The sequence below is a fragment of the Actinomadura macrotermitis genome, assembly GCF_009604375.1.
GTDB classification, from domain to species: Bacteria; Actinomycetota; Actinomycetes; order Streptosporangiales; family Streptosporangiaceae; genus Spirillospora; species Spirillospora macrotermitis.
On sequence record NZ_WEGH01000001.1, the window covers coordinates 2,417,840 to 2,529,882 of the forward strand.

Genomic DNA, 112,043 nt, shown 5'->3' on the forward strand with positions numbered 1-112,043 from the left:
CGTCTCCGCGGGCGAGCAGGGAGCGGACCGAGGCGTCGAAGGTCAGCCACATCGCGCCCTGCTCGGCGAGGGTCGCGCGGCCCTGCGGGGTGAGGCTGTAGTAGCGGCGGCCGGGGCCGCGCTCGGTGGCGCGGAACTCGGCCGTCACCAGGCCCGCCTCCTCCAGGCGGTTGAGGACGGGGTACAGGGTGCCGCCCTTGATCTCGCCGAGGCCGGCCTCGGCGAGGGACTTGGCGATCTCGTAGCCGTAGTTCTCGCCCTCGGTGAGGCCGGCGAGGACCAGCAGGTCCAGGACGCCCTTCAGCCAGCTGGCGCGGCGGTCGGCGGGCATGGCGCTCCTCCTAGGTCGAGGTACGGCCTAGATAGTAATGCAAACTAGCCGTGCCCGCGATGCCGCGCGTAGTGCCGGCCGACCCGGGCGCGGTTGCCGCAGCCGGGCGAGCACCACTCGCGGCGCGGGTGCCGCTTGACGAAGAACAGCACGCAGCCGGGCCCGCCGCAGGCGCGGACGGCGTCGCGCAGGGGCCCGCCGAAGACCTCGACGGCCGAGCCGGCGATCGCGGCGAGGACGGCGTCGACCGGAGGCGCGGCGGTGCGCTCGGCCGCCCCGGAGCGCCAGGACAGGTGCGGCCAGCCGGGCGCGAGCGCGGCGGCGTCGTTCACGACGGCCAAGGGCCCGGCGGCGGGTTCGGTGCCGTCGGCGGCGTGCCGGGCCAGCGCGCGGATCGCGTCGCGCAGCGCGACGAAGCGCGGCAGGTCGTCCGGCGTCAGCGCCGGGACGGCCTGGTCGGCGCGCGGGATCGGGTGGTCCTGCAGCCAGGACGCCAGCAGGGCGGGGCTCGCCAGGCCCTCCCGGACCTCGCCGCGCACGGCGTAGCGGGTGTTGCCGAACTCGATGCCGAGCGGCTCACCGAGCGCCGGCGCGGCGTTCTTCACGTTCACGGGACCATGCTGTCACCCGGGGTCGCACGGACGGTAACCGCTCTAACGCCTGGAGGCGCTTGCAGACGTTAATTCAGAAAGTTCGATGCCGACCGGAATAAGGCGGGAACGTTTGCGGTTGCAACCATTGCGTGCAAGAACCGCAACTCCGGGTACCCCAGGTATCCCCAACACACCATGGAGGCTTCGTGCCCAGCAGCATCCCCCGCCCCCGCAGTACCGAACACAAGGCCCTGAGGACGCATTCCCTGCGCGCCCTCGCGGTCGCCGCCCGCCTGGAACGCCACCACGCCCCGGAGGGCCCGCCAGGCGAGGAGACCGGCCGGGCGGGACTGCGCTCCACGCGGCGGACCCCCGACCCGGCCTGCTGACCAGCACCTGAGAGCCACCCAAAGCCCTCGCTTCGGCGGGGGCTTTTTCTATGGGACGAGCGCGTGCACGGCCACCCGGACGCGGTCCGCGCCCAGTTCCCCGGCCGTCGCGGTGAGGTGCTCGGCGCCGAGGGGCGCCAGCAGAGCGTGCGCGAGGGCGGGCGCGTCAGGGGCGTCGCCGAGCAGGATCGTGACGTGCCGGTGCCAGAACCGGTAGGAGCCGATGCGGTACCGGGCGCCCGGGGACGCCGTCTCCGACATGCGCAGCAGCGGCAGGTGGGTCAGCGCGTAGTCCAGGTAGGCGTCGATGAAGGCGTGCAGCCGCTCGGACGGCGCGGCGCCTCCGGGCCCGAGGGGCGCCGGGCCGCTCAGGATCTCCTCTTGCAGGACGCGTTCGCGCTCGTCCAGGAGAGCGGAGGCGAGCCCGGCCTTGTCGCCGAAGCGACGGAAGAGCGTCCCTTTACCCACTCCTGCGGCGGCGGCGACCGCATCCATCGAAACCGCCTCGACGCCGTGCAGCGCGAACAGCTCCGCCGCCGCCGTCAGCACCTTGACGCGGTTGCGCGCCGCGTCCGCCCGCTCCTTCGGCGGCGGCGTCCGCATCAGCTCCAGGTCCATGCTCACCCCTTGTTAAACGGACCGCAGTCCGATACTGTCCTGCTCGAACCTTCAACCGGACTGTAGTCCACTTTCTTGGGAGGGCCAATGGCCGCCACCATCACCCGCGACGACCTGCAGACCGCCGTCAAGGAGGGCTCCGTCATCGTCGTCGACGCGCTGCCCGAGTCGTACTATGCCCAGCGGCACCTGCCCGGCGCACTGAACCTGGTCGAGGACGAGGTGGACGCCAAGGCGGCCGCGCTGCTCCCCGACCGGGACGCCGCGATCGTCACCTACTGCTCCAACCCCGCCTGCAACAACAGCAAGGCGGTGGCCGCACGGCTGGAGCGCCTCGGCTACGGCGACGTCCGCGTCTACCCCGGCGGCATCCAGGACTGGGCCGAGGCGGGACTGCCCACCGAGGGCACCGGCGCCTGACCCGCGGCGGTACGCCCGTTGCGCGAAGCACCTACCATCGTGTCCCGGACACCCTCGGGGTAGCGGGGACGCGAGCGACGGAAGAGATGCGGCGTGACGGACAGGACGATGCCCGACTCCCATCCGCTGCGGGCGGGCGACCCGCCGCGGCTGGGCGGCTACGAGATCGCCGGGCGGCTCGGCGAGGGCGGCCAGGGAACGGTCTACCTCGGCCGGGCCGCGTCCGGTGCGAGCGTCGCGATCAAGCTGCTGCACCCCGGGCTGGCCGGCGACGGGACCGCCCGCGCCCGCTTCGTGCGGGAGGTCGAGGTGGCCAAGCGGGTCGCCCGCTTCTGCACCGCGCAGGTGCTCGAGGCCGACGTGGACGGCGACCGGCCCTACATCGTCAGCGAGTACGTCCCGGGCCGGTCGCTGCACGTCATCGTCCAGAACGACGGGCCGCGCACCGACGGCGCGCTGGAGCGGCTCGCGGTCGGCACGCTGACCGCGCTCATCGCGATCCACCAGGCCGGCATCGTGCACCGCGACTTCAAGCCGCACAACGTGATGATGGGGCCGGACGGCCCGCGCGTCATCGACTTCGGCGTGGCGCGGGCGCTCGGCGCGGCCGGCGAGACGCAGAACGTCGGGACCCCCGCCTACATGGCGCCCGAGCACTTCACCGGCGACGAGGTCGGCCCGGCCTCGGACATGTTCGCCTGGGGCAGCACGATGGTGTTCGCGGCGAACGGCTGGTCGCCGTTCGGCAACGACGAGATGGCCGCGGTGATGAACCGCATCCTGACCGGCGAGCCCGACCTCGGCGTGCTGTCCGAGCCGCTGCGCGGGCTGGTCGCGTCGTGCCTGGCCAAGGACCCCGCGCTGCGCCCGACGGCGCGGCAGGCGCAGGAGCGGCTGGTCGGCGGCGCCGTCACGCCGTTCGCGGCGCCGCCGCCCGCGCCGGCCCCCGGCGCGGTACCCGCGCCGATGCTCCCGCCGCTGCCCCCGTTCGTGCCGAACCTCGGCCCCGAGCCCGCGCCCGAACCGGCGTCCGGCTCGACGACGCCGGTCCCGGACGGCCCGGTGCGGCGCGGGCGGCTCGTCCCGGTGGCCGCCGCGGTGGCCGTGCTCACCGTGGTGGCGGGCGGGGCGGTCTGGGCCGCGACGCGTCCCGGCAGCAGCGGCGGCGGCGACGGCGGCACCAAGAACGACCGGCAGGCCGCTGCTGCGGAGCAGGCCGGCAACGGCGGCTCGGCAGGCCTCGGCGGTGGGGAGAAGGACGAGAAGGGCCGGCCGAAGCCCAAGCCGCAAGACCAGGGCAAGGACGAGAACGGCAAGGACAAGCCCGGCGGCAAGAAGAAGGAAGAGCAGCCCAAGGGCAAAGACCAGGGCCAGGACCAGAAGCCGGCCCCGGGCACCACTCCCCCGCCCGCCCGGGAGCCGGCGAACAAGTACACGCCCCAGGCCGTGTGCAACAGCGGCGGCCACGGTGGCGGTTACTACGTCCAGCGCTCGGTTTCGGGCTCCGGCGGTACCGCGTACCTGCTCTACAACAGCTCGGGCTACAACTGCGCCGTCACGCTGAAGACGCGCAACGTCGGCAAGAGGTCACCGGTGTCGGTGTGGATCCAGCGCAGCGGCGGCGGCCAGGTGGGCGACAGCGGCTCGTTCGAGTGGTACGCGGGGCCGGTCTTCGTGTCGGCCGCGAAGAAGTGCGTCCGCTTCGGCGGGAACGGCGCGGCGGCCCCCTACGGGAACTGCGGCTGATCCCGAATGCCGAACGTTCCCGGGGATCGGTCCCCGGGAACGCCCCCGTGGCGGCCGGCGAGCGGCCGGTCAGTTGCCGGCGCCGAGGAGATGGTCGAAGTCGCCGTCCTTGGCTCCAAGGATCAGGGCCTCGATCTCCGGGCGGGTGTAGATGAGGGCCGGGCCCTCGGGATGGCGGGAGTTGCGCATCGCGATGCGGCCGCCCGGCAGCTCGGCCATCTCGACGCAGTTTCCTTGCGAGTTGCTACGGCGGGACTTCAGCCAGCGCGCCCCCTGGAGGCTGGTGGCGGGCATCCCGTTGTAGGTGGTCGGGCCGGCCTGGGTGTGGCCGTTGTCGGTCTGGAGCATCATGTCTCTCTGAGAAGATCACCGAGAAGCTCGACGGTGCGTTCCGGGGTCTCGCTGTCGACGCAGAGGCGTTCCATCGCCTGCAGGTAGGTGTCGACGTCGTCGCGCTTGTCGAGGTACATCGCGCCGGTGAGGTTCTCGACGTAAACCACGTCCGGCAGGTCCTGCTCGGGAAAGCGCAGGACGGTGAACGCCCCTCCCTCGGCGGCGTGGCCACCGAAGCGGAACGGCATGATCTGAATGGTGACGTTGGGGAGCTTGGACATCTCGATGAGGTGCTCGAACTGGCCGCGCATCACCTCCGGGCCGCCGATGGGACGCCGCAGCGCCCCCTCGTCCAGCACCGCCCACAGACGCGGGGCCTGCGGCCCGGTGAGCCGCTCCTGGCGCTGCATGCGCAGCTCCACCCGCTGGTCGATCTCGTGCTCGGCCGCGTCGGCGTTGCCCTGCCGGATGACCGCCCGCGCGTACCCCTCGGACTGCAGCAGTCCCGGAACGAACTGCAGTTCGTACGTGCGGATCAGGGCCGCCGACTCCTCCAGGCCGACATAGGTCTGGAACCAGCTCGGCAGGACGTCGTTGTAGCGGTGCCACCACCCTGGGGTGCTGGCGTCCCTGGCCAGTTGCAGCAGCGACTCGCGCTCGGCCTCGTCGTCCACGCCGTACAGCGTGAGCAGGTCGGCGACGTCGCGCTCCTTGAAGCTGACCCGGCCCAGTTCCAGTCGGCTGATCTTGGACTCCGACGCGCGGATGACGTAGCCGGCGTCCTGCCGGGTCACGTTCCGCGCCTCCCGCAGTCGGCGCAGCTGTGATCCGAGCAGGATGCGACGAACCGTCGATCCGCTTCCCGGCGTCTCTGGAGCCACGCCCAACCTCCCGGTCCCTTGGACGGACAGCGAACCTAGTGTGCCACTCGCCCCCCTGTCCTGCGGAGACCTCTGATCACCTTCTGGTGCCGAGGTTCCGCGATGCGCGGAGCCCGACCTGGACTTCTTGTGCGGCTGTGCGCGCTTGTTGTGAAGTACGCACAGCTTCTTGTGGAAAACTTCGTGCACGTGCATTGGGCCTTGCATTCGCACGCTACGATGCGCAGGATAACGCACGAGACTTCCGAGCCACGGCTGCACAACGAGAACACTCTGCGGGGTCCCGGGAATGACGTCACGCCAAGCGCACCAGGCGACGCGCTGGAGCATGGATCCTGCCTCGGGATCGACGGAGACACAGGACCAAGCAGTGCACTCGATGCCCGTACCCGAATCCTGCGACCTGCCGCCGCGCCTGGACCGCGCCCTGGACGCGCTGGTCGACCCGCTCGGCCCGGCCACCTCCTTCACCGTGCTGCCCGACCCCGAGTCGGTCACCGACGCACGGCACTTCGCCCTCACCCGGCTGGACTCCTGGCACCTCGGCGCGCTCGGCGACGACGTCGCCCTGGTCGTGTCCGAGCTCGTCACCAACGCCCTGCGGCACAGCGGCGGCACGCCCTGCGGCGCGCCGCGCTGGAACGCCCGCAACGGCTTCGGCGCGCTGATCGACCCGCTCGGCTCCGCCCCGGCCGCCATCCAGCTGCGGCTGTACCACCAGGCGCCCTGGCTGCTGTGCGGGATCATCGACGCCAGCCCCGCCGCACCGCGCCGTAAAGAGCCCGACTACATCGCCGAGACCGGCCGCGGCCTGCACCTGGTCGAGTCCTTCAGCGTCCGCTGGGGTTGGCGCGGCCTGCCCGAGGGCAAGGTCGTATGGGCCCTGTTCCGCGCTCCCGGCGCGGGCGGCGCCCAGCCGACCGCGTAGCCGCGCGGGGGATAACCGCCCGGCCGACGGGTATACGCCACATTCCCACCATCGGCCAGCCGGACAAGGAGCACCACCCGTGGAATTCGCCGTCGAGAGCCGTACCGAACAGGACCTGACCGTCGTCACGATCCGCGGCGAGATCGACGTCTTCACCAGCCCCCGGCTGCGCGAGATGCTCCTGGAGATCATCGACAACGGCGGCCTGCACCTGGTGGTCGACCTCGGCGAGGTCACCTTCCTGGACTCCACCGGCCTCGGCGTGCTCGTCGGCATCTACCACCGGCTGCGCGCGCGCGACGGCTCCATGTCGTTCATGGGGGTCAACGACCGGGTCCGGCGCGTCTTCCACGTGACCCAGCTGACCAAGATCTTCGTGCTGCACGGCTCGCTGGACGAGGCGCTGGAAGCCCACCGCGCAGCGCATGCGTGACCGCACCCCCTGAAAGGGCCGCCGGGGTCTTTCGTCCGGCTATCCGGGGCGTGGTGAAACGGTACGGTGAGACGGAGATCAAGCCCGCCGTCGGGGTCGGCCAGGCCTACTCCGCGTGCGGCGCGATCCGTTCAACCGACCAACCACCGGACGGGAGCGCTCCGTGGCCGAACAGCCGCTGCACGAGCACATGCTCGCCAACGGCCTGCGGGTGGTGGTCTGCGAAGACCACGTCGTACCCCTGGCCGCCGTGAACATCTGGTACGGCGTGGGCTCGCGGCACGAGGTCGCCGGCCGCACCGGCCTGGCGCACCTCTTCGAGCACCTGATGTTCCAGGGCTCGGGGAACGTCGCCGAAGGCGAGCACGCCGCGCTGCTGGAGAGCGCCGGCGCCACCTTCAACGCCAGCACCTCCTTCGAGCGCACCAACTACTACGAGACCGTCCCGGTCAGCCACCTGGAGCTCGCGCTCTGGCTGGAGGCCGACCGGATGGGCACCCTGCCCGCCGCGCTCACCCAGGCCAACCTGGACAACCAGCGTGACGTGGTGAAGAACGAGCGGCGGCAGCGCTATGACAACCAGCCGTACGGCACCGCGTTCGAGCGGCTCTGCCGGCTGACGTTCCCGGCGGGCCACCCCTACGCGCACACCCCCATCGGCTCGATGGAGGACCTGGACGCGACCACGCTGGAGGACTGCGCCGACTTCTTCGGCACCTGGTACGCGCCGGGCAACGCGGTGCTGTCGATCGTCGGCGACGTCGACCCCGAGGCGGCGCTGGCCGCCGTCGAGCGCTACTTCGGCGGCCTGCCCGCCGGACCGGCCGCGCCGGCCGCGCGGCCGGGCGACCTCGGCCCGCTCGGCGAGGTCCGGGTGGAGAGGGTGGACGAGGACGTGCCGTCCCCCGCCTACTTCGCGATGTTCCCGCTGCCCGGCGACGGCGGCGCCGACATCGAGGCCGCCGAGCTGGCGGTGGAGATCCTCGGCGGCGGCTCCGGCTCGCGGCTGTACGACCGGATGGTGCGCCGCGACGAGATCGCCACCGAGGTGTGGGCCGGGGTGACCCGGCTGGTGGGCGGCCCGTCGCTGGCCATCGTCGACGCCGTCGGCCCCGACCCGGCCAAGATCGCCGAGGTGCTGGACGAGGAGCTCGCCCGGTTCGCCGCCGAGGGCCCGGACGCCGACGAGACCGCGCGGGCGACCGCGCAGGCCGAGCGCGGCTTCCTGGAGCAGACCGAGACCGTGACGGGCCTGGCCAACGCCCTTTCGGCCAACGCCACCCAGTTCGGCGACCCGGCCCGGGTGTTCTCCGCGCCGAGCCGCGCCGCGGCCGTCACCGCCGACCAGATCAAGGACATGGCGGGCCGCTGGCTGGTGCCCGGCTCGCGCACCGCGCTGAACTACGGAGGTGCGTCGTGAGCCTGACGCTGCAGCCACGCCCCGTCCCCGGCCCGATCCCGGCCTGGGCGTTCCCGGCCGGCACGCCCGGTCAGGTGCCCGGCGGCCCCGCCACGCTGCGCTGCGACCTGCCGGGCCGGCGCCTGGCGTCGGTGCGGCTGGTGCTGAACGCCGGCGCCGGCCGTGAGGCGCGCGGGCTGGAGGGCGTGGCCACGCTCACCGCCCGCGCCCTGCTGGAGGGCACCCGGCCGGGCGGCGGCACCGAGCTGACCGCCGCGTTCGAGCGGCTCGGCGCCAGCCTGTACGCCTCGGCCGACCTGACCGCGCTGCGGGTCGCGCTGGACGTGCCCGTCACCCGCCTCTCCCCCGCGCTGGAGCTGTTCTCGGCGGTGCTGCGCGAGGCCGCGCTCGCCGACGAGGACGTGCGCCGGCTCGGCCGCGAGCGGCTGGAGGAGATCGCACAGGAGGACGCCGACCCCGGCACCCGCGCCATGCGCGAGCTGCGCGCGGTGCTGTTCCCGGGCGACGCCCGCGCGCACACCCCGACCGGCGGCACCCGCGAGTCGGTCGGCGCGATCGGCGGCGCCGACGTCCGCGCGTTCTACGGCTCGGCCGCGCCGGGCGAGGCGACCGCCGTCGTGGCGGGCGACCTGGCCGGCACCGGCGTGGACGCCGCGCTCGCCGCCGCGCTGGACGGCTGGACCGCCGCCGGGCCCGCGCTGCCCGCGGCCGACACGGTCCCGCCGGGCGACGCCGCGCGGATCGTCATCGTGGACCGGCCCGGCTCGGTGCAGACCTACCTGGCCCTCGGGCACGGCGTGCCCGACCGCGCGCACCCGGACTGGCCGCTGCTGACGGTCGCCTCGCACGTGCTCGGCGGCGGCCTCACCTCGCGGCTGAACGCGGTGCTGCGCGAGGAGAAGGGCTACACCTACGGGGTGCGGGCCGGGCTGCTGCGGCTGCGGCACTGCGGCCTGTTCATCACCCAGGGGTCGGTGCACACCGAGGTCACCGGCGACGCCGTCGCCGACGCCCTGGCCGGGCTGCGCAGCGTCGTCGCGGACGGGGTCACCGGCGAGGAGTGCACCTCGTCGGTGAGCGCCCTGGCCGACCGGGCGCCCGCCGAGTACGAGACGGCCCGCTCGGTCGCCGCCGAGCTCGCCGACGCCGCCGCCAACGACCTCGGCGCCGACTACCCGCGCCGCTACCTGGACGCCGTCCGCGCGGCGACCCCGGACGGCGTGGCGCGGGCCTACCGCGAGCACGTGGACCCCGAGGCGCTCACCGTCATCGCGGTCGGCGACGCCGCGCAGATCCGCGGGCCGCTGGAGAAGCTCGGGTACGCGCCGGTGACCGTCGCCGAATAGGCGTTTTTTACGCGGATGTCCCCTTGCCGGGTGAACCGATGGCAAGGTGGGGTCCGTCTGACTTGACGCGGGGGCGTCCCCGCGCGGCGCGAAAGGGGACGGCCGGTGTCCTACGGGCAGATGGCGGGCGGGCACGGCGGGTACGGCGCGCCGGGCCCCACCGTGGAGACGATCCTGGCCGAGCCCAACTGCCGCCCCGGCGGGGTGGTGGCGGGCAAGGTGCATCTGCGCGGCGGGCACGGGCCGTCCGACATCCGGCACGTCACGATCGCGCTGATGCCGCGGATGACCGACGGGTACGGCGGCGAGACCGCCGGCCCGGAGGTCTACCGCGGCGCGCTGACCCGCGCGTTCCGGCTGGAGGCCGGGCAGGAGCGCGACCTGTCGTTCTCCATCCCGCTCCCCTACGAGCTGCCGTTCACCACCGTGCTCGGCCGCGAGCTGCCCGGCTTCACCATCGGCCTGTGCACCGAGGTGGACGTCAAGGGGGCGCCCGACCCCGGCGACGTCGACCCGATCTCGGTGGAGCCGCTGCAGTCGCAGCAGTGGGTGCTGGCGGCGATCGCGCAGCTCGGCTTCAAGATCCAGCACGTCACGTTCGAGTCGTCCAGGCTGCGCGGGGTGCCGCAGCAGCTGCCGTTCCACCAGGAGATCCACCTGGCGCCGCCGCCGCAGTTCCACGGGCGGCTGGACCGGGTCGGGCTGAGCTTCGTGGCGAGCCCGGGGGCGATGACGTTCAAGCTGCGCGCCGACCAGCGGTCGGCGTCGGATGATGCGTTCGGCGCGTTCCAGGTCGGGCACCCCGAGGCGGCCGAGACCGACTGGCCCGCCAAGATCAGCGAGTGGCTGGAGGCGGCCACGCGGCTGCCGCGCAGTGCATCCCACCACGGGGCCTCCCACCACGGGTCGTCTTCCCACCACCACGGGGCGCCTCCGCCGCCGCCCGGGCACGCTCCGACGCCGCCGCCCGGCGGGCCGTCCAACTTCCCGCCGCCCCCGCCGCGCGCGAACCAGGGGCACGCCCCGACGCCGCCGCCTGGCGGCCCCTCGGCGTTCCCGCCGCCTCCGCCTGCCCCGGGACAGCAGGCTCCGCTCGCTCCCGCTGCATACGGCGGCCCCGGGCAGGGCGGCGGACACGGGCAGTTCCCGCCGCCGCCTCCGGCCGGGCCGGGCCACGCGCCCGCGCCGGGTCACATGCCGGGGCACGCTCCAGGTCATGCTCCCGGCCACGCGCCGACGCCGCCTCCCGGCCAGTACCCGGGTGCCGTCCCGCCGCCGCCGGGCGGGCAGGCGCCGTACGCACCCGCAGCGCAGTACCCGCAGGCGCCCCCGCAGCCGCAGCCGCAGGCGCCGCACATGCCGTACGCGCCTCCGCAGCACGGCCACCACGCTCCGCCGCCTCCCGCGCCCTACCAGCAGGTGCACCACCATCACCACGGCGCCCCGCACGCGCCGCACCACGGGCTGCACGGCCACGGCTGGGGCGCCGCCGGGATCGTCGGCGGTGTGGCCGCCGCCGGCGTCGTCGGCGCGGCGGCCGTGGGCGCGGCCGGCTACCCGGTCATGCAGGGCGCCGACGCCGTCGCCGGGTACGTGGCCGGCCAGGCGGTCGGCTGGGCCGGCCAGCAGGCCGGCGGCTGGCTCGCCGACCAGGCGGGCAACGCCATCGCCGACGCGGCCAACGGCGCCGTCGGCGACCTCGCGGGCGAGGTGGCCGGGGAGATAGCCGGCGGTATCGGCGAGGTGCTGGGCGACTTGCTCGGCGGCCTGTTCGGCTGACCGGAACCGGGCCCCGGCCAGCGGACTCATGGGGCGTTTCGGACGGGATCCGCCGCCTTATCGGCCAACGCGCCGGGAGATGGCTAGGGTCGGGTGAGGAGCCCCGCCCCCGAGGAGCCTGATGACGACGACCGTGGTCCTGGTCCTGCTCTGCCTGGCGATCGCCGGGCGCGAACTCTACCTGGCGTCCGACAAGCGCCTCCCCCGGGCGCAGGCCGAGCTGCGCGAGCTGCGCGCCCAGGTCGCCGAGCTGACCCGGCGGCACGAGGCGCTGCAGGCGAAGATCGCCGCGCCCGCCGAAGACCCGGCCGAGGCCCCGTCCGGCCCCCCGGCCGCCGTGCCGGTGACCGACGAACCGCCGGCCGTCGCCGGCGACCCGCGGGCGCTGGAGCGCGTCGACGCGCTGACCGACCGCGTCGACCGGCTGGAGAAGGACTTCGCCGAGCTGGCGGCGCAGCTGGACGCGCTGGACCTGGACCGCGACGCCCAGCGCGCCCTCGCCCGCTCGCTCGACGTCGTCGAGCACGACATCGGCGAGCTGCACGCCGAGATGCTCGACCGGCTCGCCCGCAGCGAGGGCCTGGCCACCGGCCTGCTGCTCAGCGAGGAGGGCGAGGCCGACGCGCTGCTCAGCGAGGCCTACGAGGGCTGCGCCGCCGGGTACGGGCTGCGGGTGCGCATCCGCGACCAGCGCGTCGCCAAGGGCGCCGGCGGCGACTTCTGGGGCACCGCCTACCACCTGTCGGGCCGGCGGCCGGACGAGCTCGCCGAGGAGCTGTTCGGCCACGCCCGCGACATGACCGCCCCGCAGGAGCACCCGGCCCTCGGCGCGCTGCTCACCGAGCTGGCGCAGCTGCGCGGCGGCGGCGTCGCGCGGATCGGGCCGTTCACCGCGGTGCGCACCGCGAGCGGGTTCCTGTGCGGCCTGCTGCCCGACGACGCCGCCGACGCGGCCGAGCCGTGGGAGCTCGCCGCTCAGGTCCGCGAACTGCCCGCGGACCTGCGCTGCGACCTGTCCAGGCTGCGCGCTACCGACTGACCGGCCGCAGGCCGCCCGGGGGGTGTGGAGGGCGCCCCCCTCGGGCAGAACCGGCTAGCCGCGGGTCACAGGCGCACGAAGCGCGGGGCCGCCACCTCCGTGCGGTCCACGCCGAACGCCAGCAGGCAGCGCGGCGTGCGGGCCGCGTCGATCTGCAGGCAGAGGCCGACGCCGAGCGCGGGGTCGACGAACACCACCCGGCGCAGCGCGCGCAGCATCCGGCGGGTGCGGGCCCGGCCCGGGTCGGCGGCGGGCTCGCCGGCCGGCGCGTCGGCCATGGCGGCCACCACCCGGCCCGCGTACCGCCACAGCGCGGCCGAGTCGAGCACCCGCGGCCCGGCGGCGGCGAGATCGGCGACGATCACCACGCCGGTGTCGTCGCCCTCGGGCGAGCGCGGCGCGGGCGCGCCGTCCTGCGGCGCGCGCGGGCCGCCGACGGCCCGGTGGTAGCGCAGCGGGTCGAGGGTGTCGACGACGAACGCGCCCGCGTACGGCCGGGACGCGCGCGGCCGGACGGCGCGGCGGCGCGCCGGTCCGGTCGGCGCGGACGCGGGCGGCCGGTGCGCGCTGAGGTCGAACGCCATGCCGGCCTCGTCGGCCCAGACCGGCACGCCGAGCTTGCGCGCACCGGACCGGTCGAGCGCGTCGATGGACCGCCACACCTCCTCGGTGCGGCCCCGCAGCGCGGCCGCCATGCCGAGGCCGGGGAACGCGCCCTCCAGCACCGCCAGCGTCGCCTGCCAGGTCGCGCTGCCCACGAACTCGGCGACGAACGCGTCCACCAGCGCGCGGCGCCGCTGCGGATCGGCCATCGGGTCCGGCTCCTCGGCGGCCGGGGGCCGGTCGTAGGAACGGCCGGCCTGCCCGGCGGCCCAGGGCGCGGGCTGCGCGGGGATGTCCTCCCGGGTGCGGGCGGACGGGGGCGGCTCGGTGGACAGGCCGCGCCGGGACGGGGCCGGCTTGTCAGAGGCGGGCTCGGTTTCTTCCACCGCTGTTTCGTCCACCGCGATTTCTTCCACCACGGGCTCGGCCGGGGCGTTCCCGGACGACGGCAGCCGGGTCCACTCGGCGGGATCGGGGCCCGGCGGCGGCAGCTCGGGCGCCTGCGGCCGCTGCCCGGCCCATTCGGTGCGCGGCGGCGGCACGCTGGGCGGAGGCGGCGGAGTACGCGGCGGCGGGGCCTGGACGGGGACCCAGTCGGCGGGGGCCTGGCCGGGACCGTTCTTCCTGCTCCCGGCCACGTGGATGTCGCCGGGGTGCGGGACGGGACGCTCCCCGTCCGGATGCTCGGGATCGGGGCCTGGGCTCTCGCGGGGTCCGAATCTCACGTCACCGATCCTGCGCAGAAACCGGGGGCATCGGCAAGGCCGCAGGTCATGGCTAGAGGACCTCCGGGTGCGGCATGCCGAACAGGGCCGCGCACAGCGATTCCAGGCGGTCGGGGCCGTCCTCGGCGGCGAGCACGGTGAGGACCGGGACCTCGCCCTCCTCGTCCAGCCGGAGCCGCACCGACACCTCGCGGCGCATCTGCTCGGCCGCGCCCTGGGCGGCGGCGACGTCCTGCAGCCCGACCGAGACGATCTCGGGGAGGTCCACCACCAGCGGCGTCTCGTGCGCGGCGAGCTCGTCCAGCCAGAGGTCCAGGACGCGGCGGGCGAGGCCGTTGAGCAGCCGGCCCCACGGTTCCAGCAGCGGCGGCGGGACGTTCTCGGTCTGCAGCTCGGGCAGCCCGAAGCGGGCGAGGCCCTTGGTGGTGAACCAGAAGCCGTGCGGCCCGGCGGTGTGCGGCAGCAGCATCCAGTCGGTCAGCCGGATCTCGCCGTCCGCGCCGGGCAGCGAGGCGGTCAGCTCGGCCGGGGACAGCACCCGCGGGGTGAACACGTCGACGACCGGCGCCCCCGCGGCGGCGCCGAGCGCGCCCGCGACGGCGCGGGTGGCCCACTCGTGCGCGGGCGGCCAGCCGGGCCGGTAGGCGGCGCGCACCGCGAGCAGGTGGGAGGCCCCCGCGATCGCGGCGAGATCGGCGGGGGCGGCCCGGTAGGCGGCGAGCAGGTCGGCGGGCAGCGGCGGGAACTCGTCCGCGGGGCGCAGGTCCAGGGTGAGCATCGGGCTGTCGAGCATGCCGACGACCAGGTCGCGCAGCGGCGGCCGGACGCGCAGCAGTACCTGCTCGCGCGCCAGTTCACGCGGAGCGGCCGGGGCGCCCGCGAACGCGACGGCGTAGGTGCCGTGCAGCGCCTCCGGAACCGGCAGCGTCAGACTCTGGCCCACTCGATCCCCTAGCCCCGCTGTTCCCGGTCCCCGACACTACCGATCAGACCCGACGGCGACCTTGGTAAGTAGCTGTCCCCGAAGCGACAATTTCCTACCAGCCGGCCGGGGTCACAGATCGTTCTCCAGCGCGTGCTCGAACCAGACGACCTTGCCGCGGTCGGTGCGGTGCGTGCCCCAGCGCTCGGCCAGGTGGCTGACCAGCTGCAGGCCGCGGCCGGACTCGTCGGTGGCGCCGGCCTGGCAGAGCCGCGGCAGCTCGTGGCCGTCGTCGTAGACCTCGCAGCGCAGCGTGTCCAGCCGGATCAGCCGCATCATGATCTCGCCGGCGCCGTGCACCAGCGCGTTGGTGACCAGCTCGCTGACCAGCAGCTGGACGGTGTCGGTCAGCCCGGTCAGGCCCCATTCGGCGAGCTTGGCGGCGGCCTCGGCGCGGGCCCGGGGCACCATCTCGGCCTCGGCGGCCAGGTCCCAGGCGGCCATGTCCTCCTTGGGGATGCCGTCGCAGTCGACCATGACCAGCGCGATGTCGTCGGCCGTGCCGGCGCCGAGCGCGCCGGGCAGCGCCGCGCAGGCGGCGCGCAGCGGCCGCTGCTCCCCCGCCAGCTGCTCGCGCAGGGCGGCCAGGCCCGCGGCGGCGTCGCGGTCGCGGCTCTTCAGCAGGCCGTCGGTGCACAGCACCAGCCGGGAGCCGTCGTCGACGGGGACCTCCACGGTGGTGAACCCGGTGGCGCAGCCGGCCAGGAAATCCTCGCCCGTCGCCGGGATCACGGCGCCCGCGCCGATCGGCGGCCCGGCGGGCACGTCCAGCACCCGGGCCTCGCCGAACGGGGAGACCAGCACCGGCGGGACGTGCCCGGCGGCGGCGGCCTCGCAGCGCCGCCCGACGGGGTCGTACACCGCGTACAGGCAGGTGGCCATGTGCTCGTCGCCGAGATCGCGGGCGATCTCGTCGAGCTGGCGCAGCAGCCGGGCGGGCGGCGGGTCCTGGCGGGCCAGGGTGCGCACCGCGGTGCGCAGCTGCCCCATGATCGCGGCGCCGGCGAGGCCGTGCCCGAGCACCTCGCCGACCACGACGGCGAGGCGGCCGCCGGGCAGCGGGATCGCGTCGTACCAGTCGCCGCCGGCCCGCGCGGGCTGCGCGGCGGGCCGGTAGGTCAGGCACACCTCGGCCCCGGCGACGCGGGGCGGCGCCGCGGGCAGCAGCGCGCGCTGCAGGTCGTGGACGGCCTGCGCCTCGCGGTCGTGGGGGGCGGGTCCGGCCGCCGTCCCGGCGGCGCGGACGCGCAGCGCGCGGGGCATGCCGCCCGAGTGCGCGACGACCGGCAGCCGCACGGTGGCGCTGAGGTCGAGCGCGGGGTGGCCGAGGTCCAGGATGCGCTGGGCGAGCCGCTCGGGGGACGGCAGGCCCGCGAGCGGCAGCAGCTCGCCGAGGCGGGCGCCGAGCCGGGCCGCGTCGCCGTGGTCGACCGGCACCAGCACGGGTTCGGCGCGCAGCCCGCGCAGCGCGTCCGCGGGCGCGCCGAGCCGCAGGTCGCCGAGGCCGAGGACGGGCCCGTCCTCGCGCACGGCGCGCAGGTCGACGGCGAGGGCGAGCAGGCGGACGCCGCCGGTCGCGTCGTCGCCCGGGCCCGGCCTGCCGACCGGGTAGAGCCACCAGCCGACCTCGGCGGGCTCGCCGTCCGCGCGCGGCACCGTGCAGGTGCCGCAGGTGGCACCGGGCGGCGCCGGGTCCGGGACGAGCCGGTGCGCCGGCGCGAACCCCGGCAGCGACCCGACGGCGCGGCCGACGGCCTGGCCGGGCGGCACGCCGAACAGCTCGCCGGCGGCGCGGTTCCAGTGGCTGATGCGGCCGTGCCCGTCGAGCCCGGCCACGGCCATCGGCGCCACCCCGAGCAGGTGCTGTCCGAGCAGGCGCGGCGCCGGGCCCTCCTCCCGTGCGCCGGCGGCGGATCTGTCGCGCCCCGGTGTTCCCCCCGATGACGCCATCGGCTGATTTTGAGCGATGACCACGCGGACCCCTCCCTGGGGGGCGTTGCGGTAACACCCCCGACAACCCGCAGTAAAGACGAAGTTACCTCGCGTGAGGCCGGGACGCTGGCGGTCTGCGGAACTGGCGATGAGAGGTCCGGTGCCCGATAATGGGTGAGCACTCACTCATAAGCTCCGGCGAAAGGGGAACCGGTGGCACCGGCGACCGAGTCCATGCGGGACCGCATCCTGGCGGCCGCGATCGAGGTGATCCGCGGCCGCGGCATCGTCGCCGCCACCACCAAGGAGATCGCGCGCGCCGCCGGCGTCTCCGAGGGCAGCCTCTACAACCACTTCGCGAACAAGACCGCGCTGTTCGCGGCGGCGCTCGGCGAGGTGACCAGCGGCGCGCGCGCGGCGATGGCCGAGCTGCTCGGCGCGGCCGGGCAGGGCACCGTCGAGGCGAACCTGACCCGGCTGGCCGCCCGGATGACCGCCTTCTACGCCGAGCTGCTGCCGATGACCGGCCCGGTGCTGGCCGATCCCGACCTGATCGCCTGGCTGCGCGCGGACGGCCCGGCCGAGGAGCAGGGCGAGCCGGCCCGGCCGGGCGGGGCGGCGGCGGGGCCCGTCCTCGGGCACGCCGCGCTGATCGGCTACCTGGAGGCCGAGCAGCGCGCCGGGCGGCTGCGCCCGGACGCCGCGCCGCCCTACCTGGCGGCGGCGCTGCTCGGCGGCTGCCAGCAGCACGCGTTCCTGACCCGGCTGGCCGGGCCGGCGACCGTGGCGGACGGCGCGCGGCTGCCCGCCGATCCGGCGGAGTTCGCCGCCGGGCTGGTGCGCGCGGTCCTGGCGGGTGCGGTACCGGCAGGCACGGGACCGGCGGGCACGGGACCGGCGCGCACGGGGCCCTGACTCCCCGCCCCCCATATCGGTGCACATCCCCGCCAAAGTGACCGAATCTGGCAATTGGCATTGATGGCACATTGACACCCTCTCCCTCCCGGCGGACGATCACCCAGCCCCCGTTGTGATCGACGCCAGGGAGGCGCGATGACGCGCTCACTTTTCCGGCGCTTTACCTTCCGGCCACGCCATGCGCGCGCCCGGACGGCCACCTCGATCTTCGCCGTGTCGGCGCTCCTCACCGGAGCGCTCGCCGCGGCCCCAGCCCAGGCGGCCCCCAGACCGCCCCGGACCGGCGCCGCCGTCGACGTGTACGCCGGCGACCTGACCGCCGACCAGATCAAGCTCCTGGACCGCGGCGTGGACCGCGAGGACCTCACCTTCAGCAAGGGCGCGGACGGCAAGACCCACGTCCAGGCCGTGCTGAACGCCGCGCAGGTCACCGCGCTCGCCCGGCTCGGCGTCCGGCTCGAACTGCACAAGGTCAAGGGCAAGGACGCCGCCGCGCGCGCCAAGGCCGCGCCCGACAAGGTGTTCCGGCCCTACAGCGGCGCCGGCAACATCCGCGAGGAGATCCGCAAGGTCGCCGCGGACCATCCCGGCATCGCCACCGCGGTGGACATCGGCACGTCCGTCAAGGGCCAGCCGATCACCGCGATCCGGGTCAGCAAGGACGTGGCCCATCTCAAGGACGGCAAGCGGCCCGCCGTGGTCTACCAGGCCGACCAGCACGCCCGCGAGTGGATCACCCCCGAGATGATCCGCCGGCTGCTGCACCACTACACCGAGAACTACGGCAAGAACGCCGACGTCACCAAGATCGTCGACAGCACCGACCTGTGGTTCATCCCGGTGGTCAACGTCGACGGCTACGACCTGACGTTCCAGCCCGACTTCCGGCTGTGGCGCAAGAACACCCGCGACAACAACGGTGACGGCAAGATCACCGGCGGCGACGGCGTCGACCTGAACCGCAACTTCCCCTACAAGTGGGGCTACGACAACGAGGGCTCCAGCGACCAGCAGGCCAGCGAGACCTACCGCGGCCCGGCGGCGGCGTCCGAGCCCGAGACCAAGGCGCAGATGGGGCTGTACCGGCGGCTGCGGCCGAAGTACATCATGAACTACCACTCGGCGGCCGAGCTGCTCCTGCACGGCGTCGGCTGGCAGGCCCTCACCCGCAGCCCCGACGACGTCATCCACGACGCGCTGCTCGGCGACATCGACCACCCCGCCGTCCCCGGCTACACGCCCGAGCTCGGCGCGCAGCTGTACACCACCAACGGCGACACCGACGGCCAGGCCGACAACGTCTACGGCGCCCTGTCGATCACCCCGGAGATGGCGACCTGCGTCACCGCCTCCAACTACGACCCCAACGACGCGTGGAAGCCCGAGGACTGCGGCAGCGGCTTCGAGTTCCCCGACGACGAGACGCTGATCAACAAGGAGTTCCAGAACAACCTGCCGCTGGCGATCTCGGTCGGCAAGTCCGCGCAGCACCCCGACGAGCCGGTCTCGCCGGTCGGCCGCACCGCCGCCGACTTCGAGCCCGACGCGTTCGCCGCGTCCTACGGCCGCACCCAGGAGGCGGCGTCGGTGATCCGCCGGTCGCTGCGGGGCAAGCAGCTGAACTACCGCATCAACGGCGGCCACGCCCGGCGCGCCGACGTCCGCGAGTGGCGCGGCGGCAAGCGGTACGGCGGCGAGAACGACCTGTACTACGCCGAGTACCGGGGCAAGGTGCACGGCCAGAAGCCCGGCGACAAGGTCGAGGTGTGGTTCAGCGGCACCAAGAACGGGCGCCGCGTCGACAGCGGGCACTTCACCTACACCGTCCGCGACCAGGGCCGCGCCGACGTCCTCATCGTCGCCGACGAGGACTACAAGGGCGTCAACCCCAGCTACCCCGCCGGGACGAACGCGCCCAAGTACGCCCAGCAGTACGCCGACCTGGTGAAGGCGAGCGGCCACCGGCCGGCCGTCTGGGACATCGACAAGGACGGCGTGCCGCACGACCTCGGCGTGCTCAAGCACTTCAAGGGCGTGGTGTGGTACCTCGGCGACAACCGGCTGACGCAGGACGCCGCCGACGACCCTGTCCGCACCTACCTCGGCAACGTCCGCGACTCCCAGGTCGCCGACCGCGCCAAGGACCTGGTGCTGTCGGTCCGCTCGTACCTGAACGAGGGCGGCAAGCTGCTGTACACCGGTGAGACCGCCGGCTACAACGGCCCGCTCAACCGGCTGAACGGCGGCGGCATCTACTACGGCCTGAAGGGTCACCCGGAGCGGCCCTGCGTGGTGTCGGGCAACTTCCGCGACGACTGCGAGCTGCTGTCGGACGACTTCTACCAGTACTACCTGGGCGCCTACGACCGGCAGCTCGTCGGCAAGCCGACCGGGTTCACCGGCGCCGGCAGGCCGTTCGGCACCACCAAGGCCGACCTGGCGGGCACCGCGTCCAACCCGGTGAACGAGGCGGGCGGCTTCCAGGTGACCTCGACGGTCCTGCCGCCGGACAAGTTCCCGCAGTTCCGCAGCTGGAAGTCGGGCGACTACACCGGCGCGGCCGGGCCGTACGAGCCGGTCGAGGGCCAGTGGTACGTCGCGGGCACCCACCAGGACGCCCTGTACCGCAGGCTGACCCGCACGATCGACCTCACCTCGGTCACCGCCGCGCAGGCCCCGGCGCTGCAGGCGCAGCTGTCCTACAGCACCGAGACCGGGTTCGACAACGTGATCGTCGAGGCGCACACCGCGGGCGCCGACGACTGGACGACGCTGCCGGACAAGAACGGCCGGACCAAGAACACCGTGCCGATCGAGTGCGAGCAGGGTTACCTGACCGCCATGCACCCCTTCCTGCTGCACTACCTGACGCAGGGCAACCCGTGCAAGAACACCGGCTCGACCGGCCAGTGGAACGCCTTCACCGGCAACTCCGGCGGCTGGGTCCCGGCGGCGTTCGACCTGGCGGCGTACGCGGGCAAGAAGGTCGAGGTGTCGATCTCCTACGTGAGCGACCCGGGCAGCGGCGGCGCCGGGCTGTTCATCGACGACACCAAGGTCACCACGTCGGCCGGGACGGTGGACGCCGAGGGCTTCGAGTCCGGCCTCGGCCCCTGGGCGATCCAGGGCGCGCCGGCGGGCAGCCCCGGCAACGGGTCGGAGTTCGTCCGCGCCCAGGCGCTGATCGACTCCGTCTCGGCGGTGTCGACCCGCGACACCGTGACGCTCGGGTTCGGCATCGAGCAGGGCAAGACGCCGGCCGAGGAGCGTGACCTGATGAGCCGCGCGCTGCGCTACCTCATCGACTGACCGGCGGCGTGCGGGAACCGCCTCCGCACGCCCCGCAGGGCCCCGCGGGCCCCGGCCGACTCCATCGGCCGGGGCCCGCGGCATGCCCGGCTCATACCGGCCCTCTTGACCCGCCCATGACGCTCACCTGGGATTAGTGAGCGACGTCACGCAACCCCGGAGGGGTCTCCGGGCGTCTTACCTACTGAGAAGGCCACCGCACCGAGCGGATGCGCTCGTACGAGCCCGGCCCGCGACGTCCCGGAGAACGGGGTCGCCCTGGCCACGCCGTCCCGCGCACGCTCCCTCGGCCCACCCTCCACGCGAGGCCGAGCCCGCCCGTACGACCGGCGACCCCAGCCGAATGCCGGCGTCCGAACCCCGCGGGAACGGTGGAACGTACTTCCTTCTGACGGGGGGCGGCACACCCGCCCGGTCCGCGCGCGCAAGCGCGCCACACGCCGACCCATTCGGGTCACGACCAACGGGGGAGCGACGATGACCGCTGTCACCACGCCCATGCCGACCGACGCCGCCGAGGCCCGCGTGCCCGCAGGCCGCACCGCCGCCGACGACACCGGCCGCAGCGAGCGCTACGAGCGCGACGTCCTGCCGCTCACCACCCCGCTCTACGCCAGCGCCGTCCGGATGACCCGCAACGCCGCCGACGCCGAGGACCTGCTGCAGGAGACCCTCGCCAAGGCCTACGTGAACTTCCACCAGTTCCAGGAGGGCACCAACCTCAAGGCCTGGCTGCACCGCATCCTCACCAACAACTTCATCAACACCTACCGCAAGAAGCAGCGCGAGCCGCAGCGCGCCGGCTCGGAGGAGCTGGAGGAGTGGCAGATCGCGCAGGCCGAGACCAACGCGTCCGGCTTCCGGTCCGCCGAGCACGAGGTGCTGGACCACATCGCCGACGGACGGGTCGTCGCGGCGCTGCGCGCCCTGCCGGCCGACTTCCGCGACGCGGTCTACCTCGCCGACGTCGAGGGCTACGCCTACAAGGAGATCGCCGAGATGATGGGCACCCCCATCGGCACGGTGATGTCGCGCCTGCACCGGGGCCGCAAGCAGCTGCGCGAGGCCCTGGCCGACCACCGCGAGGCCGTCTACCTCGCCGCCTGAGGACGCGCCCGCCGAAAACCGCCACGAACGGTAGGCGGCTGGATACATTGAGCGATGATCTGAAGCCGATCGTCGGGAGTGTCCATGCCGCACCTGTTCGCCACCGCGCTCGCCGGGGCCGCGCTCGCGCTGCCCCCCGCCGTCCCCGCCCTGGCCGACACGCCCCGGGCCGAACTGCGGCTCACCCTCACCTACCCCTCCGCGGACCGCTCGCCGCACATCTCCGGCACCCGCACCGTCGTGCTGCGCTGCGGCCCCGACGGCGGCACGCACCCGGAGGCGGCCCGCGCGTGCGCGTGGCTGCTGCGGACCGGCGGGCGCTTCGAGGCCGGCGACCACGAGGCGTTCTGCACGCTGGAGTACGCCCCGGTGGTCGCCGAGGCGACCGGGCACTGGCACGGCAAGCCCGTCCGCTTCCACCGCCGGTACGGCAACACCTGCGCGCTGCGCTCCCGCACCGGGCCCGTCTTCGCCTTTTGACCCGCTTCCGGAATAGGCACGCGCCTCGCGGGTACAGCGCGCGTGAAACCGGCGGCGGTTCTCACGCGAACGGGAGTGTGTGCGGGCAATGTCTCGAAGAGTGAGCGACGTCATGACCGCCGGCCCGCAGGCACTCCCACTGACCGCCACCCTCTACGAGGCCGCGCGCGTCATGCGCGACGCGGGCATCGGCGACGTGCTGGTCACCTACGCGGGCAGGCTGTGCGGGATGGTCACCGACCGCGACATCGTGGTCCGCGCCGTCGCCGACAGCCTCGACACCACCCTCACCCCGCTCGGCGACGTGTGCACCGCCGACCTGGTGACCGTCGGGCCCGACGACGACACCGACACCGCCGAGCGGTTGATGCGCGAGCGGGCCGTCCGCCGGCTGCCGGTCGTCGACGGCGCGCACCGGCCGGTGGGCATCGTCACCATCGGCGACCTGGCCCTGGCCGACGAGGGCGCGGGGCCCCTCGCCGACATCAGCAAGGCCCCGCCCAACATGTAGGGGGCGAGGCCGGATGACGATCTCCACGCGCTGCACCAGGGACGGCCGCGACGCCCCGGACCGGCGGCCGGTGCCACGGCAGCGGTGCGCGCCGCCCGTGGCGCAGGACCCCGTGGTGCATGACAGCGTGGTGCAGGACAGCGTGCCGCAGGATAACGTCGGGAGCGTGCCCACGACCGACGCCGTCCTCACCGACCAGCTCGCGCTGGAGATCGCCCGCCTCGGCATGGTCGGCGAGTCCTCCGACGTCGGCACCCTGCACCGGGTCACCGAGCTGGCCGCGCGCGCCGTGCCCGGCACCGCCGGCGCCTCCAGCGTCCGCTGGGCGCTGCCGGCCCCCGGCGAGCGGCCCGACCCGCTCGCCTCGGCCGCCAGCCACCCCGACCTCGCCGAGGCCGTCGACCGCCAGCTCGCCCGCGGCAGCGGCCCCCTCTTCGACGTGGTGGGGCACGGCCGCCCCGTCGGCTCCGACGACATCCTCGCCGAGACCCGCTGGCCCGAGGCGATGGCCGACCTGCTGCGCCGCGGCGTGCGCTGCTTCACCACCAGCCCGCACCTGAACAAGCCGGTCATGGTCACCCTCACCCTGTACGGGGTGGCGCCACACGCGCTCGCCCCCGGCCAGCAGGCGCTCGCCGCGCTGATCGCCGCGCAGGGCACCGCCGCGGTGTCCAACTCGCTGCAGTACGGGCAGGTGCACCGCACCGCGGTGCAGCTGCAGGAGGCGGTCGAGTCCCGCGCCATCGTCGACCAGGCCAAGGGCATCTTGATGCACTCCCTCGGCTGCGACGCCGAGCAGGCGTTCGCCGAGATGCGCCGCATCTCCCAGACCCGGCATGTGAAGCTGACCGCACTGGCCCAGCGCATCGTCGGCGACCAGGGCCTCCTGTGAACCCGTGCCCGTAACGGGGAACACCGCCGGAACGCCAGATCACGAATCGGCGGCCGGGCGGTCCCGAAGTCGCCTGAACTAGGCCGCATGTGCGGATCAGGCATAGGCTGCGCACGGCGGTGCCAACGCACCGCCGCCCCTGCCTCCATATCCGTCCGTACCCAGCCCTTGGTGCCGCCCCGGCGTGCCCCCGTCGACTCAAGGGAGAGCCTCGATGCCAGATCAGCTCGAACCTGAGACGGTGCTGCGCGAGATCTCCGAGCTCGAAGGCCGCATCGCCGAGCTGCGGCAGGCCGCGAACATGCCGGCCACCGACCTGCGCGCCACCCTGGACGCGGCCCTGGAGGAGCTGGAGCTCGCGCTCAGCGCGCTGCGCGTCATGGGCAGCGACCAGGCCGCCACCGGCGGCGGGGCCGCCGCGGCCGAGGCCGAGCGGCGGGTGCTGCGCACGGTGTTCACCGACGCCCCGGTGCCGCTGTTCCTGCTCGACCGCGACACCAGCGTGCGGCGGGTGAACCGGCAGGCCGCCGGGCTGCTCGGCACCTCGTCGGGTTATGTGTCGGGCAAGCAGTTCACCTCGTTCTGCGACCTGGCGACGCGGGCCGCGCTGCGCTCCCAGCTCGCCGCGGTGGTGCGCTCCGGCCGCCGCCGCCGGGTGCCGGTCCGCTTCCTCGGCCGCGAGCGCCCCGTCGACGCCGTGGTGACGCTGGAGCGGGTGTGGATCCGCGGCGAGCCCGACCCGATGGTGATCGTGGCGGCCGGCCCGACGACCACCCCGACCGGCGAGGCGCCCGACCGGCCCGAGGCGCGGGCCACGCCCGCCGACGACGAGGCCGTCGCCGCCCTGGTGCACCGGATGGACGTGCTCGGCACCGCCAGCGAGCTGCTGCTCGACGAGCCGGTGTTCAACGAGACCGTCGCGGTGCGGCGCTGCGCCCGGCTGCTGGCCGCCGAGCTCGCCGACTGGGTGCTGATCGACCTGACCGGCCCCGAGAACGGCGCCCCCGGCACCGGCGCCGGGCTGCGCCGGCAGGTGGTGATCGGCGCCCCCGACGACGAGTACGTGCACGAGGCCGCGCGGACCCTGGAGGAGATCGACCCCGCCCCCGGCACGCTGCCCTACACGGTGTTCCACTCCCGGCAGAGCGCGCTGCGCCCGCACGTGGAGGAGCTGGACCTGCTCGGCACCTGCCCCGACGGGCAGCCCGTGCTGACCCGCATCGGCGCCACCTCCGTCCTGTGCGTCCCGGTCGAGGACGGCGACCGCTGCCTCGGCGCGATCACCCTGGCCGGCAGCGGCGAGCATGGACCGTTCGATCTGCGCGACCTGGCCACGGTGCAGCGCCTCGGCCGCTTCCTGGCGCTGGTCATCCGGGCGGCCCGGCTGTACCGGCGGCGCGCCGAGGTCGCCGACACCCTGCAGGCCAGCCTGCTGCCGCGCAGCCTGCCGGCGATCCCCGGCGTGCAGCTGGCCGCCCGCTACATGACCGCCACGCACGGCGCGGAGGTCGGCGGCGACTTCTACGACGTGTTCCGCACCATGAACGGCTGGGGCATGGTCCTCGGCGACGTGTGCGGCAAGGGCGAGGACGCCGCCGCGGTCACCGCGACCGCCCGGCACGGCGTGCGCCTGGCCTCGCGGTGGAAGGGCGCGCCCGCCGAGGTCCTCGCCCTGGTCAACGAGGCGCTGCTGGAGGAGGACCGGTTCGTCACCGCGGTGATGGCCGGCCTGGAGGTGCGCGAGGAGGGCGTCACCGCGCTGCTCGGCATCGCCGGGCACCCCCCGGCGATCGTGGTCCGCGCCGACGGGGTGATCCGCAGCGCGTCGCGCGGCGGCGTGCCGCTCGGCCTGTTCGAGGACTTCGAGGCGGGCCTGGACACCATCGACCTCGCCCCCGGCGACACCCTGTTCCTGCACTCGGACGGGCTGCTGGAGGCGTGCGACCTGTCCCGGCAGGAGTTCGGCCAGGAACGGCTGCTGGAGGCCCTCGCCGCGAACGCCACGGGCCCGGTGCAGGCGATGCTGGACTCGGTCGAGCGGGTGCTGCTGGACTTCTGCGACGGGGACCTGCGCGACGACGTGTCGATGCTGGCCCTGCGCGTGCTCCCGGCCGTTTTGTGATCGAGGGCGGGGACTGAATCGTTTTCCTGCGGGTAGACGCCGGTTCATGGCGACCGCAGCACCCAAGCACCGCAACGAGACCGAGCACGAGCGTCTGGACCGGCAGCTGATCGAGCTGCTGCAGGGGTTCCGGGTCGCGGTCACCGGGGTGCAGGTGCTGTTCGCGTTCCTGCTGACGGTCCCCTACGCGGCCCGCTTCGACCGGGTCGACGGCGCCGGGCGGGTGCTGTTCTACGTCGCGCTGCTCGGGGCGACGCTGTCGTCGATCTGCTTCATCGCGCCGGTCATCCAGCACCGCATCCTGTTCCAGGCGGGGCAGAAGGCGCTGCTGATCCGGCGCGCCAACCGGTTCGGGATCATCGCCGCGGTGGCGCTGGCGGTGTCGGTCACCGCGTCCACCACACTGATCATCGAGTCGCTGGTGGACGGCACGGCCGCGCTGATCACGGCGGCGGCGGTGAGCGCCCTGGTGTGCTGGACGTGGTTCGTCCAGCCGGTGCTGACGCGGCGCTTCCGCCGGGCGGACGCCTCGGCCGCCGGCGAGGAGGCCACCGGGCGCCCGGCCGAACGGGAAGAGGCCGGCCACAAGTGACCGGCCCCTCCTGCTTCTAGTACGCCTTGCCGAAGATGACGCGCTTGCCGTAGGCGGAGGGCTGCCCGCACTTGACGCAGGCGCCCGACTCCGCGGGCGCCTCCAGCGGGATGCAGCGCGGGGTCGCGGCCGTCTCGGCCTTGATCTCGTCCTCGCACTCGGTGCGGCCGCAATGGAACGCGCGGGCCCAGCCGCCGGAGACCTGCTCGGCGAACGCGTCCCAGCCGTCCACGTCGGCGGTGTGCTCCTCGCGGAACGCCTCGGCGCGGGCCAGCAGGAACGCCTGGAACTCGGCCAGGATGCCCGGCAGCAGCTCGGGCAGCTTGTCCAGCGGGATCTGCTCCTTGCCCTGGCCCTCGACCGTCGGCAGGCGGCGGGCGAGGGTGGCGACGCCGGCCTCGATGTCGCGCTTGCCGAGCTCGATGCGGACCGGGACGCCGCGCATCTCCCACTCGTTGAACTTGAAGCCGGGGGACAGCTGCGGGCGGTTGTCGTCGACGTGCACCCGGATGCCCATCGCCTTGATCGCCGCGCCCAGGCGGCGGGCCTCGGCGGCGGCCTCCTCGCCCTGCTCCTTGCGGCCGATCGGCACGATGACGACCTGGTAGGGCGCGAGGCGCGGCGGCAGCACCAGGCCCTTGTCGTCGCCGTGCGTCATGATCACGCCGCCGATCATGCGGGTGCTCATGCCCCAGGAGGTGGTGTGCGCGAGCGTCAGCGCGCCGGCCTCGTCCTGGTACTGGATCTCGAACGCCTTGGCGAAGTTGGTGCCGAGGTAGTGGCTGGTGCCGGCCTGCAGGGCGCGGCCGTCGCGCATCATGCCCTCGATCGTGTACGTGCGGACGGCGCCGGCGAACCGCTCGCCCGGCGTCTTCTCACCGGGCACGACGGGCATCGCGGCCAGGTCGCGGGCGACGGCGGCGTAGGCGTCCAGGGCCCACATCGTCTCGCGCATCGCGTCGTCCTCGTCGGCGTGCGCGGTGTGGCCCTCCTGCCAGAGGAACTCGGTGGTGCGCAGGAACATGCGCGGGCGCATCTCCCAGCGGACCACGTTCGCCCACTGGTTCAGCAGCAGCGGCAGGTCGCGGTGCGAGTCGATCCACTTGGCCATGTACTCGCCGATGACCGTCTCGGACGTCGGCCGCACGACCAGCGGCTCCTCCAGCTCCTTGCCGCCCGCGATCGTCACCACGGCCAGCTCGGGCGAGAAGCCCTCGACGTGCTCGGCCTCGCGCTTGAGGTAGGACTCGGGGATGAACATCGGGAAGCAGGCGTTGTCGTGGCCCGCCTCCTTGATCCGGCGGTCCAGGTCGGCCTGGAGCAGCTCCCAGACCCGGTACCCGTACGGGCGGATGACCATCGTGCCCCGCACCGGCCCACGGTCGACCAGCTGGGCACGCACGACCAGCTCGTTGTACCAGGCGGAGAAATCCTCGCTCTGCGGCGTCACACCTTCTCGACTCACGCAGACGAGGGTAGCGCCTGGCCATAATGCAATGTTCCCGTTGGGGACGTCTGGCTATCGTCGGTGAATGCGCTGGTCCCAGATGTTCATCCCCACCCTGCGGGACGACCCCGCCGAGGCCGACGCGGCGGGCCACCGGCTGCTGCTGCGCGCCGGGTACGTCCGCCGCCTCGCCGCGGGGCATTACTCGCTGCTGCCGCTGGCCGTCCGCGTCCGGGCCCGCATCATCGGGATCGTCCGGGAGGAGATGGACCGGATCGGGTCGCAGGAGATGCTGCTGCCCGAGCTGCACCCGGCGGAGCCGTGGCGGCGGACGGGCCGCTGGGAGTCGATCGGGGCGGAGATGTTCCGGCTGCGCGACCGGCGCGGCGCGGACCTGGCGCTCGGCGTCACCCACGAGGAGATCTTCACCACGGTCGCGCGGGAGCTGGCGTCCTACAAGCGGCTGCCGCAGCGCTGGTACCAGTTCCAGACCAAGTTCCGCGACGAGCCGCGCCCGCGGGGCGGGCTGATGCGGGTCCGCGAGTTCACCATGAAGGACGCCTACAGCTTCGACCTGGACCAGGCCGGGCTGGACGCGGCGTTCGACGCCTACCGGGCCGCCTACCTGCGGGTCTTCGCGCGGCTCGGGCTGCCGGTGCGGCCGGTCGAGGCGTCGGGCGGGACGATGGGCGGGGCGGAGTCGACCGAGTTCATGTGCCCCTCGCCGGCCGGCGAGGACCTGATCGTGTACTGCGGGTGCGGGTACGCGGCCAACGTCGAGCGCGCCACGTCCCGGCTGCCGGAGGCGGCGGACGGGCCGGGGCTGCCCGCCCCGGAGGCGTTCGCGACGCCGGGCGTGCGGACGATCGAGGACCTGGCGTCGGGGTTCGGCGCGCCGGGCGACCGGCAGGTCAAGACGCTGGTCTACCTGCTGGACGGCGTCCTCACCCTGGTCCTGCTGCGCGGCGACCATGCGCTGAACGAGCAGAAGCTGATCGACGCCACGGGCGCCGCCGCGGTCCGTCCCGCCGATGCCGCCGAGATCCAGGAGGCGCTCGGGGCGCTGCCGGGCAGCCTCGGCGCCGTCGGCGTCACGCACCTGCCGGTCCTGGCGGACGAGGCGCTGCGCGGCCGCCGCGCCATGTTCACCGGCGCCAACACCGACGACGTGCACCTGCGCGGCGTCGACGTGGACCGCGACATTCCGGTCGGGACGTGGGCCGACCTGCGCGAGGTGGCGGCGGGCGAGCCCTGCCCGCGCTGCGGCGCGCCGCTGCAGGTGGAGCAGGCGATCGAGGCCGGGCACATCTTCAAGCTGGGCGACCGCTACTCGCGCGCCCTCGGCGCCGAGGTGCTGGACCCGGGCGGCGCCCGGGTGCCGCTGGTCATGGGCAGCTACGGCATCGGGATCGAGCGGGCGATGGCGGCGCTCGCCGAGGTCCACCACGACGAGCGCGGCCTCGCCTGGCCCCCGGCGGTCGCGCCGTTCCAGGTGGTCGTGACGGTGGCGCAGACCGGCGACGAGGCCGTCACCGAGGCGGCGGAGTCGCTGTACGGCGCCCTGCGCGCGGCCGGCGTCGACGTGATCATCGACGACCGGGACGAGCGGGCGGGCGTGAAGTTCCGCGACGCGGAGCTGACCGGCATCCCGGTCCGCGTCACGGTGGGCCGGCGCGGGGTGGCCGAGGGCGCCGCGGAGGTCACCGTCCGCGGCACCGGCGAGACCGGCAAGGTCGCCTTCGCCGATCTCGCCGGCCAGGTGGGCGCCCTGCTCGCCGATCCGGCATGATCGTGGCGTTATGACGGATTTCACGGTCAGCTACGAGCCTACCCCCGACGAGGTCGCGCGGGCGCTGCACCAGGGCCTGAAGCTGCAGCTGAGGTTCCTCTACCTGGCGCTGCCGGTGCTCCTGGTGCTGGCGGGGGCCGCGTGCCTGCTGACCGGCGCCCTGTACCTCGGCGTCGGCCTGCTCGCCCTGGCCGGGGCGTTCCCGCTGGCGCTGTCGTGGATGATCCAGGTGCTCGCCGGGCGCCAGCTCGGCCACCTCTGCGCGCCGACGACGCTCGTGGTGACCGCCGACGGCTACGAGTACCGGACCGAGCACACCGCCACCACCGCCCGGTGGGCCCGGTTCGACCGGATCGTGACGACGCAGGAGTTCTGGCTGCTGTTCACCGGCGGCCGGTGCACGGCCTTCCTGCCCAAGCGCGCCTTCACCATGAGGCAGGAGGTCGAGCTGGACGGCCTCTTCGGGAGGATCGCCGCCTAGCCGACCGGCTCCAGGGCCCGGGCCAGCTCGGCCAGCTTGCGGGCGGTCTCGGATCCGGCGGGCGCGGTGTACATGACCAGGGTCGTGTCGGGGTCGCCGGGCGGGGTCAGCGTCTCGTAGCCCACGTCCAGATCGCCGACCACGGGATGGCGGAGCAGCTTGCGGCCATAGGTCTTCTCCCGGACGGTGTGCTCGTCCCACAGCCTGCGGAACTCCGGGACGGCCGACAGCTCCCGCACCAGCTCGCCGGTCAGCGGGTCACCGGGGTGGCGGCCGGCGTCCAGGCGCAGGTAGGCGACGGTCTCGGCGGCGACGGTGTCCCAGTCGCGGTAGAAGGTGCGCGCCCGCGGGTCCAGGAAGGTGAGGCGGGCCATGTTGCGGTGGCCGATCGGCACGTCGCCGAGGCCGTTCACCGCGTCCGACAGGGGGTTGGCCGCGAGCACGTCCATGCGGCGGCCGAGGATGAAGGCGGGGACCTGCGCGGCCATCTCCAGCAGCGTCGTCAGGCCGGGGCGGACGCCGGTCCGCTCGGCCTGGGCCGGCGGGAGGCGCAGCAGGTTGCGCAGGTGCAGGCGCCCGGTGGCGTCCAGGCGCAGCGCCCGGCCGACGGCCTCCAGCACCGAGTCCGAGACGTTGCTGACGCGGCCCTGCTCCAGCCGGATGTAGTAGTCGACGCTGACGCCCGCCAGCATCGCGACCTCCTCGCGGCGCAGCCCCGCCACGCGGCGGCGCCCGTGGACGGGCAGGCCCGCGTCGGTCGGATCGATGCGGGCGCGGCGCGCCCGCAGGAACTCTCCCAGCTCTCCACTCACCCGCCCAACCTACACAGCGAGGGTGGTACTGGCTTTACCAGGAAAAAGCGACAGCTGGGTAAGCCTCGGCGCGCTCGGCAGAGTGGTCCTCACCAGCGAGGACCGCAGCGGTCCCCGCCAGCGAGAAGAGGAACCACCATGAGCTACCCCACCCTCTCGGGCCGCGTCGCCGTCGTCACCGGGGCCGCCAGCGGCATGGGCGCCGCCACCGCGCGGCTGCTGGCCGCGAGCGGCGCGAAGGTCGCGCTGCTGGCCCGCCGCGCCGACCGGCTGGAGGCCCTGGCCAAGGAGCTCGGCGACGCCGCGCTGCCGGTCGCCGCCGACGTCACCGACGACGCGTCGGTGGCCGCCGCCGCCGCGCGGATCCGCGCCGAGCTCGGCCCGGTGGACCTGGTCGTCAACTCGGCCGGCGTGATGCTGCCCAACCCGATCGACGACGGCCGGATCGACGAGTGGCAGCGGATGCTGGACACCAACGTCACCGGGACGCTGCGGATCATCCGCGCCTTCACCGGCGACCTGCTCGCCGCCGCCGAGGCCGGCCGCACCGCCGACGTGGTGAACATCTCCTCGATCGGCGCGCACGTCACCTTCCCCACCTACGCGGTGTACGGGGCGACCAAGGCCGCGGTCACGCAGCTGTCGGCGTCGCTGCGCACCGAGTTCGGGCCGCGCGGGGTGCGCGTCACCAACATCGAGCCCGGCCTCACCGACACCGAGCTCGGCGACCACGTCGACAACCCGGAGCTGAGCGAGCAGCTCGGCGGCATGTTCCAGGCGATGCAGGCCCTGTCGTCGGAGGAGATCGCCGACCTGATCGGCTACACCGTCAGCCGCGCCCCGCACGTCAACCTGCGCCAGGTCATCGTCCTGCCGACCGCCCAGGCGTGACCGCCGGCCGGGCGCAGCGGCGGCAGGCCCGGGCGGACGCCGCCACCCGGGTGTGGAAGACCAGGGTGAGCGCGGCGAGCGCCGCGGTCACCGGCCAGTCCGCGGCGAGGACGGACGCGGCGACGAGGGCGAGCGCGCCGGCCCCGAGGGCCGCCCCGGCGGCGGTGCCGGCCCAGGCCACCATGATCGGCAGGTGGCGCGGGGTCGGCAGCCGCCGGGCCAGGACGCCGGTCGCGGCGAGGGCCGCCGCCGCGAGCAGCGCGGCGGCCGCCGCGACGCCGCCGAGATGGGCGGCCGTCACCTGCAGCGCCCGCCCCTCCCCCGCCAGCCGCCAGCAGGCCAGCAGGCAGGGCACGACGAGAACGACGACACGGGCGGTATGCCGCGCCTGCACGATGGTGAGCTCCTGCTGAAAAGCGGGAGCCACCTCGTCGACGGGCCCGAAGTCACCGACCGCCCGCCGCGCGGCCTGATCGGCGGGCAGGCCCTCGCCCTCAAGCGCCTCCGCCGCGTCGGCGAGACCGTCCCGCGCCTCGCGCAGCATGCGGGCCTTGGCCCGCGCCGGCCCGCGCAGCACCGCCTCCAGCGCCGCGACGTGCGCCTCGATCGGGGCCGTCACGTCGCCGGCCGCGGGTCCAGGACCGCGCCGATCACGGCGGTGAACTCGCGCCAGGAGGCCCGCTCCTCGGCGAGGCTCCGCCGCCCGGCGTCGGTGAGCTCGTAGCAGCGGCGCCGCCGCTCGCCGGACGCCTGCCAGCTGCTGCGCAGCAGCCCGACCCGCTCCAGCCGGTTCAGCGCCGGGTACATGGTGCCGGTGCGCAGCTCCAGCGCTCCCCCGCTGCGCTCCTGGACCGCCGCGATGATCGCGTATCCGTGCAGCGGGCCCGGCTCCAGGACGGCGAGCAGCAGCCCGTCCAGATGCCCCCGCACCGCGTCGCCCTTCATGAGTAGGCAGCCTACACAAATCACAGGTAGGCGTGCTATGTATTGGCACCCAACATGTCGGCTGTCTACCAAGGAGTCCGTCGTGGCCGAGCTGCTGCTGTCGGTGCACGTCCTGGCGGCGATCCTGGCGATCGGCCCGGTCGCCGTCGCCGCCTCGCTGTTCCCCCGCCACGCCCGCGAACCGGGGGCGGGGGCCGCGCTCCTGCACCGCGTCTGCCGCGTCTACGCCGTCGTCGGGATCACCGTCCCGGTGTTCGGGTTCGCCACCGCCGCCCAGCTCGGCGTCCTGGGCGACGCGTGGCTGCTCACCTCGATCGCCCTGACCGCGGCCGCCGCGGCGGTGCTGGCCTTCGCGATCCTGCCGACCCAACGGCGCCTGCTCGCCGCCCCGGGCGATACCGGCCGCCTCGCCATGGCCACCGGGATCTTCAACCTGCTGTGGGCGGTCGTCGTGGTCCTGATGATCGTCCGCCCCGGCTCGACCACCGGAGCGTGACCGGAATGCGCGCCCTACGCATCGCGGCCGCCGCCGAGGCCGCCACGCTGGCGATCCTGCTGATCAACCTCGCCACCGTGCACCTGCCCGCGATCAGCGGGCTCTGCGGCCCCCTGCACGGCACCGCCTACCTGGCCACCATCGCCCTCGCCTGGCCGGCCGGCCCCGCCGCCCGATGGCGGGCCGCCATCCCCGGCATCGGCGGCCTCCTGGCCCTCCGCCGCCCGGCTCACTCGGGGCGGTAGCAGCAGTGGAAGCCGGTCCGCACGGCGGCGCGCAGCTCGCCGCCGATGACGGTGTCGACGGCGGCGATGCGGTCGAGCGCGCGCCGGATGGCCTTCCCGACGGCGATCCGGGCCCGCTCGCCGTTGTCGGCGAACCGGCGCGTGCGGCCGCCGAGGCCGGCGGCGGCGGACAGCTCGGCGATCAGCCAGTCGCGCTCGGCCCGGACCCGCGCCGCGTCCCCGGCGCGGCCGTCCGCCTCCAGCTCGTCGAGCTCGGCCTTCAGCTCCGACAGCCGCCGCCGGTACCGGCGGCCGGCCTCCTCGTCCAGCACCGGCTGGGCGGAGACGGCGCCGCCGGCCGCGGCCGGCTCGGGCGTCCCGGCGCCCGCGGCCAGGTCGACGGCGGGGATGTCGCGGCCCGGGTTGGCCAGCAGGACCGCCAGGTGCGCCATGCCGACGCTGTGGCGGACCAGCGCGGTCCGGCCGCCGAGGGCCAGCTGCCATCCGTGGCCGTGGCGCCGGCAGGTGACGCGCTCGGCGGCGCCGTCCGAGCGCGCCCCGGCGGGCAGCGTCATGCCGAGCGCCGCCGCCTCCTGCGCGGCCGCGGCCAGGTGCCGCCGCGCCGCCGCGTCGCGCGGGCCGTCCCGGAGCGCGAGCGCCTGCCCGAGCCGGGCCCGCGACAGGACCGCGGCGGGCCGGTGGCCGAGGGCCAGGTTGCGCTGGAGGGCCTGCCGCAGGTGCCGGACGGCCCCGTCCAGGTCGCCGGTGGTGAGCGCGGCCATGCCGAGGGGGTGGTGGGCCGACCCGAAGCAGGTGATGGCCAGGCCCGCCATCACCGGGAGCCCCGCGTAGGGCGCCAGCAGGGCGTACGCCTCGGCCGCCGCGTCGGCGTCGTCCAGCAGGTGCGCCGCCTCCACGAACGCGTACATCGTCAGCAGCCAGCTGGCCGATTCCGGCAGCGCCGCCAGGCCGGGCGTGCGCAGCCGGGCCAGCATGCCCTCGGCCGCGCACCGGTCGCCCGCGGCGGCCGTGGCCACCGCGAGCCCGGCCAGGTGGGCGTGGTCGGTCACGCTGAACATGGGCAGCCGCACCAGCTCCGTCAGCACCGGGACGAGCTCGGCGACACGGCCCTGGAACCAGCGGATCGTGGCCAGCTGCCCGCCGTACCAGCCGGCGGCGTTGACGTCCCCGACCGCGGCCGCGCGCTCGGCGCACGCGGCCGCCAGCGTCTCGGCCCGCGCCAGGCCGCCGCCCCGGACGGCCAGCATCACCCCCATCGCGTCCAGCACGATCGAGACGGCGAGGTGCCCGTCGCGCCCCGGCACGCCGCGCAGTTCGCCGAGGCGGCGCTCGGCGAGCGGGTCGGCGGCCAGGAACAGGTCGGCGGAGTGCAGGAGCAGCCCCATCAGCAGGTCGGAACGGCGGCCCGTCTGCGTGGCCTCGTCGATCAGCTCGCGGGCCAGCTCCAGCCGGAGCGCGGTATCCCCGGGCCCCATGGCGCACTGGTGGGCGAGGCTCAGCGCCTCGGTCAGGGCGGGCGGGCCGGCGGCGCGGGCCGCGGCGACCAGGGCGAGGACCCGGTCGTGCCGGCCGTCCTGGTAGTCGTCCTCGGCGGCGAGCCGGACCCGCAACCGCAGCGCGGCGGGGCTGCGCGGGTCCAGCCCGCGCAGGGCGTCGCGCTGGCGCACCCGGACCCACGCCGCGCCGGCCACCGTCCGGTGCTCGTGCACCCACAGGCCGCCGAGGCCGAGCGCCGCGCGGGCGGCGGCCTCGGCGTCGCCGCGGCGCCGGGCCTCCCGATGGGCGACGCCGAACCACTTGCGCGCCACCCACGGATTGCCCTGGGCGGCCAGGATCCGCTCCCCCATCAGCAGAGACGTCTCGATCGTCTCGTCCGGGCTCGTCGTCTTCACAGTCATTACCCCCGCAATGGCCGGTGGCGCCGTGCGGGGAGGTGGCACCTTGCTCGACATGGTACGAACAAGCAGGACACGCGCGGCAACGCCATTCGGTTCAAAGCAACCACCATCCGGCGTTATCGGCCGACCGGATCAGGCCACGGCGAGCACCGACCGCCCTGCCTGGGCCGGCTTCCCGACGGCACGCACGACCACGTTGCGACTCACTCCGTAGTGCTTGGCGAGCTGTTCCATCGGAGGAAGCGTGTCGCCCGGCGTCCATTCACCGGCGTCGTCGATCCGCCGGAGCAGGTCCTCTGCGATCTCGGCGTACCGCGCTGACCCCACGTGCTCACCGCCTCACGGGCGCTCAACCCTTGAGCCGGGCCGCCAATGCCCGCCATGCGGCAGCCCTCAAGACCAGCTTGGGGCCATGAGGGTCCTTGGAGTCACGGATGCCGATCGCATTGGTGAGATCGGCGACCTCCACGCAGTTACCGCCTTGGCCGCCGCTGTGGCTGCTCTTGCGCCACCCCAGATGGGCAAGGTTCGTTGAAGACATACCGCCCCCTCATGGAACGCTCACCGTGCACACATCGGCCCTGCGGCCTGTATTCACGTCCAAAGTGTCAGCCGGGTGCCGGGTGAAGTCCAGGCGATCACAACGGAACTCACTGCACCGACTTACCCATGCGATCTTGAGCAGGTCCATGAAGCGGCACCCGACACCCTGCGCGTGCCTTCAAAGCGCTAGAGATTGCGTCAGTCGTTCTTGATGAGCGCCCGCCACATCACGGGGGAGACGGCGAGCATCGGCCCCAGAGAGCCTTGTCCTCCCTGACGGACACTGAGCCGAGGTTCTCAGCGATCTCCATGCCTGCGCCGCTCCGCTGACTGCGCCGGCTGGTGCGCCACACCGCATGGGACAGGATCTCTGCGAACTCGGCGTACCGTGCCGAACCATGTGCCCCCACCGCACAGGGCGCTCACTCGATCGTTGTCAGTTCAACTCTTGAGCTGAGCAGCCAGCGCCTGCCAGGCAGTGGTCTCCATGACGAGCTTGGGCCCATGGGGGTCTTTGGAGTCACGGATACCGACCACGCCGGCAAGGGCGGCGACCTCGACGCAGTCGCCGCCTTGGCCGCCACTGTAACTGCTCTTGCGCCAACGGGCTGCTGTCAGATCATCTTTGGTCACTGTAGCCCTCTCGCGATCGCCTGATCATGCCGAGGGATTCGCCGATCGACAGCGCTTCCCCCAGGACAAGGTCAAAGCGTACTGCCGACTCATTCGCCGCGTCGGGTTCACGAATCAGCTGGCTGCAACCAGGCCCCTCGACATAGGCGATCTGCGGGCCGTCGGCGAACGACATGACCTTGAACGATCCGTCCAGGGCCGCCCAGATCACCCGCTCGAACGGCAGCATCCGAATCTGCACGTTGGGGAACCCGGTCACCAGCTCCTCCAGGTGCAGAAGCTGGTCCTGCATCACCTTGGGGCCGCCGATCGGGCGGTGCAACGCAGACTCGTCGATGACGAACCCGAGCCGCGGCGGCTTCTCCCCGCCCAGGATCAACTGCCGCTTCAGGCGCTTCATGACCATCTCGTCCAGATTGCTGCGCATCTGGCCTGCCCCTATGACTCCGCGGGCGTACTCCTCGGTCTGCAGCAGGCCGGGAATGACCTGCGCGTCGAACGACTGCATCGACAGCGCCCGCTCTTCCAACATCAGAAACTCTGGGAATCCGGGGACCGGCACGCTCTTCTTGCCGATCCGCTCGATCTCACGCGCCATCTCCGCAAAGGGCTTGCCCGACAACTGAAAGAACGTGTCCAGGTCGATGGCCGTGTCGACTGATGGTTTGGTGCCGGTCTCCAGCTTCTCGATCCATTGGTAGGTGCAGCCGAGCGCTTCGGCGAGCTGCGGCCGAGTGAGCCTGGCGTGCTCACGATAGGCCCGCAAGACCGTGCTGAAAACGCGGATAAGGGGGTCGCGGATCAGAACGCCTGATTCCTGTGGCATGGGGGTCCCTGATGGGTCACGGCCGGATCATGCGGGGCGTCGGCACTGGATCGGGGGGCTCTAGGTGTTGACGCTATGTAGCAGAGCGTAACTCTGCAGAGCACGCTGGGTCTCACGTTTCGGCACGCACATCCTCCGGCGAGGCCACCATGACCGACTCTGAGCATCAGCACTCCGACGACGAGCGAACCCTCGCACCGCTCCGCAGCTATGGGCGACTCGGAAACTGGGTCGCCGCCCTGCACGACCCGGTGGCTGGCATCAGCCCAAGAAGACCTCGTGACGCCGCCGGACCAGGACCGACGGCCGTCACTTCCCCGGGACGCCGCAGCAGCGGCGATGTCCCACCCGGCGGCGCGGGCGGGCTGCTCCCCCGTGGCTCAGCCCGCGCCGCCATGCCCCGGAGTGCGAGTGGGGACACTGATCACGTAAGGAGCATCATGGTGCGACGCGCAGGGCCGGGGGCGCGGATGGAGCGCAGCGGCCTCGGACAGGCAGACGCACTGCGGGCACGCTGGCGTGATGATCTTGCGGTGACGGGGCGCCGGCTGAACGCGCTGTTCCTGCTGGTGGCCGACCTGCGGCTGCTCGGGGTCACCTGCTGGATGGTCTCCCCCGGGAACGCCGACCCCACGCTGCGGGTGCGGGTCGCCCCCGAACGAGAACTGAGCGTGCTCGTCATCGAGGCGGGTGGCCGCTGGTCCTACGTCTGGGGCAAGTCGGCGGCGATGCCGATCGATGACCCGATGACAGCGGCGGCCTTGATCGCTCGGGCAGCACGATGAGGACCTGGGACCGCATGCTGAGCGAGCGGATCTCGGCGCGGTCTGCGGACGGGTTCCTCAACGTGCGGCAGGTGCGGGCGTTCGTGCGGCTGCTGGTCGCGGGCACGGGGAGCCTGCCGGGCGTCGCCATGTGGGCCGACCTCGACGAAGTCGATCTGCTGGTGGCCGAGGTCGTCACGAACGCCTGCCGCCACAGCGCCTCCGGCCACGCGGGTGGTGGCGTACGGCTGTCCGCCTTCTGGGCATCGGACCGGCTGCGGATAGAGGTGCAGGACGACGGCGGCGCTTCGTCCGCTCCGGCCCTGTCGGCGGCCTCGGCCATGGACGAGTCGGGGCGCGGGCTGCTGATCCTGGACGCGCTGGCGGATCGCTGGGGCCACGAGAACAGTGCGGATCACCAGTGCACCGTGTGGTTCGAGGTGGCGCGATGAAGCACACGGAACAGCCGGCGTCCCCCAGCGAGCGGCGGCCGTTCCTGAGCGTCCTCGATGCGGCGGTGCGGGAGCACGGCGGGATGTCGTGCGGCGTCATCATCCGCCGGGGACTGCCGGTCCTGCACGTGATCAATGCCGTGTCGGCGACCCGTTCGGTGGAGGTCGGTTGTGACTTCACCGAAGGAGCGTGGCGGTTCGTATGGGCCGGGTCGGGCGAAGTGATCGGAGCCGTGGACGACGTCGCGAGCGTGGTCCGCGTGATCGCCCGCGAGGTCGGAACTCACCTGGAGCCGTCCCCGTGAGCGTCCTTTCCGAAGCCCAAGGTCCCATCCATGAAGCTCTCCACGCGGCGGCCCTGTCCGGGGTGCGCAGCCTGGAGTCCGAATCCCCGGCCCATGTCACTGCTGTGGCGGGCCGGGGCTCCATGAGCGTGGCGGCTGGCCGCGCCTGACAGAAAGGGAGCACGGTGGGCAAGCACGAGGACCCGGCGGAGAAGAACGGCCACAAGCCCGACAAGCCCGTTCCGCCGCCGAGCAAGGACGACAAGGGCGAAGGCAAGCGAGGAAAGTGAGCGGCTGATGGAAGACGTCACGCAGCGCCTCGATGCGCTCGTCGCGCGGCTGGCCGCCGCCGGGTGGCTGACGCAGGAGCCGGTGAGAGCGGCGCTGCGTGGCGTCCCCCGGCACCTGTTCGTCCCGCCGGTGGCCTGGACCGGCGACGGCGGCCGGGTGCACCGGCGCACCGATCCCGAACGGTGGCTGGACCTGGCCTACGGCGACGACGCGATCATCACCCAGCTCGACGACGGGGCCACCGACCTGGACACCGGCCAGGGCCGGTTCACCTCCTCGCTGTCCGCACCCAGCACGGTGGTGTCCCTGCTGGAGCTGCTCGATGTCGAGCCGGGGCATCGCGTCCTGGACGTGGGCACCGGCACCGGCTGGACGGCCGCGCTGCTGTCGCGCCTGGCCGGCGCGGAGAACGTCACCAGCGTGGAGATCGATCCGCAGGTGTCGGAGCGGGCCGCCGCCAACCTCAAGGCCGCGGGCTGTTCGCCCCGGCTGCTGGTGGAGGACGGCGCGCAGGGCTGGGCGCCGGGCGCCCCCTACGACCGCGTGCACGCCACCTGCGCCGTCGCCCGTGTGCCGTACGCGTGGGTGGAGCAGACGCGCCCAGGCGGGGTGATCGTGGCCCCCTACGATCCGGGGTTCGGTTCCAGCCATGAAGTGCGGCTCGTGGTGCTGCCCGACGGGACGGCGATCGGACGCTTCACCGGCTACGCCTCGTACATGATGATGCGCTCGCAGCGTCACCCCGAGTGGGACGACTTTCTTTCGGAGGCGACCCGCTCCACGACCTTCGTCGATCCTCGGACGCTCGGTTATGCCCCCGCAGGCGCGGATCTGGCGATGGGCGCCGCCCTGCCAGGAGTGCGCGCTCGGGGAATTCACGACGGAGACCGCTACACGCTGCGGCTGTGGGGCCCGGACTCCTGGGCCACGGCCCGCTACGAACCCGGCCGCGAGGTCTACGAAGTGGAGCAGGCCGGCAGCCGGGCACTGTGGGATCTGGCGGTGTCCGCCTACTTCGCCTGGGTCGTCCAGCGCAGCCCCGGCCGTGACCGCTTCGGCGTGACGGTCACCCCCGACGGCGACCACATCTGGCTGGATCAGCCGGTGAACTGATGGGGTTTCGGCGGCGTCTGAGGTAACGCATGGCGTTTTCGATGGCGATGGGTAGTGTGCACTGGTGCGGATGGTGGTGACGGGTGCGGCCGGCTTCATTGGGAGCCACCTGGCCGAGGCGCTGGTGCGGGGCGGGCACGAGGTGCTGGCCGTTGACGCGCTCGAGCGCTCGTCCTCGCCCGAGGCCGCGCGGCGGAACTGGGCCGGGCTGGCCGAGCTGCCCGGGGTGACGCTCATCGAGTCCGATCTCGTGGTGGACGACCTGGCCAAGCTCGGGGAGGCCGACGTCGTCGTCCATCTGGCCGGGCGGCCCGGGGTGCGTACGTCTTGGGGGCCCGGCGCGGCGGTGGCGCAGCGGGACAACGTGACGGCCACGCGGCGGCTGCTTGAGGCGTGTGCGGAGCGCAGGCCCAAGGTCGTGATCGCCTCCAGCTCTTCTGTTTACGGGTCGGCGGGGGCCCGGCCTCATCGTGAGGGTGATCCGCTGGCTCCCGAGAGTCCTTATGCCGTCAGCAAGGTCGAGGTGGAGCGGCTCGCTGCTGCAGCCGATGCCCCTGTCACCGTGCTGCGCTACTTCTCGGTCTATGGGCCTCGGCAGCGGCCTGACATGGCCTTTCACCGGTTCATCGACGCGGCGCTGGCGGGGCGGGCGCTGCCGGTCTTCGGAGGCGGGCACCAGGCTCGTTCCTTCACCCATGTCGGCGACGTCGTCACGGCCACCATGGCCGCCATCGGCCTGCCCGGCGGGGAGACCGTCAACGTCGGGCATCCTGAGCCGGTCAGTGTGCGGGACGCCATCGCGTTGCTCGCCGGCATTCTCGGGGTGAAGGTGCAGCTCGAAGAGGCCGACCTCGTCGCCGGGGATGTCCTCAAGACCTGGGCCGACACCGCGAAAGCCGAGCGGCTCCTGGGGTGGACGGCGAGGATCGGCCTCGCCGCGGGCCTGGCCGATCAGATCGCCTGGCAGAAGGGCTCCCGATGACCCACCGGGCCGCCTACTTCGCCTTCGACCGGTTCCCCTCCAGCAAGGGCTCGGCCGTCCACATCGCGCAGATGGCCGACGAGCTGTTCGCGTCGTTCGGCGGCGGCCTGCTCGGGGTCCTCGGCGGCGGGGGCCTGCCGGGGTACCAGCGGGAGGGGAACCGGGAGATCGTGCGGTTCGGCGCGCAGATCCCCAACCTGATCGACCGGGCCGAGGCGTACTCCGGCTGGGTCGCCGAGCGGCTGCGGCCGCATCTGGACACGCTGGAGCTCTGCCACGTCCGCGACCCGTGGAGCGCGCTGCCGGTGGTGGAGGCGGGCGGCCGGTACCGGGTCCTGTACGAGGTGAACGGGCTGCCGTCGATCGAGATGGCGCACACCTGGCCGTGGGCGGCGCCGGGCGCGCTGGCCAAGATCGCCGAGCTGGAGCGGTACTGCCTGGAGCGCAGCGACGCGGTGATCGTCCCGTCGCGGGTGATCGGCGACGCACTGGTGCGGCGGGGCGTGCCCGAGCGGAAGATCACGCTGGTGCCGAACGGCGCGGCGGTGCCGGACCGGCCCGCGCGGCCGGAGGGCGCCCCCGGGAACTACCTGGTCTATGTCGGGGCCATGCAGCCCTGGCAGGGCGTGGACGTGCTGCTGCGCGCGTTCGCCCGGCTCGCCGACCTGGACGTCCGGCTCGTCGTCTGCGCCTCGGTGCCCGAGCGGCGCGCCAAGCCGGTGAAGCGGCTGGCCGAGCGGCTCGGCGTCGACGGGCGGCTGGACTGGCGGTTCGCGCTGCCCCACCACGAGGTCGCCGCCTGGCTCGCGCACGCGCGGGTGTCGGTGGCGCCGCTCACCGGCTGCGCCCGCAACCTGGACCAGGGCTGCGCGCCGCTGAAGGTGATCGAGTCGATGGCGGCCGGGGTGCCGCTGGTCGCCTCGGACCTGCCGGTGGTGCGGGAGCTGGTGGACGACCGGGTGCACGGCCGCCTCGTCCCCGCCGACCGCCCGGCCGAGCTGGCCCGGGCGGTGCGGATCATGCTGGAGTATCCGGACGAGGCGCGCGCCATGGCCGGGCGCGCCCGGGACCGGGTCCGCGACGGCCTCACCTGGGACCATTCCCGAGCGCGGCTCGCGCGGGTCTACCGAACAATGACGGGCGGTGACGCTGATCGTGTTCTGGCGTAAGCAGAAGGCGGCGATCGCGGGGTTCCATCCCCTGCACCAGGCGCTCATCCATCAGCAGGGCTTCAGCGTGTCGCTGCGGCCGGCCGACTGGAACGCGCTGATCGCGAGCCTGGCGCAGCACCACGCGCACGTGCGCCGCCGCCGGTGGGGCCTGCCCGACCGGGTCCCGGCGGTGCTGGTGCCGATGCTGCGGGTGCTGATGGAGGACATGACCGGCAAGGGGGTGCTGTCGGTCGCGGCCGACCTGCGCGGCCCGGGGACGCCCGAGAAGCAGGGGCCGCAGGTCCAGCTGCCGGTGCGGCGGCCGGTCCGGTCGGTCACGCAGTGGTTCGCCGTCGACCCGTGGCTGCGGATGCGCGCCGAGCTGCGCGACGGCAGCGTGCTGGAGCTGGCCGTCACCGACCGGGTGCGGTACCGCAAGGTCCACAAGGTGAACCCGCGCGGCAAGCACAAGACGAAGACCAAGACCAAGACGGTGCGGCGGATCGCGGTGACCCGGCGGACCGCCAAGGGCGCCCCGGTGCAGCGGCCGGGCACCCCGCCGCCGCCGTGGATCCGGGTGCGGCTGAAGAACGGCGAGCGCACGGTGATCACCGCCGTGGCCAAGATCCCGGCCGGGGACGACCGGTCGCTGCCCGAGCACATCCTGCACGTGTCCACCGAGACGTTCCGGTGGACGAGGAGGACCCGTTGACCCCCTGCGACGTCACCACCGGCTTCTTCGTGCTGGCCCGCTGCGGCCGGCCCGCCGTCGTCGGCTGCCCGCGCTGCGGCCGCCCGGTCTGCGACCGGCACGCGGGCCCGCAGGGCCTCTGCCCCGAGTGCGCCGGGCCGCAGAACGACGACCCCTACGACCCGCGCTGGGCCGGCGGCTACCGGCGGCGCTACTACTCCTCCAGCTCGCAGACCTACAACGACACCACCTGGTACTCCTCGTTCGACGACTACGACCGGGGCGGGTTCAACACCGGCGACGACTACTCCTACGGGAGCGGCGACTTCGGCGACGACGACGGCGGGTTCGTGGACTCCTGATGGCGCGCATCCTGTGGCTCACCGAGCACTACCCGCCGAGCAAGGGCGGCATGGCCGAGTCGTGCGACCGGATCGTGCGCGGCCTGCGCGGCGCCGGCGCCGAGGTCGACGTGGCGCACCTGACCCGGCGGAACCGGCCGTGGCAGGTGGAGCGCGAGCTCGGCGGGCGGCTGCTGACCGCGCCGCTGGAGGACGATCCCGAGCATGCGCTGCGCCGGCTGCTGACCGTGGTCGGCACCGGCTACACGCACGTCGTCACGTTCGGCGGAACGTACGCGATGCTCGCCGCGCCCGTCCTGTCCTCCCTGCTGGGCGCGCCGCTGGTCACGCTGCTGCGCGGTAACGACATCGACGTGGGCGCGTTCTCGCTGCGCCGCCGGGGCGTGCTGGTGGACGCGCTGCGCGCCTCGGCGCGGGTGTGCGTGGTCGCCCGCTCGCACGCGCCGCTCGTCCGCGCGCTGGTCCCGGACGCGCCGGTGACGTTCGTCGCCAACAGCGTCGACACCGCGCAGTGGCGGGTCCTGCCGTCGGAGCGGGAGCGCGCGGCGACGTGGCGGGCCGAGCACGCCGGCGGGCGCCGCACGCTCGGCCTGATCGGGCAGCTGAAGAGCAAGAAGGGCGCCGGGTTCCTGCTGGACGCGCTGCGCGGCTTCGACGATTTCCACCTGCTGCTCGTCGGCGAGGTGGAGGAGGCCGTCGCGGCGCGGCTCGCCGAGGGCGCGGTGCCGCACTCGTTCCTGCCGTTCCTGGAGCGCTACGACCTGCCGGCGGTGTACGCCTCGTGCGACCTGGTGGCGCTGCCGTCGTTCTACGACGGGATGCCGAACGTGGCGCTGGAGGCGGCGGCGCTCGGCGTGCCGCTGCTGGCGTCGGACGCCGGCGGCCTCGCCGACGTGGCCGACGACGAGATCGGCTTCACCTTCCCCGCCGGTGACCTGCACGCCTGCCGGGCGGCGGTGGCGCGGGCGGCGAAGGCGGGCGAGGCGGAGCTGGCGAAGCTGGGCGCGGCGGGGGCCGAGCGGATCGCCCGCGACTTCACGCCCGCGGCCGAGACGGCGGGCTATCTGGCGGTCTTCGGCTCGTGATCGTCTGCTACGCGCAGGGCGGCGGCCTCGGCCACCTGACGCGGGTGCGCGCCTATCTGCACACCATCGGCGTCACCGGCGAGGTGACGGTGGTGTCGGCGTCGCCGTTCGCCGCCGACCCGCGCGTGGTGGCCGGCGCGCACGCGGCCCGGCTGGACGGCCTGGCGCCCGCCGAGCTGGTCGTGGACGCCTTCCCCGCCGGGCTGAAGGGCGAGCTGTCCGCGGCGGACGTCCCGGCGGGCACCCGCGTCACGCACCTGGCCCGGCTGCTGCGCTGGGACGTCTACCGCCCCCGCCTGCCCGAGCGGCCCATCAGGTTCGACCGCACCTACGTGCTGGAGGACCTGGCTCCGGCGCACCTGGAGTGGCTGCGGACGGTGTCGGACGAGGTCGTGCCGCTGGAGCTCGTCGAGCCCCCGGCCGAGGCGCCGCAGGCCGTCGACGGCTGGCTGATCGTGCACACCGGTCCCGACGAGGAGATCCGCGAGCTCGTCGCCTACGCGCGGGACATGGCCGAGCTGGAAGGGGCGCGCCCCCGGTTCACGCTGGTGTCGCCGCGCCGTCCCGAGGGACTGCCCGGCGATATCGCCCACCTGGCCGTCTATCCGGCGTGGCCGCTCGGCGAGCACGCCGAGCGGATCGTCACGGCGGCGGGGTTCAACGCCGTCCGCCAGTTCGCGCCGTGGCGGGAACGGCACCGGGTGCTGCCGTTCCCGCGCACGCTGGACGACCAGTTCGCCCGCGTCAGAAATACCTGGAGTACAGGTTCCCTGTCGGCCATGTCCTGACGGCGTTCGCCGCGTTGTACAGGGCCGGGTCGATGTCGGAGTAGCTCAGCTTGGACGGGTCGTCGCGCTGGTCGAACAGCACCGCGTAGGTCGTCCCGTCGTACCGGCGCACCAGCAGGGCGCTGGTGCCGGGCTGGCTGCCGTCGTGCCAGGTGTTCCGGCCGGTCTTCATCGGCCGCACCATCCAGCCGCAGCCGTAGTACCAGCCGTTGGCGTTGACGCCGGTCTGGGGCTTGGCGAACGCCCGGTTGATCGAGGTGGTGTTCAGCACGGAGGTGCCGCCGTCGTAGATGCCGGCGAAGCGGACCAGGTCGACGGCGGTGGACAGCCAGCCGCCCTGCGCGTCGTGGTTCTCCAGGCTGAACGAGCCGTACGGGGACGCCACGGTCTTGCCGGTGTTGTCCATGACCGTCCGGCCGGTGAACTGCGAGTGGTAGCCCACCTCGCCGGGGGCCCGGGAGAGGGTGCGGCCGAGCCGCATCCGCTTGATGCCGCGCGGCGCGAGCACCTTGGCCTGCACGTAGGAGCCGTAGCTCTGCCGGGACGCCTTCTCGATGATGCGGCCGAGCAGCATGTAGCCGTAGTTGGCGTAGGCGTAGTGCGTGCCGGGCGCGTGGTCGAGCTTGCGGGTGGAGGCGTACCGCATGATGTCGGCGTGCTTGATCGGCAGCGGCAGGCCGAGCCGCTTGGCGATCTCGGCGTCCTGCCACATCAGGTCGGGCGAGATGTCGCGGTCCCAGCCGCCGAGGTGCTGCAGCAGGCGCAGCACGGTGACGTCCTTCAGCCGCGGGTCGGCGGCGGTGGACAGCCCGAGCAGCGTCGCGACGCGGTCGGTGGGCTTCAGCCTGCCGTCCTGGATGAGCCGCTGCACGGCCGTCGCGGTGATCGGCTTGGACACGCTGGCGATGCGGAACAGCGACGTCGGCTGGGTGGCCGGCGTCGCGGCGTCGGCCCAGGTGTAGCCGCGGGCGAGGACGAGCCGGCCCTTGCGGACGACGGCCAGCTGCCCCGCCGGGATGCCCCGCTTCTGCATGAACGCCTTGACGGCGGTGTCGAAGCCGCCGAGACCGGCCAGCGCGGTCCCCGTCGTCCGCCAGGTGCGGGCGGCGGCCACCTGGCGGCCCGCCGTCGCCGCGCCGGAGCATCCGCCGAGCACCGTCGCGCCGAGACCGGCGGCTCCGGCGATCAGCCCGAAATCACGCCGGGACAGGCCGTCCTGGGACATCGCACCCCCAAAGATCACATCTCGGTCCGGCACGCTACCGCATGTCGATCATCAGGGTGCGGTGATCGTCACAGCTCGGGAAAGGCCAGATCGAAGGTGACCTCGACGTCGTCGGCGAGCTTGAGCGCACCGAGGAACGCCGAGTACGGCTTGACGCCCCAGCGGGTCTGCCGGACCGTCGCGCCGCCGCGCACCCGGCCGTGCTCGGCGTTGGCGCGCACCGCGAGCGGCTCGCTCCGCCCCATGATCGTCAGCTCGCCGGCGACCTCGCCGGCCGCCCGATCGGCACCGGTGGACCGGAAGACGATCTCGGGGTGCCGGTCGGCTTGCAGGATCCTGCGCAGGTTCTTGGTGATCTCGGCGATGTCGGCGTCCGAGAGCGGCAGCACCCCGCCGGCGCCCTCGCGCACCGCCAGCCCGGCGGTCTCCACCACCACCCGCACGCCCGGCGCTTCGCCGAGGTCGACCTCGGCGCGCCAGCGGGTCGCCTCCAGGGTCAGGTCGTGGCCCGCCCGGCGGCCGAGCCCGCTCCGGCCGGTCTTGATGAGCAGCAGTCCGTCGCGGGGTCCGAGTTCATGCGCCATGCCGCCACCTTAGGGCGTTTTCCACACCCGTTGGCGATCATCTTTCCCGGCCCGGCGTCAGGCGCAGTCGACCTTCTCCTGCGGCTGGTAGACGGTGTGGAAGCGCTCGCGGCGCACCTCGCGGCCGCCGCGCTCCAGGATCCGCCACACGTCGATCTGGAACCCCCGGCCGCCCCGCGACGGCACGCAGCGGCGGCCCCGGCCTGTCGCCGAGCCGAAGGAGGTGAACGCGTACGGCCGGGACGTCCTGGCCCGCACCCCGTACCGGCGCTCGCCCCACAGGCTGACGGTCAGCGTCGTCGCCGTCAGCTCGGCGCGGATCGTCACCGGCTTGGCGGTGTCGTTGCGCCAGACGAAGTCGAGCCCGGGATAGGCCACCGCGGCCTCCCGCCCCCGCGGGTACTCCGGCATCCACAGGGTGTGCGCGCGGGACCGGCGGATCTGCATCCCGGCCTCGAAGACGGCGTTGAACAGCGTCGTGGAGACCTGGCAGATACCGCCGCCGAGGTCGTCCACCAGGCGCGCGCCGAGGATCGAGGGGGCCGGCACGTACCCGCGGCGTTTGCTGCGCGGGCCGACGACGTCGTTGAAGGAGAACTTCCCGCCGGCCTTGACGACCCTGCCGTCCAGCGCGCGCGCGGCGAGCACGATGTTGCGCACCCGCGGCTCGCCGGGCTTGAAGTGGGTGGTGTAGGTCCCGATCGGCTCCGCCGGCTCGGGCTGCGGCGGCGGGTCGGCGGCCGCCGCGCGCCGCCGCTCGGCCGCCGCCGCGCCGAGCCCGCGCGCGCCGCCGGCCAGCAGGTAGGCGGCGAGGAGGGCGAGGGTCACCACCATGGCCCCGATGACGACCGGCCACCACTTGAACGCGCACTCGGTGAGGCCCGGCTGGGCAGAACGGTCACTTACGGTCATCAACACCTCCCCCTAGGTGACGACTACCGCACCCTACGCAGTCGCCGGGGGAACATCACGGTCCTCTGTCCGAACCTGTGCAGATGATTACGCGCCCTTCGCAGGGAGCCTGCGAAGCAGCGCGGCGGCAAGGTCGCGAACGCTCCTTTTGACCGTTTCGAGGTCCCGGGCGGACCCCTCGCCGTCGTACTCCACCTGAACGAAGAGGAGGTTGTCGCGGACGTTCAGCGCGACCCTGGGGTGCCGCCCGTCCGACTCCGCCCTCATCCGGGCCTCCTCGCCGAGGCCCGGGACGGTGTCGGGCATGTCCTCCGAGGCCTGCCGGAACATCCGCCGCGCCATCTCCGCCTGCGTCTGCGTCTCGGTCGAACGGGGCCCGGGGCGGCTCGCCCGCAGCATGAGCAGAGTGTGCGGCTGCCCGGCGATGTCGAACCGGCACGACGTGACGTTCCGGTCGAAGTCGCGCATCTCCGGCCGCGCCGTCAGGGTGAGGCCGCCGGTTCCGGGAGGCGGCAGGGCGCACATGTCCTCGAGCGGCGGGCGCACCGGATCGGTCTTGGCGACCCGCTCGAAGCACAGCGTCGAAGAGCCGCTGCGGCCAGGGCATTGCATAGACGCGCTTATCGGGAGCCATAACGGCCTTCCAGGAGGACCCCGACACCCTAACGGCCGCCCGCGCCGCGGGCGGCCGCCTCCGGTCACGCGCCGGTCAGCCGCGCAGGCGCGGCAGCACCTCGTCCCGGTAGAAGGCGAAGAAGCCGTCCGGCTCCGGCCCGACCTGGTTGATGTAGACCTCGTCGTACCCGGCGTCCACGAACGGGCGGATCGCCGCGACGTGCCGTTCCGGATCGGGCCCGCACGGCACGTTCTGGCGGACCATGTCCTCGGTGACCAGCTCCGACACCTGCGCGAAGTGCCGGGGCAGCGGCAGCAGCTGCGCCGCCTCGCCGCCGACCTGCTCGTTGCGCCACAGCCGGTGCACGGTCTTGACGCCCTGGTCCTCGTCCTGCGCCCAGCACGCCTTCAGCCCGCCCAGTTTGGGCTTGCCCGCGCCGCCCGCCTCGTCGAAGGCCGAGACCAGCCCGGGGTCGGGCATGGTGGAGATGTAGCCGTCGCCGACGCGGCCGGCCAGGGACGCCGCCTTCGGGCCGAACCCGGAGATATAGACGGGCGGCGGGGTGTCGTGCCGCGTGTACAGGCGCGCGGTCTCCACGGTGTAGTTCGGGCCGTAGTGGGAGACCTGGCCGCCGCCGAACAGCGACCGCATGATCCCGACGGCCTCCTCCAGCATCTCCAGCCGGTCGTCCAGCGCCGGCCAGTGCTCGCCGGTGATGTGCTCGTTCAGCGCCTCGCCGGTGCCGACGCCGAGCCGGAACCGGCCCTTCAGCAGCACCTGGCTGGTCGACGCGGCCTGCGCGATCACCGCCGGGTGGATCCGCATGATCGGGCAGGTCACCGCCGTGGTGACCGGGAGGGACACCACCTGCGACAACGCCCCGATCACCGACCAGACGAACGAGGACTGGCCCTGCTCGTCCAGCCACGGGTGGTAGTGGTCGGAGATCCACAGGCCCTCGAAGCCCGCCTCCTCGGCCAGCTTGGCCTGCCGGACGAGCTCGTGCGGTTCCTGCTCTTCGCAGGAAAGGAAATAGCCGAACTTGGTCACCGTTCCCCCCAACGGTCGCTGACGGTCGTGGCGCGGCGGATCGCGGTCAGCGGGCGCGGGCCCCGTCGCGCATCCGCTCCGGGTCGATCTCCCGCTCCGGGAAGCGACGCAGGTACTCGGTCTCCAGCTGCGACATGCGGCGCGTGTGCTCGGCGAACGCCTGGTCGGAGGCGTGCCGGAGCGCGTCCATCCGCGTGTCGTACAGGCTGGCCAGCTCGCGGAACAGATCGTCCTCGCCGAGTTCGCTCGGTTCGACTCCCACCGTCGTCATGAGACTCCTCCTCATCGTTCCCCCGAACTGCCACCTACCCGGACGGCGGCGGGCGAACCGGCCGCCCCTTGCGCCCCGGCGGTGTGCCAACCTAGCGTTTGGTCATGACCGAGACGCTCGGGCCGCCGGTCGGCCATGTCCACTCCGCCGCTCTCCCCTGGGTCACCGCCGGGCCCGTCGGGCTGCAGGTCCTGCGGGTCTCCCCCGACACCTGGGTGGTGCGCAACCGGTTCCAGGCCGGATTCCGCCTCCCGAAGCACAAGCACACCGGCGGCGTGCACGCCTACACGTTCTCCGGACGCTGGCAGTACGCCGAGTACGGCATCGACTACGTGGCCGGGACGTTCATCTACGAGCCCCCCGGATCCATCCACACCCTGACGGTCCAGGAGGACAGCGACATCCTCTTCACCATCCAGGGCGCCTTCATCGAATTCGACGAGCAGGAGAACATCTCGGGAATCGTGGACGGCGAATCGACGCTGAACGCCTACTACGCACTGTGCGACGCCTCCGGGATACCCCGCCCCGAAGGCATCCTGCGGTGACCGTCCCGGCGGACTTCCCGGACGCCCATTTCGCGGACGGCCACCCGCACGCGCTCTACGAGGCCGTCCGCGCCCACGGCTCGCCGGTCCGGCACCCCGCCCTGCCGCTCTGGGTCGTCGGCACCTACGCCGAGGCGCACGCGGCCGCGGCCGACCCGGCGGCGTTCCGGTCCGGCGACGGCATCCTGATCCCCGAGATCGGGCACGCCTACGACGCGCCGCCGACGATCATGCACACCGACCCGCCGGACCACACCCGCTACCGCCGGCTGGTGGCGCCCGCGTTCCGGCCGCGGACGATGCGGGCGCTGGAAGGGCCCGTCCGGGACCGGGTCCGCGCGCTGCTCGCGGCCGGTCCCGCCGACGCGGTCGGCGACCTGGCGGTGCCGCTGCCGCTGCAGGTGATCTGCCTGCTGCTCGGCGTCCCCGAGGACGACTGGCCGCGCTTCCACGCCTGGTCCGAGGCGATCGTCCCCGGTGCCGCGCCGGGGCTGGACGACGCCGGACGCGACCGGCTGCGGGTCGAATGCGGCACCTACCTGGTCCGGACCGCGCACGAGCGCCGCGCCGCCCCGCGCGACGACGTGATCTCCCTGCTGGCGGGCGGCGACCGGCTGACCGACCTGGAGCTGGTGATGTTCCTGATCCAGCTGCTGGTCGCCGGGAACGAGACGACCCGGCACGCGATCTCGGGCGGCCTGCTGGCGTTCGCCGAACACCCCGGCCAGTGGGCCGCGCTGCGCGCGCGCTCAGGAGAGCTGCTGGACACGGCCGTCGCGGAGATCCTGCGCTGGACGTCCCCCGTCGTCTACTTCCTGCGGACCGCGACCCGCCCGGTGACGCTCGGCGGCGCGCGGATCGCCGCCGGGGAGAAGGTGATGCTGCTGTACGGGTCGGCGAACTTCGACCCGCTCGCCTACGGCCCGGACGCCGCGCGCTTCGACATCGCCCGCCCGGCCGAACCGGCCGGGATGGCGTTCGGGTTCGGGCCGCACTTCTGCCTGGGCGCGGCGCTCGCCCGCCTGGAGATCCGCGTCCTGCTGGAGGAGATGGCCGCCCGGTACGAGCGGATCGAGAAGGCGGGCGAGGCCGTCCACAACGGTTCCCCGGTCGTCACCGGCCTGCGCCGCGCCCCGCTGACCTTCAGTTAGGTTCCGGCGGCGGCGGGCAGAACACCGCGAGCGCCCCGGCGTGCTTGCCGAAGGCGACCGTGGAGCCCAGCGAGGAGACCTCCCCGTCGCGGGCCAGGCGCAGGTCGCCGTCCAGGGACTTCAGGTCCAGCGTGCCGCTCTTCCAGTGCCGGTAGCCGGGGGACAGGTGCAGGTGGCCGAGCAGGACGGCGGCGATGGCGCGGGCCTTCGGCGCGCGGTGCGAGTCGGTGACCATGCGGATGTCCAGGCGGCCGTCGTCGAGGTGGTCGCGCCAGGTCGGGGCGGGCCCGCGGGCGCCGTAGACGCAGTTGCCGACGAACCCGAGCCACACCCGGCGGGTCCGGCCGTCCACCACCATGTCGATCGGCTCGGAGTGCCGCAGCGTGCGGACTGCGGCGACGGCGAGCGCGGGCCACTTGCCGAGCCGGCCCTCCAGCCGCTCGCGGCGGTCCACCAGCTCGGTGTAGGCGCCGAAGCTGGCGGTGTTGAGGAACAGCCGCTCCCCGTCGCCCGGCGTGGTGACGAAGGCCACATCGGCGCGGCCGATGCAGCCCTGCCGGTAGGCGCGGACGGCGTCGGGCGGGTCGTCGATGCCGAGGGTGCGGGCGAAGTGGTTGAAGGTGCCGCCGGGGACGGGCAGCAGCGGCACCCGGTGCTTCATCGCGGCGCGGGCGCCCACGTTGATCGTGCCGTCGCCGCCGACGACCGCGAGCACCTCGGCGCGGCCGGCCGCCTCATCGATGATCTTCTCCAGGTCCTCGTCCGGCCCGGCCTGCACGATCTCGGCGCGCGGCAGCTCGCGCTCCAGCAGCGCGACGGCCAGCTCGGCCTTGCCGGGGATCAGCCTGGTCGCCCCCTCGCCGGCGTTGTCGCCCGAGCCGACGTTGACCACCGCGACCACGCCCACCCCGTCGTCGGTGACCGTGACGCGCTCGGTGGCGGTCCGGGTGACGTGCGCGGCGGGCGGCCGGGCGGGCCAGACCAGCCGGGTGCCGACGGCCGCGGCGGCGCCGATGCCGAGGCCGGCCAGCACGTCGCCGGGGTAGTGCGCGCCGGTGTAGACCCGGGCGAACGCGACGGCGGCGGCCGTCGCGGCGACCGGCACGGCCACGGCGGCCGGCGCCTCCAGCGCGACACCGGTCGCGAACGCCGCCGCCGACGCCGAGTGGCCCGACGGGAAGGCGTGCGAGGTCGGCAGCTTCCAGCGGATCCGGATCGGCGGGACCAGGTCCACCACCGGGCGCTTGCGGCGGAACGCCTGCTTGCCGAGGACGTTCACCGCCGGGCTGGCCACCGCGATCGCGAGCGTCCCGCGCAGCGCGGCGCGGCGCAGCCGGACCCGCCGGGTCGCCGCGAGCGCCAGGGCGGTGGAGAACCACAGCACCCCGTGGTCGGCCGAGCGCGACAGCCGCGGCAGCACGTACTCAAGGCCCGGCAGGCGGGCCGCCGCCACCTGGTCGAACGCCTTGCGGTCCAGGCGGCCGAGGCGGCGCAGCAGCGCCGGAGGGCGCCGCCGCCCGTCCGCCGGGCCGTGGTCGTCGGCGCGCCGCAGCCGCGCGCGCGCAGTCTTGATGTTCACCCCTGCGTCCAAGGTCCGCCGTCCGTCGTTGGCATGCATGACGGGGGGTATCCCCACCGACGTGGACATGATGCCGCGAAGATCTGGAATCGGGAGGGCACATGAGGGCGAACGTCCCTGACACAAGGCGGACTGCAATAGGCTTCCCGGCATGAGTCACCCGGAACGGCTCAGCACCTCGGGTGGCGAGCCTGTCGCCACGATCGCGGAGCCTCCTCGCATGAACGGGTCGGGCAACGAGTCCCTGGCCGAGTTCGCCGCCCGTCATGGCCTGACGCAGAGCGCGGCACGTCCCTCCCTACGCAAGTACGTGCAGGAGCTGTGGCAACGGCGCACGTTCATCTGGAACTTCGCGACCGCCAAGACCGCCTCGACCTACAGCGGGTCCCAGCTGGGCCAGCTGTGGCAGGTGCTCACCCCCCTGCTGAACGCCGGCGTCTACTACTTGATCTTCGGTGTGCTGGTCGGCACCAGCAAGGGGATCCACAACTACACGGCGTTCCTGATCACCGGGGTGTTCGTCTTCACCTTCACCCAGCGGTCGCTGACCGCCGGAGCCAAGGCGATCGGCGGAAACCTGTCCCTGATCAGGGCCCTGCACTTCCCGCGCGCCTCGCTGGTGTTCGCCAACGTGCTGATGGAGCTGCAGCAGCTGCTGATCTCCATGGTCGTGCTGGTCGTGATCGTGCTGCTCACCGGGGAGATGCCGACCCTGACCTGGCTGCTGATCCCGCCGCTGCTGATGCTGCAGCTGCTGTTCAACGTCGGGATCAGCCTGGCCATCGCCCGGCTCGGCGCGTTCGTCCGCGACATCCAGCAGCTGCTGCCGTTCATCACCCGGACCTGGCTGTACTTCTCCGGCGTCTTCTTCCTCATCCCGCAGATGGCGGCGAAGTTCGACCACAAGGGCTACCCGTGGGTCGGCAAGATCCTGGAGGCCAACCCCGGTGCGGTCTACATCGAGCTGATGCGCTCCTGCCTGATCGGCGACGTCTCCAAGTTCCCCATCAACCACGGCCTGCTGTGGACGTACGCGGTGCTGTGGGCCGTGGTGGCCTTCATCGGCGGGTTCTGGTACTTCTACCGTGCTGAGGAGAGGTACGGACGTGGCTAACAGCCTGAAGGAGAAGACCTCGTTGGCCGGGGCGCAGCCCGAAGTCGTCATCGACCCCGCCCGCGAACCGATCGTGGTCGTGGACGGGCTGCACATCGTCTACCGGGTGTACGGCGCCGGCAGCAAGGGCAGCGCCGCGAGCGCCCTGATGCGCATCGTCAAGCGCCAGAACCGGCCGCAGATGAAGGAGGTGCACGCCGTCAAGGGCGTGTCCTTCGTGGCCTACCGGGGCGACGCGATCGGCGTCGTCGGCACCAACGGGTCGGGCAAGTCGACGCTGCTCGCGGCGATCGCCGGCCTGCTGCCGCCCGCGCGCGGCGGCGTCTACACCGATGGCCAGCCGTCCCTGCTCGGCGTGAACGCGGCGCTGATGAAGGACCTGACGGGCTCGCGCAACATCATCCTCGGCTGCCTGGCGATGGGCCTCACGCAGGAGGAGACCAAGGCCAAGTACGACGAGATCGTCAAGTTCGCCGATCTCAAGCCGGGCTTCATCGACTACCCGATGAGCACCTACTCCTCCGGCATGGGCGCCCGGCTGCGGTTCGCGATCGCGGCGGCCCGCACGCACGACGTGATGCTGATCGACGAGGCGCTGGCCACCGGCGACGCCAAGTTCAAGCGGCGCAGCAAGGCCAAGATCGACGAGCTGCGCCAGGACGCCGGCGCGGTCTTCCTGGTCGCGCACAACCTCGACGTCATCGAGGAGACCTGCAACCGGGTCATCTGGCTCGACGACGGCCGGATGAAGATGGACGGCGACCCCGAAGAGGTCCTCGCCGCCTACACCAAGGCCACGGGCAAGTAGGCACGGGCGAGTAGTCCGGGTAGACCTCCTCGCTGGTAGGTATGGAGCGCGTATCCATCCGCCAGTCGAGGAGGTCTTTTTCATGGGCAAGCCGCCGCTTCCGTACGAGTTCCTGCCCGAGGCCGGGTCGTTCACCGTCACCAGCACCGACATCGCCGACGGGGAACGGCTCCCCGAGGAGCACGTCTTCGACGACTGGGGCTTCAGCGGCGGGAACCGGTCGCCGCAGCTGAGCTGGTCGGGGTTCCCCGCCGGGACCAAGAGCTTCGCGGTCACCTGCTTCGACCCCGACGCGCCGACCGGCAGCGGGTTCTGGCACTGGTCGCTGTTCGACGTCCCGGCCGACGTGACCGAGCTGGCGACCGGCGCCGGCACCGCCGACGCCAAGGTCGGCGTGCAGGCCCGCAACGACTACGGGACCAAGGCGTACGGCGGCGCCGCGCCGCCGCCGAACGGCCCGCACCGGTACGTGTTCGCCGTGCACGCGCTGGACGTGGAGTCGCTCGGGGTGGACGCGGACGCCTCGCCCGCCGTGGTGGGCTTCAACATCACCGCGCACACCCTGGCGCGCGCGCTGATCGTCCCGGTCTACGAGGTCTGATCGGTCCGGGCGGGCCGCCGTGCGGCGGCCCGCCCGTCCCGGCCGCTACTGCTGCCAGGGGCTCTACTTCTGCCAGGGGCTCTACTGCTGCCAGGGGAAGCGGTCGGCGAAGGCCGGCTTGAGGTCGTCCAGCCACACCGCCTCGGGATCGAACCTGGCGAAGAACGGCTTGCCCACCAGGTCGGCGTCGCGGCACTGGATCAGGTGCAGCGCGAAGACCTTCTCGCCCGCGATCTCCAGCACGCCGTCCACGCACACCTTGCCCGGCGTGGCCGACATCGACGGGCCGCGCACCGTGCGCGACAGGCCCGAGACGTTCTTGTAGGCGTCCCGGAAGACCTCGTACGCGCGCGCCAGCGGCACCGCGAAGTAGTCCTGCGGCCCGGTGTCACGCTCCACGAACATGTAGTACGGCACCATCCCCATCCGGGTCTGGGTGCGCCACATGCCCTCCCACACCGCCGGGTCGTCGTTGATCGAGCGGATCAGCGGCGCCTGGGTGCGGATGACGGCGCCGGTGTCGCGGATGCGGCGGACCGCCTCGGTGAGCACCAGCGGCTCCAGCTCCCGCGGGTGGGTGAAGTGCGCCATGAACGCCAGGTTCTTGCCCGACTCCACCACCTGCTCGAACATGCGCAGCATGGCGTCGGCGTCGGGGTCGGTGACGAACTTCTGCGGCCAGTACGCCAGCGACTTGGTGCCGATGCGGATGGACTCCAGCTGCTCCAGGTCCAGCAGCGGCTCCAGGTAGCGGCGCAGCACCGGCTCACCCATGATCATGGCGTCGCCGCCGGTGAACAGCACGCTGGTCACCTCGGGGTGGGCGAGCAGGTAGTCGCGCAGCTGCGCGGGCTCGTCGCCGGCCATCTTCAGGTCGGCCTCGCCGACGAACTGCGCCCAGCGGAAGCAGTACGTGCAGTAGGCGTGACACGTCTGCCCCTGCTTGGGGAAGTACAGCACGGTCTCGTCGTACTTGTGCTGCATGCCGGGGATCTTGCCGTCGCCGAAGCTGGGGATGTTCAGCTCCATCTGCCCGGCCGGGTGCGGGTTCAGCTTCATCCGCACCGCGTGCGCGGCCGCCTCGACCGCGGCCTTGGGGGCCTCGCGGCGCAGCAGGTCCGACAGGTGCGCCACGTCCGCGGCCGGCAGCATGTCCGGCTGCGGGAACACCAGGCGGTAGATGGGGTCGTCGGGCGCGGCCGACCAGTCGATGAGCTCCTCGATGACGTAGGCGTTCGTCCGGAACGGCAGGACGGTGGCGACCGCCCGGGTGGCGAGCTGCTGTTCGGGCGACAGACCGGCGCGAGCGGTGAGCTCGTCCAGGTGCTTCGCCGTGAAGGCGCGGAACTTGCGACCGGTGGATCGCATCGTGGGAGCCGCGTCGTTCACCATTGTCACGTGTCGGTACTCCTTGGAGTTCGGGGCGGGGAACACGCCGAGGACAGGGCATCACGGTCTGTGATCAGTTTGGCCCGGGACCCCCCCATTGAAGCGCCTGAAAACAGTACATGCCGACTAAGTACCCTTTTACCGGGGCAAAGATGCTGGTCAACTGGATTGTCCGGGCGGGCCGTGCGGTCCGCCGACGCGGCCCGCACCCATGACAACGATCACACGGTGTCAACGACACCCTTTTCCGGCGCCCACTTCGCAGCGTCGCCGCCCCGCCACCGTCCGCCCCGGCCTGGCACCCTCCGCACGCGTCCCTATGCTGGGGGCAGGACCGGCGATCGGAACGGAACCGTCGCGGGAGACGTCGGACATCAAGACAGGCAGCGGACGGGGGCACCGTCCCCGGCCGAGGCAGACGAGGAACGGAGCCGGATGCAGCGAGAGGACGGCCCGGGCAGGGCGCCGCTCATCGCCGCGCTGCTCGCCCTGATCGCGTCGGTCTCCTACGCCACGTTCCTGCTGGAGCACCTGCTCAGCCCGGCGCTGGACGTCGTCAACGGCTACGTCAGCGAGCTGTCGGCCGTCGACCAGCCCTACCACGCCGTCTACAGCGGCGGCGACTTCGTCACCGGGGTGCTGTCGATCATCGTGGCGGTCACCGCCCTCGCCACGCTGCGGCGGCGGCGCCTGGCGGTCGCCGGGTGGATCCTGCTCGCGCTGTTCGGCTTCTGCGCGATCGGCGACGCGATGTTCCCGCTCGACTGCGCGCCGAGCCTGGAGACCTGGTGCGCGCTGCGCGAGCGCGCCGAGCAGGTGTCGTTCTCGCACGAGTTCCACGCGGTCACCAGCGGCGCCGTCATCATCTTCGGGGTGGCCTCGATGCTCACCCTGTCGCTGGCCGCCCGCCGGTACGGCTGGTGGCCCGCGCTCGCCCGCTGGGGCTGGCTGCTCGCGGTGGTCGAGACGGTCGCGGCGGCCAGCACGCTGGTGGCGATGCTGCTCGGCCGCTGGCTCGGCATCATCCAGCGGGTCCAGATCTCCATCCTCTGCCTCGGCCTGCTGACCATCGCCTGGGCGCTGTACGCCGACCGGTCCGCCGGCCGCGACGCCCCCGCCGAGCCCACCCGCGAGAAGGCCGCGCCATGACCGGCCGCGGCGTCCCCAAGCGGCCGAACCCGCCGGTGACCGGCCCGGCCGCGGCCCGCCCGGGTGCCTATGCTTGACGTGACACCGGTGGCCGGAACGGAAACGTCATGCACGGCACCAGACCCCTGGGCGACGACACCCAGCCCCTGGAGATCGACAACGGGCCTGGGCGGGCGCCGCTGTTCGCCGCCGTCCTCGCCCTGGCCGCGGCGGTGGCCTACGGGACGTTCCCGCTGGAGCACCTGCTCAGCCCCGCGCTGGACTCCGTCAACGGGTACGTCAGCGAGCTCGCGGCCCTCGACCAGCCCCACCACCTCCTGTACGGCGGCGGTGACCTGCTCGCCGGGGCGCTGTCGGTCGTCGTCGCGGTCGTCGCGCTGGCCACGCTGCGGCGGCGGCGCCTGGCGGTCGCCGGGTGGGTCCTGCTCGCGCTGTTCGGGTGCAGCGCCGTCGGGGACGCGGTGTTCCCGATGAGCTGCGCCCCGAACCACGAGACCTGGTGCGCGCTGCGCGACCTGTCCGACCAGGTGCCGCTCGCCCAGCGCGTCCTGCACCCCTGCACCACCGGCGGCGTGATCGTCTTCGGGCTGGCCGCGCTCGCGACGCTGACGCTGGCCGCCCGCCGGTACGGCTGGTGGCCCGCGCTCGCCCGCTGGGGCTGGCCGCTCACCGCCGCCGAGTCGGCCGCGGCGGTCGCCACGCTGGCCACGATGGTCGCGGGCCGCTGGCCCGGCGTCGCCGAGCGGGTCCAGATCGGCGTCCTCTGCCTCGGCCTGCTGGCCATCGCCTGGGCCCTGTACGCCGAACCACAGCACGGAAAGGCCGCTGCATGACCGGGGAGATCGTGGAGGCCGGGGGCGAGCGGGTCAACGTGATGGAGGCGGGCCGGCCGGACGGGCCGCCGGTGCTGATCAGCCACGGCCTCGGCGGCGCCTGGTTCGACTGGCGCCACACCCTGGACCTGCTCGGCGACCGGTACCGCCTGATCATGTTCGACCGGCCCGGGCTCGGCCTCAGCCCGGCCGGGCGGACGCCGCCGAGCCTGCGCCGCGAGGTGGCGATCCTCACCGGCCTGGTCGCCCGGATCGGCGCGCCGGTGACGGTCGTGGCGCACTCGATCGCGGGCTTCCACGCCGAGGCGTTCGCCCGCCAGCACCCCGTGCTGGTCCACGGGCTCGTCCTCGCCGACCCCAGCTACGAGAGCGACCTGTGCCTGCCGAACCTGCGCTTCGCGGCGGCGGCCGCGCCGGTCGCGCAGGCCGCCGGGGCGGTCATCGGCGCCACCGGCGTCCCGCGGCTGCTCGGCCCGGCGGGCCGCCGGCTGGCGATGCGGTTCACCTCCCGGCAGGGCGACGACACCTCCGACGACGACGTGCGCGCGGTCTACGGGCGCGGCACGGTGATCGGCGCGATGATCGCCGAGGACGTGGCGTACCGCGAGATGGCCGCCGACCTGGCCGGGCTGCGCGAGCGGCTGCCGTTCCCGCCGGTCCCGCTGGTGGTGCTGACCGCGCTCGGCGACGTGCGCGGCGAGGACCGCCGCCGCGCCTGGGCCGAAGGGCACGCGCACCTGGCATCGATGTCCCCCGCCGGGCGGCAGGTCGTGCTGGAGGACTCGCTGCACATGGTGCAGATGGACCGTCCGGACGCGGTGGCGGACGCCGTCGCGAGCGTGGTGGGGAGTGCGGGATGAGCGTGCTGCGCGCCGGGCTGCTGGCGCTCGTGCTGGTGGTGGCGCTGAGCGGCTGCGAGGTGATGCAGCGCATCTCCGAGGGCGCCTACCGCAACGCCGTGACCGACGGCACCATCGCCGAGCTGAAGCAGCGCGGCGTCCGGCTCGCCGGGCGGCCCGCCTGCCAGATGCCCGAGGAGCTGCCGGGCGAGCGGATGCGCATCTCCTGCACCGCCGCCACCGTGGACGGCGCCCCGGTCACGGTGGCCGGGACGGCGAGCGAGGTGGAGTCCGAGCGGCCGCGCGAGCTGTACGTGATCACCGTGGGGGGACGCGAGGCGGTGCGCCAGGACTGCCTCGGGCTCGGCTGCCGGCACCGCAACCCCGCCGCCCCCTGATCATGTAAGGAATCCGTCCGCGACACGGAAAACCCGTCTCCCGCCGCGCGTGGCCCGGGCATTCTCGGGTGATGTGACCGCTGTGAAGCTCACCCGTACCAAAGCCCTGATCCTGGGCATCGCGACCATCCTGGTGGCGGGTCTCGCCGCCGCCGTCGCCTACCTCACCGTGGGGAGCGACAAGGAACTGCACTACGAGACCCAGCGGCAGCTGCGCAACGGCCTGCCGTCCGCCGCCACCGCCGAGCTGCAGCGCCGCGGCATCACCCTGGAGGGCGGCCTGACCTGCCAGGACGTCCCCGGCTGGAACAAGGAGAAGATGCGCGCCTCGTGCACCGGCCGCACCGCCGACAACAAGAGCGTGCAGGTGCTCGGGTCGGGCGAGGAGGCCACGCGGAAGCAGTGGTACACCATCCTCGTCGACGGCGGCCCGGTGGTGCAGAACGCCCGCTGCCTGGGGACCGATTGCCGGCGCAAGGACTGACCTGCCCAAAGGACGACCTACGATTCGGTTGAGCCGCGCGCCGTGCGGCCGACCTCGTCCGTCCGCCCGCAGGAGTCGCCATGGCCCGCCCCGCCGCACCGGTGGCCGTGGACACCATGGGCGGCGACCACGCCCCCGAGGAGGTCGTCGCCGGGGCGGTGGGCGCGGTGCGCGAGCACGGCGTCCGGCTGATCCTGGTCGGGCAGGCGCCGCGGATCCGGGCCGAGCTGGACCGGCACGGCATCGCCGGCGAGATCCCCATCGTGCACGCCGACGAGGCGCTGGACATGGGCGAGGGCGCCCTGGCCAGCTGGCGCAAGCCGCGCTCGTCCATCGCCATCGCCTGCCATCTGATCAAGCAGGGGCGGGCGTCGGCGCTGGTGTCGGCGGGCAGCACCGCCGGGGTGGTGGCCACCTCGCGGCTGCGGCTGAAGGGCCAGCAGGGCGTGCTGCGCCCGGCGATCGCGGTGACGCTGCCGACCGAGCCGCGCCCGACGGTGCTGCTGGACGCGGGCGCGACCGCCGACGTCAAGCCCGAGACGCTGGTGCAGTTCGCCGCGCTCGGCACCGCCTACGCCCAGGTCCGCCTCGGCCTGGCCAAGCCCCGGGTCGGGCTGCTGACGATCGGCGCCGAGCCGGGCAAGGGCAACAAGGTCACCCGGCGCGCGCACGAACTGCTGGCGTCGGGGCAGCACGGCGTGGAGTTCGCCGGGAACGTGGAGGGCCACGACCTGCTGCGCGGCACCGTGGACGTCGTGGTCACCGACGGGTTCACCGGGAACGTGGCGCTGAAGACGATGGAGGGCACCGTCCGGATGGCGTTCGCGGAGATGCGGTCGGCGATGACGGCGTCCCCCGCCGCCAAGGTCGGCGCGCTGCTGCAGCGCCGCCGGCTGCAGGCGCTGCGCGACCGGTTCGACTCCGACACCTACGGCGGCGGCGTGCTGCTCGGCCTGAACGGCACCGTGGTCATCGCGCACGGCGCGGCGCAGGCCCGCGCGATCACCTCGGCGTGCCTGCTCGCCCACGAGCTGGCGGCCGGGCGGATCGTGGACCGCATCCGCGAGCAGGTCGCCGCGACCCGCACCTCCCGGTTCGGCCGCTGGACGCACAACGACCGCGAGGGCGACAAGCAGGACAGGCCGGCGGACAAGCCGGCGGACCGGCCCGCCGAGGAGGCCCCGCCGGCCGCCGCCCCGCCGCCGGTCGTCCGGCCGACCCCCGAGGCGGCCGACCGGCTCGCCGAGGCCGCGCCGGAGCCGCCCGCCGACTCCTGAGGGTTGCCGCCGGCGATCACGGGGAAGATCCCCGGGACGGGGGCATGGTGACGGATGCACAGGCGACCCCTGCGGGCGGCCTGACCGCGGCGCAGGTGGCGCGGCGGGTCGCGGCCGGGCAGGTCAACGACGTGCCGCGGCGCAGCAGCCGGTCGGTCGGCGAGATCGTCCGGGCGAACGTGCTCACCCGCTTCAACGCGCTGATCGGCACCCTGTTCGTGCTCGTCATGATCTTCGGCGCGTGGCAGGACGGGCTGTTCGGCGGCATCATCGTCGCCAACTCCGCGATCGGCATCGTGCAGGAGGTGCGGGCCAAGCGCACCCTGGACCGGCTCGCCGTCATCGGCGAGACGCCCGTCACCGTCCGCCGCGACGGCGCCGACGCCGAGGTGGCCCAGCAGCAGGTGGTGCTCGGCGACCTGATCCTGCTCGGCACCGGCGACCGGATCGTGGTGGACGGCGCGGTCGCGGACTCGCGCGGCCTGGAGGTCGACGAGTCGCTGCTGACCGGCGAGGCCGACCCGGTGCGCAAGGCGCCCGGCGACCCGGTCCAGTCGGGCAGCTTCGTGGTGGCCGGCAGCGGCGGCTTCGTCGCCGCGAAGGTCGGCCGGGACGCCTACGCCGCCCGGCTGGTGGAGGAGGCGAGCCGGTTCACGCTGTCGCACTCGGAGCTGATGTCGGGCATCAACCGGTTCCTGGTCTACGTCACCTGGCTGATCGTGCCGATCGCGATCCTGCTGTTCGCCAGCCAGTTCGGCGCGACGGGCGGCGTCGGGAACGCGGTCGTCGGCGCGGTCGCGGGCGTCGTCACGATGATCCCCGAGGGGCTGGTGCTGATGACCAGCATCGCGTTCGCGGTCGGCGTCGTCCGGCTCGGGCGGCGCCGCTGCCTGGTGCAGGAGCTGCCCGCGATCGAGGGCCTGGCCCGCGTGGACGTCCTCTGCGTCGACAAGACCGGCACGCTCACCGAGCCCGGCATGGACCTGGACGAGGTGGTCGTGCTGTCGGACGCGCTGCCGGGCCGGCGGGCGCTCGCCGCCCTGGCCGCCGCCGACGACGACCCGAACGCGACCATGCGGGCCGTCCAGGAGGGGCTGGCCGATCCCGACCCGGGCTGGAAGGCCACCGGCACGGTGCCGTTCTCCTCGGCCCGCAAGTGGAGCGGCACCGAGTTCGACGGGAACGGCTCCTGGGTGTTCGGCGCGCCCGACGTGCTGCTCGCCGCCGGCGACCCGGCCCGCGCGCGGGCCGAGGAGATCGGCGCCACCGGGCTGCGCGTGCTCGCCCTGGCGCGGGTGCCGGACGGCTCGCTCGCCGCGCCGGACGCGCTCGGCGGCGCGGAGCCGGCGGCGCTGGTGGCGCTGCGCCAGCGCGTCCGGCCCGAGGCCGCCGCCACCTTGCGCTACTTCGCCGAGCAGCGCGTCCAGGTCAAGGTCATCTCCGGCGACAACCCGGCGTCGGTCGGCGCGATCGCCCGCGCCCTGGACCTGCCCGGCGCCGGCCACCCGGTGGACGCCCGCAGCCTGCCCGAGGACACCGCCGAACTGGCCGAGGCCATGGAGCGCAACTCGGTGTTCGGGCGGGTGGGCCCGCAGCAGAAGCGCGCGATGGTCAAGGCGCTGCAGGCCAAGGGGCACACGGTCGCGATGACCGGCGACGGCGTCAACGACGTCCTCGCCCTCAAGGACGCCGACCTCGGCGTGGCGATGGGCTCGGGGTCGGGCGCCACCCGCGCCGTCGCGCAGGTCGTCCTGCTGGACAACAGCTTCGCCACCCTGCCCTCGGTCGTCGCCGAGGGCCGCCGGGTGCTCGGCAACATCGAGCGGGTGGCGAACCTGTTCCTGACCAAGACGGTCTACTCGATCATCCTGGCGGTGCTGGTCGGCCTGGTGCACATCCGCTTCCCGTTCCTGCCGCGCCACCTCACCCTGATCAGCAGCCTCACCATCGGCGTCCCGGCGTTCTTCCTCGCCCTCGCGCCGAACTCCGAGCGGGCCCGGACGGGCTTCGTCCCGCGGGTGCTGCGGTTCGCGATCCCGGCGGGCATCGCCTGCGGCGTCGCCACCTTCGCCGGGTACCGGCTGGCGGCCGCCAACCCCGCCACCGCGTTCGAGGAGGACAGCACGACCGCGACCCTCGCCCTGTTCGCGCTGGCCCTGTGGGTGCTGCTGCTGATCGCGCGGCCGTGGAACTGGTGGCGGCTCGGCCTGGTCGCGGCGATGGGCGCGGCGTTCCTGGTCGTCCTGGCGGTGCCATGGCTGCGGCACTTCTTCGCGCTGCGGCCCGACAACCTGCGCAACGACGTCATCGCGCTGGCCATCTCGGCGGTGGCGGGGGTGCTGCTCGTGCTCGTCCTGCGCTGGGACGCCCGTTTCGGCCGCGCCCAGGGCAGATAATCGACCTGCCCAGCGTCCCGGCGCCGATAACCTTGGACCATGCCCGATCCGCAACTCGTACTCGCCACCCGTGTCCAGGACGCGCTGAGCGCCGCCTTCGGACCGTCGTACGCGAACACCGACCCGGTCATCCGGCCGTCGCAGTTCGCCGACCTGCAGGCCAACGTGGCCCTGCCGCTGGCCAAGCGGCTCCAGCAGGAGCGAGGCGAGAAGCAGAACCCGCGATCGGTCGCCGAGGAGATCCTGGCGCACCTGGACGTCGCCGACGTCGCCTCCGGCGTCGAGGTCAGCGGCCCGGGCTTCATCAACTTCACCTTCGACGACGCGTGGATCGCCGCGCAGGCCCAGGCGCTGCTGGCCGACAAGCGGCTCGGCGTGCCGCGCGCCGAGCACCCGCAGCGGGTCGTGGTCGAGTACTCCTCGCCCAACGTGGCCAAGGAGATGCACGTCGGCCACCTGCGCACCACGATCGTCGGCGACGCGATCGCGCGGATCCTGGACTTCCTCGGCCACGAGGTGATCCGCGACAACCACGTCGGCGACTGGGGCACCCCGTTCGGCATGCTCATCGAGCACCTGCTGGACCTCGGCGAGGACGCCGCCGCCCGCGACGACTCCTCCGTCAGCGACCTCACCGCCTTCTACCAGGCCGCCCGGCAGAAGTTCGACGGCGACGAGGCGTTCGCCGTCCGGTCCCGCAACCGGGTGGTGGCGCTGCAGGCCGGCGACCCCGAGACGATCCGGCTCTGGACGGTCCTGGTCGAGGCGTCCAAGCGCTACTTCAACACCGTCTACGAGCGGCTCGGCATCTCCCTCACCGACGACGACATCAAGGGCGAGAGCTTCTACAACGACCTGCTCGCCCCGACCGTCCAAGAGCTGGAGGACAAGGGCATCGCCGTCGTCAGCGACGGCGCGCTCTGCGCGTTCCCGCCCGGCTTCACCGGCCGCGAGGGCGAGCCGCTGCCGGTCATCATCCGCAAGCGCGACGGCGGCTACAACTACTCCACCAGCGACCTGGCCACGATCCGGTACCGGGTCGACACCGAGCACGTCGACCGGATGATCTACGTGGTGGGCGCGCCGCAGGCGCTGCACTTCCAGATGGTCTTCGCGGTCGCCCGGATGGCCGGCTGGCTGAACGAGGGCGTGCGGGCCGAGCACGCCCAGATCGGCAACGTCCTCGGCACCGACGGCAAGATCCTGCGCACCCGCGCGGGCGGCACCGTCAAGCTCGCCGAGCTGCTGGACGAGGCCGTGCAGCGGGCCGGCCAGGAGTTCGACGCGATCGAGCGCGACACCCCGTTCGACGAGGCCACCCGCGCCGACATCGTGGAGAAGGTCGGGATCGGCGCGGTCAAGTACGCCGACCTGTCGGTGTCGCTGGACAGCGAGTACATCTTCGACTTCGACCGGATGATCGCCTTCAAGGGCAACACCGGCCCCTACCTGCAGTACGCCACCGCGCGGATCCGCTCGATCTTCCGCAGGGCGGGGGTGGCGCCGGAGTCGGCGACCGGCCGCATCGTCCTCGGCGAGCCCGCCGAGCGGGCGCTGGCGCTGCAGCTGCTGAGCTTCGGCGCGGTGCTGGAGCAGGCCGGGGAGGCCGCCGAGCCGCACAAGCTCGCCGGGTTCGTCTACGCGGTCGCCGACGCGTTCACCACGTTCTTCGAGAACTGCCCGGTGCTGAAGGCCCCCGACGAGGCCACCCGCGACTCGCGGCTGGCGCTCTGCGCGGCGACGCTCGGCGTCCTGACCACCGGGCTGGACCTGCTCGGCGTGCCGGTGCCCGAACGCATGTAGCGGAACCGGCCGGGGCCGGCCCGCCGGGAACGCCCGGCGGGCCGGCCCTTTCGCTCACTGCAGGACCGGCCGGCGCCCGCGGGCCGACGCGGCGCGCTCCCGGGCGACCCGCTCGCGCACCGCCGGGACGATCTCCAGCGCGAACGTGCCGAGCCGGTCGGGGTCGCCGGCGTACAGGAACGAGTCGATGCCGTAGCCGAGGGCCAGCATGCTCATCTCCTCGACCCACTGCTCGACCGGCCCGTACAGGAAGCCGCGCGAGCCGCTCTCGTCGATCCGGCCGTGCAGCTGGTAGATCCGGCGCAGCTCCGCCGGGTGCCGCTCGGCCTGCAGCGCGGCCTCGTCCAGGCGCCGCAGTGCCGCGGCGAGCCGGTGCGGCGGGACGAACCGCGTCGTGCCGACCCAGCCGTCGGCGATCCGGCCGGCCACCTCCAGCGAGCGCGGCCCCGACACCCCGAGCCAGATCCCGATCGGGTGCGCGGGCACCGGGCCGGGCACCGCGCCCTCCAGCCGGTACTGCCCGCGGTCGTGGTCCAGCCCGTGCTGCCCGCTCCACAGCATCCGGATGATCTGCACCGCCTCGGCGAGCGCCTCGCGGGCCTCGCCGGTCCGCAGCCGCGGGCCGCCGTAGGAGGCGATGCCGTCGGGCGACCCGCCGGCGCCGAGCCCGAGCTCGACCCGGCCGCCGCTCAGCACGTCCAGGCCGGCCATCGTCTTGGCCAGCGCCGCGGGCGGGCGGAGCGGCAGGCACGCCACCGCCGGGAACACCCGCACCCGGCGGGTCACCGCGAGGACGGTGCCCATCACCGCGAGCATGTCGACGTGGTCGTGCAGGTAGGGCTGGTCCTGGATGCCGATGAGGTCCAGCCCGTAACGGTCGGCCTCCTGGGCGATCTCGACCAGCGGCGCCCCGGCCTCGGGGGGCAGGAAGAGGCCGAAGCGCAGCGGCCATCCGTGATCCACCATGGCTACTGCAGGTAGCCTTCGACCTCGCCGGCCGGGCGGACCTGCGCCTCGGCCGGGTTCTCCCCCGCGTCCTTGCGGGCGCGGCGCTGCCGCAGCAGGTCCCAGCACTGGTCCAGCGCGACCTCGACCCGCCGCAGCCGCTCCTGCTCCTCGGCCTGCGACAGCTCGCCCCGCTGCAGCCGGCCGCGGAGCTCCTGCTCCTCGGCGACATAGTCGTTGATCTTCGTCAGGATCTGCTCGTCGTCCATGGACCCTCCCGCTGGATGGTGGCCTCCGAAAGAGCCCCGTTCCCGCATGGGGAAGGGGCTCCTCGCCGGCGCCGGGCTTCTAGAAGCCGGCGCTGCCGACTCCGGTCAGCGCGCCGTTCGGAACACTGCGCATCGAGCCTACGTCGGCCTTGGCCTCGACGAAGGTCGTGCCGGGCCGGATTCCTCTCGGATGTGCCGATGGCACCGCTCGGGCCGCGGGCTTGCGGTCGGCGGACTTACGGGCGGCGGGCCGCCCGGCGGTGGCCCGTGCCGCGGCGCGGCCCGTGCCTGCTCGTGCTGTGCCGGCCCGCGCCGTGCCCGCCCGCGCCGTGGTGGCGCGGGACTTGGCCGCCCGTGCCGTGCCGGTCCGCGCCGTGGCGGTGCTCCGGGTCCGGCTGGACGCGGCGCTCGTCGTCTTGCGCGCGGCCGGCTTCTTGGCCGCCGCGGCCGGCTTGCGGGCCGCGGTCTTCTTGGCGGCCGGCCTGCTCGCGGCGGTCTTCTTCGCCGCGGGCTTGGCCGCCGCCTTCTTCGGCGCCGCCTTCTTCGGCGCCGCCTTCTTGGGCGCGGCCTTCTTGACGGCCGAGACCGAGGCGGTGGTCATGACCTTCGCGGCCGCGTTCATCGCCTTGGCCGCGTCGCCCATCGCCTTGGTGGCGCCGTCCATCGCCTTGGTCATGGCCGACATGGCCTTGACCGAGCCGCTCGCCTTCGTCGCCACCGACCTCATCTGGGTGGCGGCCGCCTTGGCCTGGGTGGCGGCGGCGGTCACCTTGGTGGCCGCCGCCGATCCCCGGCTCGACGACGCGGCGGTGCGCGCCGTCGTCTTCTTGGCGGTGCTGGATTTGGCGCTGCCGGACTTCGCCGCGCTCGTCCTGCTCTTCGCGGTCGCCTTCGCCGCGGCCGGCTTCTTCGCCGCCGTGGACTTGCGGGCGCTCGCGGGCTTGTCGGTGCGGGCGCTGACCGCGGACCGCGCCGCCGTCGTCGCGGCGGCGCTGGTCCTCTTCACGGTCTTGGCCTTCGCCGCCTTGGCCTTCTTGCGCTTGCTACTGCTTTCGGCGCGGCCGGCCGAGGTACGGCCGGACGTCGCGCGCGTCGTGGTCTTGATGGCCACTGATCTACCCCCCGTGCACGATCAGTTACGCAGGGCCTATTCCACAGTGCGCGCCGGTTTACACCCACCTCGCCGATATTGGGATCACACGCCCACGGGGTGCCAGACCGTCTTCGTCTCCAGAAAGGCCGTCAAACGGGCGGTTCCCGGCTCCGCAGACCAGTCCGAAATTCCCGGCGGCAGCACCCGCTTCAGGTTCTCCGCGGCGGCCACCTCCAGCTCCCGGACGTCCTCGGCCGCGACGCCCGCGAGGTCGATCGCGTTCACGTCCATGTGCGAGGCCAGCCACGGCGCGAGCTCCGCGCGGCGCCCCGTCAGCAGGTTCACCACCCCGCCCGGCAGGTCCGACGTCGCCAGCACCTCGGCCAGCGTGATCGCCGCGAGCGGCGCCGGCTCGGACGCCACCACCACCGCGGTGTTGCCCGTCGCGATGACCGGCGCGACCACCGACACCAGGCCGAGCAGCGGCGAGTCCGGCGCGACGACCCCGACGACGCCCGTCGGCTCGGGCGTGGAGAAGTTGAAGAACGGCCCCGACACCGGGTTCGCCGACCCGGCCACCGCGCCGACCTTGTCGGCCCACCCCGCGTACCAGACCCAGCGGTCCACGGCCCGGTCCACCTCGTCGGACGCGGCCGGCTTGGCCAGGCCGGTGGCGTGCAGCTCGTCCACGAACTGGGCGCGCCGCCCCTCCAGCATCTCGGCGACCCGGTAGAGGATCTGGCCCCGGTTGTAGGCGGTGCGGCCCGACCAGCCGCCGAACGCCTTGCGCGCCGCGCCGACCGCGTCCCGCACGTCCTTGCGGGACGCCTGCGAGGCGTTGGCGAGGAAGCGGCCCTTGCCGTCGTTCACCACGTACGACCTGCCGGACTCGGACCGGGGGAACGCGCCCCCGATGAACAGCTTGTAGGTCTTGCGGACCGAGAGACGATCAGACATCGAGGTAGGCCTCCAGCCCGTGCCGGCCGCCCTCGCGCCCGAAACCGGACTCCTTGTAGCCGCCGAACGGCGACGCGGGATCGAACTTGTTGAACGTGTTGGCCCACACCACGCCCGCGCGGAGCCGCTCGGCCATCCACAGGATGCGCGAGCCCTTCTCCGTCCAGACGCCGGCCGACAGCCCGAACGGGGTGTTGTTGGCCTTCTCCACCGCCTCGGCGGGCGTGCGGAACGTCAGCACCGACAGCACCGGCCCGAAGATCTCCTCGCGGGCGATCCGGTGCGACTGCGCGACGCCGGTGAACAGCGTCGGCGCGAACCAGAACCCGCGCTGCGGCAGCTCGCACGGCGGCGACCAGCGCCCCGCGCCCTCGGCCTCGCCGGCCTGCGACAGCTCACGGATCTTGGCCAGCTGCTCGGCCGAGTTGATCGCGCCCACGTCGGTGTTCTTGTCCAGCGGGTCGCCGACGCGCAGCGTCGCCATCCGCGCCTTCAGCCGCGCCAGCAGCTCCTCGGCCACCGACTCCTGCACCAGCAGCCGCGACCCGGCGCAGCACACGTGCCCCTGGTTGAAGAAGATCCCGTTGACGATCCCCTCGACGGCCTGGTCCAGCGGCGCGTCGTCGAACACCACGTTGGCGGCCTTGCCGCCGAGCTCCAGGGTGACCCTCTTGCCGGTGCCGGCGACCGTCCGCGCGATCTGCTTGCCGACCTCGGTGGACCCGGTGAAGGCGATCTTGTCGATGCCCGGGTGCCCGACCAGCAGCCGGCCGGTCTCCCCCGCGCCGGTGACGATGTTGACCACGCCCGGCGGCAGCTCGGCCTGCCGGCAGATGTCGGCGAACACCAGCGCGGTCAGCGGCGTCGTCTCGGCGGGCTTCAGCACCACCGTGTTCCCGCACGCCAGCGCCGGCGCGATCTTCCACGCCAGCATCAGCAGCGGGAAGTTCCACGGGATGACCTGCCCGGCCACGCCGAGCGGCCTCGGGTCGCCCCCGAACCCCGCGTGGCCGAGCTTGTCGGCCCAGCCGGCGTAGTAGAAGAAGTGCGCGGCCACGAGCGGCAGGTCGACGTCGCGCGACTCGCGGATCGGCTTGCCGTTGTCGATCGACTCCAGCACGGCCAGCTCACGCGACCGCTCCTGGATGATCCGGGCGATCCGGTAGAGGTACTTGGCGCGCTCGCGGCCCGGCATCGGGCCCCAGACCTTCTCGAAGGCGGTGCGAGCGGCCTTGACGGCGCGGTCGACGTCCGCCTCGTCCGCCGTCGCGATCTCGGCGAGGGTCTCCTCGTTGCTGGGATCGATGCTCTTGAACGGCTCGCCGTGGCCGCCGGTGAACTCGCCGCCGACGAACAGCCCGTAGGAGGGCCGGATGTCGACGACCGAGCGCGACTCGGGCGCCGGTGCGTACTCGAAGTCCATGATCAGTCCAGGGTGAAGTAGTCGGGCCCGGAGTAGACGCCGGTGCTGAGCTTGCGGCGCTGCATCAGCAGGTCGTTGAGCAGGCTGGAGGCGCCGAGGCGGAACCACTGCGGCGTGAGCCAGTCGGGCCCGGCGGTCTCGTTGACCAGCACCAGGTACTTGACGGCGTCCTTGGTGGTGCGGATGCCGCCGGCGGGCTTCACGCCGACCATCCGCCCGGTCTGCTCGCGGTAGTCGCGGACGGCCTCCAGCATCACCAGCGTCACCGGCAGCGTCGCGGCGGGCGCCACCTTGCCGGTGGAGGTCTTGATGAAGTCGGCCCCGGCCCGCATCGCCAGCCACGAGGCGCGGCGCACGTTGTCGTAGGTGACCAGCTCGCCGGTCTCGAAGATGACCTTCAGATGGGCGTCGCCGCAGGCCTGCTTCACCGCGACGATCTCCTCGTGCACCTTGAGGTAGTCGCCGGCCAGGAAGGCGCCCCGGTCGATCACCATGTCGATCTCGGTGGCGCCGTCGGCCACCGCCATCGCGGTGTCGGCGAGCTTGGCCTCCATCGGGGCGCGCCCCGACGGGAACGCCGTCGCCACGCTGGCGATCCCGATGCCGGTGCCCGCCAGGGCCTCGGCGGCGGTCGCGACCATGTCGGGATAGACGCAGATCGCGGCGACCTTGGGCACCCCCGGATCACTCGGATCGGGGTGGGCGCCCTTGGCGCACAGCGCCCGGACCTTGCCGGGCGTGTCGGCGCCCTCCAGGGTGGTCAGGTCCACCATGGAGATCGCCAGGTCGATGGCCTGGGCCTTGGCGGACGTCTTGATGGACCGGGTGGCCAGCCGCGCGGCCCGCTCGTCGGCGCCGACCTGGTCGACGCCGGGCAGCCCGTGCAGGAAGGCGCGCAGCTCTGGGCCGCTGGTGAGAGTCTCCGTTGACACCTCACCAGCATCACCCACGCATGCCACCTGTACAAAACGACCCAATCCCGTTTGGGTCACATCAGGACAAAACCGACTACTTGCCGTACTTCAGCACGACGGACGCCTGGCTCACCTGGCGCTTGTCCTCCAGCGCCCCCACGGCCCAGACCGAGGTCGTCCGGGGAACCAGCGCCAGCGCCTCGACCGTGGTCGCAAGGCCGCTCCGCGCCGGGAAGGCGGCGGAGGTCCACTTGCCGGAACGGTAGTGCCAGAAGCGCCCGCGCGCCTGCGCCCACAGGCCCCCGACGCCGTCATCGATCAGCTCGCCCATGTTCCCCTTGACGGCCGGCGCGGCCGCCTTCTTCCACATCTTGCCGTTCCAGTGCAGGGCGACCGCCCGCTGATCGTCGTTACCGCCGACCACCCAGACATCCTTGCCGGAACGCGCCACGATGCCGTCGAGCGAGCCGCCGGACCGAGCCCCGAGCGGCTGCGCCTGCTTCTTCCAGGACTTCCCGTCCCAGCGGAAGACGGAGGCCTCCATGCCCCGGCTGCCCTTGACCCAGCCCGTCGCCCAGATCTCCTTGCCCGCGGGGGCGCTCACCTCGTTGATCAGCCCCGGGACACGGACCTTGGACCAGCGTGTGCCGTCGTAGTGCCGGACATCGGGCTGGGAGATGCCGTCCCCCTGCCGGGAGAAGGACCAGACATCCTTCACACTGCGCGCCAGCAGCTTGGGCGCGAAGGGATACGAGCCCTTCTGCGGACCGACGATGACCTTCCACACCCTGCCGTTCCAGCGCAGCCAGAACTGCTTGTCGCGCCCGTCCGAGCCGCCGATCCAGACGTTCTTGCCCGACGAGGCGCTCACGCTCTTGAGATAAGCGCTCTTGGCGGCTGCCGGAACGGCGACGTTCTTCCAGGTCGTGCCGTTCCAGTGCCGGATGAGCGCGTTCCCGGCGCCCTTCTTGCTCTGGTAGCCGACCGCCCAGGCGTCCTTGGCGCTGATGACGGCGACATCGCTCAGCCCCGCCGCCTTGTCGGGCGTGGCCGTGATGCGCCAGCCCGGCGCCGCGTCGGCGATGCCCGCCCCGGCGACGAGGATCCCACCGGCCACCAGCCCGGCGAGGGCCCCGTGCAGCTTTATGCTCAATTTCGCCCCATTTGCGAAGTTCAATATGGAGCGCGCAGCTTACGGCAGCGAAGACGGCGCGGGCACCGCGAACGGGAGGTCGCGAGGCCACCGCTCGTCAGCGCCGGCCTCCAACGGCGGCACCAGCCGCCGAGCCCATCCGCGGCGGCTGGATCAGCCTTCGGACAGGTACCGGTCCTGGAATGCAGAGACTTCGGCATCGCTGGAGTCGACGCAGAACTCGTTCCCCTCCGGGTCTGCCAGCACCACCCAGCCAAGGTCGGAGCCCCGGGCGTGACTGCTGACGACTGTGGCACCCAGCCTGGCGAGTCTCTCGACCTCACCGGCGAGGGTCCCCTCGACAGGGTTGAGATGCAGGTGCAGCCGGCCCTTGGTCTGCTGCGGCGCGGAGCTCTTCTGGAAGAACAGGGACAAACCTGATTCGCCTTCATGCAGGTCGATGAAGCAGCCTTCGGCCGCGCCCTGGATCGGACGGCCGAGCGCCTCGCTCCAGAACAACGCCAGCGAGTGAGGGTGGCCGACACAGTCGATCATGAGGTAGCGCACGACAGGACTCATGGCGGCGAGTATCGCAAGTTGACCTTCATGCCGGTACGGAGTCCCGGCCACGAGTTCGGCGGTCTCACGGGCAGAACCGAGAGCCGGGCGCTATCCGAGCTTGAGCATCGCCGCGGCGACCTCGCCGGCCGCCGCGCCGGGGATCGCGGTGGCGGCCTCGTCGAGGACGAGCAGCCGCGCCCCGGGGATCTCGCGCGCGATCGCCTCGCCGTTGCCGACGGGGAAGAACCGGTTGCGGCGGCCGTGGACGACGAGCGTGGGGACCTCGATCCCGGGCAGGCGTTCGCGCCAGCGGGGAGCGCAGTCGAGCCTGGAGAACACCAGGCCCATCTGGTTGGCCATCTGGACCGGGGGCGCGGTGCCGGGGGTGCGGTCCCAGATGCGCGCGGCGGTCGCGCGCGCGGCGTCGGGGTCGTCGCCGAGGATCTCCGCGCCGGCGGCGGCGAACTCCGCGACCGCCTCGCGGTCGCCCCAGTCGGGCATCGGACGCGCGAACATCCGGCCCATCGTCGCCTGGTCGTGGTCGGGGAGGTCGGCGTCGGGCGGGCCGGGGGCGACCGGGCGGGTGCCGGCCAGGGTGAGCGCCGAGAACGCGGCCGGGTGCTCGAGCACGGCCACCTGGGCGACCATCCCGCCGACGCCGATCCCCGCGAGGTGCGCAGGCCCCCCGCCGAGCGCGCCGGCCAGGGCCGCCGCGTCGGCGGCGAGGTCGCGCAGGGTGTAGGCGGGCGCCTCCGGATCCGCCGTCGTCGACTCCCCGCTGTCGCGCAGGTCGTAGCGCACCACACGGCGCCCGCCGGCGGCGAGGCGCTCGCACAGCGCGTCGGGCCAGGAGAGCATCGTCGTCCCGCCCGCGAGCAGGACGAGCGGCGCGTCGTCGTCGCCGAACGACTCGACGCCCAAGGCGACCCCATTGACGTTGACAGTGGTCATCGGATCACCGGAAGAGGTCGCGGGTCGATGTTTCGCATCATGCCAGGGCAGACCCGGCCCACCGGCCGAACTCATCGCACACGCGGCGGTGGACCGGGAACCACGTGCCGCGCCCGTTGCGGCACGCGGTCGGCGCCGACCGCGTGCCGCCACCGAGCGTTACTGCTTCGCGCTCCGGGCCTTGACCGTCTCGTGCAGCTCGTCGGAGGTGAAGCCGAGGTCGCGCAGGATCTGCGCGGCCGGGCTCTGCTCGACGCGGATCAGGCCCAGCAGCGAGTGCTCCGTGCCGACCCGGTCGTGGCCGAGGTCGGCCGACGCCTGGATCGCCTGCTCGATGGCCTCCTTGCTCTCCGGCCGGAACGCGATGTGGCCGCGCGGCGCCTTCTCCCCGGCCGGCGGCAACGCCTCCTCGATCACGTCGCGGACGCGCTGCTCCGACCCGGCCTTGGCCACCAGCACCTCGTACGCCAGGCCTCGCGGCTCGCCGAGCAGGCCGAGCAGGAGGTGCTCGGTGCCGATGAAGTCGTGCTTGTGCGTCCGGGCGGCCTCCTGCGCCAGCACGATGCCGTGCCGGTTCAGGTCGGTGAACCGCTCGAACGGGGTGGGCGCGTGCCGCTGCTGGGCGGCCTGCTTGGACACCCCGATGGCCTCGCCGATCTCGCTCCACGACGCGCCGGCCTGCTTGGCCTTGCCGACGTAGTGGCCGACGAGCTGTTCTCCCAGGTCGGCCAGGGTCTGGGCGCGCAGTTGCGCCTCGCTGATGCGGGACAGGTCCCCGGAGTCGGGGAGTTCCTCGTCGAGACGGGCGATCAGGTCCGCGAGGCTGATGTTGAGTGGGCTCATGCGTCAACCGTAGATTGACGATCGGCGATCGTCAACCTTTGATTGACGCTGAATCGAGGCGGGCACGTTGTACAACTTTGATGTACAACGCTGTTGTACATCGGGCCCGCGCTGGCTAGCCTGCCGTCAAGCCGGTGTAGTCCACGTCACTCCGACCCCGCAGGAGCCCCCCATGTCCGACGCCTTCGTCCCCGCGCTGACCTTCGCCTTCGAGATCCGCGCCCAGCTCACCCCCAGCCTGCACGTCGGGCACGGGGACGGCGAGAAGACCGAGTTCACCCCGATCGTCGGCGGCACCGTCGACGGCCCCCGGCTGCGCGGGACCGTCCTGCCGGGCGGCGGCGACTGGTCGAACACCCGCGGCCGCGTCTGCGAGCTCGACGCCCGCTACCTCATCCAGGCCGAGGACGGCGCCGTCATCGACATCGTCAACCGCGGCTACTACCACGAGGACTCCGGCAGCCCCGACCAGTTCGACGGCGACCTGCAGGTGAGCGAGGCGGGGCACTACTACCGCACCTCGCCCACCTTCCGGACGGACGCGCCGGCGCACCGCTGGCTCGCCGAGACCGTCTTCGTCGGCCTCGCCCGCCCGGTGGCCGAGGACGCCGTCGCCATCCGCATGTACGCCCTGGCCTGACCGGTCACCCGAAGGGGGCGGTCGTCCACTTCGCCGGATCGGGGCCGAGCACCTTGATCCGGCGGTAGAGGCCGAGGAGCCCGCCGCACGGGCGGAGGACGCCGAGGTCCTTGGTGGCGACGCTGAGCTGGACGTCGAAGCCGTCGACCCCGAACACCCAGAGCACTTCCCGGGTGCCGCCGAACCTGCCGGGACCGAGTTCGGGGTGCCGTTCGGCCATGGGGTCGGGCACCGCATGCCGGACATAGGCCGGCCGGCCGCCGATCCGCGTGTTGGGGACGATCGGCTGGCCGGTCTCGACCATCGAGAGGTACTGCGAAGGCGACCGTGCCGTCCAGAGATTGATCGCTGCGTCCGGACCGCTGAAACCCATCGAGAAGGCGACGGGGGCCCGGTCGGTGAGCTTGACCTGCCGGACCGGTGCCGTCCGCAGTTCGGTAGGCAGACCGCTGATCCGCACCGGCAGCTTCGTCGGCCGGGGTCCGGTGAGGGTGGCCGACTCGGCGATGCGGCGGACCGTCGCGGCGTCGGCGACCGTTTTGTCGCTGACCTGCAAGACGGCCCAGTTCCGCGGCGCGTACTCCCAGCGGAGTTCGACCGGCCGCGACTCGGGGTCGTAGCGGCCAGGCGGGATCGCCCAGTAGGCGCGGTGCCCGTTGACCGGGGACGTGCGGTGGCGGCGTTCCAGAACGCCGTCCGGTGACGTGGCGAGTTCCGGCTCCCGGCCGGTGAAGTCGGCCGTCAGCGTGATCGCGCCGTACTCGAACCGGACCGGGCCGTCCGCGACCGCGACGAACTGGCCGAACCCGTGGTAGGCGTGCTGCTCCTCGCGGCTCGTCACCCGATACCCCGGCGGCAGCCAGCCGAACGAGGCCCGCTGCATCAGCGGGTTCGACGCGGACCCCGCCAGCGTCACGGGCGGCGGCGCGGTGTCGCGGGACTGCACCGCGACCACCGCCCCCGAGGCGGCCATCACCGCGGCCAGGCCCGCGCCGCCGAGCGCCCGCCGCCGGCGCAGGGCGCGGCGTCCCCGTGCGGCGCCCGCGGCGACATCGACCGGCGGCCTGTCCGCACGCGGCGTGTCCGCGATGCGCTCCAGGTGCTCCTTGAGGTCCTGCACGCCCCTCACTCCCCTTCCACGGTGACACCGACCGGCTCCAGGGCCCGGCGCAGCGCGGCCAGCCCCTTCGAGGTCTGGCTCTTGACGGTCCCGGCGGTGCAGTTCAGCGCGTCCGCGGTCTGCTCGACCGACAGGTCGCAGTAGAACCGCAGCACCACGGCGGCCCGCTGCCTCGGCGGCAGCGCGGCGAGCGCGGCGCGCAGGTCCAGGTCGGCCGGCGCGTCGGCGTGCGCGGTGTCCGGCGTGTCCCGGACGACGGCGACGCGCCGCCACCACGCCGTCCGCTGCTCGGCGAGGAACACGCGCAGCAGGACGGTCCGCGCGTAGCCGTCGACGTTCTCGACCGACCCGGCCCGCCGCCAGTGCACGTACAGGCGGGTCATCGTGGTCTGGACGAGGTCGTCGGCACGGTCCCAGTCCTGGCAGAGCAGGTAGGCGACCCGCTGCAGCCAGGGAAGGCGGGCCGTCATGTAGGCCGTGTACTCCTCGTCCCGGCCCGGTCTCCCCATGCGCCTCGGCCCTTCCGTCGGGTTCCTCACGCCCTCACTAATGCCGCCGGGCCCCCGCCAGGTTGCCCCGTTACCGGCCGAGTTCCGCCAAGGTCGTCCAGCCGTCCCCGTTGATCCTGGTGGCCGGGGACAGACCGGACGCGCGCAGGGCCGCCGCGAACGCCGGGACGGCATCGGCGGACTTGGGCACGAAGAACACGATCCGGTGCCCGTTCTCGTCAGGGTCGCTGGGAAAGGCCTCGCCCCGGACCGCCCGCTCGATCTCGGCGATCACCTCGTCCGGCACGGTCTCCCCGGCCGGGGCCCACAGGCTGATCTCATGGTCGGTCCGCTGGTCGGTGCCGAAGGGCCGGACCTTGGGTGAGATCACGCCGAGCAGCTGCTCCAGGGCCAGCAGCCCGTCGTCGGCGAAGGTGTAGGGCGTCGCGAAGATCTGGCGCAGCCGGTCGCGGTCCACCGGCCGCCCGGCCCAGGCCGTGATGCGGTCGAGCAGGTCCTCGTCCTCGGCCGAGGGCAGGTCGGGCGTGGGGACCTCCAGCGCGTCGGCCAGGTGCTGGTTGATGTAGGCCGTCCACTGCTCTTCGCCGTTCAGGTGGCCGGTGACCAGGGCGTAGTCGCTGTCGCAGACGAGCGCCGACAGGGCCGGGCCGGGGATGCCGGCGAGCCCGTCCTCCAGGACGTCGCAGTTCTCGATGCGGTCCGCGATGTAGGTCCAGCCGGCGGTCGCCGCGGCGTCGCGGTCGTGGCCGGGGAACGGCTCAGGGCCGTCGACCGGGGTGCGGAATGCCAGGTATGCGGCCGAGGTGCCCATGGCGTCGTCCCTTCGTGGAGGTGACGGCACCGTAGCGGCCGAGTCCGACAGATCCCGGAGTTCAGTGCGGCGATCGCGTCCAGGCCGAGGGGCTCGACCAGGTACCGGTAGGCCCCGCGCAGCGGCTGCACGCCGGGCCGGGGGAAGGCGCAGACGGTGGACGGCTCGCCGTGCAGCGCCAGCCACCGCGACAGCGCCCCCTCGGGGAAGTACCGGTCGCAGGAGGTCAGGTCCGGGGTGATCTCGGCGACGTCCTCGTCGATCCAGATCCGCGCGTCCAGGCCGTACAGGTAGCCGAACGACAGGCTGGCCAGGTGCGCCTCCTTGCCCTGCGCGCGGAGGCGAGGCGGGTGAAGAGCGGCGGTTCGGTGAGCGAGAACGTCCGGGGAGCGGGTTCAGGAGTCATCTCCGGCATTACCCCACAAGTAATCGATCTTCAGGAGGGTTTCCGACAAGATCAAAACATCAGCACGAACGAGGGAGCAGGAACCATGTACTTCGAAACCGCCGACGGCACCCGCCTCGCCTACGAGGACCACGGCCAGGGCGCCCCCATCCTGTTCCTGGCCAGCTGGGTGCTGAACGCCGACATGTGGGAGTACCAGATCCCCTTCTTCGTGGAGAACGGGTACCGCTGCATCGCCCTGGACCGCCGCGGCCACGGCCGCTCCGACCGGCCCCGCGACGGCTACGACCTGGACACCTCCGCCGACGACATCGCGGCCCTGCTCGAGCACCTGGACCTGCGCGACGTCACCCTGGTCGGCCACTCGATGGGCGGCGCCGAGGCCGCCCGCTACCTGGCCCGGCACGGCGAGGAGCGGATCGCGCGGGTGGCGCTGGTGTCGGCCACCGTCCCGTTCCTGAAGCTCACCGACGACAACCCGGGCGGGCTGCCCGAGTTCGCCCTGCAGGCCGTCCTGAAGCAGTGGCGGGAGGACCGGCCGCACTGGTTCACCCGGCAGAAGCAGATCTGGTTCGCCACCCACCTCGGCAACCAGGTGTCGGAGTCGCAGATCGAGCTGACCCTGCAGCAGTGCCTGTCGGCGTCGCCGTGGGCGACCGCCCAGTACTTCCAGAGCGGCTACCACACCGACCACCGGCCCGGCCTGGCGAAGATCTCCGTCCCGGCGCTGGTCGTGCACGGTGCCGCGGACGCCTCGGCGCCGGTCGCGCTGACCGGGCGGCGCACCGCCGAGCTGGTCCCGGGCGCGGTCTACAAGGAGTACCCGACCGGCGGCCACGGCCTGTACATCACCCACAAGCACCAGCTGAACGACGATCTCCTGGAATTCATCAAGTCCTGACCCGAACCTGGGGCGGCCGAGGGCCGTCACACCAGAGCGAGGTGCCCGTGTCCGTCGGGGGGATACGGGCACCTCGCCTTGTCAGTAGGGCGACGGGCCGCCGAACATCTCGCTGATCCGCGGGGCCAGCTCGATGTCGCCGCGCAGCCTCAGCCGGCCGTCCATCAGCAGCGACGCCGGGTTGGCGTCGCCGGCCAGGACCCGCAGGAAGTCGGCGGTCGCCGCCGTGAGCGTCAGGGCGGGCGCGCCGGCGCCGCCCTCCCTGGCCCGCGCCCGGCCGTCGCGGATCCGGATCGTCCACACCGTCGCCGGGCCGTCGCCGCGGGTCAGCCGGAACTCCAGGTCGCCCTCGAACCCGCCCGCCACCGCCGGGTCGAACGCGCGCGCCATCCCGCCGAAGAAGACCCGCTGCGCCCGCGCGCCGAACCGCCGCTCGACCTGCGCGTCGGAGCGGCCGTGCACCAGCCGGTAGAAGCCCTGCTGGACGCGCCTGCGGCCGGCCGCGCGCAGCTCTGCGCGCACCGACGCCGGCGTCACCCGCGGACGCCGCCGGCGCCGCGCCCGCGCCGTCTCGGCCTCCTCGTCGATCCGGTACCCGGCGGGCAGCTCGCGCGCCGGGGCGCGGCGCGCGAGCGCGGCCTCGATCGCGGGCGCGAGCCGCGCGGCCTTGGCGGCCTCGCGCTCCTCGCGGCCCTCGGCGAAGCGCGGCAGCACCTGCTCGCCGAACAGCTCCAGGGCCTCGCAGATGTGCTCGTGCCGGTTCGGCCCGGCCTGCACGACGAACGAGACCTGGTCGACGCCGACCGCCTCGTACCGGCGGATCAGGTCGACGACCTGCTCGGGCGTGCCGACGGCGCCGCGCAGCGACCCGATGTTGACGTTCAGCGCCTCGGCGTTGGCGATGATCTGGTCGCGGTCGAAGCCGCGCGCGGCCCGGTGCTCCTGGAACTCGTCCCACACGCTGGTGCGGCCCGGGTCGTGCGGGGTGGTGCCGTAGTAGTGCGCGAGCGCGAACCCGAAGAAGTGCGCGCCGTCGATGCCGCGGTCGATCGCGGTGGCCTCGTCCTCGTGCAGCATCATCGGCAGCACGACGCACACGTTGGGGTTGACGGCGAACCCGGCCGGGACGCACTCGTCCGACTCGATGATCCGGTAGTACTCCTGCACCCAGCGGCCGGCGTCCTCGGGCTCGACGAACGAGAACGACAGCGCGCCGATCCCGTTGCGCGCCGCGAACTCGATCGTCTCGCGCCGCGAGCACGCCACCCACAGCGGCGGGTGCGGTTTCTGCACGGGCTTGGGGACGACGTTGCGCGGCGGCATCTGCACGTGCCGCGAGTCCCAGCCGGCGAAGGGCTCCTCGACGAACATGCGGGTGATGGCGTCGATGGCGTCCTGCCATTCGGCGCGCTTGGCGGTCCGCCGCACCCCGAACCCGCCGAGTTCGGCGCTGGAGCTGGACTCGCCGGTGCCGAAGTCGACCCGGCCGCCCGACACCAGGTCCAGCGTCGCGATCCGCTCGGCGACGCGGGCGGGGTGGTTCACCTCGGGCGGCAGCTGGACGATCCCGTGCCCGAGCCGGATGCGCTTGGTGCGCTGCGACGCCGCGGCGAGGAACACCTCGGGTGCGGAGGAGTGCGAGTACTCCTCGAGGAAGTGGTGCTCCACCTCCCAGACGTAGTCGAAGCCGATCCGGTCGGCGATCTCGATCTGGTCGAGGGCGTCCTGGTAGAGACGCGCCTCCTCGCCGTGGTCCCACGGCCTCGGCAGCTGGTGCTCGTAGAAGAGTGAAAACCGGATCGCACCCACCTCCCTGTGTCCGCCCGTCCACCGTCACTCGCTTTGGACGGCGCGTCAACAACCCCCGATGACTTGACCAAGCGCTCGCTTCAGCAGCATGGTGGTGCCGATCATCTCGGAAGGGGCGGCCCATGGCGCTGCTGGACGGACTGCGGGTGCTGGACCTGACCATGTGGCGCCCCGGCCCCTACGCCACCCAGCTGCTCGCCCAGCTCGGCGCCGACGTCATCAAGGTCGAACCGCCCGGCGGCGAGCCCATGCGCATGTTCCGCGGCCACTTCGACCTGCTCAACCAGCACAAGCGCAGCCTCGCGCTCGACCTCAAGTCGGCGGAGGGCCTCGGCCGCTGCCGGGAGCTCGCCGCGACCGCCGAGGTCTTCGTCGAAGGCTTCCGCCCTGGCGTCGCCGACCGGCTCGGCCTCGGCCATGAGGCGCTGCGCGCGCGCAACCCCGCGCTCGTCTACTGCTCGATCTCCGGATACGGCGCGCACGGCCCGCTCGCCGACGTCCCCGGCCACGACGTCAACTACCGCGCCCACACCGCCTCCCTCCCCCCGGACGCGGCCTCTCCCCGTGCCGACGAACTGCCGGTCGCCGACATGGCCGCCGCGACCATGGCCGCGTTCGCGATCACCGCGGGCTGCCTGAAGGCCCGCGCCACCGGGATCGGCGACCGGATCGACCTCGGCATGGCCGACGTCCTCGCCAACTGGACCGGCACCGTCCCCGAGGCGCGCGGGCCCGGCACCGTCCCCGGCTACGGCGTCTACCCGACCGGGGACGGCCGCCGCATCGCGATCGGCGTGGTCTCCGAGGAGCGCCTGTGGGCCGCCACCTGCCGGGCCCTGGACCTGCCCGGTCTCGCCGATGTCCCCTTCGCCGAGCGGCTCGGGAACGTCGCGGGGCTGGACGGTGAGATCGCGGCGGCCGTCGCCCGGCTCACCCACGACGACGCCGTCGCCCGCCTCACCGCCGCCGGGGCGCCCGTCGCGCCGCTGCTGTCGCGCGCCGAGCTGATGGCGCACGAGCACTTCCAGGTCAGGGGCGTGCTCAGCGGGGACACCGTGGGCAGCCCGGTGCGCACCGCCGCGCATCCCCCGCTGCCCGCCGGGCCCGTCGCCGAGCTGGACGCGCACCGCGGGCAGGGCTGGCGGGACGAATAATCATCACGATTTGTCCGATCCTCCTGGCATGATTGGGACGTGACAGCCCATGTGACCGAGACGCCCCACGTGACCGAGACGACCCGCGTGATGAGCCCGGTCCTGGTCGGCCGGTCCGCCGAGCTCGCCGAGCTGGAGGCCGCGCTGCGCGCCGCCCCGGGGGCGGTCCTGATCGGCGGCGACGCCGGTCTCGGCAAGACCCGGCTGATCCGCGAGTTCACCGCGCGCGCCGCCGATCACGGCGCCCGCACGCTCGCCGGCGGCTGCCTGGAGCTCGGCTCGGACGGCCTGCCCTTCGCCCCGTTCACCACCGTCCTGCGCGGCCTGGTCCGCGACATCGGCATCGACGGCATCGCCGAGCTGCTGCCGCGCGGCGACACCTCCGGCCTCGCCCGGCTGCTGCCGGAGTTCGGCGAGCCCGAGGGCGACGCGGCGTCCGGCCAGGAGCGGGCCCGGCTGTTCGAGCTGGTGCTGATCCTGCTGGAGCGGCTCGCCGAGCGCGCCCCGCTCGCGCTGGTCATCGAGGACGCGCACTGGGCGGACCGTTCCACCCGCGACCTTCTGGCCTTCCTCATCCGCAACGCCGGCGCCGCGCCGCTGCTGATCGTGGTCACCTACCGGGCCGACGAGCTGCACCGTGCCCACCCGCTGCGGCCGCTGCTCGCCGAGCTCGGCCGGGTGGAGCGGGTCCGCCGGATGGAGCTGGCCCGCCTCGCCCGCGCCGACGTCGCCGAGCTGGTCGGCCGGATCCTCGGCGAGGAGCCGCGGCCAGGCCTGGTCGACCTGGTGCACCGGCGCAGCGAGGGCAACCCGCTGTTCGTCGAGGCGCTGCTGGACAGCGACGGCACCGTCGCCTGCGAGCTGCCCGAGTCGCTGCGCGACCTGCTGCTCGCCGGGGTGCAGCGGCTGCCGGAGGAGACCCAGGAGGTGCTGCGCGACGCCGCGGTCGGCGGCAGCCGCATCGAGCACCCGCTGCTCGCCGCGGTGTCGCGGCTGGACGACGCCGCGCTCAGCCGGACGCTGCGGCCCGCGGTCGCCGCCAACGTGCTGATGGTGGAGGGCGACGGCTATGCCTTCCGGCACGCGCTGATCCGCGAGGCCATCCACGACGACCTGCTGCCCGGCGAGCACACCCGGCTGCACACCCGGTACGCGCAGGCGCTGGAGGAGGACCCGGGCCTGGTCCCGCCCGGGCGGCTCTGGGTGGAGATCAGCCACCACTGGCACGCCGCGCACGACGCGACGTGGGCGCTGGTCGCGGCGTGGCGGGCCGCCGCCGAGTCGCGCAAGGCCCTCGCCTACGCCGAGTGCCTGGCGATGCTGTCGCGCGTCCTGGAGCTGTGGGAGCGGGTGCCGGACGGCGCCGAGCGCATCGCGGCCTCCCACGCCGAGGTGCTGGAGGAGGCCGCCAAGGCCGCCGACGACGCCGGCGAGTACGAGCGCGGCATCAAGTTCGCCTCCGCCGCGCTGCGCGCCCTGCCCGACGACCCGGGCACCGAGGTGTGCCGGCAGCGCGCGTCCCTGCTGGAGCTGCGCGGCCGGATGCGCTACAAGCTCGCCCGGCCCGGCTTCATCGAGGACATGCAGGAGGCGGTGCGGGTCCTGTCCGTCAAGCGGACGGCGGTGCGCGCGCGGGTGCTGTGCACCCTCGCCCAGTACGGGCGGCTCACCACCGGCATCGGCGACGCCCGCGACGCCGCCACCGAGGCGCTGGAGATCGCCACCGCCATCGGCGACGTCGCCGCCGAGGCCGACGCCCGGATCACCCTGTTCTGCGTCGACATCGACTACGACGACGACTTCGGCTCGCTCAGCACCATCGAGGAGGCCGCGCGCCGCGCCGGCGTGCACCGGCTGATCCTGCGCTTCGCGGTGATCCAGTCGCACTTCCTGGAGGGCGCCGGCCGGCACGCCGAGGCCGCCGAGGTGGCGCGGCGCGGCATCGCGCAGGCCGCCGAGTTCGGCGTCGCCCGCACCGAGGGCACCTTCCTCAGCATCAACCTGGCCGAGCCGCTGGTCTCGCTCGGCCGCTGGGACGAGGCCGCCCAGGTGCTGCGCACCGCCCGTGAGCAGGACCCGCCGGTCACCATCCGCACCTCGCTGGAGGTGCTGGCCGGGGAGGTGGCGCTGCTGCGCGGCGACATGGCCACGGCACGGGCCCGCCTGGCGGGCTCCCAGGAGATCATGGACGTGCGGCTGCGCTGGGTGAAGACCCAGGACTACTTCGCCACGCTCCGGCTGGAGGCGCAGCTGCTGCTCGCCGAGGGCCGGCCGGACGCCGCCTTCGACGCGCTGCGGCCGGTGCTGCTGGAGACCGGGCTGCCCGACGACGCCCGCTACACCTGGCCGGTCCTGCTGCTCGGCGCGATCGCCTGCACCGAGCTGGACGACCCGTCCCGGCTGGCCGGCCTGGAGGCCCGCGCGGCGGGCCTGGCGGCGCGCGGCCCGGCGCAGGAGGCGTTCCGGCGCGCCTTCGAGGCCGAGGCGGCCTACGCGCGCGGCCGCCGCGACCCCGCCGCCTGGGACGCCGCCGCGGCGGCCTGGGCCGCGCTGGACCGGCCCTACCCGCAGGCCGAGGCGCTGCTGCGGGCGGCGCAGTCCGCCCTCACCGCGGGCGACCACGACGGGGCGTACGAGCGGCTGGGCACCGCCGCCGGCATCGCCGCCCGGCTCGGCGCGGCGCCGCTCGGCGAGCGGCTCGCCGAGCTGACGCGCCGGGTCCGCGGTCCGCGCCGCGCCGGCGGCGGCGAGGGCCCGCTCGGGCTGACGCCGCGCGAGGTCGAGGTGCTGCGGCTGGTCAGCGCCGGGCACAGCAACCGCGACATCGCCGAGGAACTGTTCATCTCGGCCAAGACCGCCAGCGTGCACGTGTCGAACATCCTGGCCAAGCTGGGCGTGACCAGCCGCGGCGAGGCCGCCGCCACGGCGCGCCGCCTGGCGCTGTTCGAACCCGCCACCCGTCCCTGAGCGTCCCCTGGACCCGGCGGCAAGAGTCTCCCCTCCCGGACTCTTGCCACCGGGTCGTCGGACCACACGGGAACTTCAGTGGCTGGCCTTCCGAATCGCGGTCCGCGGAGTACGCGGTACTTCTCCGCTCGGAGAGGCGGCCCGCGAACCATCCGGCCACTGCCCAGTGTGCGCCACCCCGCGGCCGGCGGCATCGGGAGACCTCCCGATCCGGATACCTAAATTCCCCGCCGGGCATACCCATGCCCGGCCGGCACCGGCGGGCGGGTACCGGCCGTCAGTGCGCGGAGTACAGCCGCGGCCGGGCCGGGTGGCGCGGGCCGTGCGTCCCGGTCAGGTGCCAGGTGAGGTCGCCGTAGCGCCGCGCGTGCAGGTGCTCCTGCAGGGACCGCTCGCGCGGGTCGGGGCGCCGGGTCGCGGCGATGCCGTACCGCTCGATCATCATGCCGAGCACCGCGGCGCGGACCGCGTCCAGCGACACCTGCAGCCCGAGCCCGGCGAGCGTGCGCCGCCCGCCCGGCGGCCCGGCCAGGTAGGAGCGGTCGTAGGGGCCGAGGTCGGTGACGTGCACCGCGACGTGGGTGAGCTCGGCGTGCCGGGTGCGCAGCCGCGCCGACTGGACGATCCCGTCCCCGAGCGCGGCGGCCGGCAGGCCGAGCCCCGCGACGGCCGCGGCCACGAGCGCGCCGAGGTCGGGCCGTGTTCCGGGCTGCCGCGCGGCGCGGTGCACGAGCGTGAACAGCAGGGTGCCCGAGTCGGTGTAGACGGCGCCGCCGCCGGTGGCGCGGCGGGCCACCCGGACGCCGTCGTGGGCGCAGCAGGCCAGGTCCACGGCGTCGGCCAGGCACTGGAACCGGCCCACCAGGACGCTCGGCGCGTTCTGCCAGACGCGCAGCACCGGGAACGGGCGGGCCCGGGCGGCGCCGGCCGGGCCCGTGGGGGCGGGCACGGCGGCGACGCGGGCCAGGGCCTCGTCCAGCGCCAGGTTCCACGCCGGGTCCCGGGTGTCGTCGACGATCACACTCAGCATCTGGCCGGCCTCCCGCACTCGTCCGCGCGCCGGCCCGGCCGGGACACCGCGACCGGGCCGCCCGCGGCCCGGACGGGCCCGCGGATCGGCGAAACCCGGCGGACCTGGGCAGCGCCGGGTTCCTGCAACATATCGGCCCACCGCGCCGAACACAGGCGGAGAGTTTTCATATGGTGACACTGTGCGAGGATCCGCCGGTCAGCGCGCGGTCCGTCCGCCGGCGCGGGCCTCGCGCGGCGGTCCGGGCCGCCGGCTTCCCCGAACCGCCCCCAACCCGGCACGGAAAGTGATCCAATGACCGGAGTATCTCCAAAGCCCTTGACCCATCAAGGCCAGAGGGGTTCGCTGTGCGTGATGGATGAGACACGGAAACCCACTCTCATCGCCTCGGTGCAGCGTGCGCTGCACCTCATGGAGGTCGTGGCGTCGCATCCGAACGGTGCGCCGGCCAAACAGCTGTCCCGCGAGGCGGGCCTTCCGCTGGCGACCACCTACCACCTGCTGCGCACCCTGGCGCACGAGGGCTACGCGATGCGCCTGTCGGACGGCATCTGGGTGCTCGGCGACCGGGTGCAGACGCTGCAGGGCCAGAGCAAGACCCAGCAGCTGCTCGCCCGGATCCGCCCCACCCTCATCGCGCTGCGTGACGAGCTCGGCGTGGCGTCCTATTTCGGCATGCACGTCGACGACGAGATCCGCATCATCGACATCGCCGACGGCCCGCGCGCGCCCCGCGTCGACCTGTGGGTCGGCTTCGACGACGCCGCGCACGCCACCGCCATCGGCAAGTGCATGCTCGCCCAGCTCGACGAGGACCGCCGCCGCGACTACCTGTCCCGGCACCCGCTGGTCGACCTCACCCCGCACACCATCACCGAGCCGCGCCGCCTGCTCAGCACCCTGGACACCCAGTCGGGCCTGTCGCTGGACCACGAGGAGTACGCCATCGGCACCGGCTGCGCGGCCGTCCCGGTCACCGACGCGACCGGCACCGTGGTGGGCGCCCTCGCCATCTCCTGCCGCTCCACCAAGCTGCCCAAGATCGAGGCCTCGGTCCACCGGATGAAGGCCACCGCCGCCCGCATCCAGCGCACGCTGAGTTTGACGATCTGACCGGCCGGGATCAGCGGCCCTGGAAGTTCGGTTCGCGGCGTACCAGGAAACAGGTGCTGTGATGCCCTCCGAACTCAGCGGCCCTGGAAGTTCGGTTCGCGGCGTTCGAGGAAGGCGGTGATGCCCTCCTTGGCGTCCTCGGTGCCGGCGAGGGCGACCAGCTCGCCGAGCAGGTGCTCGACCTGGTCCTCCAGCGGCCGGTTCTCGATCGCGAAGAACGCCGCGCGGCCCTTGCGCAGCCCGACGGGGCTCTTGGCGGCGATGACGCGGGCCAGCGCGTCCACCCGGGCGTCCAGCTCGGCGCGCGGCACGACCTCGGTGACCAGGCCGATCTCGCGGCCCTCGGCGGCGGTGATCCGCTCGCCGGTGTAGTAGAGCCGGAACGCGTGCTTGGGCGCGACGTTCCGGTTGATGATCGCCATGATCATCATGGGCCAGAGCCCCACGTTGACCTCGGGGGTGGCCAGCTTGACGTCGTCGGCGGCGATCACCAGGTCGCAGGCGGCCGCGAGCCCGAGCCCGCCCGCCACCGCGTGCCCGGCCAGCCGCGCGATGACCGGCTTGCCCAGCCTGGGGAAGGCGGTGAACAGCCGGAACGGCGCGCTCTCGCGGATGGCGGCGGCGCCGGCGACCGACCCGCCCGCCTCCTGCTTGGCGCCGAGGCCGCCGAGGTCGGCGCCCGCGCAGAAGGCCCGGTCGCCCGCGCCGGTCAGCACGATGACGCGGACGTCCTCGTCGGCGTCGGCGCGGGCCAGCGCGTCCAGCAGCTCGCCGATCATCGCGTCGCTGAGGGAGTTGCGCGCCTCCGGCCGGTTCAGCGTGATCCGCGCGACCCGGTCGGCCACCTCGTAGACGATCGCCTCGTACATGCACCCTCCACGGGAAACGGGAACGGGCGGGCCCACCGGAGGACCCGCCCGTGACAAGACCGGAGACTAAAGACGCTCGATGATCGTCGCGTTGGCCTGGCCGCCGCCCTCGCACATGGTCTGCAGGCCGTAGCGGCCGCCGGTGCGCTCCAGCTCGTGCAGCATCTTGGTCATCAGGATGCCGCCGGTCGCGCCGAGCGGGTGGCCGAGGGCGATCGCGCCGCCGTTGGGGTTGGTCTTCTCCAGCGCGGCGCCGGTGTCGGCGGCCCACGCCATCGGGACCGGGGCGAAGGCCTCGTTGACCTCGAAGACGTCGATGTCGTCGACCTTGAGGTTGCTCTTGGCCAGCGCCTTCTCGGTGGCCGGGATCGGGCCGGTCAGCATGTAGACCGGGTCCGAGCCGCAGATGGCGAGGGTGTGGATGCGCGCCCGCGGGGTCAGGTTGTACTGCTTGACGGCCGCCTCGGAGGCGATCAGCAGCGCGGACGCGCCGATGGAGATCTGCGAGGCGACGGCCGCGGTGATGACGCCGCCCTCGCGCAGCAGCTTCAGCCCGGCCATCTTCTCCAGGGAGCTGTCGGGGCGGGGGCCCTCGTCCTTGGTCAGCCCGGCGATCGGGGCGATCTCGCGGTCGAAGTAGCCGGCCTCGATGGCCTTGGCGGCGCGCCGGTGGCTCTCCAGCGCGTACTTCTCCAGGTCCTCGCGGCTGAAGCCCCACTTCTCGGCCATCAGCTCGGCGCCGCGGAACTGGGAGATCTCCTGCATGCCGTAGCGCTCGAACCAGCCCTCCCCGTAGGGGAAGTCCATGCCGGACACGATGCTGGCGCCCATCGGCACCTTGGCCATCTGCTCGACGCCGGCGGCGACGACCAGGTCCTGGGTGCCCGACAGCACGCCCTGCGCGGCGAAGTGGATCGCCTGCTGGGACGAGCCGCACTGGCGGTCGATGGTCACGCCGGGCACGCTCTCGGGCAGCCCGGCCGACAGCCACGCGGTGCGCGCGATGTCCAGCGCCTGCGGGCCGACCTGCATGACACAGCCCATGATCACGTCTTCGACCGCGGACGGGTCGACGCCGGTGCGGTCCACGAGCTCCTTGAGCACGTGCGCGCCGAGGTCGGCGGGGTGCACGTCCTTCAGGGCGCCCTTCTTGGTACCGACGGGGGTACGGACCGCGCCGACGATGTACGCCTCGGCCACTACGCCTCCAAAAGCAGGGGTTGGGTTCCGTCCCGAAACCGAGTGAGATTCGGTCAGTCAGTATGAGATTACATCGCCGCGGGCGCAACGGCGGATGTGACCTCGCTCTCGGTCCGTCCCCGTCAATCCCGCAGCGCGTGCACCTGCCGGCCCTCGGTGTCGTCGCCCAGGGTGTCCCGGCACAGCCTGGTCAGCAGCTCGGCCAGCTCGGGGCTCTCCTCCGGCGACCAGCCCCGCAGGTGGTCGGCCAGGCCCGCCACCCGCGCCTGGACGAGCCGGTCCGCGGTCTCCCGCCCGTCGTCGGTGATCGCCAGCTCGCCCTCGGCGCGCCGCACCAGGCCCGCCTCCACCAGCCGGTCGATGTAGGGGCGGCCCTGCTCGACGGTGACGCCCGCGCGGTCGGCCAGCGCGGCGCCGGGCACCGAGCCGTCCCTGGCGATCCGGCAGAGCGCCCACATGCTGCCCGGCGGCAGGTCCACGCCGGCGAGCCGGCCGATCCGGGTGTACTGCTCCAGCGCGGCCGGGTCGCGGCGGATCAGGTCCGACAGCGCGCGCTCGACCTCGTGCCGCGACGTGCGCGCCGACGCGCCGCCGAGCCCCTCGCCGTAGTCGGTGGCCTGCGCGGTCGCGCGCAGCGGCGTCTCCTTCATGAACCAGGTCAGCACGCACGCGATCAGCGCGATCGGCACCGCCCACAGGAACACGGTCTGGATCGCGTCGGCGTAGGCGTGCAGGAAGTCGCCCCGCACCTGCGGCGGCAGCTTCTCGATCAGCTTGGGGTTGCCCTGCGCCGCCGCCGGGTCGAAGCCGCGCGGCAGCTCCCCCTTGCGGGCCAGCTCGGTCATGTTGGATTCCAGGTGGTTGGCGAACACCGTCCCGAAGGCCGCGACGCCGAACGAACCGCCGATCTGCCGGAAGAACGTCACCCCCGACGTCGCCGCGCCGAGGTCGGCGTAGGGCACCCGGTTCTGCACCGCGATGACCAGCACCTGCATGACCAGGCCGAGGCCGAAGCCGAGCAGCAGGAAGCGCAGGCTCATCGACCAGGTGGTGGAGCGCTCGTCCATCCGCGACAGCAGGAACAGCGCGACCGCCACGATCGGCGTGCCGATGATCGGGTAGATCCTGTAGTGCCCGGTCTTGCTGATCAGCTGCCCGGACCCGATCGAGGCGACCAGCAGCCCGACCATCATCGGCAGCAGGTGCACGCCCGACATCGTCGGCGAGACGCCGTGCACCACCTGCAGGAAGATCGGCAGGAACGTCAGCGCGCCGAACATGGCGAAGCCGATGACGAACCCGATCGAGGACGACAGCGAGAACACCGCGTCGCGGAACAGGTGCAGCGGCAGGATCGGCTCGGCCGCGCGGTGCTCCACCAGCACCCACAGCGCGATCAGCACCACCGCGCCGACGGCGAGCCCGATGATCTGCACCGAGCCCCACGGGTACTCGGTGCCGCCCCAGGTCGTCATCAGCACCAGCGCCACCGACCAGCCGACGATCAGCACCGTGCCGAGGTAGTCGATCCGGTGCCGGTGCCGCTCGGAGGGGGCGTGCAGCACCAGCGCCACCGCGATCAGCGCGAGCACGCCGACGGGCAGGTTGATGTAGAACACCCAGTGCCAGGACAGGTTGTCCACGAACCAGCCGCCGAGCAGCGGCCCGCACACGCTGGAGATGCCGAACACCGCGCCGAACAGGCCCTGGTAGCGGCCCCGCTCGCGCGGCGGGACGACGTCGCCGACGATCGCCACGACCAGCACCATCAGCCCGCCGCCGCCGAGCCCCTGGATCGCCCGGAACGCGATGAGCTGCCCCATCGACGACGACAGGCCGCACAGCGCCGACCCCACCAGGAAGATCACGATCGACAGCTGGAACAGCCGCTTGCGCCCGTACTGGTCGCCGAGCTTGCCCCACAGCGGCGTGGACGCGGTGGACGACAGCAGGTAGGCCGTCACCACCCACGACAGGTGGTTCAGCCCGCCGAGGTCGCTGACGATCGTCGGCAGCGCGGTGGACACGATCGTCTGGTCCAGCGCGGCCAGCAGCATGGCGAGCATCAGCGCGCCGAGGATGACCGCCAGGTTCCGGCCCTGCGGCATGGACCCTTCCGGCAGCCTGGTCGAAGTGTCAGCGGTCATGCCTTGAACCCCCGCGAGCCTCTGGGACGCCTCACGGCGCCGTCCTCCCCCGTCGCAGGCGCCGCCTCAGCCGTGCCCCCCGTGACGTCCGGTACGGGGTCCCTACCCATCCCCGCACCGGAGATCACACAGCGTGCACCACGCGGGGCGCCCGGTCAGCGCAGCAGGTCGCGGCCCACCTTCGCGGCGCCGACGGCGGCGGTGCCGCCCGCGACGCCGACGGCCCCGGCGGTCACCCACAGCGGCAGCCGGCCCCGGCTCTTCAGCCCGTTCACCGTGTCGAGCGAGTCCACCACCAGCCCGAGCCGCGCCCACAGCCTGCGGTTCGGCCCCTTGCTCAGCAGGTACCCGGCACCGAGGGCGATCTCCCGGGCCGCGAACATCCGGGTGACGTAGTCGCGCCCGGCGTCGGACCCGCCGCCCATCCCCATCAGCTTGACGGTCAGCCCCGGCAGGGCGAACGCGGCGACGCCGATGGCCACCCGCCCGCGCGCCACCCCGATCATGAGGTCGTCCACCCGGCCGCCGTCCTTGACTTCCTTCTCATCTGCCACGCAGGCGAGGCTATCCCCGCCCGAACCGGGACGAAGGGCCGGGGTAAACCTGTTCTGACGGGGCTAGGCTGGAAGGGCAGGCCCGACCCCCGAACGAAGGTGGCCATGGAAGGGATCATCGCGCTCGGTTTCGTCGCGCTGCTGGCGGCGTTCTGCGTCCGCTGGGTGGCCGGGCGGCTGCGCATGCAGGCCCCGGCCCGCAACGCGGTCGTGATCGTCTTCGTGCTGGTGGTGCTGGCGATGTGGGGACAGCACCTGAACGGCTGACCCGACCTGGTGATCGACAGCCGGTCAAGCCGAACTTTTCCGGGCCCTGAAGAGTCATAACTGACGAAACCGGCTTGCCTGTCCGCTCCCGGCCCGGTCTCGGGCACGCGCCTCATCCGGCGCCCGGCTCGATCCGCCCGGCGAGCGGCGTTCCCGCCTGGCGAAGCCGACCGATCGAGGGAGTCCCGACGTGTCCCAGCCGGCCGTGACGTTCCAGGAGCCCGGTGGTGCGATCGCCCCGCACCTCCGGCGGCTGCTGGACTTCGTCGAACCCGCTCCCGACGACGTCTGCCTGGACGTGGCCCGCGGCCACGGCCCGATGCCGGCCGCGCTCGTCCCCCAGGTCCGCCACGTCAGCGCCGTCGACGCGCTGCCCCCGCCGCTCCGCCACGCCCGGGGCCGCACCCGCACGGTGGAGTTCGGCACCGGCCCGGTGCGCATCGCGGGCGAGGGCGACCTGGCCGCCCGGCGGGTGCCCACCGCCTACCTGGAGCGCCGGCCGAACCGGGGCTGCCCCGATGGCATCACCGTGCAGGCCGACGCGACCGCGCTGCCCTACCGCGACGGCACGTTCTCGCTGGTCACGACCCGGTTCTCGCTGTACAACCTGGGCGACCCGCAGCGGGTGCTGCGCGAGCTGCTGCGGGTGTGCCGGCCCGGCGGCCGGCTGGTGATCGCCGACCTGGTGCGCGGCAACCTCACCGGCCCGGGCCGCGACCGGGTGGAGCGGCTGCGCGACCCCGACCACCCCGGGACGCCGTCGATCGCCGCGCTCACCGACCTGGTCACCGGGGCGGGCGCGACCATCCGCCGCTTCGACGTGTTCACCGTGGAACGGCCCATCGAGCCGTGGCTGGCGGGCGCGCACAGCGCGCACGCCGCCGACCAGATCCGCGGCGAGCTGCTGGAGGAGATCGACGGCGGCCCGCGCACCGGCGCCAAGCCCCGCCTGATCGGCGGCGAGCTGTGGTTCACCCAGTCCTGGGCCCACATCGCCGCCGAGCCGATCTAGGGCGCTAGGAGTGCAGCGGTAGCTCGAACCAGACGGCCTTGCCGTCGGCGGTCGGGCGGGCGCCCCAGCGGCTGGCGAGCTGGTCGACCAGGTACAGCCCGCGGCCGCCCTCGTCGGTCTCGCCCGCGCTGCGGATGCGCGGCAGCCGCATGTCGGTGTCGAACACCTCGACCCAGATCGCGTCCGCGCCGCGGCGCAGCCGGAGCCGGAACTCCTTGGCGGGGGGTTCGCGGCGGCCGAGCTGGCCGGCCAGGTCGACGCCGAGGTCCCAGTCGTCCTCGTCGAACGCGCCGCCGCCGAACGGGGCCGGCGCGATGCCGCCCCCGTCCAGCACCAGCTCGCGGCGCGGCGCCGGGGTGGTGGCGGCGTGCAGCACCACGTTGGTGACGACCTCGGAGACCAGCAGGCAGGCCAGCTCGGCCTGCTCGTCGTGCATCCCCCAGGCGGCGAAGGCGTCGGCGGCCAGGCGCCGGGCCTCCGACACCATGATCGGCTCGGCCGGGAAGGTGCGCTCCTGCACCGCCAGCTCGTCGCCGGCGGTGCGGATGACCACGATGGCCACGTCGTCGTTGATGTCGCCGGGCACCGCCTCGTAGGCGGCGTTGGCGATCGTCTCCACGTCGCGGCGGGCGACCGCGGCGACGGCCTGGCGGACCCGCTCGCGCGCCTCCTCGCGGGAGTGGTACTCGCCGTCGTCCCTCGGCCGCCGGTCGATCAGGCCGTCGGTGTAGAGCACCAGGGTGGAGCCGGGCTTCAGCTCGGTGCTCTCCTCGTTGAACAGGATCTCGCCGCCCACGCCGGGACCGCGGACGCCGAGCATGGCGCCCTCGCTCTCGAAGGTCAGGTCGCCGACCTGGCCGTCGGTGATGATCAGCGGCGGGTCGTGGCCGGCGTTGGCGAACTCCAGCACCCGCGACCAGGCGTCGTAGACGAAGTAGGTGCACGACACCAGCGGCGGGCGGACCAGGTCGTCGCTGTTCCAGCCTGACCGCATCCGCTCGGGGCGGGTCATCGTGCGCACCCACTCGTCGAGCTTGCGCAGGATGTCGGCGGGCGGCTTGTCGTCCTGGGCGAACGCGCGCAGCGCGGCGCGCAGCTGCCCCATGACGGCGGCGGCGCGGGCGCCGCGGCCCTCCACGTCGCCGATGACCACGCCGACGCGGCCCGCCGACAGCGGGATCACGTCGTACCAGTCGCCGCCGACCTGGGTCTGGATGCCGTGGCCGTGCGACTCCAGCGGGCGGGCCGGCTCGTACCGCCAGGCGATCTGCAGGCCGTCCAGCTTGGGCGGCAGGTCGCCGGGCAGCAGGTGCTTCTGGAAGGCCAGCGCGGTCTCGCGCTCCTCCTCGAACAGCAGCGAGTTGTCGATGGCGATCGCGACCCGGCCGGCGATCGCGCCGAGCAGGTCGCGGTCGAAGCCGTCGTAGTGCGGGTCGGGCCGGGCGGACAGGCTGGACAGGGCGAGGCTCATCACGCCGAGCAGCTCGCCGCGCACCAGCAGCGGCGCGGAGATCACCGAGGTGATGCCCATCGCGTCGCCGAGCCGCCGGGACTGCTCGCTCGGCGCCTCGAAGCGGTGCCGCAGCATGTCCTCGACCAGCACCGCGTCGCGGCGGCTCATCGCCTTGGCGCTGAAGTGGCCGGGCGGGTAGGAGACCGGGTCGCCGACCTCGGCCCAGGTGCCGGGCGGCGGCGTCCAGCCGCCGGCGTGCTGCGACACCCGGCGGATCAGCCGGTCGCCGCTGAACACGTCGATGAAGCAGTGGTCGGCGAACTGGGGGACCAGGGTGGTGGCGACCCGGCGCAGCGTGGTCTCCAGCTCCAGCGACCCGGCGAGCCGCTCGCCGATGCGCTCCAGCAGGCCGTAGCGGTCCTGCTCGCGCTGGTTGGAGCGCAGCGCCTCGCGCGCGAAGATCACGATGCCGTCGACGGCGCCGGAGGGGTGCCGCAGCGGCACCGCGTGCGCCCGGGTGTAGACGGTGGAGCCGTCGGCGCGCAGGTTGCAGAAGGTGCCCTCCCACACGCCGCCCTTCAGGACGTGCCGGGCCAGCTCGGCGGCCTGCTCGTGGTCCTCCTCGGCGATCGCCAGCGACAGCGCCGAGTGCCCGACGAACTCGTCGCCGCCGAAGCCGAACAGTTCCTGGGCGAACGCGTTGCCGTAGATGACGTTGCTGAAGCGGTCACAGACGATGACCGCCATCTCCATCTGGTTCAGGACGGTCTCGGGCGGCAGATGCGCCTCGTAGGGCGTCTCCCCCCAGCGGTTCATGTGCCCATCCTGGTTACCGTCGCGTTCCTCGCCTGCTGCGATCCTCGCCCACCCCCGTTGGAGAGCGCCACTGTCGTATTGAACGACGAACCCGGCACCGGGATACGCCGGATCGGCGTGCGGATGTGGAGATCTTCGGTATAGACCGCGCGCCCGGCGGCCCCGCCCCCTCGCTCAGCGGCGGCTGACGAAGACGTGCTCGGCAATGCCGCGCGGCAGCTCCGTCGCGAGGGCCTCCGCGCCGTCGTCACATACCACCCGTACTCCGTCGTCACTCGTCCGCAGCGTCACCTCTCGGCCCGGTTGTATCCCGATTTGTTTAAGTTTAAGCATCAGGTCGCTGTCGCTCTGCACCTGCTCGCTGATGCGCCGGACGACCGCCCGCGAGCCGCCGGGAGAGGCCGCCGCGGTCATCGCCGCCAGCGGAGTGGGCTCGGCCTCGTCGTCGTGGCCGCCGAGCTCGCCGAGCCCGGGGATCGGGTTGCCGTGCGGGCAGGTGGTCGGGTTGTCCAGCAGCGCGACCAGGCGCCGCTCGACCTCCTCCGACATCACGTGCTCCCAGCGGCACGCCTCGATGTGCACGTCCTCCCAGGGCAGGCCGATGACGTTGACCAGCAGGCACTCGGCCAGCCGGTGCTTGCGCATCACGCTGACGGCCAGGTCGCGGCCGGATTCGGTCAGCTCCAGGTGCCGGTCGCCCTCGACCCGCAGCAGCCCGTCGCGCTCCATCCGCGCCACCGTCTGACTGACCGTCGGGCCGCTCTGCGAGAGCCGTTCGGCGATGCGCGCGCGAAGAGGGACGATTCCCTCCTCCTCGAGCTCGAATACCGTCCGGAGATACATCTCCGTGGTGTCGATCAGGCCGTGTGAGGTCACAGCTCCCTCCAGTCTTATGCCACCGAGTCTACTTGCATCGCACCCTCCGAAACGGTGCATGGAGGCAACCCCATCGGCAGGGAATCGGGACAACGCGCCGCCCCGGCCGCTTCTTCCCGAAACTTGTTCATGTTTTCCGGGTGTCGTACCGCAGCAGGGCGGGCGCCGCCAGGGCCGCGATCACGACCAGGACCGCGCACGCCACGCCGCCGCCCACCCAGGAGGCGGTGGCCCCGGTGACGGCGGCGGTGGCGCCGGCGCGCAGGTCGCCGAGGCGCGGGCCGCCCGCCACCACGACGGTGAACACCCCCTGCAGGCGGCCGCGCATCTCGTCGGGCGCGTAGGTCTGGAGCATCGTCTGCCGGAACACCGCCGACACCAGGTCGGCGGCGCCGCCGACGGCCAGCAGCGCCACCGCGAGCCACAGCTGGTGGGCGAGCCCGGCGGCGGCGACGGCCAGGCCCCACACCACGATCGCGGCGACGAGCGCGACGCCCTGCCGGTGCACGCGGCCGATCCAGCCCGACATCAGGCCGCCGAGGACCGAGCCGATGGCGATGGCGGCGAACAGCCAGCCGACGGCGCCCTCGCCGCCGAAGGTCTTGTCGGCGACCTCGGGGAACAGCGCGCGGGGCATCGCCACGCCCATCGCGATGATGTCGACCACGAACGACATCATCAGCACCGGCTGGGTGGCCAGGTAGCGCAGCCCGTCGACGACCGAGCGCAGCCCGGCGGCCTTGGCGACGGTGTCGCCGAGCGGCGGGATGGGCGGCAGCCGCAGCGCCGCGTACAGGCCGACGGTGAACAGCGCGGCGTCCAGGCCGTAGGCGGCCGCGTAGCCCCAGTGGGCGAGGACGACGCCGGCGAACAGCGGCCCGGCCAGCATCCCGACCTGGCTGGCGGTGAAGTTCAAGGTGGTCGCGGCGGCGACCAGCTCCTTGTCGAACAGCCGGGGCACGATGGCGCCGCGGGTCGGCGAGGAGATCGCGAAGCCGGTGGACTGCACCGCCACCGCCGCCATGATCAGCAGCAGGCTGTCCAGCCCGAGCAGCGCCTGCAGCAGCAGCGCGAGGGTGGACAGCCAGGTCACCAGCGAGGAGGTGAACAGCAGCCGGCGGCGGTCCATGTGGTCGGCGATCGCGCCGCCCCACAGCCCGAAGACGATCAGCGGGACCAGGCCGACGACGCCGAGCGCGCCGACCCAGGCCGACGACCCGGAGATGGCGTAGACCTGGACCGGCACGGCGACGGCGGTGACCTGGAAGCCGACGAACGACACGCCCTGCCCGAGCCACAGGCGCCGGAAGGCGCGGTTGCCGAGCGGGCGGGTGTCGATGGCCAGCCGCCGCAGCAGGTGGCGGCGCGGGGGCGGGGGCCCGGCGGGCATGTCAGGAGTGTCGGCGGGGGTTGACTGCTGTTCCGATGTCACGGCGACAGTCTCTCCACCCGCCATCCGGTCTCCGCGCCCGCCTCCCTTCCACGCAGATAGCGCAGCCGGTCGTGCAGCCGGTTCGGGCGGCCCTGCCAGAACTCGATCGTCTCGGGGACGACCCGGTAGCCGCCCCAGAAGTCCGGCAGCGGCACCTCGCCGGTGTCGTCCCCGGCCGGATCCGGCCATCGTGCGGCGAGTTCGGCGTACCGCTCCTCCAGCACCTCCGCGTTCGGGATCACCGCGGACTGGCGTTCGCTCGCCCACGCGCCGATCCGCGATCCGTGGGGCCGGGAGCGGAAATATTCGGCCGATTCCTCGGCGGGCAGCCGCTCGACGCGCCCGGCCACCCGTACCTGGCGGTGCACCGCGTGCCAGGGGAAGACGAGCGCGGCGCGCGGGTTGACGGCCAGGTCACGCGCCTTGTCGGAGGTGTAGTTGGTGAAGAAGCGGAACCCGTCGGCGCCGTAGCCCTTCAGCAGGACGGTCCGCGCGCTCGGCACGGCGTCCGCCGAGGCGGTCGCGAGCACCATCGCGTTCGGCTCGGGAAGCCCGCTGGCGGCAGTGTCCGCGAACCAGGCCGCGAACAACGTCAGCGGATCGGAAGGGACTGCCGTCTCGCGCAATCGGTCGCCCTCATAGGATCTGCGGAGCCGAGCGGGGTCTGGGGTTGGGAGATCCACAACCTTAGAGCCTCCCACCTGGGTCTTGTGCATCTCACAGGGACCTGGGTACTGGTCAGTAAGGTGGACAGGGTTCAATGGCACGGCACCGCCTTATCACTATGGGGACGAAAGGCAGGACGACATGTCCGACTTCAAACCCGGTCTTGAGGGAGTCGTCGCCTTCGAGACCGAGATCGCCGAACCGGACAAGGAGGGCGGCGCCCTCCGCTACCGGGGCGTCGACATCGAGGAACTCGTCGGCCGCGTCTCCTTCGGCGACGCCTGGGGCCTGCTGGTCGACAACAGCTTCGACCCCGGCCTCGCCCCGGCCGAGCCGCACCTGCTGCCGGTGACCTCCGGCGACGTGCGGGTCGACGTGCAGGCCGCCCTCCCGACGCTGGCCCCCGCCTACGGGATGCGCCCGCTGCTGGACATCAGCGACGAGCAGGCGCGCGCCGACCTGGCCCGCACCTCCGTCACCGCCCTGTCGTTCGTGGCGCAGTCCGCGCGCGGCGTCGGGGTCCCGATGGTCCCGCAGTCGCGGATCGACGAGGGCCGGACCATCACCGAGCGGTTCATGATCCGCTGGCGCGGTGAGCCGGACCCCCGGCACGTCCAGGCCATCGACGCCTACTGGGTCTCGGCCGCCGAGCACGGCCTGAACGCCTCCACCTTCACCGCCCGCGTCATCGCCTCCACCGGCGCCGACGTGGCGGCCAGCATCTCCGGCGCCATCGGCGCGATGTCGGGCCCGCTGCACGGCGGCGCCCCGGCCCGCGTGCTGCCGATGATCGAGCGGGTGGAGCAGCTCGGCGACGCCCGCAAGGTCGTCACCGACATCCTGGACGGCGGCGAGCGGCTGATGGGCTTCGGCCACCGCGTCTACCGCGCCGAGGATCCGCGCGCCCGCGTGCTGCGCCGCACCGCCAAGGAGCTGAACGCGCCGCGCTTCGAGGCCGCCAAGGCCCTGGAGGACGCCGCGCTGGCCGAGCTGCGCACCCGCCGCCCGGACCGCCCGATCGAGACCAACGTCGAGTTCTGGGCCGCGGTCATCCTGGACTTCGCCGAGGTCCCGACCGCGATGATGCCGGCGATGTTCACCTGCGGCCGCACCGCCGGGTGGGCCGCGCACATCCTGGAGCAGAAGCGCACCGGCCGGCTGGTCCGCCCGAGCGCCCGCTACACCGGCCCGGGCAGCCGTTCCATCGAGGACGTCACCGGCGCCGACGCCGCGATCAAGCGCTACGCGAGCTGACCGCGGCTTCCTGAAGTACCGTGCGAGGCCCCCGGTCGTCCACCGGGGGCCTTTGCCATGATTGGCCGGTAATGAACAACGATGAACCGCTGGACGGCGACATCGGCCCCGCCGCGCCGGCCGAAACCGCCCCGGCCGCCGAAACCGCCGCTCCCGTGGAAGCCGCCGCGACGAAGGCGGCCGTGGCCGAGGAGCTGCGCCGCTACGAGGCCGAGCGGGAGGCGCGCCGCCGCCGCACCAACGCGATCGCGGGGCGCGTCGCGCTCTGGGCGGCCGCGCTGCTGCTGGCCTTCCTGGCCTTCGACTCGGTCCGCACGGCCCTGGAGGCCCGCCGCAAGGGCGATCCGTGGCTGTACCCCCCGGCCGTGAACGCCGCCATCTGCCTGTTCGCGCTGCTGCTGATCGCCGGCTGGGCGCTGCGCCGCAGGACACGCCGGTGACGTCTCGGCATGTGAACCCGCCGGTGATCTTCCGGGCTGCTCAAGTACCCTTTTGCGAGTGACCGAAGCCGCGAATCCAGCCATTGCCATTCCCGCCGATCTCAAGCCCCAGGACGGCCGCTTCGGATGCGGTCCGTCCAAGGTGCGTCCCGAGCAGCTCGCCGCGCTCGCCGAGTCCGGCTCGACCTACATGGGCACCTCCCACCGCCAGAAGCCGGTGAAGTCCGTGGTCGGCCGCGTCCGCGCGGGCCTGTCGGAGCTGTTCTCCCTGCCCGAGGGCCACGAGGTCCTGCTGAGCAACGGCGGCACCACCGCCTTCTGGGACGCCGCCGCGTTCGGCCTGGTCCGCAGCAGGTCGCAGCACCTGGTGTTCGGTGAGTTCTCCAGCAAGTTCGCCAAGGTCACCAAGGGCGCGCCGTGGCTGGAGGACCCGTCGGTGATCTCCACCGACCCCGGCACCCACCCGGCCGCCGCCGCCGAGGCCGGCGTCGACGTGTACGCGCTCACCCACAACGAGACCTCCACCGGCGTGGCGATGCCGATCAAGCGCCCGGCCGGCACCTCGGCGGACGAGGCGCTGGTCCTGGTCGACGCGACCTCCGGCGCCGGCGGCCTGCCGGTGGACGTCAGCGAGACCGACGTCTACTACTTCGCGCCGCAGAAGTGCTTCGCCGCCGACGGCGGCCTGTGGGTGGCGCTCGCCTCCCCCGCCGCGCTCGCCCGCATCGACGAGATCGCCGCGTCGGACCGGTACGTGCCGGAGTTCTTCAACCTCAAGACCGTGGTCGACAACTCCGCCAAGGACCAGACCTACAACACCCCGGCCGTCGCCACGCTGATCCTGTTCGCCGAGCAGATCGAGTGGATGAACGCGCAGGGCGGCCTGGCCTGGACGACCGCGCGCACCGCCGACTCCTCGCAGCGCCTGTACACCTGGGCCGACAAGACCTCCTACACGTCGCCGTTCGTGGCCGACCCGGCGCAGCGCTCGCAGGTCGTCGGCACGATCGACTTCACCGACGAGGTCGACGCCGCCGCGGTCGCCAAGGTGCTGCGCGCCAACGGCATCGTGGACACCGAGCCGTACCGCAAGCTCGGCCGCAACCAGCTGCGCATCGGCATGTTCCCGGCGATCGACCCGGCCGACGTGGAGGCCCTGACGGCCTGCATCGACTACGTCGTCGAGCGCCTCTGACCTGTCGCGACAGGCTCGCCCGGCCGCCGGATCACGCCACGCGTGGTCCGGCGGCCGCGTGTTCAGGCTCGTGCACCAGGTGCCGCAGCAGCGCCCGGTCGCGGGCGGCGTCGGCGGCGCTGAAGCCCGTCCAGACCCGCCCGTCCAGGTCCCAGTCGCGAGCGGTGGGGGTGAACCCCGCGCGGGCCAGCACCCCACCGGTCCCGATCTTCAGATAGCCGCCCTCGCGCAGCATGTCCACGGAGACGAACCGCACCCCGGTGTCCTGCTCGACCCGGCGGAACCAGCCGGGGTTGGACGCCCAGTACAGGTTCTCCTCGGTGTCGACGGCGACCGCGAGCGGGCTGAGCGCCGCGCGCGCGAGGTGCACCTCGCCGGGCCGGCCGCGGTCCACCCAGGCGAGCGCGGCCCGCCCGACCAGCGACCGCAGCACCGCCGTGACGTCGCGCGTGCCCCCGCAGCGCGCGAGCAGCTGGAACACCGTCTCGCTGTCGGTGCTCCCGGCGGGCGGGGGCAGCTCGTACCGCTCGCGCAGCAGGCCGGCCTCCACGTCGCCGTTGTGGGTGGCGATGATCCCGGCGCCGGTGCCCGGCACGACGAGCGGGCTGGCGTTGACGAGCTCGGCGGGCGAGCCCTGCGTGGCCCAGCGGGTGTGCCCGAGCGCGACGGGCGCGGCGTCCAGCAGCGGCAGCAGGTCGGGCCGCCAGACGCCGGTGAACCGGCCGCGGCCCTTGACGATCCGGCAGCCGTCGTGGCTGATGTCGGAGTGCCGCTCACCGGTCGTCCCGGCGGCGGGCCGCTCCCGCCCGGGCGCGACCGCGTGGCCGGTGAGCAGCGCGATCCCGGCCGAGTCGTCGCCGCGCTCCTCGGCCAGGACGCCGAGCGCGACGAGCACGCCGGAGGCCCGCCCCGGGTGGCCGGCGAGGGGCGACCGCAGCAGCCCGAACAATCCGCACATGCTCGATGAGATGCGGTCCGCCCCGCGCCGGTTCGCGCCCGTGTGCAAAGAACGGTGCGCGAAGGACGGGTCAGCGCCGCGCGGTCACGGCGAAGCGGGCGAGGTTCACCGAGATCGGCTCGGGCCGGCCGCCGTTCTGGACGGCGGCGGCGGTGAGGACGTCCAGGTGCTGGTAGCCGGGGGCGATCACGTCGCCCGGCCGGGGCTCGCCCAGCCCGAGGCCGTCGCCGGCCTCCAGGTCGATCGTGGGGTTGGCGGCGATGCCGCCGGTGTGGACCGCGCCGTCCGCGACGCCGGGCGAGGCGGCGAGCGCGATGTCGGTGACCAGCCTCGTCGGGAAGTAGTCCTCGGTGAAGTCCAGCGGGTGCTCGGAGAGGCTGCGCGCGAGCTCGCCGATGTCGGTCACCTCCCTGGCGGGGACGGTGAACGGGGTGCCGTCCTTGGACCTGTAGGGCAGCCCGGCGACGTCGTCGTAGTTGCGCCACCCGTACCGGGGGCCGTTCGGCTCGTCCGGGATGGCCTTGCTCTCCTTGCCGAGCAGGTCGCGCAGCACCGGCATCCCGGCCCGGGTCAGGTCGTTCGGGAGCGGGAAGTCCTTGTCGGCGATGCGGCCGCCGTCGAAGAACCCGACGCTGGCCTGCAGGAACGCGAGCGGCTGGGAGTTGTCGTCCAGCAGCCCGCCGAGCGCGGCGGCGTTGGTGAACCGGAAGTCCTGCACCTTCGGCGCGCCCTTGACGAACGTCGCGAGGTCCTTGGAGAACAGCAGCCGGTAGGTGGTGTCGGTGTTGAAGCCCGCCGGGATGTAGGTGGCCAGGTCGGAGGGGCCGGCCGGCGCGACGCGGGCGGCCAGGCCCGCGATCGCCAGCAGGTTCATGGTCTCGCTGTTGATCAGGGCGGGGCCCGACAGCGTGCGCGGGACGACCCCGGCCTCCAGCCCGGCCCGCACCGCGTCCGCACCGGCCTTGACCAGCGGGACGAGGCCCGCGGGCACCTGCCCGTCCGCGCCCGCCCGGATGCGGGTGTCGAGGGCGAAGTAGCCGGCGCACTGGTTGTAGCCGGCGTCGGCGGTGGTGGCGCGGTCGCCGTCGAAGTCCCATTCGGCGAAGAAGCCGGTGATGATGCCGCCGAGCGAGTGCCCGCCGCACATCATCTTGTGCTTGCGCGCCGTCTGGTCGGGGAGTTCGGCGGCCATCAGGTCGTACTGGTCGCGGACGGTCTGCCGCAGGCCGACGTTCTGCAGCCATTTCACCTGGTCGTTGCCCAGATAGCCGGCGAACGCGCGCCCGTCCACCCGCTTGTGCCGGTAGTAGTAGTCGACGGCGACATGGGGGTCGCGGGCGGCGAGACCGGCCTGGACGCCGGTGTTGTCCTCCAGGCAGTTGGAGCGCCGGTCCAGCGCCCAGAACTCGATGTGCTTCCCGCTCCTGGCGGCCTGCGCGACCGTGTTGCGGGCGACGCTGTCGAAGGCCCCGGCGCCTTCCAGCACGCCGGGCTGGGCGACGAGGATCCGGTCGGCCCGTGCCGACGCGGCGGGCCCGTCCTTGTGCCGGAAGCGCAGGTAGGACAGCCAGTCGCAGGCCTTGGGGTGCGGCCCGGCCGACGGCGGCAGCGGGATCCGCACCCGGACGGCCGACTCGACGACCTCGGTGACGGGCGATCCGGAGGCGACCGGCGTCTCGGTGCGCTCGGCGGCGTACGCGGGCGCCGCTCCCGTCGCGGCGGCCAGCACGGCGGCGGCCCCGCCGAGGGCGAGCCGGCGGCTTGTCTCCAGCATGGGACTCCTTACGGGGGGCGGGCCCGAGCGCGGCATGCCGTCCGCGCTCCGGCCTTCTCAGGAGGGAGTCGCATCGTCGCCGCCGCCCGCGGCGCGCGCTACCGGCGGCGCGACGGAAAAGCGCGGCGATCTTGGCAACCGGCCGCACGCCCCGGCCCGGCACGCCCGATGAGATCCGCGCCACAGCGAGATCCACACCACAGCCCTCGGGTCCGAGCGCCGCGCCCGGGCGAATAAGCTCACAGCGTGAACCGCCCGCCCCAATGGCTGCTGCCCGCCGTGCTCGCCGCGCTCGTCCTGGCCGTGGTGATCGGCGCGCTGCTGCGTTGAGCGCGGCCGGGGTGAACGGCACGCCCATCGGGCAGGATCGGGGGATGTTCCCGCGTTCGCCCGCCGTCGCCGTCCTCGCCGCCTTCGCGCTGCTCGTCCCGGTGCCCGCGGCGGCCGCCTCGGCCACACGCGACGGCGACCGGGTGCTGTTCACCGTCTCCGACCCGCGGATCGACGAGTCCAGCGGGCTCGCGCTCAGCCGCCGCCACCCGGGCGTGGTCTACACCCACAACGACTCCGGCGGCCGCCCGGAGGTCTTCGCGCTCGGCCCGGACGGCCGGACCAGGGCCGTGCTGACGCTCGGCGGCGCCACCGCCCGCGACTGGGAGGCGATGGCCGTCGGGCGCGACGAGCAGGGTCGCCCGGCGATCTACGTGGCCGACATCGGCGACAACCTCGGCGGCGCCTGGCCGTACGTGACCGTCTACCGGATCCCCGAGCCCGCCGAGCTGCGCTCGCGGACGATCCGCGCGACCAGGTTCCGGTTCAAGTACGCCGACGGCCCGCGCAACGCCGAGACCATGATGATCGACCCGCGCACCAACCGGCTCTACATCGCCTCCAAGCTGTTCGACGGCGCCCTGTACGAGGCGCCCGCCACCCTGCGCACGAGCGGCTTCAACAAGCTGCGCAAGATCGGCGAGGCGCCGGTGATCGCCACCGACGGCGCGTTCGCGCCCGACGGCCGCAGCTACGTCATCCGCACCTACTTCGGCGCCCGCGTCTACGCGTTCGGCGCCGACGGCAAGCCCGGCGACTCGCTCGGCTCGGTCGCGCTGCCCGCGCAGAAGCAGGGCGAGTCGGTCACCTACACCGCCGACGGGCAGTCGCTGCTGGTCGGCTCCGAAGGCGTGGACCAGCCCGTCTACCAGGTGCCGCTGCCCGCGCGGGCGCGCCCGACGCCGCCCACCGCGCCGCGGACCGCGGGCGACAAGGGCGGCGGCAAAGAGCACCGGGACGCCTCCGGCGCCCGGGTCGGCCTGTTCCTGGCGCTGACGATCGCCGCGGTCATCGGATACGGCGTGGTACGAAGGCGTTCGTGACGGATGTGACAGGAGAACGATGAGCGTCTCACCCGAGCGCCGCAGGACGCCGCGGGACGCCGCCGGTTCGCGCAAGCGGGCGACGGGCCCGGCGGAAGCCGTGTGAGGATGCGGACTGTGGAGCACGAGCTGACCGGCCTGCAGCTGACCGGCCTGCACGGCCGAGCGGGGCGGTGGCGCCCCGCCGCCGCGGGCCCGTTCACCCTGCTCGCCGTCGCGCTGGCGCTGCTGCCGCTCCGCCCGGCATGGCTGTGGGCGGCGCTGGTCACCGCGGCCGCGGCGTTCCCGTGGGCGCTCGGCGCGCTGCCGGCGGCGCGGCGGCGGACCCGCCCGTACTGGCGGCTGTCGGAGGACGGCCTCGCCCACATCGGGCCGGGCGGCCTGGACATCGTCCGCTACGAGCGGTCCCGGATCGACGCGCTGGCGATCACCACCGGGGACGGCGCGCTGACCGTGCTGCACCGGTTCGGCCGCACCCCCGCGGGCCCGCTCGCCGCGCTCGGCATGGAGCCGCTCGCGCTGTTCGTGACGGCCCGCCGGCTCGGCATCACGGTGCACGTGCTGGACGGCGACGCCGCCGACCTGCTCGACCCGGCGCTGGACGAGGAGCCGCCCGTCCCCGGCATCGGCGTCGGCCCGCTGCCGCGCGACCACACCGCCGAGAAGCGGCTGCTGGACCAGGAGGCCGAGCTGCTGGCCGCCGCGCACGAGCCGGCCCGCGAGGACGTCCGCCTGGACGGCGACCCGCTCGTGCTCGCCTCCCCCGCGCCGGTACCGAGCCGCCGCCGGATCACGCTGGCCGGCGCGCTGGCCGGGCTGCTCGGCACGGCGATGGTGGCGCGCATCGCGCTGGACGGCGCGCCGGACTTCGGGGCCCGGCTCGCCGCGGCCTGCTGGGCGTTCGCCGCGATCACCGGGGTGCTCGCCGCGCGCCGCCGGCTGCTGCCGGCCGTGCGGACCGAATGGACGATCGCCTCCGGGGAGCTGCGGGTGCGGACGCGCCCCGGCCCGCGCGAGGGGACCGTGCTGCCCGCCGCCGGGATCGCCGCGCTCGTCGTCGGCCCGGGCCTGCGCCCCGACCCGGCCACCGGCGGCCCGCGCCCCGCCGACCTGGCGGTGCTGGCGTTCGACCACCGGCTGCGGCTGGTCGCCCGGCTGCCCGCGCACGGCCTGGACGCCTTCCAGCTCGCGCACGCGCTGGACGACCACGGCCACCGCGTCGTCACCCCCGGCGCCCGGCCGCCGCGCACCCCCGAGTACGGCCTGGAGGGCCTGCCGGAGATCTTCGGGCAGGTGCCGGGCGGCCGGCTCGTCGTCGCCGACGGCGGCCTCGGCTGGGCCGACGCGGCCGGCGACGTGGTGCTGCGGATGCCGCAGGACCGCATCGGCGGGATCGAGCTGCTCACCATCGCCGGGCACGCCTGGGTGCGGCTGTACGACTCCGACGGCGACGAGTTCTTCGCCGCGCCGCTGTCGGCGCTGCGCATCGCCCGCACCGACCTGCGCGAGACGGCCCGCCGCGCGGGCCTGCCGGTCAACGACGCCGAGTACGACGCCTACCTGTCGGCGGCGTTCCACTCGGCGGTGTCGACGCTGTCGGTGCCCGCGCCCGAGGCGCCGCCCGCGCCGGTGTCGGCGCCGGGGACGGTGCTGGACGCCACCCGCCTCTCCCGGTTCGCCACCTACCTGACCAGCGTGTTCCTCTGCCAGGCCGCCGCGCTGCTCGGCGCGGTGTGGCTCGGCCCGCAGCTCGGCGGCTTCTCCCGCGCCGCCTCCTGGACGGTGCCGGTCGCGCTGCTGGCCGGGCTCGGCGGCTACTGGCTCTACGACCGCGACCGCGCCCAGCTGAAGGTGTCGGCCGCGGGCCTGGCCGTCGTCACCCGGCGCGGCCGGGTCGAGTGGGACCTGGCCCACGACCGGATCGGCGGCATCGGCATCGACGACTCGGCCGACCGGACGCCGCGGCTGGTGGTGTGGGCGCCCTCGGGGCGGGTCGCGCGGCGGGTGCCGTTCCCGCCGGACCTGGAGGAGCTGCGCCGCGCCTGCGAGCGCCACGGGCTCCCCTGGGGCCCGCCGGACGCCGACCGCCCCGCGCCCCCGCCGCCCGAGCTCTAACCCGTCCTCAGTGCCCCGTGCTCAGTGCAAGGTCCAGCTCTTCAGCGACTCGTACTCGAGCTGGGGGTGGTCCTTGCCGGGCAGGTGGCTGCACATCAGGTGGACCGTCGTGGTCGTCCACGGGCCGCCCGCGTAGGAGGCCATCGGCTCCATGAGCGGCCGGACGTCGAGCGGGCGGCGGCTGCGCGCGATCGTCAGGTGCGGGCGGAACCCGCGGTGCTTGTCCGGCGGCGTCCCGGCGCGGCGCCCCGCCGCCGCCGTGGACGCGGCCAGCCGGGCCAGCTCGCGGCGGTCGCCGTACAGGCCCGTCCACAGCACCCGGGCGTGCGTGCCGACGCCGGGGAACGCGCCGACGCCCGCCAGCGACAGCGTGAGCCGCGGATGGCGGGCGACGGCACGTTCCAAACGGGGCAGCAGGCGTTCCAGCGTCGCGCCGTCGACCTCGCCGAGGAAGGCGAGCGTCACGTGCAGCAGGTCGCGGCGCACCCAGCGCAGATCGGGCCAGTCGGCCTGGTAGGGGGCGACGAACTCGTCGAGCCCGTCGAGGACGTCCGGTGGCGGGACGATCGCCACGAACAGCCTCATCGGAACGTCCGGTGTGACACCTGACCAGCTTTTCAGCCGAAACCGGCCCTTGTCACGCACTTCGCTCGGCCGGCCTGGTCCGCGCCGCGATCGCGGCGATCACCGCCGCGACCGCGACGGCGACCACGCCGCCGACCACGATGCTGAGCCGCGGCCCGAACCGCTCGGCCATCCAGCCGACCATCGGCGCGCCGAGCGGGTTGGTGCCGAGGAACACGAACATGTACAGGCCCATCACCCGGCCGCGCATCTCCGGTGCGACGCCGAGCTGCATCGTGGCGTTGGCGGCCGTGGTGAAGGTCATCAGCGCGATCCCGGTGGGCACCAGCAGCACCAGGAACGCCCAGTACGCCGGCATCAGCCCGGTGGCGATCTCCAGCAGCCCGAACAGCAGCGCCGCGCCGAGCATCAGCCGCAGCCGGGGCCGCGCGACCCGCCGCGCCGCGAGCAGCGCGCCGGTGAACGCGCCGACCGCCAGCATGCTGGAGGCGAGCCCGAACGAGGACGCGCCGGTGTGGAAGACCTGCCGCGCCACCAGCGCGGTCGTCATCTGGAAGTTCATCCCGAACGTGGCGACGAAGCCGACGAGCACCAGGACCAGGACCAGGTCCCGGCGTCCCCGGACGTAGCGCAGCCCCTCGCGCAGCTGCCCCTTGGCGCGCTTGACCGGCTCGCTCTCGTTCAGCTCGCCGGCGCGCATCGCCTGCAGCCCGATCAGCACCGCGCCGAACGAGGCGGCGTTCACCAGGAACACCGGCCCGGTCCCGATCAGCGCGATCAGCACCCCGGCGACGGCGGGCCCGAGCAGCCGGGCGCCGTTGAACGTGGCGCTGTTCAGCGCGATCGCGTTGGGCAGGTCGCGGCGGCCGACCATCTCGACCACGAACGACTGCCGGGTCGGGTTGTCCACCACGGTGGCCAGGCCGAGCCCGAACGCCAGCACGTACACGTGCCAGACCTGCGCGGTGCCGGTGACGGCCAGCACGCCGAGGATGAGGGCGAGCACGCCCATCGACACCTGGGTGATCATCAGCACCCGGCGCTTGGGGTAGCGGTCGGCGATCACCCCGCCCCACAGCCCGAACAGCAGCAGCGGCAGGAACTGCAGCCCGGTGGTGAGGCCGAGGGCCGTCCCGCTGCCGTGCGCGAGCTCCAGCACGAGCCAGTCCTGCGCGACCCGCTGCATCCAGGTGCCGGTGTTGGAGACGACCTGCCCGGCGGCGTAGAGGCGGTAGTTCCGGTTGCGCAGCGACCGGAACATCCCGCCCCCGCTCAGGCCTTGCTGATCTTGTCCAGGATCGGTGCCGCCCGCCGCAGGATCTCCCGCTCCTGCGGCGTCAGCTCGCGCAGCCGCTGCGCCAGCCACGCCTCCTTGCGGCGGCGCTCCCCGGCCAGCAGCGCCGACCCCGCCGCCGTCGCCGCCAGCCGCACCTGCCGGCCGTCGGTCGGATGCGGGCTGCGCGCCACCAGCCCGCGCTCCTCCAGATGGGCGAGCACCCGGGTCATCGAGGGCGGCTGCACCTTCTCGTGGTCGGCCAGTTCCCTCGGGGTCATCGAGCCGTGCCGCTCGATCGCGGCGAGCGCGGCGAACTGGGTGAGGGAGAGCGGGGCGGGCTCGTCTCCGGGGCCGGACGGCCTCAGCGTGCGCAGCCGGCGCGACAGCCGCGCGATCGCGATGCGCAGCTCCTCGGCCACGGCCGGGGGCGCCGCGTGGCCGGGAGTCGGTGGCGTGGTCATGTTCGTTCGCAGAAGTCATTGCTTTTGCTAACGATATCCGGGCGGTCCCTATTCCACCAGATCGTCAGCGGCGCGACTTCACCCTTCCCCTCGTAGTTCAGGCCCCCATCGTCCCACGCACCCTCCGGCCGCCCCTCAGGGACACTGGAACGGCCGCCCGCGAGGCGGCGACCTACCCCGCCCTCGTCACCCCGCTTCGGCGCGCGCCGCCTCCGCCAGGGCTTCCGCGTCCACCCCCATGGCCCGCAGCGCGCGCGCAGCGGTGCCGTGCCGCTGCGCGGCGACGGCCGCCACGATGTCCGCACCGGCCAGCTTCCCCTTGCGGGCCTTGGCCTGCTTGGTCGCCGCCTGGAACGCCTCCTGCGCCGGCGCGGACGTGCGCATCACGCCCCGCTTGGGCGAGCGGTTCCGGGCGACCGCGGCGTCCAGCGCCGGCTCGTCCGCGACCCGCACCCCGACCGACGCCAGCGCGTCGGCGTGCACCCGGGCGATCGCGGGACGCAGCCCCGCCGGGTCGGCCCCCACCCGCTCGAACGCCCGCCGCGCGGACCCGTCGGGCAGCGCCAGCGCCGCGAGCAGCAGGTGCTCGGCCCCCGGCAGCGCCTCCCCGGCCGCCAGCGCCAGCTCCTCCGCCCCGTTCAGCAGCGTGTTCATCGTCTGCACGTCCTGCAGCGCGCGCGAGAGTCTCATCGGTCCTCCGTGTCCTCGGCCAGCGCACGGGCGTGCCGCTGGTGTGCCGCCTGCCGGGTGATGCCGAGCGCCTGGGCGACCTCGGCCCAGCTCCACCCCTGGCCGACGGCCCGCGCGACGGCCGCGCGCTCCAGCCGGTCGGCCAGCCTGCGCAGCGCCACCACGGCGGCCAGCGCCGTGGCCGGGTCCTGCGGGGACGGCACCTCGGTCAGCTCATCCATGCGTCAATTGTGCTTGACACTCCGCGCAGCGTCAATGCATATCCACAGGAAGCGCCCCCTGGTCAAGGAAAATGAACACCCACTGAACCCACGGGGCCGGGAGTGGGTCCAGACCCACCCTCCCGTACGGGCAGCTCCATACCGGGCCGGTCCGGAGATCAATAACGTCATGGACACAACGACGAGCAAGGAGAAGGACCATGACGACGGCGAACCTCGACGACACCCGCGACGCGTTCGGCACCGTGCACAAGTACATCGCGCTCTTCGGCGCCATCGGCGCCATCGTCCTCGGCATCGTCGCGGTGATGGCGCTCACCGGCCACGAGGCCAGTCCGTTCATGTGGATCCGGGGCACGATCCTGTTCCTGGCGGCCTTCCCGCTCCACCGGTTCGCCGTCCGCGCCGCCCAGGGGTCGGCCAAGGCCCTCGACCG

At 73.5% G+C, this 112,043-nt stretch carries 112 protein-coding genes and 1 pseudogene (2 of these 113 running past the window's edge); 58 read left to right on the forward strand and 55 right to left on the reverse strand.

Annotated elements, in window-relative coordinates:
- Positions 1-331: the 5' portion of a PadR family transcriptional regulator gene (locus ACRB68_RS11135; protein WP_153531993.1), read on the reverse strand. It extends 8 nt beyond the left edge of the window; 331 of the gene's 339 nt are visible here — the first part of the coding sequence; its start codon is at positions 329-331; the stop codon falls past the left edge of the window.
- A gap of 44 nt (positions 332-375) precedes the next feature.
- On the reverse strand, positions 376-942 hold the full coding sequence (locus tag ACRB68_RS42445; protein WP_328594022.1) for a CGNR zinc finger domain-containing protein: 567 nt from the start codon (positions 940-942) through the stop codon (positions 376-378).
- A gap of 188 nt (positions 943-1,130) precedes the next feature.
- On the opposite strand from ACRB68_RS42445, the gene ACRB68_RS11145 reads away from it, so the two are divergent.
- Positions 1,131-1,313, forward strand: coding sequence for a hypothetical protein (locus ACRB68_RS11145; protein WP_153531994.1), 183 nt, complete (start codon positions 1,131-1,133; stop codon positions 1,311-1,313).
- A gap of 48 nt (positions 1,314-1,361) precedes the next feature.
- On the opposite strand, the gene ACRB68_RS11150 is transcribed toward ACRB68_RS11145, so the two are convergent.
- Entirely contained in the window at positions 1,362-1,931 is a 570-nt protein-coding gene (locus ACRB68_RS11150) for a TetR/AcrR family transcriptional regulator (RefSeq protein ID WP_194293250.1), read from the reverse strand.
- 87 nt (positions 1,932-2,018) lie between these two features.
- On the opposite strand from ACRB68_RS11150, the gene ACRB68_RS11155 reads away from it, so the two are divergent.
- Both ACRB68_RS11155 and ACRB68_RS40480 read left to right on the forward strand, forming a co-directional pair.
- Positions 2,019-2,351, forward strand: a complete 333-nt coding sequence (locus tag ACRB68_RS11155; RefSeq protein ID WP_153531995.1) for a rhodanese-like domain-containing protein — start codon at positions 2,019-2,021, stop codon at positions 2,349-2,351.
- Between the two features lie 93 nt (positions 2,352-2,444).
- A complete protein-coding gene (locus tag ACRB68_RS40480; protein WP_328594023.1) occupies positions 2,445-4,097 on the forward strand; it encodes a serine/threonine-protein kinase in 1,653 nt (550 codons plus the stop codon).
- Positions 4,098-4,166: 69 nt separating this feature from the next.
- On the opposite strand, the gene ACRB68_RS11165 is transcribed toward ACRB68_RS40480, so the two are convergent.
- On the reverse strand, positions 4,167-4,448 hold the full coding sequence (locus ACRB68_RS11165; RefSeq protein WP_194293251.1) for a DUF397 domain-containing protein: 282 nt from the start codon (positions 4,446-4,448) through the stop codon (positions 4,167-4,169).
- Positions 4,445-5,266, reverse strand: coding sequence for a helix-turn-helix domain-containing protein (locus ACRB68_RS11170; protein ID WP_153532551.1), 822 nt, complete (start codon positions 5,264-5,266; stop codon positions 4,445-4,447). Before ACRB68_RS11170 ends, ACRB68_RS11165 begins: the two co-directional genes overlap by 4 nt.
- Positions 5,267-5,690: 424 nt before the next feature.
- Between ACRB68_RS11170 and ACRB68_RS11175 the strand changes: the two genes are divergently transcribed.
- The 6 genes from ACRB68_RS11175 to ACRB68_RS11200 all read left to right on the forward strand — a co-directional run bounded on the left by ACRB68_RS11175 (position 5,691) and on the right by ACRB68_RS11200 (position 12,256).
- On the forward strand, positions 5,691-6,239 hold the full coding sequence (locus ACRB68_RS11175) for an ATP-binding protein (RefSeq protein ID WP_235958826.1): 549 nt from the start codon (positions 5,691-5,693) through the stop codon (positions 6,237-6,239).
- Between the two features lie 79 nt (positions 6,240-6,318).
- Positions 6,319-6,672: an STAS domain-containing protein gene (locus tag ACRB68_RS11180; protein ID WP_328594024.1), complete on the forward strand. Its 354-nt coding sequence runs from the start codon at positions 6,319-6,321 to the stop codon at positions 6,670-6,672.
- A gap of 163 nt (positions 6,673-6,835) precedes the next feature.
- Positions 6,836-8,092 carry a M16 family metallopeptidase gene (locus tag ACRB68_RS11185; RefSeq protein ID WP_328594025.1) on the forward strand — a complete coding sequence of 419 codons (1,257 nt, stop codon included), beginning with the start codon at positions 6,836-6,838 and terminating at the stop codon, positions 8,090-8,092.
- Positions 8,089-9,438, forward strand: a complete 1,350-nt coding sequence (locus ACRB68_RS11190) for a M16 family metallopeptidase (RefSeq protein WP_328594027.1) — start codon at positions 8,089-8,091, stop codon at positions 9,436-9,438. Before ACRB68_RS11185 ends, ACRB68_RS11190 begins: the two co-directional genes overlap by 4 nt.
- 105 nt (positions 9,439-9,543) lie before the next feature.
- Complete coding sequence (locus ACRB68_RS42005) at positions 9,544-11,217, forward strand: sporulation protein (protein WP_153531996.1); 1,674 nt, start codon at positions 9,544-9,546, stop codon at positions 11,215-11,217.
- Positions 11,218-11,338: 121 nt separating this feature from the next.
- On the forward strand, positions 11,339-12,256 hold the full coding sequence (locus ACRB68_RS11200) for a hypothetical protein (protein ID WP_153531997.1): 918 nt from the start codon (positions 11,339-11,341) through the stop codon (positions 12,254-12,256).
- A gap of 65 nt (positions 12,257-12,321) precedes the next feature.
- Here the strand turns inward: ACRB68_RS11200 and ACRB68_RS11205 are convergent, their stop codons facing one another.
- The 3 genes from ACRB68_RS11205 to ACRB68_RS11215 form a co-directional block, all read right to left on the reverse strand.
- Positions 12,322-13,584 carry a hypothetical protein gene (locus ACRB68_RS11205; RefSeq protein ID WP_153531998.1) on the reverse strand — a complete coding sequence of 421 codons (1,263 nt, stop codon included), beginning with the start codon at positions 13,582-13,584 and terminating at the stop codon, positions 12,322-12,324.
- Between the two features lie 52 nt (positions 13,585-13,636).
- Positions 13,637-14,527 carry a hypothetical protein gene (locus tag ACRB68_RS11210; protein ID WP_328594029.1) on the reverse strand — a complete coding sequence of 297 codons (891 nt, stop codon included), beginning with the start codon at positions 14,525-14,527 and terminating at the stop codon, positions 13,637-13,639.
- Between the two features lie 111 nt (positions 14,528-14,638).
- Positions 14,639-16,516: a SpoIIE family protein phosphatase gene (locus ACRB68_RS11215; RefSeq protein WP_153531999.1), complete on the reverse strand. Its 1,878-nt coding sequence runs from the start codon at positions 16,514-16,516 to the stop codon at positions 14,639-14,641.
- Positions 16,517-16,711: 195 nt separating this feature from the next.
- Between ACRB68_RS11215 and ACRB68_RS11220 the strand changes: the two genes are divergently transcribed.
- The 8 genes from ACRB68_RS11220 (at position 16,712) to ACRB68_RS11255 (ending at position 26,429) form a co-directional block, all read left to right on the forward strand.
- Positions 16,712-17,413: a TetR/AcrR family transcriptional regulator gene (locus ACRB68_RS11220; protein WP_153532000.1), complete on the forward strand. Its 702-nt coding sequence runs from the start codon at positions 16,712-16,714 to the stop codon at positions 17,411-17,413.
- A gap of 138 nt (positions 17,414-17,551) precedes the next feature.
- Positions 17,552-20,725, forward strand: a complete 3,174-nt coding sequence (locus tag ACRB68_RS11225; RefSeq protein ID WP_153532001.1) for a M14 family metallopeptidase — start codon at positions 17,552-17,554, stop codon at positions 20,723-20,725.
- Positions 20,726-21,202: 477 nt separating this feature from the next.
- Positions 21,203-21,832: a sigma-70 family RNA polymerase sigma factor gene (locus ACRB68_RS11230; protein WP_153532002.1), complete on the forward strand. Its 630-nt coding sequence runs from the start codon at positions 21,203-21,205 to the stop codon at positions 21,830-21,832.
- 84 nt (positions 21,833-21,916) lie between these two features.
- Positions 21,917-22,312, forward strand: a complete 396-nt coding sequence (locus ACRB68_RS11235; RefSeq protein ID WP_153532003.1) for an SSI family serine proteinase inhibitor — start codon at positions 21,917-21,919, stop codon at positions 22,310-22,312.
- Positions 22,313-22,412: 100 nt separating this feature from the next.
- Positions 22,413-22,823 carry a CBS domain-containing protein gene (locus tag ACRB68_RS11240; RefSeq protein WP_328594030.1) on the forward strand — a complete coding sequence of 137 codons (411 nt, stop codon included), beginning with the start codon at positions 22,413-22,415 and terminating at the stop codon, positions 22,821-22,823.
- 166 nt (positions 22,824-22,989) lie between these two features.
- The gene (locus ACRB68_RS11245; protein WP_328594032.1) at positions 22,990-23,715 is read left to right on the forward strand and encodes an ANTAR domain-containing response regulator; all 726 of its coding nucleotides are present in this window, start codon (positions 22,990-22,992) and stop codon (positions 23,713-23,715) included.
- A 214-nt stretch (positions 23,716-23,929) separates the two neighbouring features.
- A complete protein-coding gene (locus tag ACRB68_RS11250; RefSeq protein ID WP_153532005.1) occupies positions 23,930-25,837 on the forward strand; it encodes a SpoIIE family protein phosphatase in 1,908 nt (635 codons plus the stop codon).
- 46 nt (positions 25,838-25,883) lie between these two features.
- Complete coding sequence (locus ACRB68_RS11255) at positions 25,884-26,429, forward strand: DUF6328 family protein (RefSeq protein ID WP_194293252.1); 546 nt, start codon at positions 25,884-25,886, stop codon at positions 26,427-26,429.
- A gap of 16 nt (positions 26,430-26,445) precedes the next feature.
- Here ACRB68_RS11255 and proS read toward each other — a convergent pair whose 3' ends face one another.
- Positions 26,446-27,894, reverse strand: a complete 1,449-nt coding sequence (proS, locus tag ACRB68_RS11260) for a proline--tRNA ligase (RefSeq protein WP_328594033.1) — start codon at positions 27,892-27,894, stop codon at positions 26,446-26,448.
- A 67-nt stretch (positions 27,895-27,961) separates the two neighbouring features.
- On the opposite strand from proS, the gene ACRB68_RS11265 reads away from it, so the two are divergent.
- Both ACRB68_RS11265 and ACRB68_RS11270 read left to right on the forward strand, forming a co-directional pair.
- Positions 27,962-29,665: a proline--tRNA ligase gene (locus ACRB68_RS11265; protein WP_153532006.1), complete on the forward strand. Its 1,704-nt coding sequence runs from the start codon at positions 27,962-27,964 to the stop codon at positions 29,663-29,665.
- 10 nt (positions 29,666-29,675) lie between these two features.
- The gene (locus ACRB68_RS11270) at positions 29,676-30,146 is read left to right on the forward strand and encodes a YcxB family protein (RefSeq protein ID WP_153532007.1); all 471 of its coding nucleotides are present in this window, start codon (positions 29,676-29,678) and stop codon (positions 30,144-30,146) included.
- On the opposite strand, the gene ACRB68_RS11275 is transcribed toward ACRB68_RS11270, so the two are convergent.
- Entirely contained in the window at positions 30,143-30,958 is an 816-nt protein-coding gene (locus tag ACRB68_RS11275; RefSeq protein WP_328594035.1) for a helix-turn-helix transcriptional regulator, read from the reverse strand. The two genes, ACRB68_RS11270 and ACRB68_RS11275, sit on opposite strands and share 4 nt — an antisense overlap.
- Positions 30,959-31,096: 138 nt before the next feature.
- Between ACRB68_RS11275 and ACRB68_RS11280 the strand changes: the two genes are divergently transcribed.
- Positions 31,097-31,849 carry an SDR family oxidoreductase gene (locus ACRB68_RS11280; protein WP_153532008.1) on the forward strand — a complete coding sequence of 251 codons (753 nt, stop codon included), beginning with the start codon at positions 31,097-31,099 and terminating at the stop codon, positions 31,847-31,849.
- Here the strand turns inward: ACRB68_RS11280 and ACRB68_RS11285 are convergent.
- Positions 31,821-32,468: a permease prefix domain 1-containing protein gene (locus ACRB68_RS11285; protein WP_207709626.1), complete on the reverse strand. Its 648-nt coding sequence runs from the start codon at positions 32,466-32,468 to the stop codon at positions 31,821-31,823. The genes ACRB68_RS11280 and ACRB68_RS11285 overlap by 29 nt on opposite strands.
- Positions 32,465-32,794 carry a helix-turn-helix transcriptional regulator gene (locus tag ACRB68_RS11290; RefSeq protein WP_153532009.1) on the reverse strand — a complete coding sequence of 110 codons (330 nt, stop codon included), beginning with the start codon at positions 32,792-32,794 and terminating at the stop codon, positions 32,465-32,467. The genes ACRB68_RS11285 and ACRB68_RS11290 overlap by 4 nt, the downstream gene beginning before the upstream one ends.
- Positions 32,795-32,876: 82 nt before the next feature.
- Between ACRB68_RS11290 and ACRB68_RS11295 the strand changes: the two genes are divergently transcribed.
- Both ACRB68_RS11295 and ACRB68_RS11300 read left to right on the forward strand, forming a co-directional pair.
- Positions 32,877-33,290, forward strand: coding sequence for a hypothetical protein (locus ACRB68_RS11295; RefSeq protein ID WP_328594036.1), 414 nt, complete (start codon positions 32,877-32,879; stop codon positions 33,288-33,290).
- Between the two features lie 5 nt (positions 33,291-33,295).
- Positions 33,296-33,535 carry a DUF3817 domain-containing protein gene (locus tag ACRB68_RS11300; protein ID WP_153532011.1) on the forward strand — a complete coding sequence of 80 codons (240 nt, stop codon included), beginning with the start codon at positions 33,296-33,298 and terminating at the stop codon, positions 33,533-33,535.
- On the opposite strand, the gene ACRB68_RS11305 is transcribed toward ACRB68_RS11300, so the two are convergent.
- From ACRB68_RS11305 to ACRB68_RS11325, 5 genes are all read right to left on the reverse strand, one after another.
- A complete protein-coding gene (locus ACRB68_RS11305) occupies positions 33,520-35,427 on the reverse strand; it encodes a hypothetical protein (RefSeq protein ID WP_328594037.1) in 1,908 nt (635 codons plus the stop codon). The two genes, ACRB68_RS11300 and ACRB68_RS11305, sit on opposite strands and share 16 nt — an antisense overlap.
- 138 nt (positions 35,428-35,565) lie before the next feature.
- The gene (locus tag ACRB68_RS11310; protein WP_328594038.1) at positions 35,566-35,760 is read right to left on the reverse strand and encodes a GntR family transcriptional regulator; all 195 of its coding nucleotides are present in this window, start codon (positions 35,758-35,760) and stop codon (positions 35,566-35,568) included.
- A gap of 22 nt (positions 35,761-35,782) precedes the next feature.
- Complete coding sequence (locus ACRB68_RS11315; protein WP_153532013.1) at positions 35,783-35,974, reverse strand: DUF397 domain-containing protein; 192 nt, start codon at positions 35,972-35,974, stop codon at positions 35,783-35,785.
- Positions 35,975-36,417: 443 nt separating this feature from the next.
- Positions 36,418-36,609 (reverse strand): DUF397 domain-containing protein, encoded by a 192-nt coding sequence (locus ACRB68_RS11320; RefSeq protein WP_328594039.1) that lies wholly within the window; start codon positions 36,607-36,609, stop codon positions 36,418-36,420.
- Positions 36,596-37,435 carry a helix-turn-helix domain-containing protein gene (locus tag ACRB68_RS11325; protein WP_153532014.1) on the reverse strand — a complete coding sequence of 280 codons (840 nt, stop codon included), beginning with the start codon at positions 37,433-37,435 and terminating at the stop codon, positions 36,596-36,598. Before ACRB68_RS11325 ends, ACRB68_RS11320 begins: the two co-directional genes overlap by 14 nt.
- Positions 37,436-37,968: 533 nt before the next feature.
- Here ACRB68_RS11325 and ACRB68_RS11330 point away from each other — a divergent pair.
- From ACRB68_RS11330 to ACRB68_RS11375, 10 genes are all read left to right on the forward strand, one after another.
- On the forward strand, positions 37,969-38,220 hold the full coding sequence (locus tag ACRB68_RS11330) for a hypothetical protein (protein WP_153532015.1): 252 nt from the start codon (positions 37,969-37,971) through the stop codon (positions 38,218-38,220).
- Positions 38,221-38,234: 14 nt separating this feature from the next.
- On the forward strand, positions 38,235-38,651 hold the full coding sequence (locus ACRB68_RS11335) for an ATP-binding protein (protein WP_194293253.1): 417 nt from the start codon (positions 38,235-38,237) through the stop codon (positions 38,649-38,651).
- Positions 38,648-38,956: a hypothetical protein gene (locus tag ACRB68_RS11340; protein ID WP_153532017.1), complete on the forward strand. Its 309-nt coding sequence runs from the start codon at positions 38,648-38,650 to the stop codon at positions 38,954-38,956. The genes ACRB68_RS11335 and ACRB68_RS11340 overlap by 4 nt, the downstream gene beginning before the upstream one ends.
- Before the next feature lie 276 nt (positions 38,957-39,232).
- Positions 39,233-40,339: a methyltransferase domain-containing protein gene (locus tag ACRB68_RS11345; RefSeq protein ID WP_153532018.1), complete on the forward strand. Its 1,107-nt coding sequence runs from the start codon at positions 39,233-39,235 to the stop codon at positions 40,337-40,339.
- Positions 40,340-40,409: 70 nt separating this feature from the next.
- Positions 40,410-41,321, forward strand: a complete 912-nt coding sequence (locus ACRB68_RS11350) for an NAD-dependent epimerase/dehydratase family protein (RefSeq protein ID WP_153532562.1) — start codon at positions 40,410-40,412, stop codon at positions 41,319-41,321.
- The gene (locus ACRB68_RS11355; protein ID WP_153532019.1) at positions 41,318-42,490 is read left to right on the forward strand and encodes a glycosyltransferase; all 1,173 of its coding nucleotides are present in this window, start codon (positions 41,318-41,320) and stop codon (positions 42,488-42,490) included. The genes ACRB68_RS11350 and ACRB68_RS11355 overlap by 4 nt, the downstream gene beginning before the upstream one ends.
- On the forward strand, positions 42,465-43,184 hold the full coding sequence (locus tag ACRB68_RS11360; RefSeq protein WP_328594040.1) for a hypothetical protein: 720 nt from the start codon (positions 42,465-42,467) through the stop codon (positions 43,182-43,184). The genes ACRB68_RS11355 and ACRB68_RS11360 overlap by 26 nt, the downstream gene beginning before the upstream one ends.
- On the forward strand, positions 43,181-43,525 hold the full coding sequence (locus ACRB68_RS11365; RefSeq protein WP_153532020.1) for a hypothetical protein: 345 nt from the start codon (positions 43,181-43,183) through the stop codon (positions 43,523-43,525). The genes ACRB68_RS11360 and ACRB68_RS11365 overlap by 4 nt, the downstream gene beginning before the upstream one ends.
- Positions 43,525-44,610 (forward strand): glycosyltransferase family 4 protein, encoded by a 1,086-nt coding sequence (locus ACRB68_RS11370; RefSeq protein ID WP_153532021.1) that lies wholly within the window; start codon positions 43,525-43,527, stop codon positions 44,608-44,610. Before ACRB68_RS11365 ends, ACRB68_RS11370 begins: the two co-directional genes overlap by 1 nt.
- Complete coding sequence (locus tag ACRB68_RS11375) at positions 44,607-45,398, forward strand: hypothetical protein (protein ID WP_328594041.1); 792 nt, start codon at positions 44,607-44,609, stop codon at positions 45,396-45,398. Before ACRB68_RS11370 ends, ACRB68_RS11375 begins: the two co-directional genes overlap by 4 nt.
- Here the strand turns inward: ACRB68_RS11375 and ACRB68_RS11380 are convergent.
- The 6 genes from ACRB68_RS11380 to ACRB68_RS11405 form a co-directional block, all read right to left on the reverse strand.
- Positions 45,355-46,623, reverse strand: a complete 1,269-nt coding sequence (locus ACRB68_RS11380) for a serine hydrolase domain-containing protein (protein WP_153532022.1) — start codon at positions 46,621-46,623, stop codon at positions 45,355-45,357. The two genes, ACRB68_RS11375 and ACRB68_RS11380, sit on opposite strands and share 44 nt — an antisense overlap.
- 68 nt (positions 46,624-46,691) lie before the next feature.
- A complete protein-coding gene (locus ACRB68_RS11385) occupies positions 46,692-47,207 on the reverse strand; it encodes a YceI family protein (RefSeq protein ID WP_153532023.1) in 516 nt (171 codons plus the stop codon).
- A 57-nt stretch (positions 47,208-47,264) separates the two neighbouring features.
- A complete protein-coding gene (locus ACRB68_RS11390) occupies positions 47,265-48,119 on the reverse strand; it encodes a VanW family protein (protein ID WP_153532024.1) in 855 nt (284 codons plus the stop codon).
- 87 nt (positions 48,120-48,206) lie between these two features.
- The gene (locus ACRB68_RS11395; RefSeq protein ID WP_153532025.1) at positions 48,207-48,731 is read right to left on the reverse strand and encodes a hypothetical protein; all 525 of its coding nucleotides are present in this window, start codon (positions 48,729-48,731) and stop codon (positions 48,207-48,209) included.
- A gap of 97 nt (positions 48,732-48,828) precedes the next feature.
- The gene (locus tag ACRB68_RS11400; protein WP_328594042.1) at positions 48,829-49,785 is read right to left on the reverse strand and encodes an LLM class F420-dependent oxidoreductase; all 957 of its coding nucleotides are present in this window, start codon (positions 49,783-49,785) and stop codon (positions 48,829-48,831) included.
- A 46-nt stretch (positions 49,786-49,831) separates the two neighbouring features.
- A complete protein-coding gene (locus ACRB68_RS11405; protein WP_153532027.1) occupies positions 49,832-50,056 on the reverse strand; it encodes a DUF6158 family protein in 225 nt (74 codons plus the stop codon).
- Positions 50,057-50,160: 104 nt separating this feature from the next.
- Here ACRB68_RS11405 and ACRB68_RS11410 point away from each other — a divergent pair, with 104 nt between their 5' ends.
- Positions 50,161-50,604, forward strand: a complete 444-nt coding sequence (locus ACRB68_RS11410; RefSeq protein ID WP_153532028.1) for a 2,4'-dihydroxyacetophenone dioxygenase family protein — start codon at positions 50,161-50,163, stop codon at positions 50,602-50,604.
- Entirely contained in the window at positions 50,601-51,755 is a 1,155-nt protein-coding gene (locus ACRB68_RS42010; RefSeq protein ID WP_153532029.1) for a cytochrome P450, read from the forward strand. The genes ACRB68_RS11410 and ACRB68_RS42010 overlap by 4 nt, the downstream gene beginning before the upstream one ends.
- Here the strand turns inward: ACRB68_RS42010 and ACRB68_RS11420 are convergent.
- Entirely contained in the window at positions 51,748-53,334 is a 1,587-nt protein-coding gene (locus tag ACRB68_RS11420) for a bifunctional phosphatase PAP2/diacylglycerol kinase family protein (protein WP_328594043.1), read from the reverse strand. The two genes, ACRB68_RS42010 and ACRB68_RS11420, sit on opposite strands and share 8 nt — an antisense overlap.
- Positions 53,335-53,485: 151 nt before the next feature.
- Here ACRB68_RS11420 and ACRB68_RS11425 point away from each other — a divergent pair, with 151 nt between their 5' ends.
- From ACRB68_RS11425 to ACRB68_RS11435, 3 genes are all read left to right on the forward strand, one after another.
- Positions 53,486-54,448 (forward strand): ABC transporter permease, encoded by a 963-nt coding sequence (locus ACRB68_RS11425; RefSeq protein WP_153532031.1) that lies wholly within the window; start codon positions 53,486-53,488, stop codon positions 54,446-54,448.
- 22 nt (positions 54,449-54,470) lie between these two features.
- Complete coding sequence (locus tag ACRB68_RS11430) at positions 54,471-55,256, forward strand: ABC transporter ATP-binding protein (RefSeq protein ID WP_153532565.1); 786 nt, start codon at positions 54,471-54,473, stop codon at positions 55,254-55,256.
- A gap of 82 nt (positions 55,257-55,338) precedes the next feature.
- Positions 55,339-55,857: a YbhB/YbcL family Raf kinase inhibitor-like protein gene (locus ACRB68_RS11435; protein ID WP_153532032.1), complete on the forward strand. Its 519-nt coding sequence runs from the start codon at positions 55,339-55,341 to the stop codon at positions 55,855-55,857.
- An 81-nt stretch (positions 55,858-55,938) separates the two neighbouring features.
- Here the strand turns inward: ACRB68_RS11435 and ACRB68_RS11440 are convergent, their stop codons facing one another.
- Positions 55,939-57,249: a KamA family radical SAM protein gene (locus ACRB68_RS11440; protein WP_153532566.1), complete on the reverse strand. Its 1,311-nt coding sequence runs from the start codon at positions 57,247-57,249 to the stop codon at positions 55,939-55,941.
- A 432-nt stretch (positions 57,250-57,681) separates the two neighbouring features.
- Here ACRB68_RS11440 and ACRB68_RS11445 point away from each other — a divergent pair, with 432 nt between their 5' ends.
- The 8 genes and pseudogenes from ACRB68_RS11445 (at position 57,682) to argS (ending at position 66,425) form a co-directional block, all read left to right on the forward strand.
- Positions 57,682-58,395 (forward strand): DUF998 domain-containing protein, encoded by a 714-nt coding sequence (locus ACRB68_RS11445; RefSeq protein ID WP_153532033.1) that lies wholly within the window; start codon positions 57,682-57,684, stop codon positions 58,393-58,395.
- 107 nt (positions 58,396-58,502) lie between these two features.
- A complete protein-coding gene (locus tag ACRB68_RS11450; RefSeq protein WP_153532034.1) occupies positions 58,503-59,228 on the forward strand; it encodes a DUF998 domain-containing protein in 726 nt (241 codons plus the stop codon).
- Positions 59,225-60,088 carry an alpha/beta hydrolase gene (locus ACRB68_RS11455; protein ID WP_153532035.1) on the forward strand — a complete coding sequence of 288 codons (864 nt, stop codon included), beginning with the start codon at positions 59,225-59,227 and terminating at the stop codon, positions 60,086-60,088. Before ACRB68_RS11450 ends, ACRB68_RS11455 begins: the two co-directional genes overlap by 4 nt.
- Positions 60,085-60,465 carry a hypothetical protein gene (locus ACRB68_RS11460; RefSeq protein ID WP_153532036.1) on the forward strand — a complete coding sequence of 127 codons (381 nt, stop codon included), beginning with the start codon at positions 60,085-60,087 and terminating at the stop codon, positions 60,463-60,465. Before ACRB68_RS11455 ends, ACRB68_RS11460 begins: the two co-directional genes overlap by 4 nt.
- A gap of 73 nt (positions 60,466-60,538) precedes the next feature.
- Positions 60,539-60,949, forward strand: a complete 411-nt coding sequence (locus ACRB68_RS11465; RefSeq protein ID WP_328594045.1) for a hypothetical protein — start codon at positions 60,539-60,541, stop codon at positions 60,947-60,949.
- 80 nt (positions 60,950-61,029) lie between these two features.
- Positions 61,030-62,061 (forward strand): annotated as a pseudogene (gene plsX, locus ACRB68_RS11470) (phosphate acyltransferase PlsX); the annotation flags it as partial.
- Positions 62,062-62,270: 209 nt separating this feature from the next.
- The gene (locus ACRB68_RS11475; protein ID WP_153532038.1) at positions 62,271-64,622 is read left to right on the forward strand and encodes an HAD-IC family P-type ATPase; all 2,352 of its coding nucleotides are present in this window, start codon (positions 62,271-62,273) and stop codon (positions 64,620-64,622) included.
- Between the two features lie 39 nt (positions 64,623-64,661).
- A complete protein-coding gene (argS, locus tag ACRB68_RS11480; RefSeq protein WP_153532039.1) occupies positions 64,662-66,425 on the forward strand; it encodes an arginine--tRNA ligase in 1,764 nt (587 codons plus the stop codon).
- Between the two features lie 54 nt (positions 66,426-66,479).
- Here argS and ACRB68_RS11485 read toward each other — a convergent pair whose 3' ends face one another.
- The 10 genes from ACRB68_RS11485 to ACRB68_RS11530 all read right to left on the reverse strand — a co-directional run bounded on the left by ACRB68_RS11485 (position 66,480) and on the right by ACRB68_RS11530 (position 75,513).
- On the reverse strand, positions 66,480-67,391 hold the full coding sequence (locus ACRB68_RS11485) for an LLM class flavin-dependent oxidoreductase (RefSeq protein ID WP_153532040.1): 912 nt from the start codon (positions 67,389-67,391) through the stop codon (positions 66,480-66,482).
- A gap of 2 nt (positions 67,392-67,393) precedes the next feature.
- Positions 67,394-67,639 (reverse strand): DUF2630 family protein, encoded by a 246-nt coding sequence (locus ACRB68_RS11490; RefSeq protein WP_153532041.1) that lies wholly within the window; start codon positions 67,637-67,639, stop codon positions 67,394-67,396.
- Between the two features lie 79 nt (positions 67,640-67,718).
- On the reverse strand, positions 67,719-68,750 hold the full coding sequence (locus ACRB68_RS11495) for a hypothetical protein (RefSeq protein WP_153532042.1): 1,032 nt from the start codon (positions 68,748-68,750) through the stop codon (positions 67,719-67,721).
- 84 nt (positions 68,751-68,834) lie between these two features.
- Complete coding sequence (locus ACRB68_RS11500; RefSeq protein ID WP_153532043.1) at positions 68,835-69,689, reverse strand: aldehyde dehydrogenase family protein; 855 nt, start codon at positions 69,687-69,689, stop codon at positions 68,835-68,837.
- Positions 69,682-71,112 carry an aldehyde dehydrogenase family protein gene (locus tag ACRB68_RS11505; protein WP_153532044.1) on the reverse strand — a complete coding sequence of 477 codons (1,431 nt, stop codon included), beginning with the start codon at positions 71,110-71,112 and terminating at the stop codon, positions 69,682-69,684. Before ACRB68_RS11505 ends, ACRB68_RS11500 begins: the two co-directional genes overlap by 8 nt.
- A 2-nt stretch (positions 71,113-71,114) precedes the next feature.
- On the reverse strand, positions 71,115-72,044 hold the full coding sequence (gene deoC / locus ACRB68_RS11510) for a deoxyribose-phosphate aldolase (protein WP_328594046.1): 930 nt from the start codon (positions 72,042-72,044) through the stop codon (positions 71,115-71,117).
- Positions 72,045-72,120: 76 nt separating this feature from the next.
- On the reverse strand, positions 72,121-73,179 hold the full coding sequence (locus tag ACRB68_RS11515; protein WP_153532046.1) for a hypothetical protein: 1,059 nt from the start codon (positions 73,177-73,179) through the stop codon (positions 72,121-72,123).
- 153 nt (positions 73,180-73,332) lie between these two features.
- Positions 73,333-73,737, reverse strand: a complete 405-nt coding sequence (locus ACRB68_RS11520; RefSeq protein WP_153532047.1) for a VOC family protein — start codon at positions 73,735-73,737, stop codon at positions 73,333-73,335.
- A 90-nt stretch (positions 73,738-73,827) separates the two neighbouring features.
- Complete coding sequence (locus ACRB68_RS11525) at positions 73,828-74,670, reverse strand: alpha/beta fold hydrolase (RefSeq protein ID WP_153532048.1); 843 nt, start codon at positions 74,668-74,670, stop codon at positions 73,828-73,830.
- 159 nt (positions 74,671-74,829) lie between these two features.
- Complete coding sequence (locus tag ACRB68_RS11530) at positions 74,830-75,513, reverse strand: Clp protease N-terminal domain-containing protein (RefSeq protein WP_153532049.1); 684 nt, start codon at positions 75,511-75,513, stop codon at positions 74,830-74,832.
- 172 nt (positions 75,514-75,685) lie between these two features.
- Between ACRB68_RS11530 and ACRB68_RS11535 the strand changes: the two genes are divergently transcribed.
- Entirely contained in the window at positions 75,686-76,153 is a 468-nt protein-coding gene (locus ACRB68_RS11535) for a DUF3237 domain-containing protein (RefSeq protein WP_153532050.1), read from the forward strand.
- Positions 76,154-76,157: 4 nt separating this feature from the next.
- Here the strand turns inward: ACRB68_RS11535 and ACRB68_RS11540 are convergent, their stop codons facing one another.
- The 3 genes from ACRB68_RS11540 to ACRB68_RS11550 all read right to left on the reverse strand — a co-directional run bounded on the left by ACRB68_RS11540 (position 76,158) and on the right by ACRB68_RS11550 (position 78,593).
- A complete protein-coding gene (locus ACRB68_RS11540; protein WP_153532051.1) occupies positions 76,158-77,273 on the reverse strand; it encodes a hypothetical protein in 1,116 nt (371 codons plus the stop codon).
- 5 nt (positions 77,274-77,278) lie between these two features.
- Positions 77,279-77,782 carry a SigE family RNA polymerase sigma factor gene (locus tag ACRB68_RS11545; protein WP_153532052.1) on the reverse strand — a complete coding sequence of 168 codons (504 nt, stop codon included), beginning with the start codon at positions 77,780-77,782 and terminating at the stop codon, positions 77,279-77,281.
- Between the two features lie 70 nt (positions 77,783-77,852).
- On the reverse strand, positions 77,853-78,593 hold the full coding sequence (locus tag ACRB68_RS11550) for a hypothetical protein (RefSeq protein ID WP_153532053.1): 741 nt from the start codon (positions 78,591-78,593) through the stop codon (positions 77,853-77,855).
- A gap of 491 nt (positions 78,594-79,084) precedes the next feature.
- Between ACRB68_RS11550 and ACRB68_RS11555 the strand changes: the two genes are divergently transcribed.
- Positions 79,085-79,900 carry an alpha/beta fold hydrolase gene (locus ACRB68_RS11555; protein ID WP_153532054.1) on the forward strand — a complete coding sequence of 272 codons (816 nt, stop codon included), beginning with the start codon at positions 79,085-79,087 and terminating at the stop codon, positions 79,898-79,900.
- An 81-nt stretch (positions 79,901-79,981) separates the two neighbouring features.
- On the opposite strand, the gene ACRB68_RS11560 is transcribed toward ACRB68_RS11555, so the two are convergent.
- Entirely contained in the window at positions 79,982-81,709 is a 1,728-nt protein-coding gene (locus ACRB68_RS11560) for an LLM class flavin-dependent oxidoreductase (protein WP_153532055.1), read from the reverse strand.
- Between the two features lie 122 nt (positions 81,710-81,831).
- Between ACRB68_RS11560 and ACRB68_RS11565 the strand changes: the two genes are divergently transcribed.
- Positions 81,832-82,863, forward strand: coding sequence for a CaiB/BaiF CoA transferase family protein (locus ACRB68_RS11565; protein ID WP_153532056.1), 1,032 nt, complete (start codon positions 81,832-81,834; stop codon positions 82,861-82,863).
- Between the two features lie 39 nt (positions 82,864-82,902).
- Positions 82,903-85,830, forward strand: coding sequence for a helix-turn-helix transcriptional regulator (locus tag ACRB68_RS42450; protein WP_328594048.1), 2,928 nt, complete (start codon positions 82,903-82,905; stop codon positions 85,828-85,830).
- A 277-nt stretch (positions 85,831-86,107) separates the two neighbouring features.
- On the opposite strand, the gene ACRB68_RS11575 is transcribed toward ACRB68_RS42450, so the two are convergent.
- Positions 86,108-86,860: a lipoate--protein ligase family protein gene (locus ACRB68_RS11575; protein WP_153532057.1), complete on the reverse strand. Its 753-nt coding sequence runs from the start codon at positions 86,858-86,860 to the stop codon at positions 86,108-86,110.
- A 354-nt stretch (positions 86,861-87,214) separates the two neighbouring features.
- On the opposite strand from ACRB68_RS11575, the gene ACRB68_RS11580 reads away from it, so the two are divergent.
- A complete protein-coding gene (locus ACRB68_RS11580; RefSeq protein ID WP_153532058.1) occupies positions 87,215-87,973 on the forward strand; it encodes an IclR family transcriptional regulator in 759 nt (252 codons plus the stop codon).
- Positions 87,974-88,047: 74 nt separating this feature from the next.
- Here ACRB68_RS11580 and ACRB68_RS11585 read toward each other — a convergent pair whose 3' ends face one another.
- The 4 genes from ACRB68_RS11585 to ACRB68_RS11600 form a co-directional block, all read right to left on the reverse strand.
- Positions 88,048-88,842 (reverse strand): enoyl-CoA hydratase/isomerase family protein, encoded by a 795-nt coding sequence (locus ACRB68_RS11585; RefSeq protein WP_153532059.1) that lies wholly within the window; start codon positions 88,840-88,842, stop codon positions 88,048-88,050.
- A 66-nt stretch (positions 88,843-88,908) separates the two neighbouring features.
- Positions 88,909-90,042 carry an acetyl-CoA C-acetyltransferase gene (locus ACRB68_RS11590; RefSeq protein ID WP_328594049.1) on the reverse strand — a complete coding sequence of 378 codons (1,134 nt, stop codon included), beginning with the start codon at positions 90,040-90,042 and terminating at the stop codon, positions 88,909-88,911.
- Positions 90,043-90,164: 122 nt separating this feature from the next.
- Positions 90,165-92,189: an MFS transporter gene (locus ACRB68_RS11595; protein ID WP_153532061.1), complete on the reverse strand. Its 2,025-nt coding sequence runs from the start codon at positions 92,187-92,189 to the stop codon at positions 90,165-90,167.
- A 155-nt stretch (positions 92,190-92,344) separates the two neighbouring features.
- Positions 92,345-92,743 carry a hypothetical protein gene (locus ACRB68_RS11600; protein WP_328594050.1) on the reverse strand — a complete coding sequence of 133 codons (399 nt, stop codon included), beginning with the start codon at positions 92,741-92,743 and terminating at the stop codon, positions 92,345-92,347.
- A 105-nt stretch (positions 92,744-92,848) separates the two neighbouring features.
- Between ACRB68_RS11600 and ACRB68_RS40135 the strand changes: the two genes are divergently transcribed.
- Complete coding sequence (locus ACRB68_RS40135; RefSeq protein ID WP_194293254.1) at positions 92,849-93,010, forward strand: hypothetical protein; 162 nt, start codon at positions 92,849-92,851, stop codon at positions 93,008-93,010.
- Between the two features lie 190 nt (positions 93,011-93,200).
- Positions 93,201-94,022, forward strand: a complete 822-nt coding sequence (locus ACRB68_RS11605) for a class I SAM-dependent methyltransferase (RefSeq protein WP_328594051.1) — start codon at positions 93,201-93,203, stop codon at positions 94,020-94,022.
- Positions 94,023-94,026: 4 nt separating this feature from the next.
- On the opposite strand, the gene ACRB68_RS11610 is transcribed toward ACRB68_RS11605, so the two are convergent.
- From ACRB68_RS11610 to pdxH, 4 genes are all read right to left on the reverse strand, one after another.
- Positions 94,027-96,291, reverse strand: coding sequence for an ATP-binding SpoIIE family protein phosphatase (locus ACRB68_RS11610; RefSeq protein WP_153532063.1), 2,265 nt, complete (start codon positions 96,289-96,291; stop codon positions 94,027-94,029).
- Between the two features lie 174 nt (positions 96,292-96,465).
- Positions 96,466-97,167 carry a metal-dependent transcriptional regulator gene (locus tag ACRB68_RS11615; protein ID WP_328594052.1) on the reverse strand — a complete coding sequence of 234 codons (702 nt, stop codon included), beginning with the start codon at positions 97,165-97,167 and terminating at the stop codon, positions 96,466-96,468.
- Positions 97,168-97,294: 127 nt separating this feature from the next.
- Entirely contained in the window at positions 97,295-98,557 is a 1,263-nt protein-coding gene (locus ACRB68_RS11620; protein ID WP_153532065.1) for an MFS transporter, read from the reverse strand.
- A 38-nt stretch (positions 98,558-98,595) separates the two neighbouring features.
- Positions 98,596-99,315, reverse strand: a complete 720-nt coding sequence (gene pdxH / locus ACRB68_RS11625; protein WP_153532066.1) for a pyridoxamine 5'-phosphate oxidase — start codon at positions 99,313-99,315, stop codon at positions 98,596-98,598.
- Between the two features lie 91 nt (positions 99,316-99,406).
- Here pdxH and ACRB68_RS11630 point away from each other — a divergent pair, with 91 nt between their 5' ends.
- From ACRB68_RS11630 to serC, 3 genes are all read left to right on the forward strand, one after another.
- A complete protein-coding gene (locus ACRB68_RS11630) occupies positions 99,407-100,519 on the forward strand; it encodes a citrate synthase 2 (RefSeq protein ID WP_153532067.1) in 1,113 nt (370 codons plus the stop codon).
- A 71-nt stretch (positions 100,520-100,590) separates the two neighbouring features.
- The gene (locus ACRB68_RS11635; RefSeq protein WP_153532068.1) at positions 100,591-100,959 is read left to right on the forward strand and encodes a hypothetical protein; all 369 of its coding nucleotides are present in this window, start codon (positions 100,591-100,593) and stop codon (positions 100,957-100,959) included.
- A 58-nt stretch (positions 100,960-101,017) separates the two neighbouring features.
- Positions 101,018-102,154: a phosphoserine transaminase gene (serC, locus tag ACRB68_RS11640; protein ID WP_328594053.1), complete on the forward strand. Its 1,137-nt coding sequence runs from the start codon at positions 101,018-101,020 to the stop codon at positions 102,152-102,154.
- Positions 102,155-102,185: 31 nt separating this feature from the next.
- Here the strand turns inward: serC and ACRB68_RS11645 are convergent, their stop codons facing one another.
- Together ACRB68_RS11645 and ACRB68_RS11650 are read right to left on the reverse strand one after the other, a co-directional pair.
- Positions 102,186-103,112, reverse strand: a complete 927-nt coding sequence (locus ACRB68_RS11645; protein WP_153532070.1) for a class II glutamine amidotransferase — start codon at positions 103,110-103,112, stop codon at positions 102,186-102,188.
- A gap of 70 nt (positions 103,113-103,182) precedes the next feature.
- Positions 103,183-104,886: a hypothetical protein gene (locus ACRB68_RS11650; RefSeq protein ID WP_153532071.1), complete on the reverse strand. Its 1,704-nt coding sequence runs from the start codon at positions 104,884-104,886 to the stop codon at positions 103,183-103,185.
- Between the two features lie 374 nt (positions 104,887-105,260).
- Between ACRB68_RS11650 and ACRB68_RS11655 the strand changes: the two genes are divergently transcribed.
- On the forward strand, positions 105,261-106,259 hold the full coding sequence (locus tag ACRB68_RS11655) for a hypothetical protein (protein WP_153532072.1): 999 nt from the start codon (positions 105,261-105,263) through the stop codon (positions 106,257-106,259).
- Between the two features lie 108 nt (positions 106,260-106,367).
- A complete protein-coding gene (locus ACRB68_RS11660) occupies positions 106,368-108,374 on the forward strand; it encodes a hypothetical protein (protein WP_153532570.1) in 2,007 nt (668 codons plus the stop codon).
- Positions 108,375-108,395: 21 nt separating this feature from the next.
- On the opposite strand, the gene thpR is transcribed toward ACRB68_RS11660, so the two are convergent.
- The 5 genes from thpR to ACRB68_RS11685 all read right to left on the reverse strand — a co-directional run bounded on the left by thpR (position 108,396) and on the right by ACRB68_RS11685 (position 111,607).
- Positions 108,396-108,959, reverse strand: a complete 564-nt coding sequence (thpR, locus tag ACRB68_RS11665; RefSeq protein WP_153532073.1) for an RNA 2',3'-cyclic phosphodiesterase — start codon at positions 108,957-108,959, stop codon at positions 108,396-108,398.
- A gap of 52 nt (positions 108,960-109,011) precedes the next feature.
- Entirely contained in the window at positions 109,012-110,220 is a 1,209-nt protein-coding gene (locus ACRB68_RS11670) for an MFS transporter (protein WP_153532074.1), read from the reverse strand.
- A gap of 11 nt (positions 110,221-110,231) precedes the next feature.
- A complete protein-coding gene (locus ACRB68_RS11675) occupies positions 110,232-110,696 on the reverse strand; it encodes a MarR family winged helix-turn-helix transcriptional regulator (RefSeq protein ID WP_153532075.1) in 465 nt (154 codons plus the stop codon).
- 186 nt (positions 110,697-110,882) lie between these two features.
- Positions 110,883-111,386, reverse strand: coding sequence for a Clp protease N-terminal domain-containing protein (locus ACRB68_RS11680; protein ID WP_153532076.1), 504 nt, complete (start codon positions 111,384-111,386; stop codon positions 110,883-110,885).
- Positions 111,383-111,607, reverse strand: coding sequence for a helix-turn-helix domain-containing protein (locus tag ACRB68_RS11685; RefSeq protein ID WP_153532077.1), 225 nt, complete (start codon positions 111,605-111,607; stop codon positions 111,383-111,385). Before ACRB68_RS11685 ends, ACRB68_RS11680 begins: the two co-directional genes overlap by 4 nt.
- A gap of 200 nt (positions 111,608-111,807) precedes the next feature.
- Between ACRB68_RS11685 and ACRB68_RS11690 the strand changes: the two genes are divergently transcribed.
- On the forward strand, positions 111,808-112,043 hold the 5' portion of the coding sequence (locus tag ACRB68_RS11690; RefSeq protein ID WP_153532078.1) for a hypothetical protein. The gene runs 154 nt beyond the window's last position; the window shows 236 of its 390 coding nt (coding positions 1-236); the start codon lies at positions 111,808-111,810; its stop codon lies off the right edge, out of view.

Coding starts and splice junctions, on each gene's coding strand:
- ACRB68_RS11150 (WP_194293250.1), bottom strand. CDS start 1,931: ATGGACCTGGAGCTGATGCGGACGCCGCCGCCGAAGGAGCGGGCGGAC.
- ACRB68_RS11155 (WP_153531995.1), top strand. CDS start 2,019: ATGGCCGCCACCATCACCCGCGACGACCTGCAGACCGCCGTCAAGGAG.
- ACRB68_RS11165 (WP_194293251.1), bottom strand. CDS start 4,448: ATGATGCTCCAGACCGACAACGGCCACACCCAGGCCGGCCCGACCACC.
- ACRB68_RS11175 (WP_235958826.1), top strand. CDS start 5,691: ATGCCCGTACCCGAATCCTGCGACCTGCCGCCGCGCCTGGACCGCGCC.
- ACRB68_RS11200 (WP_153531997.1), top strand. CDS start 11,339: ATGACGACGACCGTGGTCCTGGTCCTGCTCTGCCTGGCGATCGCCGGG.
- ACRB68_RS11215 (WP_153531999.1), bottom strand. CDS start 16,516: ATGGCGTCATCGGGGGGAACACCGGGGCGCGACAGATCCGCCGCCGGC.
- ACRB68_RS11225 (WP_153532001.1), top strand. CDS start 17,552: ATGACGCGCTCACTTTTCCGGCGCTTTACCTTCCGGCCACGCCATGCG.
- ACRB68_RS11230 (WP_153532002.1), top strand. CDS start 21,203: ATGACCGCTGTCACCACGCCCATGCCGACCGACGCCGCCGAGGCCCGC.
- ACRB68_RS11235 (WP_153532003.1), top strand. CDS start 21,917: ATGCCGCACCTGTTCGCCACCGCGCTCGCCGGGGCCGCGCTCGCGCTG.
- ACRB68_RS11250 (WP_153532005.1), top strand. CDS start 23,930: ATGCCAGATCAGCTCGAACCTGAGACGGTGCTGCGCGAGATCTCCGAG.
- ACRB68_RS11255 (WP_194293252.1), top strand. CDS start 25,884: ATGGCGACCGCAGCACCCAAGCACCGCAACGAGACCGAGCACGAGCGT.
- ACRB68_RS11265 (WP_153532006.1), top strand. CDS start 27,962: ATGCGCTGGTCCCAGATGTTCATCCCCACCCTGCGGGACGACCCCGCC.
- ACRB68_RS11270 (WP_153532007.1), top strand. CDS start 29,676: ATGACGGATTTCACGGTCAGCTACGAGCCTACCCCCGACGAGGTCGCG.
- ACRB68_RS11280 (WP_153532008.1), top strand. CDS start 31,097: ATGAGCTACCCCACCCTCTCGGGCCGCGTCGCCGTCGTCACCGGGGCC.
- ACRB68_RS11290 (WP_153532009.1), bottom strand. CDS start 32,794: ATGAAGGGCGACGCGGTGCGGGGGCATCTGGACGGGCTGCTGCTCGCC.
- ACRB68_RS11300 (WP_153532011.1), top strand. CDS start 33,296: ATGCGCGCCCTACGCATCGCGGCCGCCGCCGAGGCCGCCACGCTGGCG.
- ACRB68_RS11315 (WP_153532013.1), bottom strand. CDS start 35,974: ATGTCTTCAACGAACCTTGCCCATCTGGGGTGGCGCAAGAGCAGCCAC.
- ACRB68_RS11325 (WP_153532014.1), bottom strand. CDS start 37,435: ATGCCACAGGAATCAGGCGTTCTGATCCGCGACCCCCTTATCCGCGTT.
- ACRB68_RS11335 (WP_194293253.1), top strand. CDS start 38,235: ATGCTGAGCGAGCGGATCTCGGCGCGGTCTGCGGACGGGTTCCTCAAC.
- ACRB68_RS11340 (WP_153532017.1), top strand. CDS start 38,648: ATGAAGCACACGGAACAGCCGGCGTCCCCCAGCGAGCGGCGGCCGTTC.
- ACRB68_RS11345 (WP_153532018.1), top strand. CDS start 39,233: ATGGAAGACGTCACGCAGCGCCTCGATGCGCTCGTCGCGCGGCTGGCC.
- ACRB68_RS11350 (WP_153532562.1), top strand. CDS start 40,410: ATGGTGGTGACGGGTGCGGCCGGCTTCATTGGGAGCCACCTGGCCGAG.
- ACRB68_RS11355 (WP_153532019.1), top strand. CDS start 41,318: ATGACCCACCGGGCCGCCTACTTCGCCTTCGACCGGTTCCCCTCCAGC.
- ACRB68_RS11370 (WP_153532021.1), top strand. CDS start 43,525: ATGGCGCGCATCCTGTGGCTCACCGAGCACTACCCGCCGAGCAAGGGC.
- ACRB68_RS11380 (WP_153532022.1), bottom strand. CDS start 46,623: ATGTCCCAGGACGGCCTGTCCCGGCGTGATTTCGGGCTGATCGCCGGA.
- ACRB68_RS11385 (WP_153532023.1), bottom strand. CDS start 47,207: ATGGCGCATGAACTCGGACCCCGCGACGGACTGCTGCTCATCAAGACC.
- ACRB68_RS11390 (WP_153532024.1), bottom strand. CDS start 48,119: ATGACCGTAAGTGACCGTTCTGCCCAGCCGGGCCTCACCGAGTGCGCG.
- ACRB68_RS11395 (WP_153532025.1), bottom strand. CDS start 48,731: ATGCAATGCCCTGGCCGCAGCGGCTCTTCGACGCTGTGCTTCGAGCGG.
- ACRB68_RS11405 (WP_153532027.1), bottom strand. CDS start 50,056: ATGACGACGGTGGGAGTCGAACCGAGCGAACTCGGCGAGGACGATCTG.
- ACRB68_RS11410 (WP_153532028.1), top strand. CDS start 50,161: ATGACCGAGACGCTCGGGCCGCCGGTCGGCCATGTCCACTCCGCCGCT.
- ACRB68_RS11425 (WP_153532031.1), top strand. CDS start 53,486: ATGAGTCACCCGGAACGGCTCAGCACCTCGGGTGGCGAGCCTGTCGCC.
- ACRB68_RS11435 (WP_153532032.1), top strand. CDS start 55,339: ATGGGCAAGCCGCCGCTTCCGTACGAGTTCCTGCCCGAGGCCGGGTCG.
- ACRB68_RS11440 (WP_153532566.1), bottom strand. CDS start 57,249: ATGGTGAACGACGCGGCTCCCACGATGCGATCCACCGGTCGCAAGTTC.
- ACRB68_RS11445 (WP_153532033.1), top strand. CDS start 57,682: ATGCAGCGAGAGGACGGCCCGGGCAGGGCGCCGCTCATCGCCGCGCTG.
- ACRB68_RS11450 (WP_153532034.1), top strand. CDS start 58,503: ATGCACGGCACCAGACCCCTGGGCGACGACACCCAGCCCCTGGAGATC.
- ACRB68_RS11455 (WP_153532035.1), top strand. CDS start 59,225: ATGACCGGGGAGATCGTGGAGGCCGGGGGCGAGCGGGTCAACGTGATG.
- ACRB68_RS11460 (WP_153532036.1), top strand. CDS start 60,085: ATGAGCGTGCTGCGCGCCGGGCTGCTGGCGCTCGTGCTGGTGGTGGCG.
- ACRB68_RS11475 (WP_153532038.1), top strand. CDS start 62,271: ATGGTGACGGATGCACAGGCGACCCCTGCGGGCGGCCTGACCGCGGCG.
- argS (WP_153532039.1), top strand. CDS start 64,662: ATGCCCGATCCGCAACTCGTACTCGCCACCCGTGTCCAGGACGCGCTG.
- ACRB68_RS11485 (WP_153532040.1), bottom strand. CDS start 67,391: ATGGTGGATCACGGATGGCCGCTGCGCTTCGGCCTCTTCCTGCCCCCC.
- ACRB68_RS11490 (WP_153532041.1), bottom strand. CDS start 67,639: ATGGACGACGAGCAGATCCTGACGAAGATCAACGACTATGTCGCCGAG.
- ACRB68_RS11500 (WP_153532043.1), bottom strand. CDS start 69,689: ATGTCTGATCGTCTCTCGGTCCGCAAGACCTACAAGCTGTTCATCGGG.
- ACRB68_RS11505 (WP_153532044.1), bottom strand. CDS start 71,112: ATGGACTTCGAGTACGCACCGGCGCCCGAGTCGCGCTCGGTCGTCGAC.
- ACRB68_RS11520 (WP_153532047.1), bottom strand. CDS start 73,737: ATGAGTCCTGTCGTGCGCTACCTCATGATCGACTGTGTCGGCCACCCT.
- ACRB68_RS11525 (WP_153532048.1), bottom strand. CDS start 74,670: ATGACCACTGTCAACGTCAATGGGGTCGCCTTGGGCGTCGAGTCGTTC.
- ACRB68_RS11530 (WP_153532049.1), bottom strand. CDS start 75,513: ATGAGCCCACTCAACATCAGCCTCGCGGACCTGATCGCCCGTCTCGAC.
- ACRB68_RS11535 (WP_153532050.1), top strand. CDS start 75,686: ATGTCCGACGCCTTCGTCCCCGCGCTGACCTTCGCCTTCGAGATCCGC.
- ACRB68_RS11545 (WP_153532052.1), bottom strand. CDS start 77,782: ATGGGGAGACCGGGCCGGGACGAGGAGTACACGGCCTACATGACGGCC.
- ACRB68_RS11550 (WP_153532053.1), bottom strand. CDS start 78,593: ATGGGCACCTCGGCCGCATACCTGGCATTCCGCACCCCGGTCGACGGC.
- ACRB68_RS11555 (WP_153532054.1), top strand. CDS start 79,085: ATGTACTTCGAAACCGCCGACGGCACCCGCCTCGCCTACGAGGACCAC.
- ACRB68_RS11565 (WP_153532056.1), top strand. CDS start 81,832: ATGGCGCTGCTGGACGGACTGCGGGTGCTGGACCTGACCATGTGGCGC.
- ACRB68_RS11575 (WP_153532057.1), bottom strand. CDS start 86,860: ATGCTGAGTGTGATCGTCGACGACACCCGGGACCCGGCGTGGAACCTG.
- ACRB68_RS11580 (WP_153532058.1), top strand. CDS start 87,215: ATGGATGAGACACGGAAACCCACTCTCATCGCCTCGGTGCAGCGTGCG.
- ACRB68_RS11585 (WP_153532059.1), bottom strand. CDS start 88,842: ATGTACGAGGCGATCGTCTACGAGGTGGCCGACCGGGTCGCGCGGATC.
- ACRB68_RS11595 (WP_153532061.1), bottom strand. CDS start 92,189: ATGACCGCTGACACTTCGACCAGGCTGCCGGAAGGGTCCATGCCGCAG.
- ACRB68_RS40135 (WP_194293254.1), top strand. CDS start 92,849: ATGGAAGGGATCATCGCGCTCGGTTTCGTCGCGCTGCTGGCGGCGTTC.
- ACRB68_RS11610 (WP_153532063.1), bottom strand. CDS start 96,291: ATGAACCGCTGGGGGGAGACGCCCTACGAGGCGCATCTGCCGCCCGAG.
- ACRB68_RS11620 (WP_153532065.1), bottom strand. CDS start 98,557: ATGCCCGCCGGGCCCCCGCCCCCGCGCCGCCACCTGCTGCGGCGGCTG.
- pdxH (WP_153532066.1), bottom strand. CDS start 99,315: ATGCACAAGACCCAGGTGGGAGGCTCTAAGGTTGTGGATCTCCCAACC.
- ACRB68_RS11630 (WP_153532067.1), top strand. CDS start 99,407: ATGTCCGACTTCAAACCCGGTCTTGAGGGAGTCGTCGCCTTCGAGACC.
- ACRB68_RS11635 (WP_153532068.1), top strand. CDS start 100,591: ATGAACAACGATGAACCGCTGGACGGCGACATCGGCCCCGCCGCGCCG.
- ACRB68_RS11645 (WP_153532070.1), bottom strand. CDS start 103,112: ATGTGCGGATTGTTCGGGCTGCTGCGGTCGCCCCTCGCCGGCCACCCG.
- ACRB68_RS11650 (WP_153532071.1), bottom strand. CDS start 104,886: ATGCTGGAGACAAGCCGCCGGCTCGCCCTCGGCGGGGCCGCCGCCGTG.
- ACRB68_RS11655 (WP_153532072.1), top strand. CDS start 105,261: ATGTTCCCGCGTTCGCCCGCCGTCGCCGTCCTCGCCGCCTTCGCGCTG.
- ACRB68_RS11660 (WP_153532570.1), top strand. CDS start 106,368: ATGCGGACTGTGGAGCACGAGCTGACCGGCCTGCAGCTGACCGGCCTG.
- thpR (WP_153532073.1), bottom strand. CDS start 108,959: ATGAGGCTGTTCGTGGCGATCGTCCCGCCACCGGACGTCCTCGACGGG.
- ACRB68_RS11670 (WP_153532074.1), bottom strand. CDS start 110,220: ATGTTCCGGTCGCTGCGCAACCGGAACTACCGCCTCTACGCCGCCGGG.
- ACRB68_RS11675 (WP_153532075.1), bottom strand. CDS start 110,696: ATGACCACGCCACCGACTCCCGGCCACGCGGCGCCCCCGGCCGTGGCC.
- ACRB68_RS11680 (WP_153532076.1), bottom strand. CDS start 111,386: ATGAGACTCTCGCGCGCGCTGCAGGACGTGCAGACGATGAACACGCTG.
- ACRB68_RS11685 (WP_153532077.1), bottom strand. CDS start 111,607: ATGGATGAGCTGACCGAGGTGCCGTCCCCGCAGGACCCGGCCACGGCG.